Source organism: Vicingus serpentipes, from assembly GCF_007993035.1.
In the GTDB taxonomy this organism is placed as follows: domain Bacteria; phylum Bacteroidota; class Bacteroidia; order Flavobacteriales_E; family Vicingaceae; genus Vicingus; species Vicingus serpentipes.
In genome coordinates this window covers 230685-346027 of record NZ_VOOS01000001.1, presented here as the reverse complement: position 1 = coordinate 346027, position 115343 = coordinate 230685, and the positions used below count along the sequence as shown (strand labels likewise).

General features: G+C 30.9%; 109 protein-coding genes, 5 tRNA genes and 1 other RNA gene (2 of these 115 cut by a window edge). 61 read left to right on the top strand and 54 right to left on the bottom strand.

Annotated elements, in window-relative coordinates; all coding sequences use genetic code 11:
• From FRY74_RS01545 to FRY74_RS13030, 6 genes are all read left to right on the top strand, one after another.
• Positions 1–484 carry the 3' portion of an electron transfer flavoprotein subunit beta/FixA family protein gene (locus FRY74_RS01545; protein WP_147097927.1) on the top strand. It extends 257 nt beyond the left edge of the window, so 484 of the gene's 741 nt are visible here — the last part of the coding sequence; its start codon lies beyond the left edge, outside the window; its stop codon occupies positions 482–484.
• 26 nt (positions 485–510) lie between these two features.
• A complete protein-coding gene (locus FRY74_RS01540; protein WP_147097925.1) occupies positions 511–1473 on the top strand; it encodes an electron transfer flavoprotein subunit alpha/FixB family protein in 963 nt (320 codons plus the stop codon).
• 49 nt (positions 1474–1522) lie between these two features.
• Positions 1523–2146: a bifunctional nuclease family protein gene (locus FRY74_RS01535; protein WP_147097923.1), complete on the top strand. Its 624-nt coding sequence runs from the start codon at positions 1523–1525 to the stop codon at positions 2144–2146.
• 8 nt (positions 2147–2154) lie between these two features.
• Positions 2155–3462: a NupC/NupG family nucleoside CNT transporter gene (locus tag FRY74_RS01530; RefSeq protein WP_223265795.1), complete on the top strand. Its 1308-nt coding sequence runs from the start codon at positions 2155–2157 to the stop codon at positions 3460–3462.
• 34 nt (positions 3463–3496) lie between these two features.
• A complete protein-coding gene (locus FRY74_RS01525; RefSeq protein WP_147097922.1) occupies positions 3497–3790 on the top strand; it encodes a hypothetical protein in 294 nt (97 codons plus the stop codon).
• A gap of 293 nt (positions 3791–4083) precedes the next feature.
• Positions 4084–4218: a hypothetical protein gene (locus FRY74_RS13030; RefSeq protein WP_262709493.1), complete on the top strand. Its 135-nt coding sequence runs from the start codon at positions 4084–4086 to the stop codon at positions 4216–4218.
• On the opposite strand, the gene FRY74_RS01520 is transcribed toward FRY74_RS13030, so the two are convergent.
• On the bottom strand, positions 4215–6317 hold the full coding sequence (locus FRY74_RS01520; RefSeq protein ID WP_147097920.1) for a tetratricopeptide repeat protein: 2103 nt from the start codon (positions 6315–6317) through the stop codon (positions 4215–4217). The two genes, FRY74_RS13030 and FRY74_RS01520, sit on opposite strands and share 4 nt — an antisense overlap.
• Before the next feature lie 346 nt (positions 6318–6663).
• Positions 6664–7575, bottom strand: coding sequence for an ion channel (locus FRY74_RS01515; protein ID WP_147097919.1), 912 nt, complete (start codon positions 7573–7575; stop codon positions 6664–6666).
• Between the two features lie 382 nt (positions 7576–7957).
• Here FRY74_RS01515 and FRY74_RS01510 point away from each other — a divergent pair, with 382 nt between their 5' ends.
• Positions 7958–8467 (top strand): lamin tail domain-containing protein, encoded by a 510-nt coding sequence (locus tag FRY74_RS01510; RefSeq protein WP_147097917.1) that lies wholly within the window; start codon positions 7958–7960, stop codon positions 8465–8467.
• A gap of 141 nt (positions 8468–8608) precedes the next feature.
• On the opposite strand, the gene FRY74_RS01505 is transcribed toward FRY74_RS01510, so the two are convergent.
• Both FRY74_RS01505 and FRY74_RS01500 read right to left on the bottom strand, forming a co-directional pair.
• Entirely contained in the window at positions 8609–9769 is a 1161-nt protein-coding gene (locus FRY74_RS01505) for a M56 family metallopeptidase (RefSeq protein WP_147097916.1), read from the bottom strand.
• Positions 9770–9772: 3 nt separating this feature from the next.
• Positions 9773–10126 (bottom strand): BlaI/MecI/CopY family transcriptional regulator, encoded by a 354-nt coding sequence (locus FRY74_RS01500; RefSeq protein WP_147097914.1) that lies wholly within the window; start codon positions 10124–10126, stop codon positions 9773–9775.
• A gap of 322 nt (positions 10127–10448) precedes the next feature.
• Here FRY74_RS01500 and FRY74_RS01495 point away from each other — a divergent pair, with 322 nt between their 5' ends.
• From FRY74_RS01495 to FRY74_RS01475, 5 genes are all read left to right on the top strand, one after another.
• Positions 10449–10778 (top strand): hypothetical protein, encoded by a 330-nt coding sequence (locus tag FRY74_RS01495; protein ID WP_147097912.1) that lies wholly within the window; start codon positions 10449–10451, stop codon positions 10776–10778.
• Between the two features lie 84 nt (positions 10779–10862).
• A complete protein-coding gene (locus tag FRY74_RS01490; protein ID WP_147097911.1) occupies positions 10863–11528 on the top strand; it encodes a tetratricopeptide repeat protein in 666 nt (221 codons plus the stop codon).
• A 73-nt stretch (positions 11529–11601) separates the two neighbouring features.
• Positions 11602–12888 (top strand): cryptochrome/photolyase family protein, encoded by a 1287-nt coding sequence (locus FRY74_RS01485; protein ID WP_147097909.1) that lies wholly within the window; start codon positions 11602–11604, stop codon positions 12886–12888.
• 11 nt (positions 12889–12899) lie between these two features.
• Complete coding sequence (locus FRY74_RS12960; protein WP_147097908.1) at positions 12900–13937, top strand: DUF2452 domain-containing protein; 1038 nt, start codon at positions 12900–12902, stop codon at positions 13935–13937.
• Positions 13927–14307, top strand: a complete 381-nt coding sequence (locus tag FRY74_RS01475) for a glyoxalase (protein WP_147097907.1) — start codon at positions 13927–13929, stop codon at positions 14305–14307. Before FRY74_RS12960 ends, FRY74_RS01475 begins: the two co-directional genes overlap by 11 nt.
• On the opposite strand, the gene FRY74_RS01470 is transcribed toward FRY74_RS01475, so the two are convergent.
• The 3 genes from FRY74_RS01470 to FRY74_RS01460 all read right to left on the bottom strand — a co-directional run bounded on the left by FRY74_RS01470 (position 14304) and on the right by FRY74_RS01460 (position 20099).
• The gene (locus tag FRY74_RS01470) at positions 14304–16280 is read right to left on the bottom strand and encodes a tetratricopeptide repeat protein (RefSeq protein ID WP_147097905.1); all 1977 of its coding nucleotides are present in this window, start codon (positions 16278–16280) and stop codon (positions 14304–14306) included. The two genes, FRY74_RS01475 and FRY74_RS01470, sit on opposite strands and share 4 nt — an antisense overlap.
• A gap of 75 nt (positions 16281–16355) precedes the next feature.
• On the bottom strand, positions 16356–16679 hold the full coding sequence (locus FRY74_RS01465; protein ID WP_147097904.1) for a DUF6370 family protein: 324 nt from the start codon (positions 16677–16679) through the stop codon (positions 16356–16358).
• A gap of 51 nt (positions 16680–16730) precedes the next feature.
• Complete coding sequence (locus FRY74_RS01460) at positions 16731–20099, bottom strand: methylmalonyl-CoA mutase family protein (protein WP_147097903.1); 3369 nt, start codon at positions 20097–20099, stop codon at positions 16731–16733.
• A 175-nt stretch (positions 20100–20274) separates the two neighbouring features.
• Here FRY74_RS01460 and FRY74_RS01455 point away from each other — a divergent pair, with 175 nt between their 5' ends.
• A complete protein-coding gene (locus tag FRY74_RS01455; RefSeq protein WP_147097901.1) occupies positions 20275–20649 on the top strand; it encodes a DUF7793 family protein in 375 nt (124 codons plus the stop codon).
• Positions 20650–20658: 9 nt separating this feature from the next.
• A complete protein-coding gene (locus tag FRY74_RS01450; protein ID WP_147097899.1) occupies positions 20659–21039 on the top strand; it encodes a DUF7793 family protein in 381 nt (126 codons plus the stop codon).
• Positions 21040–21108: 69 nt separating this feature from the next.
• Here FRY74_RS01450 and FRY74_RS01445 read toward each other — a convergent pair whose 3' ends face one another.
• Both FRY74_RS01445 and FRY74_RS01440 read right to left on the bottom strand, forming a co-directional pair.
• Positions 21109–22356 (bottom strand): T9SS type A sorting domain-containing protein, encoded by a 1248-nt coding sequence (locus tag FRY74_RS01445; protein WP_147097897.1) that lies wholly within the window; start codon positions 22354–22356, stop codon positions 21109–21111.
• Positions 22357–22528: 172 nt separating this feature from the next.
• Positions 22529–23785 carry a T9SS type A sorting domain-containing protein gene (locus FRY74_RS01440; RefSeq protein ID WP_147097895.1) on the bottom strand — a complete coding sequence of 419 codons (1257 nt, stop codon included), beginning with the start codon at positions 23783–23785 and terminating at the stop codon, positions 22529–22531.
• Positions 23786–23944: 159 nt separating this feature from the next.
• Here FRY74_RS01440 and FRY74_RS01435 point away from each other — a divergent pair, with 159 nt between their 5' ends.
• The 3 genes from FRY74_RS01435 to FRY74_RS01425 all read left to right on the top strand — a co-directional run bounded on the left by FRY74_RS01435 (position 23945) and on the right by FRY74_RS01425 (position 26887).
• A complete protein-coding gene (locus FRY74_RS01435; RefSeq protein ID WP_147097893.1) occupies positions 23945–24508 on the top strand; it encodes a Smr/MutS family protein in 564 nt (187 codons plus the stop codon).
• Between the two features lie 31 nt (positions 24509–24539).
• An RNA gene (rnpB, locus tag FRY74_RS01430) (RNase P RNA component class A) lies at positions 24540–24901 on the top strand.
• Between the two features lie 195 nt (positions 24902–25096).
• Positions 25097–26887, top strand: a complete 1791-nt coding sequence (locus FRY74_RS01425) for a DEAD/DEAH box helicase (protein ID WP_147097891.1) — start codon at positions 25097–25099, stop codon at positions 26885–26887.
• A gap of 55 nt (positions 26888–26942) precedes the next feature.
• Here FRY74_RS01425 and FRY74_RS01420 read toward each other — a convergent pair whose 3' ends face one another.
• From FRY74_RS01420 to FRY74_RS01400, 5 genes are all read right to left on the bottom strand, one after another.
• Complete coding sequence (locus FRY74_RS01420; protein ID WP_147097889.1) at positions 26943–27614, bottom strand: TrmH family RNA methyltransferase; 672 nt, start codon at positions 27612–27614, stop codon at positions 26943–26945.
• 104 nt (positions 27615–27718) lie between these two features.
• Positions 27719–27991 carry an HU family DNA-binding protein gene (locus tag FRY74_RS01415; protein ID WP_147097887.1) on the bottom strand — a complete coding sequence of 91 codons (273 nt, stop codon included), beginning with the start codon at positions 27989–27991 and terminating at the stop codon, positions 27719–27721.
• Positions 27992–28155: 164 nt separating this feature from the next.
• Positions 28156–28575, bottom strand: a complete 420-nt coding sequence (locus FRY74_RS01410) for a cupin domain-containing protein (RefSeq protein ID WP_147097885.1) — start codon at positions 28573–28575, stop codon at positions 28156–28158.
• Between the two features lie 3 nt (positions 28576–28578).
• Positions 28579–30261: a glutamate formimidoyltransferase gene (gene ftcD / locus FRY74_RS01405; protein WP_189765238.1), complete on the bottom strand. Its 1683-nt coding sequence runs from the start codon at positions 30259–30261 to the stop codon at positions 28579–28581.
• A gap of 116 nt (positions 30262–30377) precedes the next feature.
• The gene (locus FRY74_RS01400) at positions 30378–32591 is read right to left on the bottom strand and encodes an amino acid permease (protein ID WP_147097881.1); all 2214 of its coding nucleotides are present in this window, start codon (positions 32589–32591) and stop codon (positions 30378–30380) included.
• Positions 32592–32700: 109 nt separating this feature from the next.
• On the opposite strand from FRY74_RS01400, the gene FRY74_RS01395 reads away from it, so the two are divergent.
• The 7 genes from FRY74_RS01395 (at position 32701) to FRY74_RS01365 (ending at position 38108) form a co-directional block, all read left to right on the top strand.
• A tRNA-Pro gene (locus tag FRY74_RS01395) sits at positions 32701–32774 on the top strand.
• Between the two features lie 37 nt (positions 32775–32811).
• A tRNA-Arg gene (locus FRY74_RS01390) sits at positions 32812–32885 on the top strand.
• Between the two features lie 219 nt (positions 32886–33104).
• Positions 33105–33177: transfer RNA gene (locus tag FRY74_RS01385), tRNA-Gly, on the top strand.
• A 38-nt stretch (positions 33178–33215) separates the two neighbouring features.
• Positions 33216–33299, top strand: a tRNA-Leu gene (locus FRY74_RS01380).
• 227 nt (positions 33300–33526) lie between these two features.
• A complete protein-coding gene (locus FRY74_RS01375; protein ID WP_147097879.1) occupies positions 33527–35569 on the top strand; it encodes a T9SS type A sorting domain-containing protein in 2043 nt (680 codons plus the stop codon).
• A gap of 333 nt (positions 35570–35902) precedes the next feature.
• Complete coding sequence (locus FRY74_RS01370; protein ID WP_147097877.1) at positions 35903–37606, top strand: M48 family metalloprotease; 1704 nt, start codon at positions 35903–35905, stop codon at positions 37604–37606.
• The gene (locus tag FRY74_RS01365; protein WP_147097876.1) at positions 37596–38108 is read left to right on the top strand and encodes a DUF4339 domain-containing protein; all 513 of its coding nucleotides are present in this window, start codon (positions 37596–37598) and stop codon (positions 38106–38108) included. The genes FRY74_RS01370 and FRY74_RS01365 overlap by 11 nt, the downstream gene beginning before the upstream one ends.
• Positions 38109–38126: 18 nt before the next feature.
• Here the strand turns inward: FRY74_RS01365 and FRY74_RS01360 are convergent, their stop codons facing one another.
• The 6 genes from FRY74_RS01360 to FRY74_RS01335 all read right to left on the bottom strand — a co-directional run bounded on the left by FRY74_RS01360 (position 38127) and on the right by FRY74_RS01335 (position 42862).
• Positions 38127–39044 carry a hypothetical protein gene (locus FRY74_RS01360; protein WP_147097874.1) on the bottom strand — a complete coding sequence of 306 codons (918 nt, stop codon included), beginning with the start codon at positions 39042–39044 and terminating at the stop codon, positions 38127–38129.
• A gap of 139 nt (positions 39045–39183) precedes the next feature.
• Positions 39184–39582, bottom strand: coding sequence for a hypothetical protein (locus FRY74_RS01355; protein WP_147097871.1), 399 nt, complete (start codon positions 39580–39582; stop codon positions 39184–39186).
• A 4-nt stretch (positions 39583–39586) separates the two neighbouring features.
• On the bottom strand, positions 39587–39865 hold the full coding sequence (locus FRY74_RS01350; RefSeq protein WP_147097869.1) for a helix-turn-helix domain-containing protein: 279 nt from the start codon (positions 39863–39865) through the stop codon (positions 39587–39589).
• A 96-nt stretch (positions 39866–39961) separates the two neighbouring features.
• Positions 39962–40696 (bottom strand): RteC domain-containing protein, encoded by a 735-nt coding sequence (locus FRY74_RS01345; RefSeq protein WP_147097868.1) that lies wholly within the window; start codon positions 40694–40696, stop codon positions 39962–39964.
• Positions 40696–42000 (bottom strand): tyrosine-type recombinase/integrase, encoded by a 1305-nt coding sequence (locus FRY74_RS01340; RefSeq protein ID WP_147097866.1) that lies wholly within the window; start codon positions 41998–42000, stop codon positions 40696–40698. The genes FRY74_RS01345 and FRY74_RS01340 overlap by 1 nt, the downstream gene beginning before the upstream one ends.
• 313 nt (positions 42001–42313) lie before the next feature.
• The gene (locus FRY74_RS01335; protein ID WP_147097864.1) at positions 42314–42862 is read right to left on the bottom strand and encodes a hypothetical protein; all 549 of its coding nucleotides are present in this window, start codon (positions 42860–42862) and stop codon (positions 42314–42316) included.
• Between the two features lie 238 nt (positions 42863–43100).
• Here FRY74_RS01335 and FRY74_RS01330 point away from each other — a divergent pair, with 238 nt between their 5' ends.
• Both FRY74_RS01330 and FRY74_RS01325 read left to right on the top strand, forming a co-directional pair.
• Entirely contained in the window at positions 43101–45032 is a 1932-nt protein-coding gene (locus FRY74_RS01330; protein ID WP_147097862.1) for a SpoIIE family protein phosphatase, read from the top strand.
• 264 nt (positions 45033–45296) lie between these two features.
• Complete coding sequence (locus FRY74_RS01325) at positions 45297–45656, top strand: CBS domain-containing protein (protein WP_147097860.1); 360 nt, start codon at positions 45297–45299, stop codon at positions 45654–45656.
• Positions 45657–45661: 5 nt separating this feature from the next.
• Here the strand turns inward: FRY74_RS01325 and FRY74_RS01320 are convergent, their stop codons facing one another.
• The 4 genes from FRY74_RS01320 to FRY74_RS01305 are packed head-to-tail and all read right to left on the bottom strand — an operon-like array spanning position 45662 to position 48860.
• Positions 45662–46276 carry a DEAD/DEAH box helicase gene (locus FRY74_RS01320; RefSeq protein WP_147097858.1) on the bottom strand — a complete coding sequence of 205 codons (615 nt, stop codon included), beginning with the start codon at positions 46274–46276 and terminating at the stop codon, positions 45662–45664.
• A gap of 45 nt (positions 46277–46321) precedes the next feature.
• Positions 46322–46879 carry a 5-formyltetrahydrofolate cyclo-ligase gene (locus FRY74_RS01315; RefSeq protein ID WP_147097856.1) on the bottom strand — a complete coding sequence of 186 codons (558 nt, stop codon included), beginning with the start codon at positions 46877–46879 and terminating at the stop codon, positions 46322–46324.
• Complete coding sequence (locus FRY74_RS01310) at positions 46880–48094, bottom strand: 3-deoxy-D-manno-octulosonic acid transferase (protein WP_147097854.1); 1215 nt, start codon at positions 48092–48094, stop codon at positions 46880–46882.
• A gap of 7 nt (positions 48095–48101) precedes the next feature.
• Positions 48102–48860: a hypothetical protein gene (locus FRY74_RS01305; protein ID WP_147097852.1), complete on the bottom strand. Its 759-nt coding sequence runs from the start codon at positions 48858–48860 to the stop codon at positions 48102–48104.
• 137 nt (positions 48861–48997) lie between these two features.
• Here FRY74_RS01305 and FRY74_RS01300 point away from each other — a divergent pair, with 137 nt between their 5' ends.
• Genes FRY74_RS01300 through FRY74_RS01260 form a run of 9 tightly spaced genes read left to right on the top strand, consistent with a single transcriptional unit; the run spans position 48998 to position 58155 of the window.
• On the top strand, positions 48998–50131 hold the full coding sequence (locus FRY74_RS01300) for a DegT/DnrJ/EryC1/StrS family aminotransferase (RefSeq protein ID WP_147097850.1): 1134 nt from the start codon (positions 48998–49000) through the stop codon (positions 50129–50131).
• Positions 50132–50141: 10 nt separating this feature from the next.
• Positions 50142–51458, top strand: a complete 1317-nt coding sequence (locus FRY74_RS01295; protein WP_147097848.1) for a UDP-glucose dehydrogenase family protein — start codon at positions 50142–50144, stop codon at positions 51456–51458.
• Positions 51459–51461: 3 nt separating this feature from the next.
• Positions 51462–52445 carry a UDP-glucuronic acid decarboxylase family protein gene (locus tag FRY74_RS01290; RefSeq protein WP_147097846.1) on the top strand — a complete coding sequence of 328 codons (984 nt, stop codon included), beginning with the start codon at positions 51462–51464 and terminating at the stop codon, positions 52443–52445.
• Positions 52445–53020: an acyltransferase gene (locus FRY74_RS01285; RefSeq protein ID WP_147097844.1), complete on the top strand. Its 576-nt coding sequence runs from the start codon at positions 52445–52447 to the stop codon at positions 53018–53020. The genes FRY74_RS01290 and FRY74_RS01285 overlap by 1 nt, the downstream gene beginning before the upstream one ends.
• Positions 53020–54057, top strand: a complete 1038-nt coding sequence (locus FRY74_RS01280) for a Gfo/Idh/MocA family protein (protein ID WP_147097842.1) — start codon at positions 53020–53022, stop codon at positions 54055–54057. Before FRY74_RS01285 ends, FRY74_RS01280 begins: the two co-directional genes overlap by 1 nt.
• A 1-nt stretch (position 54058) precedes the next feature.
• The gene (locus FRY74_RS01275; RefSeq protein WP_223265794.1) at positions 54059–55354 is read left to right on the top strand and encodes a nucleotide sugar dehydrogenase; all 1296 of its coding nucleotides are present in this window, start codon (positions 54059–54061) and stop codon (positions 55352–55354) included.
• Position 55355: 1 nt separating this feature from the next.
• Positions 55356–56417, top strand: coding sequence for a dTDP-glucose 4,6-dehydratase (gene rfbB / locus FRY74_RS01270; RefSeq protein ID WP_147097840.1), 1062 nt, complete (start codon positions 55356–55358; stop codon positions 56415–56417).
• Positions 56417–57412 carry an SDR family oxidoreductase gene (locus FRY74_RS01265; protein ID WP_147097838.1) on the top strand — a complete coding sequence of 332 codons (996 nt, stop codon included), beginning with the start codon at positions 56417–56419 and terminating at the stop codon, positions 57410–57412. Before rfbB ends, FRY74_RS01265 begins: the two co-directional genes overlap by 1 nt.
• Positions 57412–58155, top strand: a complete 744-nt coding sequence (locus FRY74_RS01260) for a tyrosine-protein phosphatase (RefSeq protein WP_147097836.1) — start codon at positions 57412–57414, stop codon at positions 58153–58155. Before FRY74_RS01265 ends, FRY74_RS01260 begins: the two co-directional genes overlap by 1 nt.
• Here the strand turns inward: FRY74_RS01260 and FRY74_RS01255 are convergent.
• Genes FRY74_RS01255 through ruvX form a run of 3 tightly spaced genes read right to left on the bottom strand, consistent with a single transcriptional unit; the run spans position 58152 to position 60003 of the window.
• Entirely contained in the window at positions 58152–59111 is a 960-nt protein-coding gene (locus FRY74_RS01255) for a sulfatase-like hydrolase/transferase (RefSeq protein ID WP_147097834.1), read from the bottom strand. The genes FRY74_RS01260 and FRY74_RS01255 overlap by 4 nt on opposite strands.
• 10 nt (positions 59112–59121) lie before the next feature.
• Positions 59122–59571 carry a DUF4442 domain-containing protein gene (locus tag FRY74_RS01250; protein WP_147097832.1) on the bottom strand — a complete coding sequence of 150 codons (450 nt, stop codon included), beginning with the start codon at positions 59569–59571 and terminating at the stop codon, positions 59122–59124.
• A gap of 12 nt (positions 59572–59583) precedes the next feature.
• Positions 59584–60003: a Holliday junction resolvase RuvX gene (gene ruvX / locus FRY74_RS01245; protein WP_147097830.1), complete on the bottom strand. Its 420-nt coding sequence runs from the start codon at positions 60001–60003 to the stop codon at positions 59584–59586.
• A 75-nt stretch (positions 60004–60078) separates the two neighbouring features.
• On the opposite strand from ruvX, the gene FRY74_RS01240 reads away from it, so the two are divergent.
• Both FRY74_RS01240 and FRY74_RS01235 read left to right on the top strand, forming a co-directional pair.
• The gene (locus tag FRY74_RS01240; RefSeq protein WP_147097828.1) at positions 60079–61293 is read left to right on the top strand and encodes a bifunctional 3,4-dihydroxy-2-butanone-4-phosphate synthase/GTP cyclohydrolase II; all 1215 of its coding nucleotides are present in this window, start codon (positions 60079–60081) and stop codon (positions 61291–61293) included.
• A gap of 1 nt (position 61294) precedes the next feature.
• On the top strand, positions 61295–62017 hold the full coding sequence (locus FRY74_RS01235) for a YebC/PmpR family DNA-binding transcriptional regulator (protein ID WP_147097827.1): 723 nt from the start codon (positions 61295–61297) through the stop codon (positions 62015–62017).
• On the opposite strand, the gene FRY74_RS01230 is transcribed toward FRY74_RS01235, so the two are convergent.
• The 5 genes from FRY74_RS01230 to FRY74_RS01210 all read right to left on the bottom strand — a co-directional run bounded on the left by FRY74_RS01230 (position 62014) and on the right by FRY74_RS01210 (position 67277).
• Positions 62014–62475, bottom strand: coding sequence for a 3-oxoacyl-ACP synthase (locus FRY74_RS01230; RefSeq protein WP_147097825.1), 462 nt, complete (start codon positions 62473–62475; stop codon positions 62014–62016). The genes FRY74_RS01235 and FRY74_RS01230 overlap by 4 nt on opposite strands.
• 99 nt (positions 62476–62574) lie before the next feature.
• Positions 62575–64023, bottom strand: a complete 1449-nt coding sequence (locus tag FRY74_RS01225) for a choice-of-anchor Q domain-containing protein (protein WP_147097823.1) — start codon at positions 64021–64023, stop codon at positions 62575–62577.
• Positions 64024–64081: 58 nt separating this feature from the next.
• Positions 64082–65851, bottom strand: coding sequence for an ABC transporter ATP-binding protein (locus tag FRY74_RS01220; protein ID WP_147097821.1), 1770 nt, complete (start codon positions 65849–65851; stop codon positions 64082–64084).
• Positions 65844–66584, bottom strand: a complete 741-nt coding sequence (gene truA / locus FRY74_RS01215; protein ID WP_147097819.1) for a tRNA pseudouridine(38-40) synthase TruA — start codon at positions 66582–66584, stop codon at positions 65844–65846. Before truA ends, FRY74_RS01220 begins: the two co-directional genes overlap by 8 nt.
• Positions 66585–66626: 42 nt before the next feature.
• On the bottom strand, positions 66627–67277 hold the full coding sequence (locus FRY74_RS01210; protein ID WP_147097817.1) for a protein-L-isoaspartate(D-aspartate) O-methyltransferase: 651 nt from the start codon (positions 67275–67277) through the stop codon (positions 66627–66629).
• A 153-nt stretch (positions 67278–67430) separates the two neighbouring features.
• Between FRY74_RS01210 and FRY74_RS01205 the strand changes: the two genes are divergently transcribed.
• Genes FRY74_RS01205 through FRY74_RS01175 form a run of 7 tightly spaced genes read left to right on the top strand, consistent with a single transcriptional unit; the run spans position 67431 to position 74635 of the window.
• Positions 67431–68420, top strand: a complete 990-nt coding sequence (locus tag FRY74_RS01205; RefSeq protein WP_147097815.1) for a Gfo/Idh/MocA family protein — start codon at positions 67431–67433, stop codon at positions 68418–68420.
• 54 nt (positions 68421–68474) lie between these two features.
• Positions 68475–69311 (top strand): hypothetical protein, encoded by an 837-nt coding sequence (locus FRY74_RS01200; RefSeq protein ID WP_147097813.1) that lies wholly within the window; start codon positions 68475–68477, stop codon positions 69309–69311.
• Positions 69311–70729, top strand: coding sequence for a sugar transferase (locus FRY74_RS01195; protein WP_147097810.1), 1419 nt, complete (start codon positions 69311–69313; stop codon positions 70727–70729). The genes FRY74_RS01200 and FRY74_RS01195 overlap by 1 nt, the downstream gene beginning before the upstream one ends.
• 4 nt (positions 70730–70733) lie before the next feature.
• On the top strand, positions 70734–71678 hold the full coding sequence (locus tag FRY74_RS01190; RefSeq protein ID WP_147097808.1) for an alpha/beta hydrolase: 945 nt from the start codon (positions 70734–70736) through the stop codon (positions 71676–71678).
• Complete coding sequence (locus tag FRY74_RS01185) at positions 71665–72105, top strand: hypothetical protein (protein ID WP_147097807.1); 441 nt, start codon at positions 71665–71667, stop codon at positions 72103–72105. Before FRY74_RS01190 ends, FRY74_RS01185 begins: the two co-directional genes overlap by 14 nt.
• 52 nt (positions 72106–72157) lie before the next feature.
• Positions 72158–73480 (top strand): tRNA (N(6)-L-threonylcarbamoyladenosine(37)-C(2))-methylthiotransferase MtaB, encoded by a 1323-nt coding sequence (gene mtaB, locus FRY74_RS01180; protein WP_147097805.1) that lies wholly within the window; start codon positions 72158–72160, stop codon positions 73478–73480.
• 3 nt (positions 73481–73483) lie between these two features.
• A complete protein-coding gene (locus FRY74_RS01175) occupies positions 73484–74635 on the top strand; it encodes a prolipoprotein diacylglyceryl transferase (RefSeq protein ID WP_147097803.1) in 1152 nt (383 codons plus the stop codon).
• Position 74636: 1 nt separating this feature from the next.
• On the opposite strand, the gene FRY74_RS01170 is transcribed toward FRY74_RS01175, so the two are convergent.
• Positions 74637–75221 (bottom strand): DUF1287 domain-containing protein, encoded by a 585-nt coding sequence (locus FRY74_RS01170; protein ID WP_147097801.1) that lies wholly within the window; start codon positions 75219–75221, stop codon positions 74637–74639.
• Positions 75222–75311: 90 nt separating this feature from the next.
• Between FRY74_RS01170 and bcp the strand changes: the two genes are divergently transcribed.
• The 4 genes from bcp to FRY74_RS01150 all read left to right on the top strand — a co-directional run bounded on the left by bcp (position 75312) and on the right by FRY74_RS01150 (position 79945).
• Complete coding sequence (gene bcp / locus FRY74_RS01165) at positions 75312–75773, top strand: thioredoxin-dependent thiol peroxidase (protein WP_147097799.1); 462 nt, start codon at positions 75312–75314, stop codon at positions 75771–75773.
• A 177-nt stretch (positions 75774–75950) separates the two neighbouring features.
• Positions 75951–76949 carry a recombinase RecA gene (gene recA / locus FRY74_RS01160; protein ID WP_147097797.1) on the top strand — a complete coding sequence of 333 codons (999 nt, stop codon included), beginning with the start codon at positions 75951–75953 and terminating at the stop codon, positions 76947–76949.
• A gap of 61 nt (positions 76950–77010) precedes the next feature.
• A complete protein-coding gene (locus FRY74_RS01155; protein ID WP_147097795.1) occupies positions 77011–78042 on the top strand; it encodes a tetratricopeptide repeat protein in 1032 nt (343 codons plus the stop codon).
• 40 nt (positions 78043–78082) lie between these two features.
• Positions 78083–79945: an ABC-F family ATP-binding cassette domain-containing protein gene (locus FRY74_RS01150; protein ID WP_147097793.1), complete on the top strand. Its 1863-nt coding sequence runs from the start codon at positions 78083–78085 to the stop codon at positions 79943–79945.
• Here the strand turns inward: FRY74_RS01150 and FRY74_RS01145 are convergent.
• From FRY74_RS01145 to FRY74_RS01140, 3 genes are read right to left on the bottom strand one after another with little or no spacing between them, the layout of a single operon-like run.
• Entirely contained in the window at positions 79942–80445 is a 504-nt protein-coding gene (locus FRY74_RS01145) for a cupin domain-containing protein (protein WP_147097791.1), read from the bottom strand. The two genes, FRY74_RS01150 and FRY74_RS01145, sit on opposite strands and share 4 nt — an antisense overlap.
• Positions 80442–80600 (bottom strand): hypothetical protein, encoded by a 159-nt coding sequence (locus tag FRY74_RS12830; protein ID WP_170227917.1) that lies wholly within the window; start codon positions 80598–80600, stop codon positions 80442–80444. Before FRY74_RS12830 ends, FRY74_RS01145 begins: the two co-directional genes overlap by 4 nt.
• Positions 80601–81365, bottom strand: a complete 765-nt coding sequence (locus tag FRY74_RS01140) for a TIGR02757 family protein (protein ID WP_147097789.1) — start codon at positions 81363–81365, stop codon at positions 80601–80603.
• A gap of 166 nt (positions 81366–81531) precedes the next feature.
• Between FRY74_RS01140 and FRY74_RS01135 the strand changes: the two genes are divergently transcribed.
• Complete coding sequence (locus tag FRY74_RS01135) at positions 81532–82071, top strand: DUF4294 domain-containing protein (protein WP_170227916.1); 540 nt, start codon at positions 81532–81534, stop codon at positions 82069–82071.
• Here the strand turns inward: FRY74_RS01135 and FRY74_RS01130 are convergent.
• A complete protein-coding gene (locus tag FRY74_RS01130; protein ID WP_147097785.1) occupies positions 82068–82448 on the bottom strand; it encodes an START-like domain-containing protein in 381 nt (126 codons plus the stop codon). The two genes, FRY74_RS01135 and FRY74_RS01130, sit on opposite strands and share 4 nt — an antisense overlap.
• 134 nt (positions 82449–82582) lie before the next feature.
• Between FRY74_RS01130 and FRY74_RS01125 the strand changes: the two genes are divergently transcribed.
• Both FRY74_RS01125 and FRY74_RS12825 read left to right on the top strand, forming a co-directional pair.
• A tRNA-Met gene (locus tag FRY74_RS01125) sits at positions 82583–82656 on the top strand.
• Between the two features lie 100 nt (positions 82657–82756).
• Entirely contained in the window at positions 82757–82894 is a 138-nt protein-coding gene (locus FRY74_RS12825) for a hypothetical protein (protein WP_170227915.1), read from the top strand.
• 58 nt (positions 82895–82952) lie between these two features.
• On the opposite strand, the gene FRY74_RS01120 is transcribed toward FRY74_RS12825, so the two are convergent.
• The 3 genes from FRY74_RS01120 to FRY74_RS01110 form a co-directional block, all read right to left on the bottom strand.
• Entirely contained in the window at positions 82953–83111 is a 159-nt protein-coding gene (locus FRY74_RS01120; protein ID WP_147097784.1) for a YegP family protein, read from the bottom strand.
• Between the two features lie 80 nt (positions 83112–83191).
• Positions 83192–83560, bottom strand: a complete 369-nt coding sequence (locus FRY74_RS01115; protein ID WP_147097782.1) for a hypothetical protein — start codon at positions 83558–83560, stop codon at positions 83192–83194.
• Positions 83560–86733: a ligand-binding sensor domain-containing protein gene (locus FRY74_RS01110; RefSeq protein WP_170227914.1), complete on the bottom strand. Its 3174-nt coding sequence runs from the start codon at positions 86731–86733 to the stop codon at positions 83560–83562. The genes FRY74_RS01115 and FRY74_RS01110 overlap by 1 nt, the downstream gene beginning before the upstream one ends.
• A 178-nt stretch (positions 86734–86911) precedes the next feature.
• Here FRY74_RS01110 and FRY74_RS01105 point away from each other — a divergent pair, with 178 nt between their 5' ends.
• Entirely contained in the window at positions 86912–88453 is a 1542-nt protein-coding gene (locus FRY74_RS01105; RefSeq protein ID WP_147097778.1) for a PD40 domain-containing protein, read from the top strand.
• A gap of 1 nt (position 88454) precedes the next feature.
• On the opposite strand, the gene FRY74_RS01100 is transcribed toward FRY74_RS01105, so the two are convergent.
• Positions 88455–89771, bottom strand: a complete 1317-nt coding sequence (locus tag FRY74_RS01100; RefSeq protein ID WP_147097776.1) for a DUF6056 family protein — start codon at positions 89769–89771, stop codon at positions 88455–88457.
• Between the two features lie 95 nt (positions 89772–89866).
• Between FRY74_RS01100 and FRY74_RS01095 the strand changes: the two genes are divergently transcribed.
• Genes FRY74_RS01095 through FRY74_RS01080 form a run of 4 tightly spaced genes read left to right on the top strand, consistent with a single transcriptional unit; the run spans position 89867 to position 96519 of the window.
• The gene (locus FRY74_RS01095) at positions 89867–90691 is read left to right on the top strand and encodes a thymidylate synthase (protein WP_147097774.1); all 825 of its coding nucleotides are present in this window, start codon (positions 89867–89869) and stop codon (positions 90689–90691) included.
• 3 nt (positions 90692–90694) lie between these two features.
• Positions 90695–91153 (top strand): type I restriction enzyme HsdR N-terminal domain-containing protein, encoded by a 459-nt coding sequence (locus tag FRY74_RS01090; RefSeq protein WP_147097772.1) that lies wholly within the window; start codon positions 90695–90697, stop codon positions 91151–91153.
• Between the two features lie 17 nt (positions 91154–91170).
• Positions 91171–93747 carry a S8 family serine peptidase gene (locus tag FRY74_RS01085; RefSeq protein WP_147097770.1) on the top strand — a complete coding sequence of 859 codons (2577 nt, stop codon included), beginning with the start codon at positions 91171–91173 and terminating at the stop codon, positions 93745–93747.
• A gap of 45 nt (positions 93748–93792) precedes the next feature.
• The gene (locus FRY74_RS01080; protein ID WP_147097769.1) at positions 93793–96519 is read left to right on the top strand and encodes a S8 family serine peptidase; all 2727 of its coding nucleotides are present in this window, start codon (positions 93793–93795) and stop codon (positions 96517–96519) included.
• A 403-nt stretch (positions 96520–96922) separates the two neighbouring features.
• Here the strand turns inward: FRY74_RS01080 and FRY74_RS01075 are convergent, their stop codons facing one another.
• Positions 96923–97717 carry a DUF4476 domain-containing protein gene (locus tag FRY74_RS01075; RefSeq protein WP_147097767.1) on the bottom strand — a complete coding sequence of 265 codons (795 nt, stop codon included), beginning with the start codon at positions 97715–97717 and terminating at the stop codon, positions 96923–96925.
• Positions 97718–97720: 3 nt separating this feature from the next.
• Positions 97721–98560: an MBL fold metallo-hydrolase gene (locus FRY74_RS01070; protein ID WP_147097764.1), complete on the bottom strand. Its 840-nt coding sequence runs from the start codon at positions 98558–98560 to the stop codon at positions 97721–97723.
• Between the two features lie 116 nt (positions 98561–98676).
• Here FRY74_RS01070 and FRY74_RS01065 point away from each other — a divergent pair, with 116 nt between their 5' ends.
• Positions 98677–100035 (top strand): UDP-N-acetylmuramate--L-alanine ligase, encoded by a 1359-nt coding sequence (locus FRY74_RS01065; RefSeq protein WP_147097762.1) that lies wholly within the window; start codon positions 98677–98679, stop codon positions 100033–100035.
• A 53-nt stretch (positions 100036–100088) separates the two neighbouring features.
• Here FRY74_RS01065 and FRY74_RS01060 read toward each other — a convergent pair whose 3' ends face one another.
• Positions 100089–100439 (bottom strand): DUF6249 domain-containing protein, encoded by a 351-nt coding sequence (locus tag FRY74_RS01060; protein ID WP_147097760.1) that lies wholly within the window; start codon positions 100437–100439, stop codon positions 100089–100091.
• A gap of 139 nt (positions 100440–100578) precedes the next feature.
• On the opposite strand from FRY74_RS01060, the gene FRY74_RS01055 reads away from it, so the two are divergent.
• Both FRY74_RS01055 and FRY74_RS01050 read left to right on the top strand, forming a co-directional pair.
• The gene (locus FRY74_RS01055; RefSeq protein ID WP_170227913.1) at positions 100579–101142 is read left to right on the top strand and encodes an RNA polymerase sigma factor; all 564 of its coding nucleotides are present in this window, start codon (positions 100579–100581) and stop codon (positions 101140–101142) included.
• Positions 101135–101569, top strand: a complete 435-nt coding sequence (locus FRY74_RS01050) for a hypothetical protein (RefSeq protein ID WP_147097756.1) — start codon at positions 101135–101137, stop codon at positions 101567–101569. Before FRY74_RS01055 ends, FRY74_RS01050 begins: the two co-directional genes overlap by 8 nt.
• Here FRY74_RS01050 and FRY74_RS01045 read toward each other — a convergent pair.
• The 4 genes from FRY74_RS01045 to FRY74_RS01030 all read right to left on the bottom strand — a co-directional run bounded on the left by FRY74_RS01045 (position 101562) and on the right by FRY74_RS01030 (position 106075).
• Positions 101562–102095 carry a DUF4199 domain-containing protein gene (locus FRY74_RS01045; RefSeq protein WP_147097753.1) on the bottom strand — a complete coding sequence of 178 codons (534 nt, stop codon included), beginning with the start codon at positions 102093–102095 and terminating at the stop codon, positions 101562–101564. The two genes, FRY74_RS01050 and FRY74_RS01045, sit on opposite strands and share 8 nt — an antisense overlap.
• A gap of 83 nt (positions 102096–102178) precedes the next feature.
• Positions 102179–103882, bottom strand: coding sequence for a transcription termination factor Rho (gene rho, locus FRY74_RS01040; protein WP_147097751.1), 1704 nt, complete (start codon positions 103880–103882; stop codon positions 102179–102181).
• 206 nt (positions 103883–104088) lie between these two features.
• Positions 104089–104586 carry a DinB family protein gene (locus FRY74_RS01035; RefSeq protein ID WP_147097749.1) on the bottom strand — a complete coding sequence of 166 codons (498 nt, stop codon included), beginning with the start codon at positions 104584–104586 and terminating at the stop codon, positions 104089–104091.
• Positions 104573–106075, bottom strand: a complete 1503-nt coding sequence (locus tag FRY74_RS01030; protein ID WP_147097747.1) for a fused MFS/spermidine synthase — start codon at positions 106073–106075, stop codon at positions 104573–104575. The genes FRY74_RS01035 and FRY74_RS01030 overlap by 14 nt, the downstream gene beginning before the upstream one ends.
• Before the next feature lie 195 nt (positions 106076–106270).
• On the opposite strand from FRY74_RS01030, the gene FRY74_RS01025 reads away from it, so the two are divergent.
• Both FRY74_RS01025 and FRY74_RS01020 read left to right on the top strand, forming a co-directional pair.
• Positions 106271–106531 carry a hypothetical protein gene (locus FRY74_RS01025; protein WP_147097745.1) on the top strand — a complete coding sequence of 87 codons (261 nt, stop codon included), beginning with the start codon at positions 106271–106273 and terminating at the stop codon, positions 106529–106531.
• A 19-nt stretch (positions 106532–106550) separates the two neighbouring features.
• Positions 106551–109397, top strand: coding sequence for a T9SS type A sorting domain-containing protein (locus tag FRY74_RS01020; RefSeq protein WP_147097743.1), 2847 nt, complete (start codon positions 106551–106553; stop codon positions 109395–109397).
• A 21-nt stretch (positions 109398–109418) separates the two neighbouring features.
• Here the strand turns inward: FRY74_RS01020 and FRY74_RS01015 are convergent, their stop codons facing one another.
• From FRY74_RS01015 to FRY74_RS00990, 6 genes are all read right to left on the bottom strand, one after another.
• Positions 109419–110417 (bottom strand): ligand-binding sensor domain-containing protein, encoded by a 999-nt coding sequence (locus FRY74_RS01015; RefSeq protein ID WP_170227912.1) that lies wholly within the window; start codon positions 110415–110417, stop codon positions 109419–109421.
• Between the two features lie 67 nt (positions 110418–110484).
• Positions 110485–111654, bottom strand: coding sequence for an MFS transporter (locus FRY74_RS01010; RefSeq protein ID WP_223265793.1), 1170 nt, complete (start codon positions 111652–111654; stop codon positions 110485–110487).
• A 74-nt stretch (positions 111655–111728) separates the two neighbouring features.
• Positions 111729–112682, bottom strand: a complete 954-nt coding sequence (gene fmt, locus FRY74_RS01005) for a methionyl-tRNA formyltransferase (protein WP_147097738.1) — start codon at positions 112680–112682, stop codon at positions 111729–111731.
• 67 nt (positions 112683–112749) lie between these two features.
• Positions 112750–113772 (bottom strand): UDP-3-O-(3-hydroxymyristoyl)glucosamine N-acyltransferase, encoded by a 1023-nt coding sequence (lpxD, locus tag FRY74_RS01000; RefSeq protein ID WP_147097737.1) that lies wholly within the window; start codon positions 113770–113772, stop codon positions 112750–112752.
• 54 nt (positions 113773–113826) lie between these two features.
• Positions 113827–114615, bottom strand: a complete 789-nt coding sequence (locus tag FRY74_RS00995) for a class I SAM-dependent methyltransferase (RefSeq protein WP_147097735.1) — start codon at positions 114613–114615, stop codon at positions 113827–113829.
• 9 nt (positions 114616–114624) lie between these two features.
• A protein-coding gene (locus FRY74_RS00990) for a tetratricopeptide repeat protein (protein WP_147097734.1) crosses the window boundary here: on the bottom strand, positions 114625–115343 show its 3' portion. The gene runs 58 nt beyond the window's last position; only the last 719 of its 777 coding nucleotides appear in the window; its start codon lies beyond the right edge, outside the window; it ends in the stop codon at positions 114625–114627.

Sequence of the window (115343 nt, the reverse complement as noted above, 5' to 3'; positions counted from 1 at the left end):
TGATACTGTTGCTACAGATGCTCTTTCTGTTTCAAAACAAATTTCTAATTATGCTAAAGACAAAGGATTTGATTTAATATTTTTAGGAAAAGAGACTATTGATTATAATGGTTCTCAAGTTGGTGGAATGGTTGCCGAATTGTTAAACTTACCTTATGTTTCATTAGCAACTAAATTTGATGTAAATGGAGGAGTTGCAACAATTGAGAGAGATATTGAAGGTGGAGTTGAGGTTGTTGAAGTAACTGGAGCATTAGTTTTAAGTGCTGCAAAAGGAATGGCAGAAGCAAGAATACCTAACATGAGAGGGATTATGGCTGCAAGAACTAAACCTTTAGCTGTTGAGGCTGGAGTTGATGTTAATGCTGTGACTTCTATTAAAAACTTTGAATTGCTTCCTGCAAAATCAGCTTGTAAATTAGTTTCTGCTGATAATGTTGAAGAATTAGTTAGTTTATTACATAACGAAGCAAAAGCTATCTAAAATTAAGAACTTTAAAAAAGAAAATTATGTCAATTTTAATATATGCTGATTCAAACAATGGTGCTTTAACCAAAAATGCTTTTGAAGCAGTAAGTTATGGAGCTCAATTGGCTCAACAAACGGGAAGTTCAGCTGTAGCTATTGTTACAGGAACTGTTTCTGGTATTGAAGATTTAGGGAAATATGGTGTTTCAAAAGTATTACATGCTTCTGATGCATCTTTAGATAATTTTGACCCTCAAAAAATAACTCATGTGATAGCAGAAGCTGCAAAATCAGTTGGAGCAGATACTATTATTTTTTCTCATGATTATTCAGGTAAATCTGTTGCACCAAGATTAGCAGCAAAATTAGATGCTGGTTTAGTAACAGGAGCGATATCTTTACCGAATACTGATGGTGGGTTTATTGTTAAAAAAGCTGTTTTCTCAGGGAAAGCTTTCGCCTTTGTAGAAGTAAATTCAGCAACTAAAATTGTGTCAGTTTTACCAAATTCTATTGAAAAGAAAATAGGAGAAGGAAGTGCTACTGTTGAAGCTTTTTCAGTTGAAATTCCATCTACAAACTTAAAAGTAAAAGAAGTAAGAAAAGAATCTACAGAATTATCATTAACAGAAGCTGATATTGTAGTTTCTGCTGGTAGAGGATTAAAAGGACCAGAAAACTGGGGAATGATTGAGGAATTAGCTAAAGAATTAGGAGCAGCAACAGCTTGTTCTCGTCCAGTAGCAGATATTGGATGGAGACCTCACCATGAGCATGTTGGTCAAACTGGTTTTGCGATTCGTCCAAATTTATATTTTGCAATAGGTATTTCTGGAGCTATACAACATTTAGCAGGAGTTAATGGTAGTAAGGTAATTGTAGCGATTAACACTGACGCTGAAGCACCATTCTTTAAAGCTGCAGACTATGGAATAGTTGGAGATGCTTTTGAAGTTGTACCTAAATTAATAGAAGCAATTAAGAAATTAAAGGCTCAAAATTAGAAATTAACTAACCAAATAAGGGGGATGTAAAATCCCCCTTTTTACGTTGATGGAAAAGATAGAATTAGAAATAATAGGATTGTCATACAGTCAAACTCAAACTGGAGCTTATGCTTTAGTACTAGGGGAGAAAGTAGGGGCAAAAAGAAGACTTCCAATTATTATTGGAGGGTTTGAAGCACAAGCAATAGCTATAGAGTTAGAGTCTATGACGCCAAGTCGTCCATTAACTCATGATTTATTTAAAACTTTTTCAGATGCTTACGAAATTCATGTAAAAGAGATTATTATTTACAATCTTGTTGAAGGAATTTTTTATGCTAAATTAATTACAGAAAAGGATGGTAAAGAAGTTGAAATTGATACCAGAACATCAGATGCTATTGCTTTAGCTGTTCGTTTTAAATGTCCTATTTCAACTTATGAATTTATATTATCGAGTGCTGGAATTATTTTAGATGAATCTGCTTCTGATGATTCTTCTGATATAGAAAATCAAATTAATGAAATAGAAGATGAACTTACAGAGTCTGTTACTTCTCCTAAACCATTAAATTATTCTGATTTAACAAATGAAGAATTAAATGCTAGATTACAATCAGCTATTGATAATGAAGATTATGAAGAAGCATCTAAAATTAAAGAAGAAATAGATAAGCGTAACTCAAATTAAATAAGATTTTGACTCCATTATTAGCCATAAGTTTTACTGCTATTCTAAAAGGTATTTTAGGTATGGCTGTCTTAATAGGAATAGCATTTTTATTTAGTGATAATAAACGTAAAATTAATTGGCCATTAGTTGCTAAAGGTCTAGCCATACAATTTGTTTTTGCTATTTTAGTTTTAAAAGTCCCTTTTGTAGAAGAGGGCTTTGAATTTGTAAGTAAGATTTTTACAAAAGTTATTGGGTTTACCCAAGAGGGGACTATGTTTTTATTCAGGTCTTATGTTAGTGGTGAATTAGGTTCTTCGCTAATTAATTTTGTGATTATGGTTTTGCCTACGGTGATTTTCTTTTCTGCACTTACAAGTTTATTTTATTATTGGGGAATACTACAAAAAATAGTTTATGGTTTTGCCTGGGTAATGAAAAAAGCGATGAATTTATCTGGTGCTGAAAGTTTAGCAGCGGCAGGTAATATATTTTTAGGTCAGACTGAAGCACCTTTGTTAGTTAAACCTTATTTAGATAAAATGACTAATTCTGAGTTAATGTGTTTGATGAGTGGAGGTATGGCAACTATAGCAGGAGGAGTTTTAGCTGCTTACATTGGGTTTTTAGGTGGTGATGACCCTGTACAGCAAATCTATTTTGCAAAACACTTGTTGGCAGCATCCGTAATGTCAGCACCAGCTGCAGTAGTTGCGGCAAAAATATTAGTTCCAGAAACAGAAAAATTTGATAGTAACTTGATAATTTCAAAGGAAAAAATAGGTTCAAATGCATTAGAAGCAATTGCAAATGGAACATCTCAAGGAATAAGGTTAGCAGTAAATGTAGGTGGTATGTTATTAGTTTTTATTGCATTAATGGCAATGGGTAATTACATATTATTTAAACTAGGAGATTGGACAACAATAAACGATATGATTAGTTCTAATACTGCTTTTGATGGATTGTCTTTTCAATTTATATTAGGCTATATATTTGCACCAATTGCATGGCTTATGGGTGTCTGTTCAGAAGATATGGTGTTGGTTGGACAACTTCTTGGAGAAAAAACTATTCTGAATGAATTTGTTGCTTATGTTTCTTTAGGAGAAATGAAAATGGCTGGAAAATTTGCAGAAGAAAAATCTATAATAATGGCAACTTATATTCTTTGTGGGTTTGCCAATTTTGCATCTATTGGAATTCAAATAGGAGGTATAGGTGCATTAGCCCCATCTAAAAAAGGATTGCTTTCTCAATATGGATTTAAAGCATTAATAGGCGGTACTTTAGCCTCATTATTTACTGCTGTAGTAGTAGGTATGTTAATTTAATAGTTTTGAATTACTTAATTCAAAACATCTTTTAATGAATTACAAACACTTTTTATTAAGCTTTTTTTTTAGCTTCTCAAGTATATTTCTTTGCTATTCACAAGAATGGAAGAATTTAAAATCATATACAATTGAGACAGGAAATGAAATATTAGCTGCAGGAAATTGGCTAAAAAAAGATAGAAAAAAGAATACTATTGTTTGGAAAGAAGCTAATGCCTATAATATAGGTCTTGAAAAATCTTATTTAAAATATAAAAATATTCATCAAATTCATGATTTCTATATTTGGTTTGATGAGGTTAGAAAAGAAAAAAACATGAAATAAAGTGGGTAGGTATAGCAGATATAGCAGCTGGTAATTTATCAAAATTAGATAACCCATTTGTTAAAGCATTTGTTATAAATAATAAGGAGTTATTAAATTTTGCAAAACAAGGTTCTCAGGATGTTTTTAAATTTGCTTGGCTTAAATTAAAAGATGTATATTATTCAGATAATCCAATAAAAAATGAGAAAGCAAAGAGTTGGGATTATGAATATGGTAGAATAGAGCAGTGTGAGATTTTAAAAAACAACTATAATCAATTATCGGAAAAAGCTATAAAAAAACTCCAGAAGATGGCAAAAGGGAAAGGCATTTATCGTTTGGCGATTCCTAATGAGTTAAGGTTTAAAGGTGATATAAAAAACTGTGAAGATAGATTTAGTTATAGCATAAATACGTTGTTAGATTACTATACTAAAACTAACTAAACTTTAATACCAATTACACATACATCATCAATTTGCTCAAGATTACCTTTCCAATCTTCAAAGAAAGAATTTAATAAGTTTTTTTGTTCATTAAGTTCTTTGTTTGCTATTGATGCCAAGAAAGATTTAAAAGGTTTATATTTTATTTTTTTACCATTTGGACCTCCAAATTGGTCTGCAAATCCATCAGTAAATAAGTATATCAAATCATCTTTTTTTGCTTCTATTTTATGATTTGTATAAGGAATTAAATTTTCAGTAAAATTAATTGCTTGCCTATCGGCTTTGTATTCTCTAACTTCATTTTGTGAAATCACCCATAGGTTATTATTTGCTCCAGCCCACTCAATTTCATGATTAACAAGATTAATTTTTGCTAAAGATATATCCATTCCATCTCTCGAAGCTCCACTTTTTGTGTTTTGACTTAAGTCTTCTATTACCTTAGCTCTAAGATTGTCTAATATTTCAGCAGGAGACAAAATATTATTTACAGTATTAATACTATTTAAGAAACTTATTCCTAGCATACTCATTAATGCTCCAGGTACCCCATGACCAGTACAATCAGCTGCTGCTATATACATGAAGTTATCTTTTTCATAAGACCAATAAAAATCACCACTTACAATATCCTTTGGTTTAAAAAGAATAAAATGAGGAGGAACATTACTTGAAATATGTTCTTCTGATTGCAGTAGTGCTTGTTGAATGCGTTTAGCATATTTTACACTATCAGTAATATTAATTAAAGCTTCCTCAAGCTTTAAACTTTTATCTTCAATTTCTTTTTTCTGAATAGTAATTCTTTTATTAGCTTTCTTCTTATCATTTAGTGATTTTAGTATAACAATAGATAGAACAACTAATGCTACTAGTCCTATGCCAAAAGAGTAAGAGATTAACTTTTGTTCTTTAATTTCTATTTCATGTTCATGATCTTTTTTTACTTGAGCAAGTTCGTTTTCATGTAATTTTTTTTCAAACTCATACTGCATTCCAGCTTGAATTGTTTTATGTGTATTTTCTGTATTTTGAAGTGAGTCAACCATTTGATAATGCTCAATTAAAAGGCGGTATGATTTTTCGAATTCTTTTAAATCACGGTATTGGTTACTTAGCGAAAGCGAAGTGTTTTTAATTAGTTCAGGAGAGCCTATTGTTTTTGCTAAATTGTAAGCTTTATCTAAATAAGGCTGAGCACTTTGCTTATCTTGCTTTAACCTGTATATAACACCAATACTATTAAGTGTATTTACTAATCCGGCAGTATTATTTATCTCATTTTGAATTTTTTCAGACATTAGAAGATACTCTAAAGCTGTATCATATTCTTTTTGTTCACGATATATGCCAGCAATATTTATCAAGCATTGACCAATTCCAGGTTTATCATTTGTTTTTTTACGTTTAGCTAAACTTTTAAAGAAATATTCTTTTGCTTCATAATATTTTTGTTGAGAAAAGTATAATGATCCTAAATTGTTTAATGATACAGCTATACTCTTTTCATCGCCAATTTCTTCTTTTACTTTTAGGCCTTTTTCATAATATTCTAAAGCTTTTTCAAAATTATTTTGTTCATGGTAAAGCAAGCCAATGTTGTTTAAACATGCACCAACACTTCCCTTATCATTAAGTTTTTCAAGTAGTTTTAAACTTTTTATGTAGTTTTCTATTGCTTTCTCAATTAAGCCTTGTGATTGAAATATATAACCAATGTCATTATATGCAATAGCTTCTTTATTTTCTTCTCCTAATTCTTTAAATAAATCTATACTAATTAAATAATGCTCTAAAGCGTTCTTGTAATCTCCTAGATCGGTTAGAGAATATCCAATATTGTTATGAGCAACAGCTATTCCTTTTTTGTAATTTATTTTATCACTAATTAAGAAAGCTTCTCTAGAATAAGAAAGCGATAAATTAAAATCAGATGCAAAAAATTGTTCACTCATTATTAAGAGTGCATCAACTTTTTCTTTACCTGAAGAAGTATTTATTATATTTTTTAAGCTATCAACTTTAGTTTCACATTGAATATTTCCAATATTTAATAAAGAAATTAATAAGAAAAGGTATGAAGCTAATTTTGACACGTGGCTAAAATATAAAAAATAGGTAATAATTTTGGTTACTATTGTCTATTAATTTACTTTTTGATGATTTTATTAATCACAACATAAGTTCCAGTTCTACTTTGAGGATAAGATAGATTATCACTACAATGATCCCAAAAACCTTCTTTTATCTCCATGTCAACAGTTATGGCTTTGTTTACGATGAGTTTTTCTATAGCCCATATATTTTCCCATAATTCAGGAATGCAGTTAATAGCTAATTTTGGTTATGAAACTACTTGGTATATAATGGGAGGACTTTTACTCCTCTCAATTTTGTTTTTAGTTTGGTTAAGAAATATTATAAGAAAAGAAGAACTCTAATTTAGAGCTTTTCAAAATCACTTAATTTATCTAGTTGAATTACTGACTGTTTACCTTCGCTAAAACCAATTACAGAGATGAATTTTGCATTTGACACAATTTCTTCAGCTTTGTATGAAGTTCTTACATGTAAATCTTGACTATAAGATTCGTCATAAGCACTAAGCAGAATAACAATTTCGGCATTCCTTTCTATTATATCTTGATGAGTTAAACTATGCAATGGACTTTCTGTTGTAATTGGATGAACGATTGTCCAGCTAGTAACAAATAGACTAATTTTTTCCATCTCTAAATCAAGGGTATAAAACTTTCTTGAAACACCTTCTACTTGAGAATAAATAATTTTTGCTGAAGCATTGATAAGTTGGTTGTTTTTTGGATTTGCAACTCTAGCCATTAAACCAGTTATATCTTTATAAGGAGATATTAAAGCATTTTTAGAAAACATTATTTGTGGCTTAGGTTTTGAAAAACGACCATATAATAATCCAGTAGAAACGGAAAAGCTTAATAGACCTATAAAAGCTTCAAAACTTGCAATAAGGCTAATTGTTTTTCCAGTGGGATGCAAACCTCCATAGCCAACAGTTGTTAGGGTTTGAGCACTAAAGTAAAATGCGTCAAAAAAATTATTGTTAATTGTAGTTCCTTTTAAGCCATCTAATCCTACAAGTAAATAGAAGGAGGTGAAAATTAAATTAATGATAATAAAACCAACTAAAAGACAAGCAAAAAAACTAAATGAAGACATGTTGATTAAGGCATGAAAAAGATTAAATCTTTCAAAAAAACTCAATCCCTCTTTTTTAACATTGAACTTGCCTTCTTTTGTAATAAGTCTTTCTCCTTCGTTATTTATATTTGAACCAAAGCCACTATTAGATAATTCTTTTATTTTTTTTAATACCATTTTATTAGATTATTAAACTAAAATACGGTTTTCTGTTTTATTAGGATAAATTTAAATTGAGTTAACAGTACTTTAATCTTATAAAGAAAAGGTTAACAAAACCCTAAGGTAGGCTTTAAATATAACTGACAAACACCTCGTACTTTTGGAGTAAATAAAGGGCATGAAGTTAAACTACCATAAAAAAATAATGTATGATTATAAGTATGGCAATCATAGCAATTTGTGTAAAGAAGTTAAGCAAATCGAAAAAGACAAAAAGGAAATATCATTTGATAAGAAAGAAGTCAATTTTATCAAAAAAGGCTTATCAGAAAGAGGAAAATTTATTGAAACTATATCAAACCGATTTTTTAGGAATCTAAATTAATTAACAAAAAATATGAAACCATTATACCTGTTTATATACCTGTTTTTTTTCATTTTTAATAGTTGTATCTCTCAAACATTAGAAAAATATGAACCTCAACTTATAATTAAAACGATTATTCCTAAAGGTTCGATTTGCGAAAATGAGTTTGGAAATCAGGCTGATTGGATAGAAGTATATAATGATGGAGATATTGCTGTTGATTTGGGTCAATGTAAATGGTTTATAACTGATAATCCAAAACGGCCAAAGAAATATAGATTGCCGAACCAAATAATTGGACCAAAAAAATCAATTATAATATGGTGTGATGATGAAAATAGAGTAAGAAATCAAATTCATACTAACTTTAAGCTTTCATCCTATGGTGAAACAATAGTTTTAAGCTATAAAAGTGATGATGAATTATTAATAATAGATACTGTTAGTTATATGCCGTTAGATATAGATAGTCAAATGGCCATATTTAGAACAGATAAAGGTTTAGTTTATAGACAATTAAGTGCTGATAGGGAAAAGTAATTAGTTGTTTAGTTAATTATATAGTTTAGTTTAAGAAAGGCTTCAATGAAAATTGAGGCTTTTTTTTGATAAAATAAGGAGTTCTATAAATAGAACTCCCTTCTTAATCCAAGGACTAATTGTGCTTGGTGTGAATTATCTTTATAGTTGAAACATAATAGGCAACACTAATTTTACATTAACCTTTTTGCCTTCATGTTCACCAGGTGTCCAATTTGGCATTTTAGAAATAACTCTAGTTGCTTCTTTATCTAATTCAGAATTAACCGACTTTAAAACTTTCACGTTTTTTATTGCTCCTTCATCTCCAACAATAAATTCAATAAAAACTTTGCCTTCTATATTATCTTTTTTAGATTGTTCAGGATATTTAATTTCTTTCATTAAATAATTCATTAGCCCTTGTTGCCCCCCTTCAAATTCGGGCATTTTATCAACTTTTTCATATACCTTATCGGTATGTTGTAGTTTAGTTGTTTTTTCAGACATAACTTTTACCTCCTTATTGTTAAAGGCAAGTGTAGTTAATGCAATTACAGGCACAACTAAAGCGTATTTTAAAACGCTTAAACGGTTTGATTTTTTGGACTTCATCATAATAATTCTCCTTTTTATTAATGGTTTATAATTAAAATTGTTTGCTAACGCACTGCAATTCACACCAAGCAGTTGAGCAACAAGAATTGATGAATATTTATTTGATTTTTGTGAGGCAAATTTATCGGCAATAAATTCATGGTTACATTTTACCGAGTTTAGCCCCATCCATATAAAGGGATTCCACCACAGTAGAATTTTACTTAATTCGTATATCAATATGTCTAAAGAGTGTAATTGGTTTGAGTGAATTTGTTCATGGTGAAAAACAGCAGCTCTATCTTCTTTAGGAAGGTTTGTAGGGATATGAATGTATCCAAAAAAGGAAAAGGGTAAAACTTCAGTTATTTCTCCTTTATTAATTTGTTTAATAGTTTTGAGTGTTTTATATATTGAGAAAATTAGGCGAAAAAATAGCAAAGAGGCTATAGAAATGTAAGCTATTATTAATATGTAACTCCAATTAAATGAAGTGCTTTGTTTTGAGATGTTTGATAATTCTATGGTTGGTAAAATTGCTTGAAAATTACTAGAAACTGTAACGCTTGTTTTTATAATAGGAATAATAAAAGATAGGGGCAAAGAGAGTAAAAGATAAAATCGGTTTACTTGAAAATTAGTGTTGTTTCTGAAAAACAAAAAGTAAAACAAATAGAATAAACTATAAATAATACCTGTTTTTAATAAATAGAATAAACTTTCCATATTTTATTTTTTTAGTTCTTTTAGTAACTCATCAATTTGTTTAATATCCATTTTCTTTTCTTTCATGAAAAATGAAAGCATTGAAGAAGTAGAGCCCCCAAAAAAACTAGTTATTAAGTTATCAGTTTTTAAATTTTTATATTCTTCTTTTGAAATTATAGGGAAGTATTGATGAGTTTTCCCAAATGCTTCGTAGCCAACAAACTCTTTCTTTTCAAGTATTCTCACGATAGTAGAAACTGTATTGTATGCAGGTTTAGGGTCAGGTAATTCTGGCAGTATTTCTTTAACGAAACACTTTTTCTTTTGCCATATAATTAGCATTATTTGTTCTTCTGCTTTTGTTAATTCTTGCATGGTTCAAATGTATAACTAAATGTTTAGTTATACAACTATTCTTTTAGTTAAAGGTCGAATATTTTATAAAAAGGTGTTGTTTGATTTGTTTAACGTTTATTTTTTACCATTAGTAATTATAATAAACCATTCACATATTATTAAGGTATTTTTTTTACCTGATCTGTAACAATAATTGGTCTAGAGGCGTCATACTTACAAACAAATAAATTAAAATGTCTAAATCTACCAATTACCGAAAAATAGCATCCGTTCACCTAAAAATGATTTCGGAGGAAGGATTTAGGAAATACTTTTGAACTATAAATTAAAAATATAAAACATGAAAACATTAGCAATTACAATAGCAATTTTAACTTCAGGATTAATAAATAACACTTATGCTGGAGGCGGTAACTTTAATATTAAAGATAAGTTGCAAAAAGTAGTAAAATTTGAAAACAACAAATTACCAATTGAAAAAAATAAAACAGCATTTGTTAAAGTGAGTTTTAAAATTGATGCGCAAGGTAAGATTGAAATTATCGATACCAATTACTCTGATGAATTAGTTAAAGAACAATTGATGCTTAAATTAAATGAGCTTAAAATTGAAGAAAAACATGACCCTAATAAGGTTTACTATTACAACTTTACCTTTAAAAAAATGTAGTAATATTAGTTTAGTTAGTATAAAAAGCCTTTCTTTTTTAAGAGAGGCTTTTTTATTTATTGCATTTAAATGTATATTTATTATATGGAAAATAACGGACCGATAATATCAAGAGGAGATACTCCAAAAGATAAAGTAAGAAGGATATTGTTAATTATGGCAGCTTTCTTTTTTATTGCTTTTTATAGTATGTATACAGTTATTACATATCAAGATCAAGCTAATTATGAAAGTGAATTAACAGAGGATTGGATAGAGGATGAAAATAAATTAGCTGATATAATTAATGAATTACCATCTGAACAAACGGAGATAGAAGATAAGGGAGAAGAAGTAATTGAAGAAAAGCAAAAAGCTGATTTTTATTATAAACGAGCTCTTGAAAAAGAAAAATTAAAGGATTATAATGGGGCTGATGAGGATTATACCAAAACGATAAGTTTAGCTAAAAAGTACAGCTCTGAAATGTGGAATGCCTTAAATAATAGGGGGATAATAAGAGCTAAACAGTTTAAAAACTACAAAAGTGCTTTAAAGGATTTTACTCAAATTATAGAAACGGAAACAAATAGAGTTGATGGGAATATTAATTATACAAGATTAGAAGCTGGTTACAGTAATAGAGCGTTTGTAAAAAAAATGAGAGGAGATAAAGATGGTGCTTGCGATGATTTATATTTAGCCTTAGGAGTTAGTTCTGAAAGTTCTGTCAAATTTATTGAGGAGCAAATAAATAAAAACTGTTATTAATTAATAATTTGCTTTATACGTTACAGTTAAATTTTGTTTATCTTTGACTTTAAAAGATTAAACAAAAAAAATAATGGAGATTTCAGTTTGTTGGTTTAGAAGAGATTTAAGGTTAGAAGATAATACTGCACTTTATAATGCTTTGAATTCTGATTATGCTGTACTTCCCATTTTTATCTTTGATAAAGATATTCTTGAGGAATTGCCTCGAAATGATGCTCGAGTTAATTTTATTCATCAGCAATTAACTCAAATTAATAAGGAGCTTGGTAAATATAAAGGTTCATTAAAGATATATAACTCTTCGGTTGATGAAGCTTGGGAAGAATTAATAAAAGAATTTAATGTAAAAGAGGTTTACATTAATGAAGATTACGAGCCTTATGCAATGCAAAGAGATGAAAGGGTTGAACAATTTTTAGCATCTAAAAATATTCAACTTAAATCTTTTACAGATCAAGTAGTATTTAAGCCAAAACAAATTTTAAAAGATGATGGTTTACCTTATACGGTTTATACACCTTATAAAAACAAATGGTTAAAACATTTTGAGTTAAACAAGCCTCAAGTATTACCGACTCCTAATTTAGAAAACTTATATTCAAGTAATTTTAATTTTCCGAGTTTATCTGATATAGGTTTTAAACCATCAACAATACAAGTAGAAGATTTTAACCTTAAACAGTTAGGTAATTATGAACAAACTAGAGATGTCCCCCATTTAAACGGAACAAGCTATTTAGGTCCTCATTTGCGTTTTGGGACAGTGAGTGTTCGTTCAATAATTAGTCAGCTAAAACCTTCCGACCATGTTTTTTTAAGTGAATTGATATGGAGAGAATTTTTTATTCAAATATTAGTTCATTTTCCGAGGGTTGTAAATGAAAATTTTAAGAGTAAATACAATGGCATAGTATGGAGAAACAACGAAGATGAATTTTCTCGTTGGTGCGAAGGTAAAACAGGTTACCCAATAGTTGATGCGGGGATGAGACAATTAAATGAGACAGGATATATGCACAATAGAGTGAGGATGGTAACAGCCAGTTTTTTGTGTAAACATTTATTAATTGATTGGCGATGGGGAGAAGCCTATTTTGCTGAAAAATTACTAGATTATGAGTTGGCTTCCAATAATGGAAATTGGCAGTGGTCTTCGGGAACAGGTTGCGATGCAGCACCTTATTTTAGAGTGTTTAATCCAACTTCACAAACACAAAGGTTTGACCCTGATATGAAATACATTAAAAAGTGGGTGCCAGAATTAAATGAACTAACTTATACTCCAATGGTTGATCATAAAATGGCAAGAGAAAGAGCACTGCGAACATATAAAACCGGTTTAGAAAGTTTTATTTAAAAAAAAATAACATGAAAATTGAATTGTCGGATTTAATGGAGTGGGATGAACGTTATCGTTTAAAGTTTGTTAATTCTCTATCAGGCTATAAAGGTGTGCACTTAATTGGTACTCAAAACAAGAATAAAGAAACCAACTTAGCTATTTTTAATTCCATAGTTCATATTGGCTCTTCGCCACCATTAATAGGCTTTATAATGCGACCACTAACAGTTGAGCGGAATACCTATAACAATATAAAGGAAACAAGATATTACACGATTAATCATGTTCATAAATCATTTTTAAAAAAGGCACATTATACATCGGCGAAATTTCCTACTGATGTTTCAGAATTTGAGGCATGTAACTTAACCCCTGAATATTCGAATTCCTTTTCAGCCCCTTTTGTAGGTGAAAGCACAATAAAATTAGGGTTAAAACTTATTGATGATAAGGAAATTCAAGTAAATGGAACTCGATTAATTATTGGAGAAGTTCAAGAAGTATTTATTGATGAAAATTATATAGAAGAAGATGGTCAAATTGATTTAGCATTGTCGAACGATGTTTGTGTAACGGGATTAAATCAATATTCGAGTGTAAATAAGTTTAAAAACATACCTTATGCAAGAGTAGAGGAGGCTCCTAATTTTAAACAAAAAGAACGCCCAGATAACGTTGTTTTTGATGATGAAACTCAAACATATAATGCAAACTTATTGCCCTATGGAACAAATATAGGCGCACCTAGTATTCAGGCATCAGGAGTTTCTACATGGATTAATACCAGTGTAACTAGTTTCAACCATACCTTTAAAAACAAAATTGAATTAATAAAAAGTGATTATCAAGCTTTGATTAATGAATATGAAATAAATGATATGCTTTATAAAGCAGATATGAGTTTTGAACCCATTGTTGGAAAAGTATATCATCTCTATTTTTCTGATAAAAAAGGCAAGAATTTTCTTTCATTGATTCCTCCATCGAGTTGGAAAATGGAGCATATTGGTTCTTATGTGTTGAATAATGATAAAACTTGGAAAAAGGTAATAGATGAATCTTGATAGAAAAAAAATAAGACCAATAATAAAAGGGTTAAAGCTAAATGAAAATATGAGTGCTGAAGAGCAGTTTCAGAACAGTACTTTAAGGCCAATAATAAAGATGCAACATGATTTATTGGTTGTTTATTTTAAAAATTACCTTATTGCTAAAAAATGCAATTTTAGTGCGTTATCAGAACTAAAAAAGTTCGAGTTTATTACTTCAGCATTTAGCAAAGACAATTCTTTTAAAGCAGAACTTAAAGGATTGGTTATTGGGCAATTTACTGTTGATGAATTTAAAGTTTATATTACTACCAAAAACGATTACAATAAGCGAATCTTAGCAATGATAAAACAGCGTTTAGAGAGTGTGAAGGAAGTATTCTAGATTCTAACTCCAATAACACAAATATCATCTAGTTGATCTAAATTACCTTTCCATTCTTCAAAAGATTTATCAATCAGTTCTCGTTGCTTTTCTATATCCTCCTTTTGAATGGATAATAGTAGTTTTTTAAAGTTTACCGTTTTTAATTTTTTACCTTTTTCTCCGCCAAACTGGTCGGCGTAGCCATCAGAGAAGATATAAATAGTATCACCTTCATTAAGTTCTATGGTATGAGTAGTGTAGGGTTGAGGTTCAGAATATTTACCAATAGGTTGTTTGTCGGCTTTTATTTCTTCTACTTCAGTGGCATCTTTTCTAATAATCCATAAAGGGTTATTAGCACCCGCATATTTTAAAGTATTTCCTTCCAACGAGCATAAAGCGATGTCCATTCCATCCTTTACATCATCTTCGCTTTTCTCAAACTCTTCTATTACAATTTCACGGGTTTTATTCAATATTTCAGCAGGGTCAGTTAATCCATTTTCTCTAACCGATCTATTTAACCCATTATTACAAACCACACTAACCATTGCACCTGGAACACCATGTCCTGTGCAATCGCAGGCAGCAAAAAGTACTTTGTTTTCTTTATGTTCTAACCAATAAAAGTCTCCAGCAACAATGTCTTTAGGTTTGTAAAGAATAAAACTTTTTTGAAGGTATTCTTTCACAATTTTTTGAGGTGGTAAAATGGCAGATTGAATTCTTTTCGCATAGTGAATACTATCTGTTATTTCTATATTTTTTTCTTCAAGGGTAAGACGTTGCTGTTCAATTTCAATATTTTTAATACTTAGGGCATCATTGTCTTTTCTTTTTAAATTCCAGCCATAGATTAAGATTAGAATAATTAAGATACCAAATATGATCACGTAGATGTATAGTTTCTTTTCTACTTTTTTCTTTTCAAGAGCAGCATCTTGTTCATTTAATTTTGCTTGTTGCAATTCTATTTCTTGTTGTTTTTTTTCATTCTGATATTTTGCCTCGAGCTCAGTAATTTGTTTGTTTTTTTCTTCGTTAAATATTGAATCATTTAAGATCTCTGATTCTTTTAGAGAGAAATAAGCATTTTTAAAATTGTTTTGAGATTCGTAAATAAGTGATAATGATTTTTGCGTTTGAGCAATAAGGAGTTTAGCTTCTTGTTGCTTTGCAATTTCAACACCTTCTTTTAAATGTTTTTCAGCATCCGAAATTTTACCCATTTCTTGTTCTAAAGTTCCAAGGTTAATTAAGGTTGAAACAATTCCGAATCGATCACCCGATAATCTATCCATTTTAAGTGCCTCTTCAAACTTTTTAAGCGCTCCTTTAGAGTCTCCAATTGTTACCAATAACTCACCTAAATTATTTAAGGTTAAGGCTTGACCATATAAATCTTCCATTTCTAAACTTAAATCATATGCTTTATTGTAGTATAACTGAGCACTATCTGTTTCATTTAATTGAATTAGCACAGTACCAATGTTGTTATAGGTCATTAAAACACCTTGGAGTAAATCTAATTCCTTACATAGTTGATTTGATTTTTTGTAATAGTTTAAAGCTGACGACCAATTTTGTAGTGTTTTATAGATAATTCCTAAATCATTATAAACACTGGCTTTATAGCGGTTGTTAGGTTCACCTATTTGCTCATGAATTTTCAGTGCAATATGCTGGTAAATAGCAGCTTCGTTAAAATTTCCTTTGTTTTTTTCTAAAACACCAAGTTGGGTATGAAATCGTGCATAAAATGTAGATAAAGTATCATTAGTTTTTTTTAGGATTGCTAAAGCTTCATCAACATATTTTTTAGATTTTAAAGGCTCTTGGTAAGTTAATTCTCGTGATAAATTAAATAGTATTGAAATTTTACCACTATCATTTAAACTAGGAAGAACACTAATTAAACTATCAATATTTGACGATTTTGCCTTGATTGAAAAAAGCAAAATTAGAACGATTATAAAAGCAATTTTTTTCATCTTTCTAAGATAATTAAATGAGACAATAAAAAAATATTTTTTTTAGATAGAGATGAAACGGAAGTAAAATAAAGCCTATTTTTTCTTCTTATCAGGTAGCAAAGCAAAAGACTTAGCGTTAAAACGGTTGCCTTTAAAAGTGCCTTGAACCTCTGCTTTTCGGGTTACTTTACACATCCCATTAGCGTTGTGTTCATTGCCATGGTCTTGTAATGTACTACCATCTACCCAATAATATTTGCCAGCAACTTGTATAGCCAGCGCACAACCAGTTGGCGAACTCATATTGAAATTACAAGTGCCGCAGGCTGCTATAACTTTATAGGTATTTTCTTTTTTTTGAGCTTGAGTTGTTAAGCTTAATAATACAACAGAAATAAGTAATACTATATTTTTCATAAAGTTAAAAGTAATGTTTTTGGCTTCATATAAAATTTAGTTGGAATAAATTTACATATTCCTTCTATATTGCCCACCTACCATAAACAATGCATCTGTAATTTGTCCTAAAGAGCAATATTTACTGGCTTCCATTAATAGTTCAAACACGTTTTCGTTTTGTACAGCTGCTTTTTGCAGTTTGCTTAATTGCTCGGCTACAACATTTTCGTTGCCTTTGTGCAATTGCTCCAACATGTTTATTTGGTATTGCTTTTCTTCTTCAGTAGCACGTATTACCTCTTTAGGGGTAACCGTTGGCGAGCCTTTACTGCTTAAGAAAGTATTTACACCAATAATTGGGAACTCACCATTATGTTTTAGTGTTTCGTAATACAAGCTTTCTTCTTGTATTTTACTACGTTGGTACATCGTTTCCATAGCACCTAATACACCGCCACGCTCGGTAATTCTATCAAATTCAGTTAATACTGCTTCTTCAACCAAGTCGGTTAATTCTTCAATAATAAACGCTCCTTGTATAGGGTTTTCGTTTTTCGCTAATCCTAACTCACGGTTAATAATTAACTGTATTGCCATTGCTCTACGTACACTTTCTTCGGTAGGTGTTGTAATGGCTTCGTCATAAGCATTGGTGTGTAACGAGTTACAGTTGTCGTAAATCGCATACAAGGCTTGTAGCGTTGTTCTTATATCGTTAAAGTCAATCTCTTGAGCGTGTAAGCTTCGTCCACTAGTTTGTATGTGGTATTTTAGCATTTGTGCTCTTGGGTTGGCTCCGTATTTTTTCGCTAAGGCTTTTGCCCAAATTCTTCGAGCAACTCGTCCAATTACAGCATATTCAGGGTCAATACCATTACTAAAGAAAAAAGATAGGTTAGGACCAAAAGCATTAATGTCCATTCCTCTACTTAGGTAATATTCTACATAAGTAAATCCGTTACTTAATGTTAACGCCAATTGTGTAATTGGGTTGGCACCAGCTTCGGCAATGTGGTAACCACTAATCGATACCGAGTAGAAATTACGTACACCATTTTCAATAAAATATTCTTGTACATCTCCCATTAAACGCAATGCAAACTCGGTTGAGAAAATACACGTGTTTTGTGCTTGATCTTCTTTTAAAATATCGGCTTGTACAGTTCCTCTAACTTTGGTTAGGGTTTCTGTTTTAATTTTTTCGTAAACATCGGCTGGTAAAACCTGGTCGCCAGTTACACCCAATAACATTAAACCTAAGCCATCGTTACCTTGAGGTAATTCGCCTTGGTAGGCTGGGCGAGTAGTTCCTTTTGCTTTGTAAATAGCAGCAATTTTTACTTCTACTTCTTTTTCTAAACCATTTTCTTTGATGTATTTCTCACAGTTTTGGTCGATGGCAGCATTCATAAAAAAGCCAAGCAACATTGGTGCTGGACCGTTTATGGTCATACTAACCGAAGTTAAAGCATGAGATAAATCGAAACCAGAATACAATTTTTTAGCATCATCTAAACAACAGATAGAAACACCTGAGTTACCAATTTTACCGTAAATATCTGGTCTTAAATCTGGGTCGTTTCCGTAAAGGGTTACCGAATCGAAAGCAGTACTTAATCGCTTAGCAGGCATTCCTAAACTTACGTAGTGGAAACGTCTGTTAGTACGTTCTGGTCCACCTTCACCAGCAAACATACGTGTTGGGTCTTCACCTTCACGTTTAAATGGGAATAAACCTGCTGTGTAAGGAAATTCGCCAGGTACATTTTCTTGTAAGCTCCAACGCAATACATCGCCCCAACCTTTGTATTTTGGTAAGGCAACTTTAGGTATTTGTAAGTGCGATAAACTTTCCGAATGTGTTTCGATAGAAAGTTCTTTGTCTCTTACTTTAAACTTGTAAACAGGGTCTTTATATTTTTGTACTTTTTCTTCCCATTGCTCAATAATAAGCATATTCTTAGGGTCGAAATCTAGTTTTATTTTATCAAAAGTAGCTTGCAATACTTTTTTTACATCTTCTTCGCTATCGCTTAAAGTAGCTATAGTTCTTGTAATTGCATCTAACTTATCGGCAAGTGCAACTTGTTCGTTTACCCATTTATCATAACCTCTATTGTTTTCCGATATTTCAGATAAATAACGTGTTCTGCTTGGAGGTATTACAAATATCTTTTCAGACATTTCTTGGGTAATTTCAAAACTCGATTTTAATTCAGTGTTTGTTTTCTCAACCAATTTATCCATTATCACTTTGTATAATGAATTCATTCCAGGGTCGTTAAACTGAGAAGCAATTGTTCCGTAAACTGGAACTTGTTCGTCAGGTATTTCAAATTGATTGTGATTACGTCTGTATTGTTTTTTCACATCTCTAACCGCATCTAAAGCACCACGTTTGTCAAATTTGTTGATGGCAATAACATCAGCAAAATCAAGCATATCGATTTTTTCTAGCTGAGTTGCGGCACCAAATTCTGGTGTCATTACATACAGAGAAACATCAGAGTGGTCCATAATTTCTGTATCAGACTGACCAATACCAGAAGTTTCTAAAATAATTAAATCGTATTCCGCAGCTTTTAAAATTTGTAAGGCTTCAGCAACATGTTTAGATAAAGCTAAATTACTTTGACGAGTAGCCAACGAACGCATGTAAACTCTATCGTTTTTAATGGCATTCATTCTAATTCTATCTCCCAATAAAGCTCCTCCAGTTTTACGTTTAGAAGGATCTACAGAAACAATAGCAATGGTTTTATCTTGAAAATCGATTAAAAAACGACGAACCAATTCATCTACTAAAGATGATTTACCCGCTCCACCAGTACCTGTAATTCCAAGTACAGGAGTTTTAACCGTTGTAGCCATGTCATGAACTTTGTCCATGTCAGCTTTACTTTCTTCTGGGAAGTTTTCAGCAGCAGAAATTAACTTAGCAATCGATTTAACATCTTTTTCTTTTAAATGATTTACTTCTCCATTTAAATTAGCTCCAGTTGGAAAATCGCACAACTGAATCATATCATTTATCATTCCTTGTAAGCCCATTTCACGCCCATCATCCGGATGATAAATTCTTGTAATACCGTATTCTTGTAATTCTTTAATTTCTTCAGGTAAGATAGTTCCACCACCACCAGCAAATATTTTTATGTGCTCGCATCCTCTCTCTTTTAACAAATCGAACATGTATTTCAAATACTCAACATGTCCACCTTGGTATGAAGTCATTGCAATTGCATTTGCATCTTCTTCAATAGCACAGTTTACAACTTCTTCTACACTTCTATCATGCCCTAAATGAATTACCTCGCAACCAGTTGCTTGAATAATTCTTCGCATAATGTTAATTGCAGCATCGTGGCCATCAAAAAGACTGGCAGCAGTTACAATTCTTACTTTATTTTTAGGGATGTATTTTTCGATTTGTTCCATATCTATTCTTGTTCTAAAGCGTTGCGAATTTACGATTTTTGAGCTGTTTTTATAATAAAAATGCTCAAGAAATTCTATGTTGAAAAATAATAAATCAATTGATTTTAGACGTATGAAATGTTTGTTTTGTCGATATTTTTTATAAATTAGTCTTTTTTGTGTGTAGTTATTCAGTATGGTAGAAACAAAAACGGCTAATATTTACATTAAAGATAATATCGTTTACCTTATTTATAAGGAGCAAGCAGATGTTGGTATTTCTGAAATTGAAGAGAATATTAGTGTTAAAACAAACATACAAGAAGGCAAAAAAATGAAAACCTTAGTAGATGTAACTAAAGTATGGCATTATTCGGATGAAGCAAGAAAAATTGTAAGTAGTGAAAGATTTAAAAGTATAACGATTGCAATGGCTGTAGTAGTGGGTTATTCTTTGCCTATAAAAATGGTTGCTAATTTTTTTATGAAAATAAATAAACCTCTTACGCCTACTAAGCTTTTTAGTGATAGAGAAAAAGCTAAAGAATGGTTAGATAATTTTGAATATTAATTGAAGTTCATGGTAAATAAAGATATAATAGAAACGTCGATTGGGAATCATTTTATTCAAGATGATGTTCTTTATATTGTTTTTAAAGAAGGTGCAGATGTTTGTATTGACTGTATGAAGGAGAGTAAAAAAGCGCGGTTATTATTACAGAATAATCAAAAAATGAAAATTTTAGTTGATTCAAGAGGGTTGTTTAATATAACAAAAGAAGCTAGAGATTATGCTGCTGAAGACAGACATGCAGATTTAAGTATAGCCATGGCATTAGTTTCAGATTCTCTTCCTACAAAATTGATGATGAATTTCTTTATCAAATTTAATCGGCCTAAAACACCAACCAAAATGTTTACTGATGTAGATAAAGCATTGGAATGGTTAAATATTCATTAAAATAAATCTTAAGTATCATAAAAAAAAGCCGCTCATTTGAGCGGCTTTTTTATTTGAATTCGTGTTGTGTTATTGTTTAATAATTTTAACAGTTTTTGTTGGAGTATTTTCATTGTTAATTGAAACGAAATATACACCAGCTTTTAAGCTTTCTGTAGAAATAGAGAAGTTAGTATTAGATAAGTTATTTTTACTAATAACTAATTTTCCAGTTAAATCGAAAATGTTGATAGAAGAATTCACTTCTAAACCATTAATGTTTAATAAATTATTTACAGGATTAGGATATAATTGAACTGTAGTATTGCTATTTTCATTTATTCCAGTACAAATGTCAGCAGTTCCAGTTTGTGATTCAGAACAAAGAGCAACAGATCTCCAGCCTTGTAATCCAGCTAGTAAAGTAACCGTATAAGTACCGCTTGTTGCATAAGTGTGATTTGGATTTTCTTGGTAAATTAAAGTAGCATCTTCACCAAAATTGTAAACGTATGAAGTATCAGTATTTCCTAAAAATGCAGCTAAGCTATACATTCTGTCATTTAAAATAGGAGAAGAAGTATTTGTAACAGAAATGTTTCCTCCACCAGTAGTTGGCAAACAACCATCAACTGTAAAATCAACAGTTACATCATAAGAAACGTATGGTTGAATATAAATGTCTGCATCATAAAGTGTACCTCCAAGTGATAAAGCATAAGATCTTGTCCATGTTCCAAAAAGATTAGCAGAAGATAACCATTCTTGAGCTCCATCCGCAGCCTGGTAGCTATTACTAACAATACCAACTCCATTAGCAGAATTATTGTCTACAACAATTACATACGGTTGATTTACAACAACAGGAGAAGTGAAGTTAACAGTTTTTTCTAAGACAGCTAAGGCTCCACCACCAAATGAAGTATCAACAGGAACAGAAACAGCTGCTAAAGGAGCTCCGGTAGGCATTGAATCAGCTCCAGCTAAATAAATCTCTACATTAACATTTGTAGAAATACCTCCTGTAGCATCAACTTTGTAAGCATAAAAAGTTGCTCCATATACAGTTATTGATTGAGGAGCATTGTAATATTGAGATACAGCTCTAGCTGAAGTCGCATTATTTAAGTTTAATGCAGCTAAACCAGTTGCTTTTGCATAAGAATAATCTATTGTGTCATTATCACAAGTTACAGTTCCTTTAGCTGTTGTTGATATTTTACTTTCATATTTATCAAATTTGAAAGTTTTGTCGATAGATTGTAATTGATTGTTTGTTTGTGCGAAAGCAGAAAATGTTGTTCCAATCACAAATAAAGATAGTAAAGTTTTTTTCATAATTATTTTTTTTTAGTTTTTTTAAAAGTAACTAGTTTAGTTTAAAAATAAAATGTTTGTTAAATTTCAAAAGTAATTGTGATTTATTATTAAATTATTTTAAGTTATTAGAAATGATTAAGCAAAAAAAAAGCCGCTCATTTGAGCGGCTTTTTTAGTTGTTTTGTGTTTATTACTGCTTAACAACTAGCTGAGTGTGGTTACTTCCATCAACTGAATTTACTTTAACGATATAAACTCCTTTTGCTAAATGAGAAAGGTTAATATTAGTTATGTATGAATTTGCTTGTTCAGTTAAAACTACTTTTCCAAGTGAGTTAATTACAGATATAGTTGTACCATTTACCTCTTTAATAGAAACATTAATTTCATCGTTAAAAGGGTTTGGATAGATACTTGCATCTAATGTATTTCCATTAACTTCTGCAATACTAACGGTAGTATTACAGCTTTTTTGATTTGGAAGTTGTAAGTTGCTTGGATTACAATCTAAAATATTATACAAGAACATTGCTAAACTATCTTTATTATTAGCCATTATATTAGCATCACCAGCAAAAGGAGGGTGGTTTCCTCCAGTATATTCATCTAAATGATTGTATATTCCTAAATTATTTAATCTATCTTTCATTAGGCCACTTCCATATAAAAATACAGGAGTAAAACCATTTAGAGGTTGACCATAACCGTATTGAACAGTATTGTCGGTGTATGCATGAGATCCGTACCATGGAACATCATTTTCTTCAATCCAGCTAGTATCCGCTACGCCTCCAGCAAAGCCAAAAGTACCATTACTTCTTGAGCAATATCCGGGATTTCCACTATTACCTTCAATACCACCAACTTCGGTTGCCCAAGTTTGCCATTGAGGGCTTAATTCGGAAATATCATCATTATAAGTTAAATTGATTCCTAATATTCCACCAGCAGAAGTTCCTCCTATAAAAATTTGTTCTGGATTAACTTTGTATGTATTTGTAGTTGCAGCGTCTTGTTTAAAAAAACGAATAGCAGCTCTACCATCTTGAATCGCCATTAATACAACTTTTGCAGTTGTTTCTTCTGCAATTAAAGAGAATGCACTTGTTGCAAGTCTATAGTTAATAGAAGCACATACATATCCTTTTTTTGCCATTTCTGTTGCAAAAAATACTTGATCAGCATCATTTTTTGTTCCAGCAGAAAATGATCCTCCGTGTGCAAAAATGATAACAGGCCTATTTGAGGCAGTATCTCCTTGAGGTTGATAAATATCCATGTCAAGGTTTATAGTTGTACCATTTAAGTTTTGATTACTACCGTATTGAACAGTAGTAACATCAACATTGGTAAAAATGTCAGCTTGATATCTGCCGTCGCATTGAGCAATAGCTTGATACCCAGAGAAAATTAATAATGCGGTTGCTAAGGAGTAAATTTTTTTCATAGTTAATTCAGAATTAATTGTTGAAGAATGGATTTATTGTGTTTTTAAATATTGTGTTGGTGTTAAATATACGAAATATTGTTAATTATAAAAGAGCAAATCCAACCAATAGTTTTATGATTGTTAGGATTTTAAATTAGTTGTTTACTTTTGTTATTTATGAGTCTAGTGGTAGGTAATAAAGTCAAATTTTTAAATGAAAACCTTGAAGGGATAGTGAAATCTGTCCTTCAAAATGGTAAGGTTACTGTGGAGGCTAACAATGGTTTTGATTATGAATTATCGGTTAATGAATTAATAGTTATAAATCAAGACAATACTCATTCTTATTTACTAGACGAGAAGCAGGTAAAGGATAGAATCAAACTATTTAAACCTGAAAAAAATGTAAGTGAAGGTTTTTTGGGAAAATATACAACCACTACAAAATATCAGTTTGAAAAAATTATTGAAATAGATTTGCATCTAGAAGAACTGGTTGAATTTCCAATGAGATTAGATGATTGGCAACGATTACATACTCAAATGGGCCATGCTAAAAAATGTTTAAACGCGGCTTTTAATCAGAAAATAAGAAAACTTGTTTTTATTCATGGCGTTGGCACTGGCGTTTTAAAAACAGAACTAAGAAATTATTTGGCTGAATTTGAAAATCTTTCATTCAAAGATGCTGATTACAGAGAGTATGGTTCTGGAGCTACAGAAGTATTTATTAAACAATAAAGAAATCAAAAATTTATTTATATAAATTTGCAGTACAAATCGTTCTATCGCGTTACACTTTTTGTGTAATGAGGAAAGTCCGGACAGCAAAGAGCATCTAACCCGGGGAAACGCGGGGTGCAGAAATGTAACAGCTAGTGCAGCAGAAAATATACCGCCACACATTGTGTGGTAAGGGTGAAAAGGTGAGGTAAGAGCTCACCAGTTATAATAGTAATATTGTAAGCTTGGTAAACCTTTAGAGCTGAAAGATCAAATAAACCAAGGCTTGAGGGTTGCTCGCCCAATCTTGGAGGGTAGATCGAATGAGGGTAGAGGCAACTTTACTCCCAGATAAATGATAGAATTCCGATTTATCGGGAACAGAAACTGGCTTATAGATTTGTATTTTATAATAAAGCATCTTGATTTTCAAGGTGCTTTTTATGTTAAATACGATGTTTATTAGGTTAATCCAATTATAAATCCGACATTTGCAAAATCTTACCACAAGGTAAGCTTATTAATAACAGCCAAATTGGTATAGTTATACTGGCGAAAATAGTCCCGCCACTTTCTATCATACCGGTTCGGTATAAAATAAATTAAATGACATTTAAAGATTTAGGTCTAGACGATAATATCGTTAGATCAGTAACGGAATTAGGATTTGAGACACCCTCAGAAATCCAAGAAAAAGCAATTCCACAATTATTAACATCTGATACAGATTTAGTAGGTTTAGCACAAACCGGAACAGGGAAAACGGCAGCTTTTGGCTTGCCAATGATTCAAAAAATTGATCCAACTTACCGAGCAATTCAAGGGTTAATTTTGTGTCCTACTCGTGAGTTGTGTTTACAAATTACAAAAGAATTAACTGCTTATTCAAAGCATAGTGATGGTGTTAGAGTTACTGCCGTTTACGGTGGAGCTAGTATTTCTGATCAAATTAGAGATATTAAAAAAGGTGCTAATATTATTGTTGGTACACCAGGTAGAACAATAGATTTAATGCAACGAAAAGTATTAAAATTTGATACTGTTTCTACAGTTGTGTTAGATGAAGCCGATGAAATGTTAAACATGGGTTTCAAAGAAGATATCAATGAAATTTTAGAAGGAACACCTGCTTTTAAACGCACTTGGTTATTTTCTGCAACCATGCCTAGAGAGGTAGAGCGTATTGCAAGTAACTATATGACGGATCCTTTTAAAGTTACTGTTGGAACTAAAAATAGTAGTGCTGCAAATATTGAGCACCAATATTGTTTAGTTAGTGGAAGGGATCAATATCATGCTTTAAGAAGATTTATTGATTACTCTCCAGGAATGTTTGGTATTGTATTTACAAGAACAAGAAGAGAAGCCAAAGAATTTGCTGAAAAGTTAATGACTGATGGTTATAATGCTGATGCACTTCATGGTGATTTATCACAAGCTCAACGTGATGCGGTGATGAATAAATTTAGAAGCAGAGCTTTACAAATTTTAATTGCAACTGATGTTGCTGCAAGAGGTATTGATGTTGATGATGTAACTCACGTATTTCATGTTGATTTACCAGATGAAATTGAAAGCTATACACATAGAAGTGGTAGAACTGCAAGAGCGGGGAAGTCAGGAATTTCTGTTGCCTTAATTAGCCCTAGTAAATCAGGTAGAATAAGATTAGTTGAAAAACAAATAGGTAAAAAATTAGATCTAGTTAAAGCACCAACGGGTACTGATATTTGTGCTCAACAAATTATTCAATTAACTCAAAATGTTCATGATGTAGAGGTAAACGAAAAAGGAATTGCTCCTTTTGTTGCTCAAATTCATGAAAGCTTAGCTGATTTTAGTAAAGAAGAAATTATAGAGCGTTTTGTATCTGTAGAATTTAATAGATTCTTACAAACTTATGATAATGCTAAAGACATAAATATTGATCCTAGCAGACAAAGAAGAAGCTCAGATAGAGATGAAGGAAGAAGAGGAGATAGGAGAGATAACAGTGTTTCTAATACTAACCGTTTGTTTATCAACGTTGGTAAAATGGATGGATTTGAAAATAAAGGTCAAATTTTAGGTTTTATTTGTAATCAATCTGGCATAGATGGTAATTCTGTTGGTAAAATTGATTTGTTCGATAGTTTTGCATTCATAGGAGTGGAAGATGGTATTGGAGAAAGAATTATCAGCAATATGAATGGTAAAAACATTGAGTCGAGAGATATTAGAGTAGAATTTTCTAAAGACAAGCCAAGAGGAGAAAGAGGTGGTAGAGGAAATGGTGGAGAAGGTAGAAGAAGAGAAGGTGGAGGAGAAAGAAGTGGAAGAAGACGTGAAGGTGGAGAAAGAAAAGAATTCTCTAATAGAGGAGGAGGAAGAAATGATCGTTCAAGAAGTAGAAGATAAAAATTACCTTATATAATAAAAAAGCCTCTCAATTTGAGAGGCTTTTTTTTATAGTTTATTTTGATAGCTTTTCGATAAATTCTTTTTCAATTATATCGCTACGCTTAATTACTTTTTTAGACCAAATAAGTAGTTGGTCAATTTTGTCTTCTTCACTTAATTGCCAATCTATATCAGATGATTTTAGTTTTCGACTAATTTCATAAAGACTAATTGCTGCACAAACAGAAATGTTTAAGCTTTCAGTAAATCCATACATCGGTATTTTTACGAATCCATCAGCATTATCCATAGCAACCTGAGATAAGCCCTCCAATTCAGTTCCAAACATTAAAGCACATTTTTCTGTTAAATCAATATCTTCAATTAAGCAATCATTAGTGTGTGGAGTTGTTGCGTATATTTTATAACCTTTGCTCTTTAATTCATTAATACAATCTAAGGTGTTATTTTCTTTTTTATTGTGTTTGTGTAGGTTAACCCATTTGGATGCGCCCATAACAACCTTTGGGTTTATGTTGTAAGAATTTTCGTTTTCAATAACGTGTAAATCTTGTATACCAAAAACATCGCATGAACGAAGAACAGCACTTGCATTTTGTGGTTGAAATATATTTTCAAGAACAACAGTTACATGTTTTGTTCTTTCTGCTAAAACTTTATCAAATAACTCCTTTTTGTTATCTGTAACTAAGGTTAAAAGTTGTTCTAATAATTGTTTTTTCATTTGCGATAAAGATAATATTTCTAATAAAGATTAAAAACAAAAAAATCTATGCAACAAAAAAGGCTTTCCATAGGGAAAGCCTTTTTAAATAATTTTATCACAAATTATTTTACTTTATCAGCTAATGCTGATCCAGCCTTAAACTTAACTACTTTTTTAGCAGCTATTTTAATTTCTTTACCAGTTTGAGGATTTCTTCCTGTTCTTGCTGCTCTTTTAGATACAGACCAAGTTCCGAATCCGATTAAAGTTACTTTATCACCTTTTTTAAGTGCTGAAGTAGCTGATCCAGTAATAGTTTCTAATGCTGTTTTTGCATCAGCTTTCGATAATTTTGCATCTTTTGCAATTGCGTCAATTAATTCTGCTTTATTCATTTTGTAAAAATTAGGTTAAACAATGATTTTTTATCTATTAATCTATAACAAATATAGACGAATTCTATTTTTATGCAACTTTTGATTATAAAAAAACCTTGATTTGTTAATAAATCAAGGTTTTTTGTTGATAAGCACGTTATCAGTCTTTTAGTTTTTAGAGATTAATAGTCCCCAGTGGTATTATCTTCATATATTCTATCTTTTCCAAAAAACTCAGGAGTTTGTAGGGAAACAATTTTTAATGGATTTTTTGATGTAACAATGACAGAATGAAAAGTGTTCTCAGGGATTGTAAAGTGATCACCTTGTTTAATATCAAATTTTTTCTTTCCAACAGTCATTTCTCCTTCACCGTCTAAAACAATAATTGATTCAGTGTGTTTTAGATGTTTGTGAGATTTTACACCTTTTTTTACCCAAATTACAAAATATGAAGCTTTAGCATCTGAATATAAGTTCTTTACCAAAATATTGTCATATTCTTTTTCTGGAGCAATATCATTAAGGTTTGTTTTTTCATCAGACTGTCCAAATGCTAAACTAGCAATGAAAAGAATGAATATTGTTATTATATTTTTCATTAATTACATTTTAGAGTTGATATAGTTTATTGTTTCTTGTTCTATTTCGACTGTTCTAAGGTAAATTTCTTCACCTCTTTTTAATAAATCATCAGCAAAAGTTCTGTCTTTAATGTCTTTAGCATTTATTTTAACATTGAAATAAGCTCCAGTAACTGCTGCTTTGGCGCAAAGAATTCCTACACCTGCATCAGATAAAGAAGTTTGCATGCCATCTTTTAGCATCGCTTGCATTACTTCCATAGATTGGAATGCTGTTTCCATCACTTTAAAAGGTACTTCAGTAGCATATTTTGTAGCATTTTCTATTGCTTCTGCTCTTAATTTTTGTTCTTCTTCAGTTCCTTTTGGCATTCTAAAGCCATCTATAATTTTATTGAAGGCATTAGTATCTTCATCAACTAAAAACATTAATTTGTTTTTGTAAGATTTTCCTTTTACTGCCCAATTAGAAAATTCTTCCCATCTATCGTCCCAACCAGCTTTATGACTTGATAAGTTAGCAACCATTGTTCCTAGAGCAACTCCTAATGAACCAACATAAGCAGAAATTGAACCTCCACCTGGTGCCATTGATTCCCCAGCTGTTTCATTTGCAAAGTCAGTTAATGATAAATCCACTAATTTTTTTGTAGACTTATCCTCTAAGATGTATTCAATAATTTTTTCTTCAGGATTAAAAGGTTTTAATTCATCAAGACCTAGAGATTTTATTGCAATTTTAATTTTTTCAGATTCAGAACAACCAAGAGAGCGTTGCTGTTTAATTAAGAAGTAATCAGCAGCATCTAGCATTGCTTTTAGTGGAATTAATCCAATTAATTCAGAACCAGTAACTCTTAATCCTCTTTTAGTAGCTGCTTTGCAAGTTTCGTCAAAAGCAACATGCATAGAGGTAATGCTAATGTTTGTTAAATTGTATGAGATTTGAGCAATTCCATATTCATCAATAAACCAGCCAATTCCTTTAACTGCTTTAAGTTTACCTGGAATTCGAATAGGTTCTCCATTTTGATCTAAAACGGGTTTCCCATTTTCCATTTTATTTCTTCCTGCTTCTCTAATATCAAATGCAATTGCATTTGCACGTCTAGTTGAGGTTGAATTTAAGTTAATGTTATATGCTATTAAAAAATCACGAGCACTAACTGCTGTAGCTCCTGTAGTTTTTACTTTTGAATTAAATTCAGCTGGTCCGAAATCTGGTTTCCATTCTGGATTTGTTAATTTTTCTTTTAATCCTTCGTATTCTCCTGAGCGGCAATTTGCTAAATTTTTACGTTTAGGTTCTTGAGCTGCGTTTTCATAACAATAAGTAGGAATTGATAATTCTTCACCAATACGTTTAGCCAGCTTGTGAGCATAAGTAACAGTTTCTTCCATTGTAATGCCTGATATTGGAACTAAAGGGCATACATCTGTAGCTCCAAAGCGAGGATGCTCTCCAGAATGCTTGCTCATATCAATAAGTTCTGAAGCTTTTTTAATTAATCTAAAAGCTGCTTCAATAACATTTTCGGGTTCTCCAACAAATGTAATTACAGTTCTGTTTGTAGCTTTTCCAGGGTCAACATCTAATAATTTAACACCTTCAACAGTTTCAACAACATCAGTTATTTGTTTTATTTTAGCTTGATCTCTACCTTCACTAATGTTAGGTACACATTCAATTAGTTGTTTGTTCATTTTCACATCAATTTTTAATTGATAACAAATCTAATGTTTGAAAATAGAAACTTTAAAAGATTATAAGTAGAGTTATTAACTATTTACTTTTAGTATTGAAATCCTAAAACAGATTGCTATTTGATCGTTTTTTCACGGAATGCACTTACAAATAAAACATTTCCTAAATCAGAGTATTTATTAAATGTACTATCACTTTCTGTCTCGATATTATCAGAATCGTAACCTACAATAGTTAAATCTGCATCAGCAGATTTTTTATTAATAACCATATCAATTTTTTCTTCTTTTAATTGAGGTATTAATTGAATATTAGTTGGAGATATTGGTAACCTACCGCTACTAATTAACTCTAATAATTTAGATTCTGTTTCAGCTTTTTCGTTTGGAGGATAAGTTGAAAAAATATTAATTATACCTTTTTTCCATTCAGGATGGCCAAGCATAATGTAGCTTAAAAGAATCATCAAATTAGCATTTTGAAAATCACGTGGACGAATCCATATGTGAATATTCTTTTTATATCCAAATCCTTTTATTGTTGACCGCAATATACAAACATCAAATTCTGTTGCTCTTAATAATTGGTAGTTCTGAATGGCGTCGTTTAAACTTTCTTTATTATCATTTGTAAATTCAAACAAAATCATATTGTTTCCTTTTCCGCTAACTCCAGATAATTGTATTACTTGAGCAATTGCAGAAGTATAGGAAGGGCTAATTATAGTATCAAGATAAACCTTACTTTTTACTCCTTCATTAAATGTAAGAAGTCTTTTCATTACTTTTTTAGATTCTTGGTAAGTTTCTTTTGAAAGGAAACCATCAATAAAATGGATATAAGTTCCAAAACCATATTTGTGAGATAGCCATCTTAATAAATCATATGCAGATTGTCTTTTAAAAGAATCTTTAGAAACACAAATAATAAAAGGTCTCCATTCTGGAGAGTCTGCACCCGTATCTTTTTTCTGAATAAAAATTTGAAACTGACGACTTAACTGAAACAATACTCCTTTGAATAATTTTTGAATTCCTTTTTTATCCTTATTAATACTGCTAACCCAAATATAGATTAACACCATAATAATTGTAGAGGCTAAGGCGTATGTGAAATCCATTTTAAACATTAGCCAAAAGCTAAAAACAGCACCTAATAAAGATAAGTACCATTTCGATTTAAATGTAGGCCTATAAGATGGGTCTGCAGCAAATTGTTCTAAAAATGAAATAAGACAAATAATACCATAGGTAACCATGAAGAACATAGATATAATACCTGCAACGGTATTAATATCTCCAAGAGCAATAAAAACAAAACCAATAATACAAGTAACTACTAAAGCATTGAAAGGTTCGCCATCTTTAGATCTACCTTTAGAAAACCAACCATTTAGTTTTCCTGGAAAAATAGAATCTACACCCAAAGCTTGTAGGGTTCTAGGAGCAATCATTATAGAGCCTAATGCTGAAGATAGAGCTGCACAACCTAAGCCTATAGGAATAATTGGACCCCAAATAGCAATGCTACTCATTACCATTTGGTCGTTTCCTAAGGCATCAATATCTGCAGACATAAATAATTTTATAGCCACAGCAATATATATTATTATACCTACAATTGTTGCCCATATGGTACCAGTAGGTATTGATTTTTTAGGGTCTTTTAAATCTCCCGACAAACCTAATCCAGCTGCAATTCCAGTGAAAGCAGGGAAGATAATGGTAAATACTTTGAAAAAATTATCTGGATCTTTTACTGTTTTGTATATATTCATTCCGTTTGGAGATGTAGATTCTCCCATAAAAAACATAGCTAATGATATTGCTAAAATAAAGACTACACCATATAGGGCTTTAACGCCAATGTTAGCACCTTTCGATAGCATCAATAATGTAAGCAATCCCATGATAGAGCAGCCCACAATTCGTTTGTCAATGTATATACCTTGAACGGTATATGCCCACCATCTAAGTGGTTCTATAGCCTCTACAAAAGCTATAACATAAAAAGCAATACTTATGGCTTGACTTAAAAACAAAGCAATTCCAATTGCTGCGCCAATATTTAAACCAAATGAACGAGAAATCATATAGTATGCTCCACCACCTTCTACTTTTTGATTAGTAGCAATTTCGGCAACAGCCATTGCTGTCGGTATTGTTACTAAATGGCCAATAAATATTATTGCAAGAGCTCCCATTAAACCGACATGGCCAACAGCATATCCAAATCTTAGAAATAAAATTGCACCTAAAATAGTAGAGATGGCTGTCATGAATACCGGAAGGGTACCCATAGTTCTTGATGGTTGAATGTTATTGCTCATTGCAACAAATATAACTAAATGGAGATTAAAATAAATTAAAAAAAAGTTTAAAAATTATTTCGTAATGTAAAAAGTATATATATATTTGCAGCCGCTTAAAAACACCTATCGGGGTGTAGCGTAGCCCGGTATCGCGCCTCGTTTGGGACGAGGAGGTCGTAGGTTCGAATCCTGCCACCCCGACAAAAACCAACGAAAGTTGGTTTTTTTAATTAGAAATGGGCGCGTAGCTCAGCTGGATAGAGCACCTCCCTTCTAAGGAGGCGGTCGAAGGTTCGAATCCTTCCGCGCTCACAAAAGCTCAACCTATTTGGTTGAGCTTTTTTTTTTGAATTATTTTTCCAAAAAAAAGATTTGTTAATGATTGATTTTTAAAGAGTTAAAAATCGGAGAAAAAAATCTTTGATTTTATACCCGAAAAAAATCAAAAATGTTTTGTAGAAATAAAAAAATAGCTACTTTTGTCGTCCCCTTACAAAGGGATTGTTCTTAACAACATTGAAAAAATATTAAGCGAGAGTAGCTCAGCTGGTAGAGCGCGACCTTGCCAAGGTCGAGGTCGCGGGTTCGAACCCCGTCTCCCGCTCAGATAAAAATATACCAATTATCAATAGTGATATTGATGCTCGAGTGGTGGAATTGGTAGACACGCAAGACTTAAAATCTTGTGTCCATTAGGACGTATGGGTTCAAGTCCCATCTCGAGTACAAAAAGCCTTGTTAATCTTATGATTATCAAGGCTTTTTTGTTTTTTTAAGGTTTTTATTACAAACCAGTTACAAATATTTTGTAAATCTTTAAATTGACTTTTGTCATTTAATCATAAATAATACTTTAGTTTATTTGTTTTCTAATAAAAAGTATCTTGAATGAAGAAGTCAATGTCAAATACTGAATTTTTAGGGTTATTAATTATTATCCAATAAAATATTTTATGAAAGCATTATCATTTTTAGTTTGTTTTTTTCTTTTTGTTATTTATTCATTTTCTCAAACAATAATTCCTTCATGGGCTCAAATTCACGAAGGAGCTCTTCAATTTTATACTTCATCAAGTGTTGTTGGGGAAAATAATTCTTTATATTCAATTGGCTATTTTGATGGTATAGTTGAATTTGGACAAGATACTCTGATTTCAAATGGTGGTCTTGATATATTTATTACAAAAATTGATTCAAATGGAAACTATTTATGGTCAAAATCTATTGGTTCCTTCGGAGATGAACAAGGCATTGCTATTAATAGAGATTCTGAAAACAACTATTATATTGTTGGTTATTTCTCAGGTTCAGTAGACTTTGATCCTAATACAGGAATTAATGAACTAACTTCTGATTATGGTATTTGTCCATTTACAATTAAAATTGATAGTGAGGGTAATTTATTGTGGGCTGGACATATTAACTCAAAAGGGGCGTCTGATTTATCATCTTCTATAGTTTCTACTTCTACTGGTGTTTATGTAATTGGTCAATTTTCAGACTCAGCAGATTTTGATCCAAATATTGGAACTTATTATTTGTACCCTGAAAATTCTTCTGGGTTATTTATACAAAAATTGGACAAAACTACAGGTAACTTATTATGGGTGAAGCAGATTTCTTCTTCATATGTTTTTAGTAGATCAGTTAAAATTGATGGAAATGAAAATTTATATATCTATGGGATGTATAATGGAACGATAGATCTTGATCCAAATCCATCTAATTTAATTAATAGAACAACAAATGGTCAAAGTGATTTATTTTTATTAAAATTAGATTTAAATGGTAATTTTTTAAATGCAGTTACTATTGGTGGCATAGATCATGATGAGTCTACAAACTTTCATATCTCAGAAACAAACGAATTAATACTGTTGGGTAGATTCAGAGAGACAGTTGATTTTAACCCAGGTTTAGGGGTAGATTATAAAACTTCTGAATTCACAAATTCAGGGTTTATACTCAGTTTAGATTCAAGTTTAAACTATAATTCGGTAAAAGTATTTAATGGTAATGGACACAGTACAACAAATTCATGTGTAACAAATTCTTCTAATGAATTGTATGTTTATGGGGAGTATACAAATGAAATATTATTAAATACTGATTATGATATTTCACCTTCTCAAAGTCAAGGTTCACTTGATATTTTTGTTGTTAAGTATGATGCTAATAGAAATTATGTTTTTAGTAATGTTATAGGTGGTCAAAATAGTGATGTTCCCCAACAAATATTGATTGATAGTCAAAGCAATATATATATAACAGGAAAAATTAACTCAACATTAGGTGTTGATTTTGATCCTACACCAAGTCAATTAAATCTTTCTGGAACCCAAACTTTTTATGTAAAGTATTTTGAAGGATGTTTACCTTCAACTTCAAACGTAATTTTAAATGAATGTTTTTCATATACTTCACCAAGCGGTAACTATGTTTGGGATTCATCAGGTATATATAATGATACTTTACTAAACCATATAGGTTGCGATAGCGTTATTACTATTGATTTAACTATAAATTTAGTCGATACTACTGTATCAGTTAATCAAAATATTTTGTTTTCAAACGCGACTGGGGCATTATATAAATGGTTAAATTGTGATAATAATTTTGAACCCATATTGGGTGAATCAAATCAATTTTTCATTCCAAATTCTATTGGTAATTATGCTGTAGAAATCAATCAAAATGGATGTATTGATACATCATCTTGCATTTCATTTGTAACTAATATTGAAGATTATCACAAAAATTTAAATATTTCAGTTTATCCAAACCCAACAAAAGATATAATCTATATTGATGCTAAAGATTATGATAATCTTAAAGTTGAAGTTTATAATTTATTAGGTGAGATGGTTTTTTCAGAAATGATTAACGGAAATGACTTTATAAACACTAATAGTTTTGCTAAAGATGGAGTGTTTTTTATAAAAGTTATAGAAGGAAAAAGTTTGGTGTTTACCCAAAAAATAAAAATCCTTAATTAATAGATATTCTTTCCATTTTGGTATGATTTATTTTTATTAAAGGATGAGAGATTGGAGTAGGTTTAACCAGCTCTTTTTCAATCTCTAAAACTAATTTAGCAGTTATTCTTTTATTAGTTGAATCTCTTTATATTATATAGGTATATAGTATTGTTTTATTATTTAAGTTTTAAGTAAGTTTTGTATTGAAAATTTAAGATAGAAAAGGGGGGTAGATAATTGTCATTTGTAAGCCCCCTTATCAATTGGATAAAATAGAAATACCCCTGTTGACTGTTAAGTGTAGTATTTATTTGCTTTTGTATTTTAAATACATATTTTATAAGTTTGATTATGAAAAATATATTATCAATATTAATAGTTTCATTATTTCTTCTAAATTCTACTGTAGCACAAATTTGTGGTTACAATAAAACAATCAGTTTTGAGGATTTTTATTGTGATTTTGAATCACAAACTAAAGACAAATACTCTGAGGTTTCGGTTAGTAAGATACTTGATGTAATTGGTGCTTCTAAAAGTTTTGTTTTGTTGCCATGTGACGATATGCAGAATTGTTTTGCTACAACATTTAATGGTGTTAGATACATTGTGTATGATAAGGGTTTTTTAGATGGTATTGCAAATAATTCTGATTCTTGGAGCAAGATGTCAATATTAGCCCATGAAATAGGTCATCATATTAATGGACATACTGTAGAGGCTTTATTATATTCTGCAGGAACAATTGAGCCTAAAGTTTTAAGTGAAAGAAGAAAACAAGAGTTAGAGGCAGATGAGTTTTCAGGGTTTGTCTTAGGGAAGCTTGGAGCGACATTAGAGCAATGTCAAAGTGCATTAACAATAGTGTCTAATAATGATAATGATTTAAATAGTACTCATCCAAAGCTTGATAAAAGGTTGCAAGCCATTAAAAATGGTTACGACAAAGCAAAGTCAGGAGCTGTAAATATTTGTCTCAAAGGAGATTGTTTAGCTGGTCAGGGAATTAAAAAATATAAAAATGGCACATATGAAGGTGAATTTTTAAATGGGAAAAGAAACGGTCATGGTATTTATTATTGGAATAATGGTGATATATATAAAGGAATGTGGGAGAATAATTTTCAAAAGGGTTTAGGGGAGAGAACTTATATTGATGGAAGTAAATATAAGGGTAATTGGGATAGAGGGAAAAAAGATGGCTTTGGTAAAATGGTTTATAATAATTCATCTTTTTATTCTGGTACATGGGAAAATGATTTAAAAGATGGTTTTGCAAGGACTTTTAGTGTAGAAAATGGAAATAGTAGTGGTTTTTGGATAAAAGGTGAACAAATACCAAGAATAAGAGGAGGTTGTTTGTCTGGTGATTGTGATGATTATATAGATAAAAAAGGTAATGTTACAGGTCAATTTACAATTTTAACAAGTCATACTTATCAAAAAGGTGATTTTATTGATGGTCTTATAGTTAAAGGTAAAGTGATTAATCATGTTGGGAATGTTTATGTTGGTAGGTTTGATAATTATGCCTTGGTACAAGGTTATTACATAGTTAATGATGTTGTTAATGATGTTGACTCAACCGATCATCCTATTAGTGTTATTCAATTTTATAATATTTCAGGCACAGTATTAGATTTAGACTCTATTCCACTTTCAAATGTTAAAGTTAAAATGGTAGGTACTGATGGTAGTTCCATTGTTGTTGAAAGTGATGTAAATGGTAGTTTTTTGATTGGTAGAGATTTAATGTTTCCTGAAACTTCATATGGCTTATTAGTTTCAAAACCTGGGTATTTTTCAGTAATAAGAAAAGAAACAACAGTTGGAATTGTTAATAGTAAAAAGTTTTTTCATGAATACCGCCTTCAAAAAATTGAGATGATATTTAGTAAACTGGAAATTGAAGAGATAATCAATAAAAATCGACGAATATATGTAGGTGATCGATTAATTTTTAAGGATGAAATAATTTATTTGTTTAATAAATATGGAGTTAAGAAAAATAATATTGATTATTATATAGCAAACACTGATTATTATGATAAATAACAAAAAATATTTTATTGTTATAGATAATAAACAAGAAGGTCCTTTTACAAAGGAAGAACTGATAGCTAAAAGCATCAGAATTACTGATGAAACTTTAGTATGGTCTAAAGGATTTCCAGATTGGAAAAAAGCAAAAGAAGTAGATGATTTAATGTCACTGTTAATATCAGTACCACCCCCAATTCCTTCTGTGTCAAAATCAGAGAAAGTTGAGGTAGAATTTTCTAAAAAAGTAGAAGTTGAGGTTTCTAAAAAAGAAAAAGATTATTCTGATTTCAAAAGAAAATTTGCTATAAATTTTAAAAGGGAAGCAATTATTATTATAATGATATTTGCTTTAGATTTTTTATTATATATACTTGTTTATTGGGAGCCATTAAGAAATAGACTTCATAATGATGTTATTTGGTTTTTTAGAAATCCTTTTCCTTTTTTCTTTTCTGCTTGGTCAATTCGATTGGTTTATGTTGTCATTAAATGGTTAAACCGTTATGCTAAGTAGATTTTTTAAACCAATCAATTAAATTCTACTTGGTTTATTTACTATCCGATTTGACAATATATATAAAGTGTCATTTTGGTTAGTTTTTGAATTTACTATATCAATCTTTTTAGATAGTAGTTTGGTAATTTGTCCTTTGATGTTTTTAGGGTTTTGATTAATTAGTTTATTTAATTCGTTTCTGTGGTATTTAAAGTTTTGTGATTTAAGTTCTAACCAATAATATGGGTTGCTATATTGGAGTTGTTTTTGGCTTTTATTAATACTTGTTTTATCGTAAAATAAAACATTATTCCATTCAGTAAGTAAGCGGTCTTTAAACCGCCTTAAATTGGATTTTATAAGGTCTTTAAGTGTGTATATGTCTTTCTTGTTGAAGTACTCCATTCGATTAAATTTTAACTCAAAACGAAGTATATCATTTTCAATATTAAAGTGTTTTTGATAGTGTTTTCTTTTATCATATATCTTAACCCAATACTGAGAATGTGAGCATTGTAGGTATTTGCCCTCATCCGAATTATATTTAAATTCAAATGGTTTTGTTTTATGGAGTAAACAACCGTTTAAAATGGTTTCTGTTTTTATTGGTGGTATTAAGTTTGCCCCGAGCTCAATATTTTTTAAAATACATTGTTCGGGTGTTATCTTAAAATTGTCTTTAAAATCATTTAGAACATGATTAATTTCATGAATGCCAAAATCTTTGAAGTTGTGTAAACCGTTGTAATAGTATTTATGAATTGAACCACTTATAAAAATACTCCCAGTATCATAAATAACAAAAGTTAACCCTTTGTAGTATGCAGTTTGATGAGGCGTTATTGTTTCGCCTTTTTTATTTGTGTTAATTATTTCGCCTGTTGCCTCATTTATATTTCTACCAAAGTTTAATAAGTTACTTTCAAGTAAATTATTTGCCGAATAGTTAACCAATTTTATTTTAAGATAGTCAATCAAAATAAGTAACTTTGATAATGTTATTACAGTTGCCTGTATAACAACTTTGAATAAATTGAGGGGCTTGAACAATCCCTCTTTTTTTATCCTCTCTAATTGATTTTATAGCCTGTTATTAGCTTATTAAGTAAATTGTCGTTGTGTGGGTAATAGTCCATAAAACGTCTACAATTAACCTCTTTTTGTCTTTATCGAAGTAGAAAAATAAAAGACTTTTTGAAGTATTACCGATAAGGTTAGCCCTTGTACAATCGCCGAAGAATAAACCCTCTATTGTTGTTGGTTTTACTCCAGTAATACAACTGGATTTTTGCCAACTCGATTTATTTTTAATCCTAAAGTAGTCGTTAAAGTTCTTTGCATTAGAATAGTTTAAAAAAGGTTCTATTCTTGCTATTTCTGTTAGTAGTTGTTTAGAGTTCTCAACCTTTACTAAATCATAAACTGTATAAGATTTTAGTTCTTTACTTATCTTGTAAATATGTCGAACGAAGTTATTATTGCCTGTATTCATAAGACTAAGAATTTAAGGGGGTTAAACACTTGTCTATATCAGACCTTAAAAAATACACTCTATTACCTATGCCGAGAGGCTTCAATCGTCCAGACTTGCACCAATTATGAATTGTAGAAATATCCACTTTAAAAAGGTCTGCAACCTCTTTGCGTGTGTAATATTCATTTGGTTGTTTTGGTTTAAAGTTCTTTAAGAACTCATCTAATTGATTTTTTAAATCAGTTGTAATTTCTTTTTTTAACTCGTCTGGAGTTACATTTAATAATTGAATTTGTTTCATAACCTAAAATATTTGTTAATATTATTTTAGGCTAAATAACAACTGTTTAAAGGGGGGTGAGGGTAACTAACGGGGTAACTAACGTTTGTTTTTTATTTAAGTAGAATTAATATAATCGTATAGGGTTTCTTTGAGGGAATCTAAAAATAAGGTTTCACTACCGTTATTTCTTTTCTTTAAATCTTGTATCAATTTATCAGGATTATTAATCTTAATGTTTAGGAAATTTGAAAGTGTTTCAATTATTTCTTTTTGACTGTTTCCTTTTAGACTTTCATTCTCAATTAGTGCTTTAACTAATTCAATAAAATCGGTTTGAGTTCCAGTAAATTTAATATTTGAAGAGTTTATTACTTTAATCTGTTTAGTTATTTCTTTTTCCAAGAAACTTATTTTTTTTTGGTTAGATAAAATTAATACATCTCTAAATTCATCTAAACAATCATTATATATAGGGAATTTTATATCTGGGTTAATTGTTGAAGTATAATATAAGCAAATAACATTACCGTCGAAATCATGTTTTAAATAACTATTGAGTAATGTTAATTCTTTAGATATGAAATCGTTTAATTCTGCATCAGTGTATGTTTTTTTGTAGATTTCAAATCTTTCATCGAATGTTTTTTTGTATGTTGAAAGATTGCAATATTGCCAAAAATAGTTTTCTTCATTGCTTTTGTAGTATAACATTTGTAGATTTTCATAAAAAAATATTTCATTTGTAAGTTTATAGCTTTTCTCTTCAACTCCCAAAAAATCAATAATTTCTATCTCTTCTTTTAATTCTGAATTTGATAAAAGTATTTCTATTTCTTTACAATTTTCCATTATACTGCTTTTAAATTGTTTTCTGTTTTATTATTCATTTCTTTAACCAGTTTCAAAAACAGTTTTGCGTTTTCGTCTTTGTCTTTTGGTTTTCCGATGTATTCTAAAAACATACTTTCTTTTGAGTGTCCTGTTATTTCTATTAGTATTGGAGTAGGTATGTGTTTATAGTAATTCGTTGCAAAAGAACGTCTTAAAGAGTGTGATGTAATTAACTCATATTTAGGGAAATTACCCGAAACTTTACGTTTCTTTTTGTTGTCGTACTTTTTGCCAGATACAACCTCATTAATATTACATTCTTTACATAGGTCTTTAAGATACTGGTTAAATTTTTGGTTTGATATTTTGTAAGGAAATTCTTTTGTAAGAATATACTCAATATAATCTTTGTAAATAGGTATAGTTACATTTTTGCCAGTCTTTTGTTGAGTAATATCAATTACTAAATTATTCTCAATGTATCTAAGATTGTCTTTTGTTAGGTTTAAAAGGTCGCCCCCTCTTTGTCCTATTTCACAACCGATTAACAACCATTTTCTAACATTAATTAAATGGTCTTTTGTTAGTTCTTTGTTTCTTATTATTTCAAGTTCATCAAATGAAAGTGTAATAATATCTTTGTCTTTTTTAATCTCTTTAAAACTTTCTATATTAGGTGCAAAGTCATTTATTTTGATACCTCTTTTTTTTGCATCTAAACAAATCGTTTTTAGATTGTCTAACATTTTACCTGAATAGTTAATAGAATAGTTTTCTTTATTCATTAACCAGTTTGTGAATTTATCAACAAATGAGTTATTAATATCGGTTAATCTTATTTTACATTTTAGGTGTTTCTCATATCGCAAGATGAGGTTGAAAAAAGTAACATAGCCTTTAATCCTGTTTTGTGATAACCCCACTTTTGAGGTCCCTTTTATTTTACGAGTGTTTGCATTGTCAATTATGTATTCTATTTGTGTAGTAAGTAAATTATTGTTGAGGTTGATTTTGCCTAATCGATTAAAGTGTGTATCAATAACATTTTCTAACCAAAATGAGTTAATTATTTCGCCCTTTATTTCGGCTTCATTAATTTGTTCGTAAATGTAATTTGATAGTTTGTTTAGTTTATTGAATAGATTTTTTAAGTGTGCATCGTTTTGCTTTGGTCTTTTAGTTGTCGTACTCCAGTCATTCGGGCTAATTGTGAACCCTGTTTTTTTTAAGATAACATTACCACGCCCCAAAGAGATATAAACGTGAATTTGACTTTTTGATGAGGTCTTGATTTTTACCAGTCGATAATTTACAGTTGCCATTTTTAAGATTTTGTTTGAACATATCAAAAATACTAAAAATACAAACCTATTACAAACCTATTACAAACCGTTGTTAAATTTATTTAGATTTACTTCAACTTAAATATATTAGTTAAAATAATATAAAAACCTTTGTATTGTTGAATTTATAAGATTTTTTAATGATTTTATTGAGTTTGTTAAAAGTATCGAATTTAACCCTTGGTATTCCCATCTCGAGTACAAAAGCCTTCTAGATTATTCTGGGAGGCTTTTTTGTTTGTTGAAAGTTTGTGTTTAAGGGAGAAGTAGTAGGGGCAGAATTAAGGACAAATTATTTTTTTGAGTTCCCTATCCAGAACCCTAAACTTACTTTTGGCCCCCAATGGAACACCCATTTGTTGGGCTGAGAGTCATACAAAAAATAAGAACCACCAAGTTGCAACCCCGTACAAATTGTGAATCTCTTTTTCGTTTTAAAGAAGTAGCCAGGCTCAATTGCTAATGTCGTTGTATAATGATCATTAATAAGATTCCTTCCTAGACCTAGCAAAGGCCCTACATAAATACCATAAGGATAGTTTCGCTCTTCTTGATTTTTCATAAAAACTGGAAAAACCGTATAAAATCCAATGTCGGAAATTCCTTGTTTTGTACCTCCGAAATGATAATTCAAAGTAGGCAATATCCTAAAGTTAACTCTATTGCTAATTGATAGCTCTACAACAATTGGAAGTATGTTTACATCTAGCTCACCTTCTACATAAGATGGTTCTATAGTCACAGCAGGTTGTATTCCGAGAAAGATTGGAGTGTTCGACTGTGCAAAAGAATAGGATAGCTCCAAACATAAAACTATAGCCAAGATTAGTTTAAAGTTCATAAAGCAAAAATAATCTTTGAATAAGTCCCAAAAAATGATGTTTATCACTCAATCTGGTTCGACAATACAATCATTTCCTGTACAAAAGGGTTTCAATGAAAATTGAAACCCTTTTTTTATGCCTAAAATTGCAATTTGTACAACATAGGTACAACATTTTGGTGTTTTCAGCTATTTATTTATTTTTATCATGAAAAAATTCTACCCTTTTTAATAAACTCATTTCAAAAAATAAATAATGGCTAGATTCATTCTAACTCTAATCTCATTAATATTACTACAACAAGTTTTTTCTGAAGTCAATATTGATTCTTTATTAATTGAAATTGAAAAACATAATGACAACTCGAAAGCTCTTGATTCTTATGTTTCGATTGAAATAGAACAGGATTATGACATTGGATTTAAAATAAAAAGTGATTCATTAAGGGCTAAATACTACGACAAATTATCTTCTCATTATTTTTCAAAAGGAAATGCTCCTAAATGTATTTCTTATTCTTTCCTTGCTCTTTATTTATATGAAAAAAACAAAGATCAGATAGGTATAAGTAACTGTTACTATAATTTAAGTGATATGTATGCAATAATTAATGATTTTGAAAAATCAAAAATATTCTTCTCAAAATATATAGATCTAATAAGACAAAACAATATGGGGGATGATTATTTAGTCGGGTATTATGGTAATATTGGTTTAGATTACTTCATGCCTCAAGGAATGTATGACACAGCAATTGTCTATCTAAAAAAAGGGATTGAACTTAATTCTCATCTTGATTATGGAAATCAAATATTATTTCATTCTTCAATAGCTAGATGCTATAGCTTTTTAGGTCAAATCGATTCTTCAGATTTTCACTATAAAATATTACATAATTATTATAAAACAGACTCTCTTAATTTAATCAGAGAGAAAGCATATTATTTAGTAAGCGCAGGGCAAACATACTTTGAACAAAACAAAATAATAAAAGCAGAAAGTAGCCTTAAAGGAGGAGTTTTAATAGCTGATAGTATTAAATTAATTGAACCATTACTTAAAGGGACGCAACAATTATATCAGCTTTATAAAGCTCAAAATAAAAAAAATAAAGCCTTATTTTATTTAGAAAAATATCATAAAGCATATTCAAGTCTATACAATACTTCTCAACAACAAAAGTCAGTTGCAAGCTTACTTAATTATCAAGCTGAAAAGAAGCAAATTGAAATGGTCGCAAAACAAGAATTAATAGAGTTTAAAGCTACAGAAGAAATCAGCCACCAAAAATTTATTAGAAATATTATAATTATTTCTACACTAATATTATTGATTCTTTTAGTAATAATATTTCAAAAATTACATATTTCAAGAAAGCAAAACATTATAATAGAGAATCAAAAAATCACCCTTAACAATTCATATAATGAATTAGACAGAAAAAATAAAGAAACCATAGATTCTATTGCCTATGCTAAAAGAATACAAACGGCTATTTTACCTCCAAATAAATTAATTTCAAAACATTTACAAAACAGTTTTATCCTATATAAACCTAAAGATATAGTTGCTGGTGATTTCTATTGGCTTGAGCCTACTAAGAATGCCATTTTATTGGCAGCAGCAGATTGCACCGGACATGGAGTGCCAGGAGCCATGGTAAGTGTGGTGTGTAACAACGGATTAAATCGAGCAGTTAGAGAGCATGGCTTAACCGACCCCGGACAGATATTAGACAAGACAAGAGAAATAGTAATACAAGAATTTGAAAAGAGTGAAGATGAAGTAAAAGATGGGATGGACATAGCATTATGTAGTATAGCAGACAACAAACTACAATATGCTGGAGCACATAATCCATTGTGGATAATCCGTAAAGGAGAAATAATAGAAACAAAAGCGAATAAGCAACCTATCGGAAAGTTTGATAATCCAGAACCCTATACAACACATAGTTTTGATTTACAAAAAGGAGATTCAATTTATATTTTTTCTGATGGTTATGTGGACCAATTTGGTGGAGAAAAAGGCAAGAAATTTAAAGTCAAAGCATTCAGAGAATTACTCTTAAGCATTCAAGATAAATTAATGGAAGACCAAAAGCAAATCATTGATGAAGCATTTGAAACTTGGAAAGGAGATTTAGAACAGATTGATGATGTCTGTGTTATAGGTGTTAGAGTTTAGGTTCAATCTGGTTCGACAATACAGTTATTTCCTATTTTAAAGCTTCAACTTCAGTTGGGTATTTTTGTTTAAAGGTATTATTAGAATAGCTTCAAGCTTCTATAGAGAGCTTGAAATGTTTCACTTTCTTTAGATTATCATATTTATAATTTATGATGAACAAATAAAATAGATAGGTAAATTGCAATTATATTGAGAGGTGATTTTTATCATTATCTATTTAATCATTATAATTTATCTTTATAACGAACTAAAAACAAAACAATGAGAGTTGAAGAAATAATGACTAGTCCGATTGTAGTAACTCAGCCAGGAGTAAAAATTGCTAATTTAAAAGATATGTTTATTCGAAAGAATATAAATGCAGTGCCTGTATTGGAAGAAGATGGAACAATTTCAGGAGTTATATCTTCGAGTGACTTAGTTGCCGTTCATAATGAATCTTTATTTGTTCGAGATGTAATGTCAAGAAATGTACATATTGGTTTAAAAAACAATAGAGTAAAAGATGCTGCTAAAATGATGGTTAAACATGGGGTTCATCATCTAGTAATTATGGATGATGGGAATGTAGTTGGAATGCTAAGTTCTATGGATATTATAAAGGTGTTTTCCGAAGAATAATTTAGTTATTCAATGTCAATAACTTGGGCATCTTCCATATAAAGTTCTTGTAACTTTTCAATCTTATGATCAAACTTATTTGCAAAAACTAAATATTGGCATTTTGCTAAACTTTCTACAATTCTATGAATTTCAGTATGAAAACTTGTTCCTATTAAAAATTCAGCATCTTCTATTATTAAAAGTTGAAGGTTAGCCAAGTTTAATCCATTTTGAAAATATATTTTATTCAAACGCTTTGGGGTTCCAATTACGATGTCTGAGCCTACATAAATAGCATCTTTCTGATCATCAATTTTACCTTCCTCATAAGCAATGGCAATTCGTAAATCGGTATTCTTAATCCATTTATTAAACTCTTCTTCGAGTTTTAAAACTGCCTGTTTATCTTTTGCGAAAACTAATGCTCGAGGAACATCTTCAAAGGCCTCACCATTTAATTTTTGGATTGTACTGATAATTAAATTAGTCGTTTTACCTGCTCCTTCTGGTGCAATACCAATAAAATTTGCACCACCTTTAATTTTAGGGATAAGTTGTTTTTGTATAGGTTTAGGATTTTCAAATTCAAATTTTTCTAAATTTTCTTTAATACAGGGTAATAACTTTTTGAAAGACATAATTAAAAATCAGTTTATAATGCAAAGGTATTAAGAAAAATAGGGCTAAAGAGGATTGTTGCTAACCAAAATTTCATTTAAACAAATGTCATGTATCTCAGTTGGAACATTATCTACTTTCTGTTCTGGATAGAATATACCTATTTTGTAGGCTTCAGGATGATTAGTCAGGAAGTTGTCGTAATATCCACCTCCATATCCTAATCGGTGATTTTGATTGTCAAATGCCAGTCCAGGAACAATTATCAAGTCAAATTTACCATCATACTCTTCAGGGGTTGAAGGATGAGTAGTGCCAAAAATTCCTTTTTCTATTTTTTCAAGAGAATTAAGAATTCTATTTTCTAATTTTCTATTTGGAAGTGTTTTTGGTGTGACAACAATTTTGTTTTTATTTAATAAAGTTTTTAATAAAGGGGTGATGTCAATTTCTTTACCCATTGGTAAATAAGCATGTATAATCCTATAGTTTTTTTCTTCAATCAATACAGCTAATTGATTACAAATCCATAAATCGTATGATTGCTTAAAAGAAGTCTCAATTTCAGCTCTTTTAATTAGCATTTCTTTTCGTAGATTTTTTTTTAAATCAAGAATATCCATTTAAACTTTACTTAAAATGATATTTGTAGCTCCTTTGTTATTGGCAATAAAGGCAATATTTTGTTTTTTTATAATGTCAAGTTTTGGAATAATTTCATTAATTGATTTAGCAAAATCAAATTCAGTTGAAATAGTTATAGCTCCTCCAGCGTTTATTAAGTTTTGTGCTTCGTGAAATTTTTGGTGTTTAGGTCCAAAAAATATAGTATTTCCAAAACTGGTTGGTTCTAAAATATTATGCAATGCACCTGTAAAACCACCTCCAATAAGTGCTATGTCTGTGTATTGATAAATGTTAGAGAGGATTCCAATATTATCAATAATTAAAACATTTTGGGTACCTATATTTTTAAGGGTTGCTTCAGAGTGTCGAATACAATTATTATTAAATAGTTTTTCTATTTGTTGGATATGGTTTTCAGAAATGTTATGTGGGGCAATTATCAATTTAAAATTGGATTGATTTGATTGATAATATTTTGCTAAAATATTTTCTTCTTCAGGCCAACTACTTCCGCCAATAATAATTTTTTGATCACTTTTGAAAGCTTTAATTATCGGTAATTCTTCTGGTGATAAGCTGTTTTCGTAAACCCTATCAAATCTAGTGTCACCACTTATAGTAGCATTTGAATAACCTATTTCTTTTAAAAGATTTTCAGAAGCTTTATTTTGCAAAAAGAAATGATTAAAGTAAGCAAGCATTTTCTTGTACCACGCCCCGTACCACTTAAAAAACAATTGATTTTTTCTAAATACTCCTGAAATTAAATATGTTGGTATTTTTTTATTAAAAAGTTCTTCAAGGTAAAAATTCCAAAATTCGTATTTGACAAAAAAAGCAACATTAGGCTGTATTGTTTTTATAAATTTTTTAGCATTTTTTTTTGTGTCAATAGGCAGGTAAAATACGTAATCGGCATTTCCATAGTTTTTTCTCAATTCATAACCAGAAGGAGAGAAAAATGTAATTAATATTTTATGGTCGGGATACTTTTTTTTAAAACCTTCTATCACGGGTTTGCCTTGTTCAAATTCGCCTAAACTTGCACAGTGAAACCAAGCAATTTTATCTGAAGGCTTTATAGTAGAGGCAATAAGGTTAAAGATGTTTTTTCTTCCTTCGACCCATTGTTTTGCTTTAGGATTAAAAAAACTAGCAATATGAATTAGGGATGAGTAGCTAAGTACTGATATTTGATAAATAAGCTTCATTTAGCTATTAATCATAATAATATTCTTGTTGAGTTCTTTTGTTTAATCTAATAATCCAACCTAGCCTAATGCCGTAAAGAATATCGTTTGAAACTTTAGTGTCAGCTTGTTGTGTGTCATAATTGTATTTTCTTAAACTTTTAGTCCAACCTTGTGTGTAGTCAAATCCTCCAAAAAAGTTTAGAAATCTATTTTTACTTAAATGCATATAGCCTATAAAACCATTTATTGCATAGCCAAATGACAAGCGATCGTATCCTTTTTTATTTTCTTCTGATAAGGTATTCACTTCATCTTTAAATGCAATTCTAATTTTATGGTGAAGTGTTCCAAAACCTCCATAAACTAAGATACCTGAATTATTGTTTTTTGTTAAAACATTAAACAATTTACCACCTACTAAAAAGAATGAGGAACCTCTTTCTTCTAAAAATACTGAAGTAAGTCTACCTTCATTATCAATGATATAACTATCTTCTGTAAGTAAATCGCTTAAAATTGTATTTTCATTTACTTTATTTCCCCAAATAAAATTCCCTTTAATTCCATAGTACCAATGATTTTTATTTTTAATAGCAAAGCTTCCACCAACATTATTGTTATGTCCAAAGCGATTAGATAAATCTCCTGCTGACCATTGGTGAGCATAAGAAGCAGTAATCATTGGAATTGTAAAAGCAGAGTCTTTAGGTGTAGAAAATGTATTCACCTGTCCAAATGCAACGATGCTAAAAAGTAATCCTAAAATTAGAAAATAATGCTTCATTTAATAAACCGTAAAACACAAAATAACGAAATAATAATTGCTCTTATTGAGTTTGGGTTATTTATGCTTAAAAATTAACATTTTTAACTATCTTTTTAGTTAATTTAGCATCCTTTGCTAAGTATATAACCAATTATATGAAAGATATTCAAATGGTTGACCTAAAAGGTCAATATCAAAAAATTAAAAGTGAAGTTGATAAAGCAATAATAAATGTAGTTGAAACATCAGCGTTTATAAATGGTCCAGAAGTAAAAGCTTTTCAAGAAGAATTGGAAGCTTATTTAGGTGTAAAACATGTTATACCTTGTGCAAATGGAACTGATGCTTTACAAATTGCTCTAATGGCATTAGGTCTAGAACCTGGTGATGAGGTTATAACTTCAGATTTTACATTTGCAGCAACGGTTGAGGTTATAGGTTTGTTGCAATTAACACCCGTTTTAATTGATGTAGATCCTAATACTTTTTGTGTTGACATTGAAAAACTTAAAAAAGTAATAACACCAAAAACTAAAGCAATTGTTCCTGTACATTTATTCGGACAATGTGCTAATATGGAGGCTATAATGGAAGTTGCCAACAAGCATAATATTTATGTAGTTGAAGATAATGCTCAAGCAATTGGCGCTGAATATACTTTTGAAAATGGAGTAACAAAAAAAGCTGGAACAATTGGGAATATAGGGACAACATCTTTTTTTCCATCTAAAAATTTAGGATGCTATGGAGATGGTGGAGCTTTATTTACTAATGACGATAATTTAGCAGAACTGTGTCGTTCTATCGTAAATCATGGAATGGGAGAACGTTATTATTATCCTCGATTAGGTGTTAATTCTCGTTTAGACTCTATTCAAGCAGCAATTCTAAGAATCAAACTAAGAGAATTAGATAGTTATAACCAAGCAAGAAATAAAGCGGCAGCTTATTACGATGACGCTTTTGCTGGTAATGAACATATAAAAACACCATTTAGAGATCCTAAATCTAGCCACGCTTTTCATCAGTATACACTTGTAGGGTGTGGAATTGATCATTTTGAGCTTCAAAAATATTTAGGAGAAAAAGGGGTGCCATGTATGATTTATTATCCAGTTCCTTTACACACTCAAGATGCTTATAAAACTCCGAGTATGAAACACGAAGATTTTGAAGTAACTAATGCATTGTGTGGTTCTGTTTTTTCATTACCAATGCATACAGAATTAACGGAAGAACAATTAAAATATATAACTGATTCAGTTAAAGAATTTGTAAATAAAAAATAATTATAATTTTATGAAAATTGCAGTTGTAGGAACAGGCTATGTAGGGTTAGTAACCGGAACATGTTTCGCAGAAACAGGAAACCATGTAGTTTGTGTTGATATAGATGAAAACAAAGTAAATAAAATGAAAAATGGTGTGGTGCCAATTTACGAACCGCATTTAGATGTTTTATTTGAACGAAATATTAAGCAAGGAAGATTAGAATTTACAACTAGTCTTAATGATGCAATCAAAGATGCAAAGATTATCTTTTTGGCATTACCAACTCCTCCGGATGAAGATGGTTCTGCAGATTTATCTTATATTTTAGGTGTTGCAGATGACTTAGGTAAAATTATAACTGATTATAAAGTAATTGTAGATAAAAGTACCGTTCCAGTTGGAACTGCAGATAAAGTTACTGCGGCATTAGCTGCAAATCTTTCTACTGATTTATTCGATGTAGTTTCTAATCCTGAGTTTTTAAGGGAAGGTTATGCAGTAGATGATTTTTTGAAACCTGATAGAGTTGTCATTGGAACAAGTTCTGAGAAGGCAAAAAAAGTAATGGGAGATTTGTATAAACCTTATGTTCGTCAAGGTAATCCAATTATCTTTATGGATGAAAAATCAGCTGAATTAACTAAGTATGCAGCGAATTCATTTTTAGCAACTAAAATTACCTTTATGAATGAGATAGCTAACTTTTGTGAAAAAGTTGGTGCTGATGTTGATATGGTAAGAATCGGTATCGGTTCTGATTCAAGAATTGGTAAACGTTTCTTGTTTCCAGGGATTGGTTATGGAGGAAGTTGTTTTCCTAAAGATGTTCAAGCTTTAGCAAAATCAGGAAAAGAGTTTGGGTATGATTTTCAGATTTTAGATTCAGTAATGGATGTAAACGAAAAGCAAAAAACGATAATTGTTCCTAAAATAAAGGACTTTTTTAAAGGTGACTTAAAAGGAAAAACTATAGCATTATGGGGATTGGCTTTTAAGCCAGATACAGATGATATTCGTGAAGCACCTGCTTTATATATTATTAATGAATTACTTGAAGAAGGAGCAACTATTGTAGCATTTGACCCTGAAGCAATGGAAAACGTTAAATCAAAGTATGGTGATAAAGTTACATTTGTTGAAGATAGAGATTCGGCTATTGTTAATGCTGATGCCCTAGTGATAGCTACAGAATGGCAAGTGTTTAGGAACCCTGATTTTGACTTAATGGCAGAAAAGATGAATCAAAAAGTAATTTTTGATGGGCGTAATTTATATGATACTCAAGAAATGAAAGAACTTGGGTTTTATTATAATAGTATAGGTCGAATTTTGGTAAGAGGATAATTTATGAAAAGAGTATTAATTACAGGAGCTGCAGGATTTTTAGGCTCACATTTATGTGATAGATTTTTAAAAGAAGGTTATTATGTTATCGCAATGGACAACTTAATAACAGGAGATTTAAAAAATATTGAGCATTTAAAAGGAGATGAAAATTTTGAGTTTATCAATCATGATGTATCAGAGCATATTGATTTAGAAGGTGATTTAGATTATATCTTACATTTTGCATCACCAGCTAGTCCAATAGATTACTTGAAAATTCCAATACAAACATTAAAAGTAGGATCATTAGGAACGCATAATTTGTTAGGTTTAGCTAAAGCTAAAAATGCAAGAATGTTGATCGCTTCTACTTCTGAAGTTTATGGAGATCCTTTAGTTCATCCTCAGACAGAAGAATATTATGGAAACGTAAATCCAATAGGGCCAAGAGGAGTTTATGATGAAGCAAAACGTTTTCAAGAAGCAATAACAATGGCTTACCATACTTACCATGGTGTTGAAACTCGAATAGTAAGAATTTTTAATACATATGGTCCAAGAATGCGATTAAACGATGGTAGAGTTCTACCAGCTTTTATAGGTCAAGCACTAAGAGGTGAAGATTTAACTGTTTTTGGTGAAGGAAATCAAACTAGATCTTTTTGTTATGTTGACGATTTAATTGAAGGGATTTATCGTTTGCTATTAAGCGATTATGCTTTACCTGTTAATATTGGTAACCCTGATGAAATTACAATTTTAGATTTTTGCAAAGAGATTATTAAATTGACTGGAACTGACCAAAAGATTATTTACAAAGATTTACCAGTTAATGATCCAATGCAGCGTCAACCAAATATTGATAAAGCACGTAGTATTTTAGGTTGGGAACCTAAAGTAAATAGAGCAGAAGGGTTAAAGATAACTTATGAATATTTTAAAAGTTTATCTCCAGAACAATTAAATAAAGTTGAACATAAAAATTTTGACGAATACGTTAAGTAATGAGTTATTTTAGCCACGAAACGGCAGTTATTGATGAAGGCTGTCAAATAGGAGATGGTACTAAAATATGGCACTTCTCTCATATTATGCCCAATTGCAAGATTGGAAATAATTGTAACATAGGTCAAAATGTAGTCGTGTCTCCTGAGGTTATTTTGGGAAATAATGTAAAAGTTCAAAACAATGTTTCAATTTATACCGGAGTTATTTGCGAAGATGATGTTTTTTTAGGCCCTTCAATGGTTTTTACTAATGTAATAAATCCAAGAAGCGCAATTAATAGAAAAAACGAATATGCTAAAACTATTGTTAGAAAAGGGGTGTCTATAGGTGCAAACGCAACTATAGTTTGCGGGAATAATATTGGAGAGTTTGCTTTTATAGGAGCAGGAGCAGTTGTGACTAAAGAAGTACTTCCTTATGCATTGTTAGTTGGTAATCCTGCAAAGCAAATAGGATGGATTAGTGAGTATGGACATCGTTTAGAATTTAATTCAGACGGAGAAGCAGAATGTTTTGAAAGCAAAGAGAAATATAAATTAGAAAATAATAGAGTATTTAAAATCAGTAAATAATGGCTGAACCAAAAAAAATAAAATTTGCAGTTGTAGGCTGTGGTCATATTGGAAAACGACATGCCGAAATGATTATTGGTAATTCTGAAGCTGAATTGGTCGCATTATCTGATGTTGCAGCGAAAGAAACTTTAGGAATCGAAAAATATAATGTTCCTTTTTATAATAGTATTGAAGAGTTGTTGAGTGACGGTTTGAATATTGATGTTGTTAATATTTGCACACCTAATGGATTGCATTCTTCTCAAGCAACTCTTGCACTAGATAAAGGTTGTCATGTGGTTGTGGAAAAGCCAATAGGACTATCTAAAGCAAAATGTGAGGAGGTTATTTTTAAAGCGTTAAGAAATAACAAACAGGTTTTTGCAGTAATGCAGAATCGTTATTCTCCTCCATCAGTTTGGATTAAAGAGTTGATTGAAACCAAAGTTTTGGGTGAAATTTTCATGGTTCAACTTAATTGCTATTGGAATAGAGATTCACGATACTACAAAAGTGGAGGATGGAAAGGAACAACAGACCTAGATGGCGGTACATTATTTACTCAGTTTTCTCATTTTATTGATATTATGTATTGGTTGTTTGGAGATATAACTAATATTCAAGGGAAATTTAAAGATTTTACACATCAAGAGTCTACTGATTTTGAAGATTCTGGTTTTGTTTCTTTTGATTTTGTAGATGGAGGAATGGGTAGTTTAAATTACTCAACCGCAGTTGCAACACAAAATTTAGAAAGTAGCATTACTATTATTGGAAAAAATGGAAGTGTTAAAATTGGTGGACAATACATGAATGAAGTAGAAGTATGTAATATTGATGGTTATGAAATGCCAAAATTACCTGCGGCTAATCCTCCGAATGATTATGGTCCTTATAAAGGATCTGCAGCAAATCATCATTACGTTATTGAAAATGTTATTGACACATTAAACGGAAGAACAACCGCAACCACAAACGCATTAGAAGGTTTGAAGGTTGTTGAAATTATAGAAAGAATTTATAAATTAAGAGATAGCTCTGTTTTAAAGAAATAAGATGAGTATTTATAATCAATTAAAAGATAAAGAAACAAAAATAGGTGTAATAGGATTAGGTTATGTTGGATTGCCAATAGCGCTTGAATTTGCAAAAACTATGCAAGTTGTTGGGTTTGATATTAATCAAGAACGTGTTGAAATGATGCGTAATAATCAAGATCCAAGTGAAGAATTAGATGCTTCAGCTTTTGAAGGTTGTAACATTCATTTTACAGCAGATTTGGAAGACTTAAAAGCTGTTACATTTTTTGTAGTAGCTGTACCAACACCAATTGATAATCACAATTTACCTGATTTAACACCTTTAATTGGAGCCTCAAAAACAGTAGGTAAAGTATTAAAGAAAGGAGATTATGTTGTTTTTGAATCAACTGTTTATCCAGGTTGTACTGAAGAAGATTGTATTCCTGTTTTAGAAGAAGTTTCGGGTTTAAAATTTAAAAATGATTTTAAAGTTGGGTATTCTCCAGAACGTATAAATCCAGGAGATACAAAACACACATTAACAAATGTGGTAAAAGTTGTTTCTGGTTGTTGTGAAGAATCATTAGAAGAAATTGCTAAAGTTTATGAAACAGTAGTAAAAGCTGGGGTTCACAGAGCAACTACAATTAGAGTCGCGGAAGCTGCAAAAATTATAGAAAACACTCAGCGAGATTTAAATATAGCATTAGTTAATGAGCTTTCTATTATTTTTAATAAAATGGGAATTAATACTTATGATGTTTTAGAAGCGGCAGGAACAAAATGGAATTTCTTGAAATTTTTCCCTGGCTTAGTTGGAGGACATTGTATTGGTGTAGATCCTTATTACTTAACGTTTAAGGCAAAAGAATTAGGTTATCATGCACAAATTATTAATGCTGGTCGTTTCGTTAATGATAGTATGGGAGGTTATGTAGCAAAACAAACAGTTAAAAAAATTATTGCTTCAGGTAAAAATATTGCCGAAGCTAGAGTCTTAATAATGGGAGCTACATTTAAAGAGGATGTTAGCGATATACGTAATTCTAAAGTTGCTGATGTTGTGAACGAGTTTATCTCTTTTGGCGCTTCGGTTGATGTGATTGACCCTCATGCTGATTCTCAGCATTTAAAGAAAGAATATGGTTATGGATTAACTAACAACATAGCTAATAATTATGATGCCGTTGTTGTTGCTGTAAATCATAAAGATTATACAAATTTAGATGAACAATATTTTAAATCTATTACTACTTCAAAAGCAGTTTTGGTAGATTTAAAAGGAATATATAAAGGAAAAATTAAAGAATTAACCTATTGGAGTTTATAGTATGAGTTTTAGTAAGAAAATATGTGTTACAGGTGGAGCTGGATTTATCGGTTCTCATTTGGTTAAATTATTAGTGAACAAATATCCTGATTACATGATTGTTAACTTAGATAAGTTAACTTATGCTGGTAATCTTGAAAACCTTAAAGAGGTTGAGAATGCTTCTAATTATGAGTTTGTAAAAGGGGACATTGTTGATACTGATTTTATAAATAAATTGTTTGCTGATTACCAGTTTGATGCTGTTATTCATTTAGCAGCAGAATCTCACGTTGACCGTTCAATTGAAAGTCCGATGGATTTTATAATGACGAATGTTGTGGGTACGGCAAACTTGTTAAATGCAGCAAAATTTAATTGGAAAGACAATTATAAAGACAAACTTTTTTACCACGTTTCTACAGATGAGGTTTATGGTTCGTTAGGCGAAACAGGGATGTTTTTAGAAACAACACCTTATGATCCAAGAAGCCCATATTCATCTTCAAAAGCAAGTTCAGACCATTTAGTAAGAGCTTACTATCATACTTATGGCTTGCCAGTTGTTATTTCTAATTGTTCAAATAATTATGGTTCGCATCAATTTCCTGAAAAACTAGTGCCACTTTTTATTCATAATATAAAAAATAATAAGCCTCTTCCTGTTTATGGTAAAGGAGAAAATATTAGAGATTGGTTATGGGTAGAAGATCATGCTAGAGCAATTGATGTAATTTTCCATAAATCTGCTCTTGGTGAAACTTATAATATAGGAGGACATAATGAATGGACTAACATTGATTTAATAAAAGTGGTTTGTAAAGTAATGGATAAGAAGTTAGGACGAACAGAAGGAACTTCTGAGCAACTAATTACTTATGTTACAGATAGAGCAGGACACGATATGCGTTATGCAATAGACGCAACTAAACTTAAAAATGATTTAGGTTGGGTTCCTTCTTTACAGTTTGAAGAAGGGTTAGAAAATACAATTGATTGGTATTTGGGTAATGAAGAATGGTTAAATAATGTAACCTCTGGAGATTACCAAAAATACTACGAGAAACAATACGCAGAAAGATAATGTACGATAAAGATTTTCATCAACAAGATATTTCAAAGTTAACTTTTTTAGTTACAGGAGGGGCAGGATTTATAGGTTCTAACATTGTAACATATTTAATGAAGTATAATGCTGGAAATGTAATAGTACTTGATAATTTATCTAATGGTTACAAGGAAAATATTGCTCAATTTTTTGGTCAGCCTAATTTTCAATTTATTGAAGGAGATATAACTGATTTTGATTTAGTGTCAAGAATTATGGCAGAGGTTGATTATGTTTCTCACCAAGCTGCTTTAGGTTCTGTTCCACGTTCTATCGAAAATCCTTTAGCTACTCATCATGCTAATACAACAGGTTTACTTACAATATTAACTTGTGCAAAAGATGCAAATGTTAAGCGAGTAGTTTTTGCAAGTTCATCTTCAGTTTATGGTGATAGTCAAGAGTTACCTAAGGTTGAAAGTAGAATAGGAAACCCTTTGTCTCCTTATGCCGTAAGTAAGAGAACAAAAGAATTATATGCTGAGGTTTTTGCAAGAACTTACGATTTGGATGTAGTTGGTTTAAGATATTTTAATGTTTTTGGCCCAAACCAAAGTCCTAATGGACCTTATGCAGCGGCAATTCCTTTATTTATGGAGGCTGTTCTAAAAAATAAATCACCTTATATTAATGGTGATGGCGAGCAAAGTAGAGATTTTACCTTTGTTGAAAATGCAGTTCAGGCAAATATAAAATCATTGTTTACTGATAAAGATGTAAAAGGAAAAATTTTAAACATTGCCTTTGGAGGTAGAACAACGATTAATGATTTGTTTTTTAAAATAAGAAATACAGTAGGAAACACTGTTGAACCAATATATAGAGAAGATAGACCTGGAGATGTAAAAGATTCGCTTGCTAATATATCGTTAGCAAAAGAATTAACAGGTTTTAACCCTGAATTTAGTATAGATGATGGTTTAGCAGTAACTATAGATTGGTTTAAAGAAAATTATATTGATAAAGATTAATGAGTTTTTTTAAAAACATATTCAAAAAAAAAGAAGTCTATTTACCCATAGACTTTTCTGTTTTTAATGCAGATATGCATTCGCATTTAATTCCAGGAATAGATGATGGTTCTCCAGACATGGAAACGACTATTAGTTTAATTAAAGAGTTTAAAGCTATGGGTTACTCTAAAATAATAACCACACCACATATTATGTGTGATTATTATAAAAATACGCCAGAGATTATTTTAGGAGGTTTAGAAAATGTACGAGAGGAATTAAAAAAACAAGCAATTGATATTGAATTGTTTGCTGCCGCAGAATACAATTTAGATGATGGTTTAGAAAAATTAATTGACACTAAACAAATTTTAACTTTTGGAGATAATTATGTATTGTTTGAATTGCCATTTATGCAAGAACCACAAAATTTTCAGGAAGTTGTATTTAAGTTCCAAACAAGTGGATATAAGCCAATATTAGCTCACCCAGAACGATATAACTATTGGCATAAAAACTTTGAAAAGTTTGAAGAAGTAAACGCTAAAAGTGTTTTACTGCAATTAAATTTGTTGTCTCTTACAGGACATTATGGACCAGAGGTTAAAAAAATGGGTGAAAAATTAATCGATGCTAATCTTGTTGACTTTGTTGGAACTGATTGTCATCGAATAGAACATTTAAAAATTCTAAAAGACTTTTCGAACTCAAAATACTTTAACCTACTAACTGAAAAAGGTCTTTTAAACGCCAGTCTTTAATTATTCTTTTCGAATAATTCTTCCATTACAATTCCATTAGAATTAGGTAAGTTAAAGTTTAAAAGTTTCGCTGTAGTATTAGCGATATCTACTAACTCATATCGAGTGTCAATTGTTGAATTCTTTTTAAAATCTGGGCCATATCCGAAAAACATAATGTGTCTGCATCCTTCGCAATTATCTCCATGGTTTTGAAACCCTCCATAAGCATCCTCGTGGCGTCCATGATCATTCGTAATAAATAAGGTTGTTTTATCTTTGTAGTAAGGATTTGTATCAATTAAACTAACAATTTCATTTATATATTCATCACTTTTTTTAATTGATTCTATATATTTTTCCCAGTTATTTGCATGACCCCATGTGTCGGGGTCTTTTAGGTTTATCAAAACTAAACTAGGGTGTTCATTTGTTAAAATATTAATTGTATTATAAGTTGTTATACTATCTTCTCTATAACCACTTCCTAGTCCATTTATACCACAATCAGTATTTGCTAAATATTTGTTGTTGTAATCAGATTCTGAAGTGTTTGAAAGTAATTCAATTTTATCCTTACTAGATATTATCCAACAATTTTTATCTGGGTAAGTTTGTTTATAGTATTGATAAATTGAAGGGAAAGGTGGAAGTTCGCCTCCAAAATTGTCAATAGGGTAGTAGCGTCCAGTTGATAATGCTAAATGACCAGGTAAGGTATAGGTAAATCCATTATTGAAAAAGTTTGTATTAACAATTCCTTTAAGTTTAATAGTTTTTGCTAAATATGGAATATTTTCATGAGAATTATCTCCCCAAGTTTCAGCGTAACGAGGGCCATCTATTATTATAATTATTACATTTTCAGTTTTTAATCCTTCATCTTTCTCTTCAATAATTTCAACATCTTTTTTACAAGAGTATAGAGTTAAAGTAATAATTACTAAAAAGGTGAGGTAATTTTTTAAATAAATCATAACTCTAAATTTAAGCTTTATTCTTTTTCCTAATGTAAAGCACTTTCTCAACTTCGGCAATTACTTCACCTTTTATATTTTTTATAGCAACATTAAAAGTTGGTTCGTATTTGTACTGATTATCAGTAATGTGTTTAATTTCTTCAATTTGCTGTTTTGATAAACTAAACTCAGCAAAAACGGTTTCTTTTCCGGGCTTAATAAAGTTTATTTTGGCCGATTTATCCCATACAATGTAATCCTTTCCTAATAAGTGTAAGAGCATTAGCATATAAAAAGGGTCTGTCATGGCATAAAGCGAACCACCAAAATGACTTCCTACAATATTTTTGTTCCATGGTTTAAGCTTCATCTCAATTTTTATGTAACTGTAATCAGATGTAATTTCTTTAATCCAAATTCCAGTACCAATAAATGGAGGCCAAAGATTTAATCCAAATTTTAATAAGTGTCTATTCATAAAATAATTAGCTTAAAAGCTATTTTTCTGCTCCAGGTAAGATTGTAAAATTATGGTGGCACTAATTTCATCTATTAAGGCTTTGTTTTGTCTAGCCTTCTTTTTTAATCCACTATCTATCATGGTTTGAAAAGCCATTTTAGATGTAAATCTTTCATCAACTCGCTCTAGTTTAATAGTTGGAAACTTCCTGCTTAAGTGTTTAACAAAGGGTTCTATAAAACGAGCAGATTCAGAAGGATTGTTTTGTAAGTCTTTTGCTTCACCAATAACAATACATTCTACATCATTTTTTGTTAAGTATTCTTCAATAAAAGCAATACAATCTTTAACATGAACAGTTGTTAATCCACTTGCAATAATTTGTAAATCATCGGTAGCTGCAAAACCAACTCTTTTTTGTCCATAATCAATTGCTAAAATTTTTGCCATTTTTACCTGTAACTTAATAGTGTTTTTCTATTCTCACTTATAACTTATCATTAACTTTGCTTAAAATTATAGTTGATGGATACAAAGTTAAATAAAATAGAGGAAGCAATCGAAGACATTAAGGCTGGAAAAGTTATTATTGTTGTAGATGATGAAGATAGAGAAAATGAAGGTGACTTTGTAGCTGCAGCAAGAACTGTTACGCCTGAAATGATAAATTTTATGGCTACTCACGGTCGAGGTTTAATTTGTGCTCCTTTGGTTGAAGACAGATGTGTTGAGTTAGGGTTGGATTTAATGGTTACTTCTAATAATGCTGCTTATGAAACACCATTTACAGTATCTGTTGATTTAATAGGACATGGTTGTACTACAGGTATTTCTGCTAGCGATAGAGCAAAAACAATACAGGCATTAATAAACCCTGAAACAAGAAACGAAGAACTAGGAAAGCCTGGTCATATTTTTCCGCTTAAAGCAAAAAAAGGTGGAGTATTAAGAAGAGCAGGACATACTGAAGCGGCTATTGATTTAGCTCGTTTGGCAGGTTTTGAACCAGCAGGAGTTATTGTTGAAATAATGAACGAAGATGGAACGATGGCTCGTTTGCCTGATTTACTTCCTATTGCTAAAAAGTTTGATTTAAAAATAGTTTCAATAAAAGACTTAATTGCTTATCGTTTAAAGCATGAAACACTTATTAAAAGAGAAGTTTCAGTAAAAATGCCTACTGAAGTTGGTGATTTTGATTTGGTAGCTTATAAGCAAACCACGAATGAAATGGATCATTTGGCTCTGGTAAAAGGAACTTGGGAAAAAGATGAACCTATTTTAGTGCGAGTTCACTCATCTTGTATGACTGGTGATATATTTGGTTCGTGCAGATGCGATTGCGGGCCTCAATTACAGAAAGCAATGGAAATGATTGAAGAAGCTGGTAAGGGGGTAATTGTTTACATGAATCAAGAGGGGAGAGGGATAGGATTGTTAAATAAATTGAAAGCTTATAAATTGCAAGAAGAAGGGAGAGATACGGTTGAAGCAAATATAGAATTAGGCTTTCAGGCAGACCAAAGAGATTATGGTGTAGGAGCTCAAATTTTAAGAGACTTAGGCGTTTCTAAAATTAAATTAATGAGTAATAATCCTAAAAAGAGAACAGGTTTAATAGGTTACGGTTTAGAGATTACAGAAAATGTATCTATAGAAATTGAATCGAATAAACATAATAAAAATTATTTAGAGACTAAGAGAGATAAAATGGGTCACTCTTTAAAAATGAATAAATAAAATGGGAAGAGCATTTGAATTTAGAAAAGCCCGAAAATTTAAAAGATGGGGGCAGATGTCGAGAACTTTTACCAGAATAGGTAAAGATATTGTAATGGCAATTAAAGAGGGTGGTCCAGATCCTGAATCAAACTCTAGATTAAGAGCTGTAATGCAAAATGCTAAGGCAGCAAACATGCCTAAAGACAATGTAGAGAGAGCAATAAAAAGAGCTACAGATAAAGATACGAGTAACTACAAAGAAATCGTTTTTGAAGGATATGCTCCTCACGGAATTGCTATTTTAGTAGAAACTGCTTCTGATAATAACAATAGAACTGTTGCTAATTTACGTAGCTATTTTAGTAAGTGTGATGGTGCATTAGGTACTTCTGGTTCAGTTGTTTTTATGTTTGACCACACGTGTAACTTTAGAATTGAAAATGATGGTACAGACCCAGAAGAATTAGAATTAGAATTGATTGATTATGGAGCAGAAGAAGTTTTTGTGGATGATGATGGTATTATTATTTATGCTCCATTCGAAAGTTTTGGGTCTATTCAAAAATACTTAGAAGAAAATAACAAAGAAATTTTATCATCTGGATTTGAGCGTATAGCACAAGTTACAAAGCAACTAACACCAGAGCAGGAAGCAGATGTAAATAAATTATTAGAAAAAATTGAGGAAGATGACGACGTTCAAAACGTTTACCATACTATGGATGCTCAATTAGAAGATTAAATTATATTAGAAATTATATATTTATTACCATTAAAAGAGAAGGTTTCCTTCTCTTTTTTTGTGAGCAATAATTTCCCAATAGGCGACGCTGGAGAGATTGCAAAAAATAACTCGTTTGCTATTTCTACTTTACCAATACTTGCAGCTATGTAAAAGTTCCCTTTGTTAGTGTAAATTACACTGCCTAATGAACCATTTTTAGCCACCAATTCGGGATTAATTTGAGTTAAACTTTGTTTTATTTTTAAAGCCTCACTCAGTTGTGTAGTTAGTTTTTCGGTTTCTAATTGAGCCATAGCACGTCCTGTTTCGTGTTTGTCGCCAGCACTGCTTTTGGTTTCGTTGTTTGCAGCTTGTTGAGTTTCTTTTAAAATATGTTGGAGCGAAACAATTCTATCCTCTGCAATGCTTAAGCAATGCAGATAAAGTTCTTTTTTTATAGAAATTATATTTGGCAATTTTTGATTTTCGTTTATCGCCTGTCTAAGTCGCGTTTCAATGCGATTTAATCGGTTGATAAACGAAGGTAGCGGTTTTTTAGGAGAAAGTCAAGTATATTATTCTTCGTACGCCCCAAGGTCTGGTGGGTTATTTCTAGTTACACCATCATGGTCGGTTGTAACCGAAGAGATAATACCTTTATTTATTGCAGGTGAACCACCAATTAAATGGAAATCGAGTTGGGTATCAACAAAAACAGAGCTACTAAAATAAGGAGCTAAATTTTCGAAGTTAGGAGCTGGAGTAGCAGCATTTGTTTTAAGCAAAGAATAACTCACTTTATAATTAATAGCACCAGGCGAAAGTACTTCTGTTACAAATTCATTATCTTCACTACCAGCAATAATACAGTTTTTAAATAATGCAGAATCTATATTTCTAACTTGTGTAGCTCCATTAATATCGGTGTAGTAGTTTTGCATATAAATCGCTGGAGTTTCTCTGAATCCGTCGGGCCAATAGTTAGCAATTGTGGTATGGTTAAAGTTGTATTTACCGCCTCCAGTAACTAATAAGTTGTATTGTCCACAATTGGTAATTAACGAATTTTCGCTTTCTATCTGGTAGTTGGTAGCTAAAATCCCTACAGCAGAAGAGTTATGAATTTCACAATTATTTAAGATTAATTTATTGCTACTTAAAGCTGTGTTTGGTTCAAAAGGTAGGGTTTCTGCCTGAATACCAATGTAAGCGTTTTTAATTTTAACATAGTTGAATACGTTGTCAACACTACCTTCATTAATCCATATTCTGTCCCATTGCCCAGCAACATCTTTGTAGCTAGATTCTAATCTCGTTCCCTGAAAAGTTACAGGTTCATCTTTAGTTCCATTAATAATGATGTTCCCACCTTTATAAACCCAAAGTCCTGCATTGTTGTGTAAATGAATTCTTACTCCTTTATCTATCGTTAATTTATCATTTCCATCTAGGGTTAAATAACCACCATAAATTACATAAGGCTTGTCGTTTGGCCAAGTTACGTTTAATGCTCCGGCAGAAGTATCTTTATCTAAATATACAAGAGGAGGAAGGCTAGAACTAAATTGATTAGCAACAAAATAATGAGCATCTTGTCCCCATGCTACTAGGGCAACACTTTGGTTATTCCCATTAGTAATAAATCGAATATTTTCTTTAACAATAAATAAATCGTTTGTGGCATTTGGGTCAATGGTAACCTCAATAAAAATAAATAAACTATCGTTGGCTTCAATTTCTATGTCGGTGTGTATATTTCCGGATGCTCCATCAACATTTATTCTAAATTGAGAGCTTTCTCCCCCATCTAACGAAATACTTGAAATTCTAATTTTACTATCGTTTCTATTGTAAACCATTAAACGTTTGGTCGTAGAACCAAGTGTGGTAAAAACAGTGTCGATAAGTAATGTGTCGGTAGAAAAACTTAATTGCGCATTGGTATCAGTAATTACATCATCTTTTCTACAAGAAAATGAAACAATGATTAATAAGCCAATTAATATGAATGGTACCTTTTTCATTTAAATGCAAATATAACAAAAGCTAAAATGATTAGAGTTTAACTGATAATGAAGCGGTTTATTGTTCATCTTCAATTTGATTTTTAAATTGATAGTCATACAGCTTTTTGTAATAACCATCTTTTTTAATCAATTCAAAATGATTGCCCTCTTCCATTATTTCTCCTTTATCAATTACTAATATTTTATCAGCATTTTTAATGGTTGATAAACGGTGAGCAACGATAATAGAAGTTCGGTTTTCGGTAATTACATCAGTTGCATGTTGAATTAAGGCTTCTGACTCACTGTCGATAGAAGATGTTGCCTCATCAAGAATTAAAATTTCTGGCTGGTGAACATAAGCTCGGATAAATGAAATAAGTTGACGTTGTCCAACAGATAATAAAGCACCTCGCTCTTTTACATTATATTCATAGCCGTTTGGTAAGGCAGCAATAAATTCATGTGCACCTATTTTTTTTGCGGCCTCAATTACTTGTTCTTTTGTTATTTCTTCGCTGTAAAGCGTAATGTTATTTAATATTGAATCAGAAAATAAGAAGACATCTTGTAAAACAATAGACATTGTTTTTCTTAAATGATTTAAATCAAAATCATTAATGTTAATGTCGTCAATAGTAATTTCTCCTTTATTGATTTCGTAATATCTGCCCAATAAATTTATGATGGAAGATTTTCCAGCTCCTGTTGCACCAACTAAAGCTAAAGATTCTCCTTTTTTCATGTCGATAGAAATATTTTTCAATACCCAATCTTCATCATTGTATGCAAACCAAACATCTTTAAACTTAATATTTCCAGTAAGATTTATAGGAGAAAGTGTGCCGTTATTTTCGATTGTTGAATTGGTGTCAAGCACTTTAAAAACACGCTCAGAACTTACCATACCCATTTGCAGTGTATTAAAACGATCAGCTAACTGCCTGATTGGGCGATACAACATGTATATAAATAGAATAAAAGAGAAAATAATTCCAGGAGTAGCATGTTGTTCAGCAACTTCTTTAAATCCATACCAAACCAGTAAAGCAATAGAAGCAGCAGAAAGCATTTCAACTATTGGAAAGAAAATAGAATAAGCCCAAACGGTTTTAATATGCGCTGCTCTATGTTTTTTATTAATGTCAGAAAACTTATCCATTTCAACCTCCTCACGATTGAAAATTTGGACAATTGACATTCCTGTAATGTGCTCTTGAACAAATGTATTTAATACAGATACTTGCTCTCTAACTTCTTGAAAAGCTTTTTTAATTACTCGCTTAAATATAGATGTAGCAAAAAACAAAATAGGAATAGGAATTAAGGTAATTAGAGCTAGATCCCACTGTTTAATAAACATGTAGGTGATGATGGTAAATATTTTTAGTAAATCACTAATAATTACTAGTATTCCACCAGAAAACATTTCTGCAATAGTTTCAATGTCCGATACTGTTCGTGTAACCAACTGACCAATTGGTGTGTTGTCGAAGTGTTTTAATTTAAAGCTAATTACATGTTTAAAAACTTGATTTCTTAAATCTCTAATTACATTTTGTCCTAAAAGGTTACTTAAGTAATTAAAAAAGTATTCTAAAATAGATTCGATAATTAAAACCCCAATTAAAATTAAGGTCATCATCAATAAACCTTCTTTGTCAAGTTTTTTTATGTTTTCGTCAATCGTTACTTGAATTAATACCGGACGAATCCATGCCATAAAAGCTAAAACGATGCTTATTGCAGAAGTGATGTAAAATACCTTATTGTAAGGTTTTACATAAGCCATTATTCGTTTAAATAATGGCACGTCGAAAGCACTTCCTGAAACACTTTTAGCCATTAGTTGGGTAGTTTATTTTAGTTAAATACAAGCCATGAGCAGGAACACTAGTTCCAGCATCATTTCTATTTTTTGAAGCAATTATATTTTCTATTTCTTGTGGTTTAATTTTACCTAAACCAACATCAAGTAAAGTTCCTACTATAGCTCTAACCATATTTCTAAGGAAACGGTCGGCAGAAATGGTAAAAACTAAAACATCATTTTTCTCCTCCCAAATTGCCTTATTAATTGTACAATCGTTTGTAAAAGTGTCAGTATTACTTTTGCTAAAACAAGAGAAATCAGCTTTTCGAATCAATAATTTAGCCGCTTCATTCATTTTTTCAATTTCTAAATCATGGCTAAAAAAATAAGCACCATCTATTAAAAATGGATTTTTAGTTGGAGTAATCCAATATTCATAAGTGCGCTCTGTTGCAGAAAAACGAGCATGAACATCATCATTCACTTTAAATACTTTAGAACAAGAAATATCTTTAGGTAAAATACAGTTTAACTTATAGCAAACATGTTCATTTTCAAATTCTTTTTCTGTTTCAAAATGAGCAAAAAAATCAGTAGCATGAACGCCAGTATCAGTTCTGCCTGCGCCTACAACTAAAATTTCTTCTTGAAATAATGTGCTTAAAGCTTTGTTAACTTCAGCCTGCACTGAGTTCGCATTGGGTTGCACCTGCCACCCATGATAATTTGTTCCTTTATATTTTATTTGGATAAAAAATCTGCTCATTTGAGCCACAAAAGTAAGGAAATTACTAGTGTAAAAATTGAATTAATCGTTTCCTTTTTCTTTTAATAAAGGAACAAATCTAAAGATTCCAAGTTCTTCAACTTCAAAAGATTTTTCGCCTTTTTTAATTACCTTTTTCATGATTTTATCATCATCATCTCCTACAGGTATCATCATTATTCCACCTATTTTAAGTTGGCTTAATAAATCTTCTGGAATATATGGCGCACCAGCAGTAACAATAATTTTATCGAAAGGTGCAAAAGAAGGCAACCCAGCATAGCCATCGCCATAAAAAAGTTTTGCGTTATAGCCAATAGAAGGTAAGAAGTTTTTAGTTCTGTCAAATAAAGCTTTTTGTCTTTCAATAGAAAAAACTTTAGCGCCAACTTCTAATAAAACAGCAGTTTGATATCCTGAGCCTGTACCAATTTCCAATACTTTTTCACGCTTTTTTATTTCAAGCATTTGAGTTTGAAAAGCAATAGTATAAGGTTGAGAAATGGTTTGTCCAGAACCTATAGGGAAAGCATTATCTTCATAAGCATATTTATGAAGTGCGGTATCTGGTATAAATAAATGGCGAGGTACAGTTTCTATTGCTAATAAAACATCAGGACAATTTATGCCTTTTTCGGCTAATAATTTAGCTAATAATTTTCGTTGGCCTTTATGTCTGTATGTATCGCTCAATTTTATTTTTTAAGTGCGGCAAAGTAAATAAGAAACTATTGCTTTTTAATTTATTCTTTGTGCTTATTATTAAACTTTAGTTGTTAATAATATTTACACTGCTTTTATTCTAAGGAATGCATTAGAACTATTTTTGTTTCAAAATAAAAGCGGATGTTAAAAATAGGAGTAATAGGAGCAGGTCATTTAGGTAAAATTCATGTTAGATTGCTAAAAGAAATTGCTGATTTTGAATTAGTTGGTTTTTTCGATTTAGATACAGAAAATAGATTAAAAGTTGAGCAAGAATTTGGAGTGAAAGCTTTTGACAATATGGATGAACTTATCAATGCTGTCGATGCAGTTGATATTGTTACGCCAACCTTGTCTCATTTTGAATGTGCTTCAAAAGCATTAAAACTTTCAAAACATGTTTTTATTGAAAAACCGATTACAAATACTGTAGAAGAAGCAAAACAACTGATAGAATTATCTGAAGAAGCAAATGTGAAAGTTCAAGTTGGACATGTTGAACGATTTAATCCAGCTTTTACTGCGGCTTTACCTTTCATAAATAATCCAATGTTTATTGAAACACATCGTTTAGCACAATTTAATCCAAGAGGAACAGATGTACCTGTAGTATTGGATTTAATGATACATGATTTAGATATTATTTTGAGTGTTGTAAAATCTAACATTAAAAAAATTAGTGCGAGCGGTGTAGCTGTTGTTTCTGATACTCCAGATATAGCAAATGCAAGAATAGAGTTTGATAATGGATGTGTAGCGAACTTAACTGCCAGTAGAATTTCATTAAAAAATATGCGTAAAACAAGATTGTTTCAACGCGATGCTTATGTAGCAATTGATTTTCTTGAAAAACAAAGTGAAATTGTAAAACTTCAAAATGTTGAAGGAGATCCAGATCCTTTAGCAGTTATTCTTGAGTTAGGAGAAGGTAAAGGTCAAAAGCAAATAAATTTTGAAAAGCCAAAGGTGAAAGAAGTAAATGCGATTCAGGAAGAATTACAACAATTTGCAAATTCAATTAACCAAAATACTACCCCTCCAGTTAGTATACATGATGGCTATAATGCACTTGATGTAGCTCATAAAATAGTAGAAAAGTTAAAAATATCCTTGTCATTAATAGAAGATTAATACATTTGCACAATATTAATGGAGAGCCTGCGTTTAGGTTGATATTTTTAAGTTTTGCACAACGTAAAAAATTATATTTTATTGCTTTTTATTGGTTGGACTTTAGTTTCTTGTAACAAACAAGAATTAGAGGCTGATATTCCTGCGTATATATATATCAATAATTTCACCCTAACAACAACTCCAGAACAAGGGACTTCTTCACACAAAATTACTGATGCATGGGTTTATCTTGATCAAGAGTTACTTGGAGTTTTTGAATTACCAGTAAGATTTCCAGTGGTCAAAGAAGGTAGCTTTAAATTAGAAGTTTACCCTGGAATTAAAGAGAATGGTATTGCTGAACGTAGAGAACGTTATTTATTTTATAATGGCTACTCAAAGCAAATTCAATTAGAAAAAGAGAAAACTATAGAAATTAATCCTACAACAACTTATACTTCCGGTACAACTTTTTATTGGATGGAAGATTTTGAGTCTGCTAGTTTACCTTTTTTATACAATGTAATTTCAGACACAGTAATGAATAAAACTACCTCAGATGTATTTGAAGGTAGTTATGCTGGAGAAGTTGTATTAACTCCGCTAATGGATTTTTTTGAATGTAACACCCCAGGATTCTCCACATTACCAAGATTCGGTAGTCCAGTTTTCTTAGAATTAAATTTTAAAACAAATAAACCTGTTTTGGTTGGTTTGTATGCTGATTCAGAACAATTGGGATTATTTTATTTAAACACTTCAAGTAGCTGGAATAAAATTTATTTAAATTTTACGGAAGCAATACAAACTAGACCAGCTTCTAACGATTATAAAATTTTCTTTGGATTTCAGAATAATCTTCAAGAACCTGATTTTAAAATTGATAATTTAAAACTGATTCACTTATAATGAATAAAAAACTGCATGCATTAAAATATGTAGCATTAGATGTTATTGCAGCTGCTATCACTTGGGCTTTGTTTTTTATTTATCGAAAATCTTATGTAGAACCTGCAAAGTTCGGATATGAAATCTCAATTTCATTTGATCAAAACTTTTATTATGCTTTAGCGGTTATTCCTTTGTTTTGGTTAGTACTTTATTTTATTACAGGAACTTATAAAAATATATATCGAAAATCAAGATTAAAAGAATTTGGACAAACATTTTTAATCTCAATTATTGGAACTTTAATTTTGTTTTTTGTAGTTATTTTAGATGATGAGATAGCTTCTTATAAGCAATATTATAAATCATATTTTACTTTATTTACATATCATTTTTCAATTACAGTAATATTCAGGTTAATTCTAACTACCTATACTGGGATTAGGATTAAAAACAGAAAAATTGGATTCAATACTTTAATTATTGGTGCAAATCAAAATGCTGTTGATTTATATAAAGAAATAACAAATCAAAAACATTCTTCAGGAAATCGTTTAGTAGGCTTTACTCATGTAAATGATGAAAGTGAAAAGTTTATGCTTAGTGATTTTTTGCCTCATCTAGGTAATTGTGTAAATCTTAGAACAACTATCGAAACAAATCAAATAGAGGAAGTGATCATTGCAGTAGAATCTTCTGAACATAAAAGTTTAGGTAATATTATTACTGTTTTAGAAGGTTTGCCAGTTATTATTAAGATTATTCCTGATATGTATGATATACTTTCGGGATCAGTTAAAATGTCTTCAATTTTTGGAACCCCCTTAATTGTAATTACAAAAGAAATAATGCCTCAATGGCAAAAAATAATGAAGAGAATTATCGATGTGGTAGTTTCTTTAATTGTCTTAATAGTATTTTCTCCATTATATCTTTTTACGGCTATAATTGTTATTTCAACTTCTAAAGGACCTGCTTTTTTCTCTCAAGAACGCATAGGAATACATGGAAAACCTTTTATGATTCATAAATTTAGATCGATGTGTGAAGATGCTGAGAAAGATGGGCCAGCATTATCTAGCCAAAAGGATATGAGAATTACTAAGTTTGGACGTTTTATGCGTAAAGTCAGACTTGATGAAATTCCTCAATTTTATAATGTACTAATTGGCGATATGAGTTTGGTTGGACCTCGACCTGAAAGACAATTTTTTATTGATCAAATTGTAAAAGAAGCACCTCATTATAATCATTTACTGAAAGTTACTCCAGGAATAACTTCATGGGGGCAAGTTAAGTACGGTTATGCAGAGAATGTTGATGAAATGATTGAACGATTAAAATTTGATATCATTTACATTGAAAACATGTCTTTACTAGTTGATTTTAAAATATTAATCTATACTGTAATGATAGTTGTAAAAGGAAGTGGAAAATAGTAAGATGAAAAAAATCCTTTTTTTTATAGCAATTTTTAGTTCACAATTCTCTTTTTCTCAAAATTTTAAAGAACAAGAAATAGAGCTAAATTATAATAATGTAAATCTTTACGGAACACTTCTTACTTCTCCAGCTAATGACTATTTAGTTGTTTTAATTATTCCTGGATCTGGACCAACAGATAGAGATGGGAATTCATTAATGATTAAAGGGAAAAACAACTCCTTAAAATATTTAGCTGAAGATTTAATTGCAAAAGAAATTCCTTCATTAAGAATTGACAAAAGAGGTATTGGAGAAAGTGCGGATGCAATTGTTAAAGAGGAAGATCTTCGGTTTGAAATTTATATTGATGATGTTATTAATTGGGTAGAATTATTAACGCAAGAATATAGATTTAAAAAAGTAATTATTATAGGGCATAGCGAGGGTTCTTTAATTGGAATGATAGTAGCTCAAAAAACTAATACAGCTGGTTTTATTTCAATTGCAGGAACAGGAATACCTGCAGATGAAATTATAAAAAAGCAACTAGAAACTCAACCAGATTTAATTAAAGAAGAAGTAAATCGTGTTTTTGATAAATTAAAAGAGGGAGATACCGTTGGGGATATAAATCCAATGCTGTTTTCAATATTTCGACCTTCGGTTCAACCCTATATGATTTCTTGGATAAAATATAATCCAACACATGAAATTGCGAAACTTTCAGTTCCTTCATTAATAATACAAGGAACAACTGATATTCAAGTGTCAAAAGAAGATGCTGATTTGTTGCATAAAGCTAATTCTAAGAGTAAGCTAATTTTAATAGAAGGGATGAATCATGTATTTAAATTAGCACCATTAAATCAAGAAGAGAATATTGCGACCTATTCTAACCCTACTTTAAAAAATGTACCCCAATTGGCAAATGAAATAATTCAATTTATCAATGAATTCAAATAAAGGGTACATAGTTTTCATTTTTTTTATAATAATCTTTTTTTCTTGCACATCAGAAATAGCAAGGGTTGATGTGTTTAAAAATAAGAATGTTAGTATTCAAGTTGATTGTGAAAAGCAACAAGAAATCGATTTATATATTGATTGTGATATAGAATATACTGAATTGCCATTAATGGTTATGGATTTTGAGTTTTATAGAGGAGAAGAACAACTTATAAAAGGAGGGCTAGACCCATTATTGGCATCTCCAAAATTGGATGAGGTAAAAACCGAATTAGATGGAGTTACACATTGGAAGTTTTATGGCAAATTAGAAGGTAATTTTATTCCTCCTTCAGATGGAGTTTTTTCAATTCGACCTACATTAATTAAAAACAATCATCCCAATTTAAAGGTGAATAAATTTGAATTAGTATTGGTTAGGTAAATATTCATTCACCAAAGCTTCTAATTGAACATAATGCTTTAATTTTGCAGTTATGATTTCCAATAAAAAAGTTTCATTATATACTTTAGGATGCAAGCTAAATTTTTCTGAAACATCTTCTATCGCTAGAATGTTTGAAGAAGAAGGATTTGCTCGTGTTGAGTTTAATGAAACGCCTGATGTTTATGTTATCAATACTTGTTCGGTTACCGAAAATGCTGATAAAAAATGTAAACAATTGGTTAAAAAAGCTTTAAAGGTTAATCCAGAAGCTTTTATTGCTATTATTGGTTGTTATGCTCAACTAAAGCCAGAAGAGATAGCTCAAATTCAAGGTGTGGATATGGTGCTTGGAGCTTCTGAAAAATTTAAAATTGTAGAGCATTTTTCATCCATTACTAAAAAAGATACTGCCGAAGTTCATGCTTCTAAAATAAAAGAAGTAAAAGATTTTATCCCTTCTTATTCAAAGGGAGATAGAACTCGATCTTTTTTGAAAATTCAAGATGGATGTGATTATTTCTGTACGTTTTGCACAATTCCTTTAGCTAGAGGAAAAAGTAGAAATAACTCAGTAGAAGAAACAATAAAGGTAGCAAGAGAAGTTGCTAATTCAAATATTAATGAAGTTGTATTAACAGGAGTTAATATTGGCGATTTTGGACAAGGGGAAGGAGAAAACTTTTTTGATTTAGTAAAAGAATTGGATAAGGTAGAGGGAATAGAACGATTTAGAATATCATCTATCGAACCTAATTTATTAGCTAATGAAATCATTGAATTTGTAAGTAATTCGAACAAATTCATGCCACATGTTCATATTCCATTACAATCAGGTTCTAATAAAATATTAGAAGCAATGCGAAGGAAGTATAAAAGAGAATTATATGCTGATAGGGTTGGTACAATAAAAAAACTAATGCCACACTGTTGTATTGGAGTAGATGTTATTGTTGGATTTCCAGGAGAAACTGAGGAAGACTTTTTAGAGACTTATAATTTTTTAAATGAATTGCCAGTTTCTTATTTACATGTATTTACTTATTCTGAAAGACAAAATACGACAGCTAACAAAATGAGTGAAGTAGTACCAAAATCGGTTCGAAGTGATCGAAGTAAAATGCTTCATATTTTATCTGAAAAAAAGAAAAGACAGTTTTATGCTGAAAATATTGGTTCAACTGCAACTGTTTTATTTGAAAGCGAAGAACATGAAGGATTCTTAAATGGTTTTACAGAAAACTATGTAAAAGTTAAAGTGCCTTATAATGTTGATTTAGAAAATACAATACAAGAAGTAAAATTGGAAAAAGTAGATTTTGAAGGTGTTGTTGAAGTTAATTTATTAAATGTTCAAAATCAAATTTTAAACTAAATTATGTTTCCATTTTTATCAGATTTAATCAACTATTTTTTGGGAACTAACATCGTCCTTCCATTTCCTATGTTTGGCTTTATGGTGGCTATTGCATTTATTATAGCTCATCAATTTTTTGTTTTAGAAATGAAACGAAAAGAAGAAAACAAACTTGTTTTTTCTTTTGAAAGAGATGTTGTAAAAGGAGAGAAAGCTAGTGTCACAGAATTACTTAGTAATGCTTTGTTTGGTTTTTTAATTGGATTTAAACTACTTGAAGGGATATTACATTATGATAAAATGGCGGCTGATCCACAAGGATTTATGTTGTCTTCTCAGGGTAATTTATTAGGAGGGGTTGTGTTTGCGGCAATTTTAGCTTATTTAAGATATAGGGAAGGAGAAAAGCAACGATTGCCAGAGCCAATAATTGTTAAAGAAACAGTACATCCATATCAATTAGTTGGAACAATGACATTTATTGCCGCTATTGGCGGTATAATAGGTGCTAAGTTGTTTGATATGATAGAAGATATCCCTCGGTTAATTGATAACCCGATTGATGTAATTTTTGCTGGAAGTGGTTTGAGTATTTATGGCGGATTGATTGTTGGTGGTGGAGCGGTAATTTATTTTGCCAAGAAAAAAGGACTTTCAATTTTACATGTAGTTGATTCTAGTGCTCCAGCTTTAATGTTAGCTTATGGTATTGGACGAATTGGTTGTCAACTTTCAGGAGATGGAGATTGGGGAATGCCAAATGATTTACCAATGCCCAATGCTATTAGCTTTTTACCTGAGTGGATGTGGGCTTTCGATTATCATAATAATGTTTTAGGAATAAATCTTCAACAAGATTTTATGCAAATGGGATTGGAAAGTATTACAGGAAAAGCATGGCCGACACCGTTTTATGAAACCATAATGGCTTTTATAATTTTTGGTATATTATGGTCTATTCGAAAAAAAATATCAGCACCAGGAGTAATGTTTTCAATTTATTTAGCTTTTAATGGTTTAGAAAGATTCTTTATCGAGTTTATTAGAATAAATCCATTATATGATGTTTTAGGATTAACCCTTTCTCAAGCTCAAATAATAGCTATTTTGTTTATGACTTTTGGAGTTCTAGGCGCTATCTATTTTACTAAGAAATCGACATCGATTTTATAGTTTACTTCATATAGCTGTAATGTCCAATTATTTTGTAATCAAACAAACAATCTGATAGCTCTTGGCCGTTCCCTATATTATGAACAATTAAGTATCTTTTTCCATCATCAGATTTTTTGTTAACCACTAAACCAATGTGTGTAGTTCCACCACCTAAGTTCCAACAAACAATATCTCCAGGCAAATAATCTTTAGCATTTCTAGAAGTACTTTTAACTTTTCCAAACTTTGAAAAAAACACCATTAAGTTTGGAACTCTTCTGTGATCGATATTTTCATCAGTTTTTGATAGCCCCCAATTTTTAGGGTATTTATTAAAATTAGCTATCATATCTTCATGTACTTCTTTTTGCAAGTCGATATTTAATTTTCTATATGCTCTAATAATTACATCTGTGCATACGCCTTTTCCTTCAGGAACATCTCCATTTGGATAATCTATAGAAAAGTAACTTGGATCATAAGTTATATTTTGTTGAGTAAGTTCAATTCCAGCATCTGATAATTGTGTGAAAAATGTATTTTGACTTATTACAAAATTCGAAAGACTAAAAATTATGACAAGACTTAAAAATTGTTTTTTCATAAACAGTGTTTTATTAAGTAAACGAACACAGTAAATTAATGTTTTATTTCAGCTATAATTTCTAATTTTAACCTAAATAAAAATTAAACTATGAATATGTTGAAAGAAGGAGATAAAGCTCCAGATTTTGGAGTTGCTGACCAAAATGGAATTGTACGTCATTTATCAGAATTTAAAGGAAAAAAAGTAATACTTTATTTTTATCCTAAAGATTTAACTCCTGGTTGTACAGTAGAATCTTGTAATTTAAGAGATAATTATAGTGATCTTATAAAAAAAGGATTTGAAGTGGTTGGTGTAAGTGCTGATGATGAGAAAAAACACAATCGTTTTATTGAGAAATATGATTTGCCATTTACTTTATTGGCAGATGTCGATAAAAAAGTAATTAATGCTTATGGAGTTTGGGGACCTAAAAAATTTATGGGAAAAACTTACGATGGAATTCACCGAACTACTTTTGTTATTAATGAAGAAGGAATTATTGAAAAAGTTATTGAAAAAGTAAAAACAAAAAACCATACTGAGCAAATATTAGAAGAGTTGAATTAGATTTAAAAGTTCTTGATTTTGTTTTAAATCTCAATTTTATTGTATTTTAATAGTACTGAACTTATTGATTTTATTAGGTTTTTTAAAATAATTTCAAAAAACTACATATTGTAGGTTTTTTGACTTATATTTGTAGAGTTAAAAATAATTAAAGGTAAGTTTTAAAAAAATATACACATGGCTGAAGTAAACACAGAAAAATTAAAAGCACTACAATTAACGATGGATAGGTTAGAAAAAACCTATGGAAAAGGAACTGTAATGAAACTTGGGGATGCTCCAGTTTTAGATGTAGATGTAATTCCTTCGGGATCGTTAACTTTAGATTTAGCTTTAGGTATTAAAGGTTATCCAAAAGGAAGAATAGTAGAAATATATGGGCCAGAATCATCTGGTAAAACAACTTTAGCTATCCATGCTATTGCCGAATGTCAGAAAAAAGGTGGTATTGCTGCATTTATTGATGCTGAACATGCTTTTGACCAATTTTATGCTGCTGCATTAGGTGTAGATGTCGAAAACTTATTAATATCTCAGCCTGATAATGGAGAGCAAGCTTTGGAAATTGCTGATAATCTAATTCGTTCTGGGGCAGTCGATATTATTGTAGTCGATTCTGTAGCTGCTTTAACTCCAAAAGCTGAAATTGAAGGTGAAATGGGAGATTCTCAAATGGGCTTACAAGCTCGTTTAATGTCAAAGGCCCTAAGAAAATTAACAGGTTCAATTAACAAAGCAAATTGTACTGCTATATTCATTAACCAGTTAAGAGATAAAATTGGAGTAATGTTTGGAAATCCAGAAACTACAACTGGTGGTAATGCACTTAAATTTTATGCTTCTATTCGTATTGATGTTAGAAGAGCTTCGCAAATTAAAGATGGTGACGAAGTTGTAGGGAACAGAACTAGAGTTAAAATTGTGAAAAACAAAGTAGCTCCACCTTTCCGTAAAGCTGAATTTGATATTATGTATGGTGCTGGAATATCTAAAGTGGGAGAGATTATAGATATAGGAGTAGAAAAAAATATTGTTAAAAAAGCAGGAAGTTGGTTTAGCTATGGCGACACAAAATTAGGTCAGGGAAGAGATGCAGTAAAACAATTACTATTAGATAATCCTGAGTTAATGGAAGAAATCGAACAAAAAATTGTTGCAGAAATAAATCCAGAATAAGTTTCGTTTTTATACTTAACTTTGAGTCCCGCATTTGCGGGACTTTTTTATTTAATTAATTATGAGAATTTTTAGTTTTATTGTTTTAGTATCATCCATTTTATTTTATTCGTGTAATGAAACTGTTAAACCAAAAAATGGAGAGAATGAAAAGGTTGAAGTTGATTCATTAACAGCTTATAAAAATGCAGCATTTGAGGTTATTAATGAACAATTAAAAGCAGACCCAAACAATCCTAATTTATACATGAAAAGAGCTCAGATGTATGAGCAATATGATGAAGTTCTTTACGCGATAGAAGATATTGATAGAGCAATAAAAATTGATTCATTGTTACCTGAATTTTATTTATTAAAAGCTGAAATGCAAAAGAAAGTTGATGATTTTCAGAATGCAAAAAGAACTTTGGATAGATGTTTATTTATTGATAATAATAATGTTCAGGCTAGAATAGAATTAGGATGGCTAGCTTTTATTATTCAAAATTATGAGCAAGCAATAGAATATGCTGACGCTGCTTTAAAAAGAAACATGTATTCTGCTGAAGCTTACTATTTAAAAGGTATGGTTTTTTATGAACAGCAAGATACAACGAAAGCTATTTCAAGTTTTATTACAGCAGTAGAGCAAGAAAGTAATTATTATGATGCATATATTCAATTAGGTGTTTTACACTTCAATCAAGATAATGACTTGGCAAAAGGCTACATTAAAAATGCCCTTAGAATTAAACCAGAAAGTCCAGAAGCCTTGTATCATTATGGCTTATGGTGTCAAGAACATGGAGAATATAATGAAGCAATAGAAACCTACCATAAAATTATTGCTATAAAGCCATTCAGAGAAGCGTTATTTAATTTAGGGTATATTCATCAAGAGTATTTGAAAGTTTATGATTTAGCAATAGGTTTTTATACAGAAGCAATAGGCTCTGATAAAAATTATTTTGAAGCTTATTATAATAGAGGTTTATGTCATGAGCAATTAGGCAATTTTGATCAAGCTGAATTAGACTATAGAAAAGCGTTAGAAATAAATTCAAATTATGATTTTGCTGCTTTATCATTAGATAGAGTTTTGAAAAAGAAATAAGCTTACCCAAATCCAACACTCATTAAAACTAGTATTAAAGATGAATTATCTTTCAGTTGAAGCATTAACTAAATCGTATGGCGATAGAGTGTTGTTTGAAAACATAACCTTTGGAATAAGCAAAGGTCAAAAAGTAGCTTTTATAGCTAAAAATGGAACGGGTAAGTCTACCTTTTTAAAGATATTAGCTGGTAAAGAAGGTTATGATTCTGGAAATGTAGTTTTTCGTAATGATATAAAAATTGGTTATTTACATCAAACTCCAGAGTTTGAAGACCAGCACACCATTAGTGAAACCATTTTTAAATCTACTTCTGGTGAAATTGAAGCCATTAAAGAGTACGAAAAAGCGGTTCTTAATCCGGATGATAATGACAGAATGCAAAAAGCATTTGAGCAGATGGATACTCTTAAAGCATGGGATTATGAAGTTAGAATAAAGCAGATTTTAGGTCAATTAAATATCCATGATTTAGAACGTAAAATTGGAGAATTATCAGGTGGGCAGCTAAAGCGAATTGCTTTAGCACAAGTTTTAATAGAAGAGCCTGATTTTATTATTCTTGATGAGCCAACCAATCATCTTGATTTGGATATGATTGAATGGTTGGAAGGGTATTTAACGAAAGAAAATGTGACTATTTTAATGGTTACCCACGATAGGTATTTTTTAGAGCGTGTGTGTAACGAAATTATTGAGTTTGATAATAAATCATTGTATAAATACAATGGTAACTACTCTTATTACTTAGAAAAGAAAGAAGAACGGATAGAGAATTTTGAAGCACATGTAGATAAAGCTAAAAATCTTTATAAGAAGGAATTAGAGTGGATGCGTAGGATGCCAAAAGCAAGGGGCACAAAAGCAAAATCTAGAGAAGAATCTTTTTATAAAACAGAAGCAACAGCACATCAAAAATTAGATAAAAGTAAAGTTGATATTGAAGTAAATGTTACCCGATTAGGAAGTAAAATATTAGAACTAAATCATGTTAAAAAGGCCTTTGGCGATTTAACGATTTTAGAAGATTTTAGTTATGTATTTAAGCGATTTGAAAAAGTTGGAATAGTTGGTAAAAATGGAGTGGGTAAATCTACATTCTTGGATATGCTAACTGGTCTTCAACAACCAGATTCAGGGGGAATTGATACTGGTGAAACAGTTGTTTATGGTTATTATACTCAAAATGGTATCAATTTAAAAGATGATAAACGAGTAATAGATACCATAAAAGATATTGCCGAAATTATTCCATTGGCAAAAGGCAAAGTAATGACTGCTGCTCAAATGCTAGAAAAGTTTTTGTTTACAAAAGATATGCATTACAACATGGTTGCAAAGCTGAGTGGGGGAGAGCGAAGAAGATTGTATTTGTTGACCATCTTAATGAAAAACCCAAATTTTTTAATTTTAGATGAGCCAACCAACGATTTGGATGTGATGACATTGAATGTGTTAGAAGATTTTTTAAATGATTTTCAAGGATGTTTAATTGTAGTTACTCACGACAGGTATTTTATGGATAAGTTGGTTGATCATTTATTCGTGTTTGAGGGAGATGGAAAAATAAAAGATTATTTAGGAAAATATACTGACTACAGAAACGATAGAAAAGAATTAGAAGAACAAGCTAAGATAAAACCTGTAAAAGTTGAGGCGCCGAAACAAGTAGTAAAAGAACAACCTAAAACTAAACTGGCTTACAAAGAAAAGCTAGAGTTTGAAAACCTTGAAAAGGAAATACCAAAACTAGAAGAACAAAAAGAGAAATTAAATGAGCAACTAGTAAATAGTGTTTCTGATCATGAAGAATTATTAAGATTAACGCAAGAACTGGGGGAAATTACGGCTCAATTAGATGAAAAAACTGATAGATGGTTAACCTTATCTGAATTTGCTTAAATTCTCGTTAATTTTTCTATAATACTTTTATGTTGAGGGTAAATAGCTGAAAGTTCTTCTTTTTTAGCTAATTCAAAATCATCAAAATCGAAACCAGGAGCAACGGTACAACCTACAAACGAATAATCGTTTTCGTTAACAACGCTAGAGGCAAACCAACAATTTGCAGGCACTGTTAATTGTGGGTATTTACCATCTAAGATGTCCATGCCAATAATGTGTTTGGTATAAATTCCTTCTTCATCAATAACATGAACAGCTAGGGGAGAACCGCTATAAAAATGCCATATTTCGTCTTGCTTAATTCGATGAAAGCCCGAAAAATTTTCAGAAGTCAATAAAAAATAGATGCTTGTACAAAAATTTCGATCACCAGAAAATTGAGGTAAAGCTGCATTTGGAATAATGTCTTTACTTCTGTATTCTTCTTTATAATAACCACCTTCTGGATGGGGAAGCATTTCTAATTGATTTACAATTTGTAAGTAATCTAGTGTCATTTTTTTATAATGTTTTTCCATAAATAAATAGCAGCTGCTATTAATATAAAGACTAAAATAATTTTCAACCAAATTGGCGCATAAAAAATTGATATCACCAAAACAGGTAAAACAAAAATACTAGCTAAATGTGCTATTCCTTGATTTTGTTTCATTTAAAATTTTTCAAAAACTCCCAAGCCAAATAAACTAAAGTCATATTTAATAGGGTCGTTAATATCAAATTGTTTTAAACTATCAGTTAATTCAATTGTTGCTTTCCAATCGTCTTGTGTTCGGGTTAATAAACCTAGTTTTCGAGCAACATTACCAGAATGGACATCTAATGGACACATAATATCTTTTGCATCAATTTTATTCCACAAACCAAAATCTACTCCTCTTTTATCTTTTCTTACCATCCAGCGCAAATACATGTTAATTCGCTTTGCAGCCGAATTTTTTAATGGATCGGAAATATGTTTTTGAGTTCGTTGAGGATGGTTCTCTTCAAAAAATACACGTTTAAAATTAGAAATACTAAGCTGCATATTTTTAGGGTGTTTAGCAAAAACTTGCTCTAAACCTCCATGAATGGTGTAAATATGTTTTAAGGCAGTAATAAAATATTGCGCATCAATGCTATTAAACGTACGATGTTTAAAATCTGCAAAACGATTTAATTCTTTTTGACTATGGTTCATTACAAAATCAAAAGGTTCCATATCCATGAACTCAACAAACTGGTTGGCATTTTTTATAATTGTTTTGCGTTGCCCCCAAGCTATAGTAGCACTTATAAAACCAGCAATTTCAATGTCTTCTTTTTTAGAAAACAGATGTGGTATAGAAATTGGGTCAGACTCGATAAAAGAAACCCGATTAAATTGGTCGTATTTTTCTTCTAATAATAGATGTATTTCGTCCTTAGTTAAAGCCATTTATAAATAATTGAATGTAAAGTTCTAATTTTAATTTAAAATTAATACCCTGAAACAGAAACAATACATATTATTTACCTTATTACTTTTAAGTGGTTTTGCTTTTGCTCAAAACTTAACTAAAGCAGATAGCTTAAAAAATACCGACACCACTAATTTTCAAGTTGTGGAGAAAAAACGTCCAGATGGAACTGTTGTTCAAGCTTTTGTTGTGGATGGAGATACAACATATGCCTATACTTTTTCTCCAGTGCGTATTGTAGGAGTTAGACCTTATGGCGATGCCGATAAGGATAAAGAGTTTAGACGATTACGCTACCATGTTCTTAAAGTTTATCCTTATGCAAAGTTAGCTTCTGCTAAATTGAATAAATACAATGAGGAGTTGATGAAAATAAAATCGAAACGTAAGCGAAGACTTTTATTAAAACAAAGAGAAAAAGAATTGAAAGAGGAATTTACCGACGTTATTAAAAAAATGTCGGTAACGCAGGGTAGGGTTTTAGTAAAATTAATTGATAGGGAAACAGGCGAATCTACTTACGACATTATAAAAGAAATGCGTGGTGGATTTAAAGCCTTTGTTTATCAAGGTGTAGCACGATTATATAGTGCCAATTTAAAATCGCGATACAATCCTCAAGTAAATGAGGAAGATGAAATGATTGAGCGAATAGTCTTACTTATTGAGGAAGGTAAAATTTAACCGATAATTGAATGTAAATTATCCAATTGTGCTTCCCATAATTGTTTAGCTTCATCTACTTCGTCTTCTTCAGCAAAATCTGTAACCATTAAGGCAACATCTTTTGTTAAATCATCTATTTGTATTTTAAGTTCAAAATAAGTTTCAGGATCTTCATCTGCAACCCACTTAAACTTAACTGATGAGTTTGTTTTTTTACTCACTAATTTTGCTTGCTCTTCTGCACCATCCCAAATAAATGTAAATAGTTCTCCTCTAGAGTTAACATTGTCGGCAAACCATTGGCCTAAACCACTAGGTGTTGCTATATAACTATACAATAAGCTTGGTGAAGATTTAATCACAAACTCTAATTCATATTTTACTTTATCAGACATCTCAATATGTGTTTTAGGTTGATAATGACTAGCCTGCAATATATGAAAAATATTGAATGAAAATATTAAGTGAAAAAAAAATGAAACAAATTGTTGATAAAATGACAAAACTACTATATTTGCAAACTCTTAATGGCGAGGTAGCTCAGTTGGTTAGAGCGCCGGATTCATAACCCGGAGGTCAGGAGTTCAAATCTCCTTCTCGCTACACTAAAAATCAAGCAGTTACAAAAAGTAACTGCTTTTTTTATGCTTTGCAGTGGAGCAAAGGAGTGGGGAAGATTCTGAATAATGATTAATTTTGTAAGATGAAAATTGAAGGAAACGATTCAGCACATAATCAAGGGTTAAATTGGATTCCCTTATATAAAAAGTATGGTTTAAAATTATTTTTACCAGCCATACTAATTGCTTTATTGGCTATTTATTTAGCATTTTTTAAGTAATTTCCTAACCCCAATTTAAGCAGAAGTCAAAAAGATAATATTATAAAAAGGGTTTCTTTTATTCTTTAGAATACCCATTTCTTATGGCATTATTAATACAATCTTGTTTGTTTTTGTATCCCTCGGAAGAGGCGCCTACAATTCTACCATTACTAGCCGTTCTTCTCCATCTCCATTCGTCACTTTTGTCTTTGTAAAATTCCCATTTATCTTCCATTACAATTGTTTTTAAGTTGTTTAACTATAGCTTATTTTTCTAAGTTAATCAATAATTTCAACTTATGGGTATTGTAATATTTAATCTTTTTTTTCGGGCTGGTGAGTAACATTTATAACCTTAAAGTCTTCATCTAACTTATAAAAATTCCAATTCCATTTAAGGTACATGCTATCTTTATGTGTAGGTGCAAAATGTTGTTGTTCGTAATGGATATATTTTATCGTAGAGTCTTTTGCATTTATTAATTCAATAGGAGGGGTAAAATAAATTAATTCGCCAATCGTTCCCTCAATAATTACTTCATTAGCTTTAAGGTTCTCTTTCATGTAATTTCTTACCGATTCTTTTGCCCTTAAAAAGTCTGTATCATATTTACTGAGTTGTTCGCTTTCGTTTCCGCAGCTTGCAATTAGCAATACAAATAATATAGCAAAAAAGTTTTTCATTATAATCTAAATCCTATTACACAAACGTCATCTATTTGTTCGAGATCGCCTTTCCAAGTTTCAAAACTTTTTTCTAAAATCAATTTCTGTTCTTCCATGGTTTTACTCACTATTTTTAATAACAGCTCTTTAAAGGCTTTTGCTTTAAACTTTTTCCCTTTTTCTCCTCCAAACTGGTCGACATATCCGTCAGAAAAAATATAAATGGTATCGTTCGGTTTTAAGGTAAATGTATGGGAAGTAAAATCTTGCGAACTTCTAAAACTTCCAATAGGTTGTTTGTTAGCTTTAGTTTCTATTAATTCGTTGCCTCTAATTATCCATAAAGGGTTATTTGCTCCAGCGTATTCTAAAATGTAATTTTTTTCATTTTTTGTTATACTACATAATGCAATGTCCATCCCGTCTTTTACTTCTTCTTCACTTTTTTCAAATTCAGCAATTACAATCTCTCTAGATTTGTTTAAAATTTCAGCAGGGTTAGTCAACCCATGTTCCCTTACCGATCTATTTAAGGCATTGTTACAAACTACACTTACCATAGCTCCAGGAACACCATGACCCGTACAATCTGCTGCAGCTATTAAAATTTTATCGTTCTTTTTTTCCATCCAATAAAAATCTCCGGCAACAATATCTTTTGGTTTGTATAGTACAAATGATTCGGGTAAAAATTGACTTATAATTTTTGCTGAAGGTAAAATGGCAGATTGAATTCTTCTTGCATAGTTTATAGAAGATTGAATTTCGTAGTGTTTTAATTCGGTAATTTCTTTTTGTAATTCTACTTCTTTTTTTTGTTCTTCAAGGCTAATGTTTTGTTGATGAATTTCACGAGTTCGTTCTTTCACAATGTTTTCTAATTCGGTATTTCGTTTTAAAAGGTTTTTTTGTTTAAGCACATAAAAAGTGTAAAAGCCAGCAAGAACTAAAACAATAATTAAGAGATAAAACCAATAAGTTTTCCAAAAAGGTGGAGGTATATTTATTTTTAAAATAGAATACTTGTTATTCCAATTTCCCATTCGTTTTCCCTGAAACTTTAATGAGTAATTGCCAGGAGGCAAGTTGGTGTAATTCATAAAATTTCTATTTTCTAAATAATTCCAATCTTTATCAAACCCTTCTAGTTTGCATCTGTATTGTATTTTACCAGAATAATCGATGTATGAAAATTGAAATGATAAAAAGTTTGATGAATAATTTAAATTAATGCTATCTAAAAAGCGAATAGGAGGATTAAATTCTTTTCCCATCACTTTCATTGAGGTAAGTAATGTAAATGTGTTTTTAGTTGACGATTCAACCTCTTTTGGATTGAAAACATTAAATCCATTTATACCTCCAGCATAAATAAGTTCGTCTTTAAAATATAAAGCTCCTTGATTAAACTCATTATTTTGTAAGCCATCGTCATAATCAAAATTAGAAATTGATTTATTTTTTTTTGAGTACCTACACAATCCGTAATTAGTTGTCACCCAAATGTTTTTATTTTTATCCTCTACAACTCCATAAACTACATTGTTAGGAAGATTTTGTTCTGTGGTAATGTAACTAAAAGTTTGCTTTTCGTTGTTGTAATGGTTTAACCCACCACCATCTGTACCAATCCATAAATTACTATTTTCGTCAACATAAATACTTCTTATTTTTTTATTGTTTGTTTCCTTACTTGTAGCTCCGTTGTAGCCAAACGAAGTAAATTCATCATTACTAATATTAAAGTAATTTAAACCAGAACCATAGGTGCCAATCCATAAATTATTATCACTTGTTTTAGCAAGAGTTAATACAGTATTTTCACTAATAGAATTAAATTCATCATTGCTTAAATATTGGGTATAATTAGCTGTTTTTTTATCATATTTAATTAATCCAGAGCCCCATGTTCCAAACCATAAGTTGTTGTTTATCTCAGTAATGCACCATACGTCATCAGCAACCTGATTTAATATCTGTTTTGCAATACCTGTTTTAGGATTGTATTCTATTAATCCATTACCATAGGTCCCAAGCCATAAAATGCCATCATTATCTTTATAGATGCATCTAATTATTTTTGCAGAAACATTATCTAACGTCTTAAATGAATTTGTTTTTTTATTAAATAAATTTAGTCCTCCACCATAAGTACCAATGTATAACTCCTCTTTATTTTCTAAAAAAGACATTACAACATTGTTGCTCAATCCACTTATGTCATTATAATGCGTAAAGTTTTGATTGCTAGGCTCAAAATAATTAATGCCGCCACCTAAAGTTCCTATCCAAATTCCGCCGTCTTTATCTTTTAATATTGAAAGTATTACGTCATGACTGATGGAGTTAATATCTTCTATATTATTTTTATAGGTATGTGTTAATGAAAAATTAGTAGCGTTTATTTTTAATAATCCTCCACCAAAAGTACCTAACCATAAACTGTTCGAATTGTCAGAACAAATCCCCCAAATTCCATCATTTTTTAGACCTTCAATTTTTAGTTTATTAAATTTAAAATAATTAGAACTGCTCATGAAAAGTTCGCCGTGAACTCCTCCTAACAAAAGTTGGTTATTTATAGAGTGAATAGTTTGAATTTGAATCGTATCAAGTAGTTTTACCCAAACACTTTTTTGAAAGTAATGAATGCCACCCAGGCTAGTTGCAGCGTATACAGTATTATTAAATGTTTCAATATCTCTAACCTGAATTTGAGTGTTATTATCAAGTTCTATAGGTGTAATTTTTTCATTTTCATAATTAAATGTATTTAAGCCCCCTCTTTTAGTTCCTATATACATTGAGTTTTGAAACTCTTTAAAACACATAATAATGTCATCAGATAATAACGAATTTGATGAATTTAGCCTTTTGAAAGAGTTTGATTTTGGGTTATATATTGCAATTCCACCACCATAAGTACCAATCCAAATATTACCTTTTGAATCTTCTGTTAATGATTGTATATTATTATCTGGAATGCTATTACTATCGTTATATTGTTTTTTGTAGTGGGTAAATTCATGACCATCATATTTATTTAATCCATCTTGAGTTCCAATCCAAATTAATCCCATTTGGTCTTGGATAATACAGTTAACAGTACTTTGGCTTAAACCTTCTTTAATAGAAAATGACTTAAACCGTTGATTTTGAGAAAACAAAAACAAGCTAGATAAAAAGTACACTATTAAAAGCAGGTGACGCATAATGTAAATATAAGTGATTTAACTTTTTCTATCCACATAAAATATAACTCAGGTTGAAAACATTTTAAATAATTTAATTCAATATTTATTTTGACGATTAAATGTTGTGTTTTGTAGAAATAGATAATACTTTTGTCGTCTATTTAAAACTAAACTGATGCGTTTATTCATTACAACCATTTTAACCCTTTGCTCTTTAGCTTTTTATGCTCAAGAAGTAACTCCAAAAACAGCTGCTGAACATTTTAATGATGGCAATTTTACTGTTGCTTTAATGGATTATTTAGAGCTGTTAAAAACAGAGCCAGAAAACCCTAAGTATCATTATAGAGTTGGAGTTTGTTATTTAAATACCAATATAGATAAAGCTAAAGCAGTACCTTATTTTGAAACTGCGATTAAAGCTGATGGACCAGATCCAAATACCTATTACTTATTAGGAAGAGCTTATCATTTTGCTTATCGTTTTACCGATGCCATTAAAATATATGAAGAGTTTAAAAGTTTAGGTACTGGAAATGAAGAAAATATTATTGATGTAAATAAGCAAATAGAATATTGTTACAACGCAATTGAGTTAATGAAATTTCCATTAGATGTTTCGTTTAAAAATTTAGGACAAAATGTAAATTCTTCAACTAAAGATTATTATCCATTTGTTCCTAAAGATGAGTCGTTTGTTATTTTTAATTCAATGCGCGATGATGGGAGTGAGAAAAAAATAAATGGAAATTATTTTTCTGAAATCTATATCTCCGAAGTGAAGAATGGTAGCTTTTCTAAAGCAAGAAAATTAGACCAAAACATTAACACGCTTAATGGTTCGGAAGAAATAGTAGGGATGTCGGCAGATGGTCAAATCTTATTATTTTACTTTGAAAATGACGACCATTTTGGTGATTTATTGATAGCGGAATTTGAAAATAATCAAGTAAAGAATTTGACTAAATTACCTAAGGTTATTAACTCAAAGGATCATGAAATTGCTGCTTCTATTACTAAAAAAGGAGATGCTATTTATTTTGCTAGTGATAGAACAGGTGGCTTTGGTGGTTTAGATTTATATGTTTCGCTAAAATTACCAAACGGAGAATGGGCACCGGCTCAGAATTTAGGACCAACCGTAAATACTCCTTTTGATGAAGATTTCCCGAACATTACTGCTGACCACAAAACGCTATATTTTAGTTCAAAAGGGCATACTAGTATGGGAGGATATGATATTTTTAAAGCAACTTGGGATAATGTAAAAAGAAATTGGTCTGATGTTAAAAATGTTGGTTTCCCTTTGAATACACCTGAGGATAATACCAACTATAGAGAATCGGAAAGTGGTCGTACAGGTTACATTTCTGCTATTAGAGAAGGCGGTTCTGGTGATTATGATTTATATAGCGTTACATTTAATGAAGTTGACCCGGAATATACTGTAATAAAAGGTTATGTAACTCCACAAGATACGACCAACATTATTAAAGATGTATTCATTTCGGTATTAGATTTACAAACAGATGAGTTGTATGGTAGTTATTTAACCAACCCAATTACGGGTAGATATATTATGATTTTACCAGTTGGTAAGTTTAATATGTTGGTTGAAGTTCCAGGTTATGATATATATACGGAAGATATTGAAGTTTTTGGTAAAAATGCTTTTAGAAGTGTTATCAAGAAAGACATCATACTAAAAGAAGAATAATTTAATTTACATCAAGTCTAATTTCTTGGTCTAAACCCAACCCAGCTTTTAAATGTTGGTTAGAAAAATAGTTTGTATCTGTACTAATTTCAGCAGAATAAATATACCCTGAAAAAGGCAATGGTCTGACCGTTATTAATTTTTCGCTGGAGTTAGCTATTCCCTCCATTCTTTCATCATAAGCTTTAGCATAGTTAAAATGATAATAACTTGTAATGCTTGTAAAAACAAATAGTCCAATACAATTAAAAATAATTATCAGTTTTAACTTCAAATAGTTTGGTTTGTGATGTTTACCTAATAAATATAAGTATCGAACTATAACTAATGCAATTAAAATAGAACTAGCTGTTGTTGATCTGTCTGGAGCTAAGCCACCCAAAGCATAAATAACAAGCAATTGATTGAGGATTGCAAAAAATATAATAAACAAAAATGAAAATAAGAGTTCTTTTTTTGGATTAAAGAATGATTTTTCAGCACTTTGTTTTTGTCCTAACAAATAAAAAGGTGAGGCCAGCAACAATGCAGGAATAAAAGTTTTGTAGCTAGAAAAAAGAAAGAATTTAAGTGTTCCATAGCCAGTGTATACTATTAAATTGCCAAAGCTTAAGCTAGGGGTAATTCCATCTCTAAAAGTAGTGCCACTGCTAAAGTAATTAATTAAAAAAGCGATAAGTATTAAACTAAAAGAGAGAATAGTTGTCGCTTTTTTTGTTTGATAAAAATGATAGCTTAAAAAAACTAAACTAAAAAGTGCTAATGGCTCATTAGAACCACCCAAATAAATACTACTAAGAACTAATAAAACGTATTCTAAAATTGAAGTTGATGGCTTTATAAATAGTGCAAAGAGATAAATAAATGCAGTTACACTCCATAAATAAACTACAGCTGAAGTGTGCCAAAACCAACTAGAGGAGGGCGAAACGCAACAAAAAAAGAAAACACTTAGAAATACAAAAGTGTAAACAATAAGTTCATTTTTATTGAGGTTAAGCACAAATCTCTTTTTTAAATTAGCTGCTAAAGAATAAGTACTGAGAAAAAGAAAACTAAATGAAATAAGGTTTGCAAAGAATAAGAAAAAGGGAAATTCATAAAACTTAAAACTGATGACTTGAGAAAAGTTTGAAGTCCAGCGTCCATGCCATTTAAAATATAAATGTTGGTAAACTTCGCTAACTGATTTTGTGCTTAATTCACCAATGTAATAAAAGTCGTCGGCAGCTAACCGGTTGAAACCAGAAGTGATAATTAAGAATATGATGAAAAGTACTCCTTGCAGTGCGATTAAAGATGTAGCTTTTAACTTCATAAATCAAATATAACATAAGTTATAAAACATTATTAACAAGCGATTAATTTAACTGAATTTTCTACGAATTTTATCGCTTAAATTTTCAATTTATTATGCAGCAGTATTTAAAATTATTAGACCATATTCTTGAAAACGGTGTTCAAAAGGGAGACCGAACAGGAACGGGAACAATTAGTTGTTTTGGTTATCAAATGCGTTTCGATTTAAGTGAAGGTTTTCCTTGTGTAACTACAAAAAAACTTCATTTAAAATCAATTATACACGAGTTGTTATGGTTTATTAATGGCGATACTAATATTAAGTATTTGCAAGAAAATGGTGTGAAAATTTGGGATGGATGGGCAAATGAAAATGGTGATTTAGGCCCTGTATATGGTCATCAGTGGCGTAATTGGAATAGTGAAGGAATTGATCAAATTAAAGATTTAATACATCAAATAAAAACAAATCCAAATAGCCGTAGGTTAATGGTTTCGGCATGGAATCCAAGCGTAATGCCTGATACTTCAGTTTCTTTTGAAGAAAATGTAGCTAATAATAAAGCCGCATTACCACCTTGCCATGCTTTTTTTCAATTTTATGTAACAGAAGGAAAGTTGTCTTGCCAATTGTACCAGCGAAGTGCTGATACATTCTTAGGTGTGCCTTTTAATATCGCATCTTATGCTTTGTTTACCATGATGGTAGCACAAGTTTGTGATTTAGAATATGGAGAGTTTATACATACATTTGGTGACGTTCATTTGTATAACAATCATATTGAACAAGCTAAATTGCAGTTAACAAGAGAACCTAAACCTTTACCTACAATGAAAATTAATCCAAATGTAAAATCAATATTCGATTTTAAATTTGAAGATTTCGAATTGGTGGGTTATGATCCTCATCCACATATAAAAGCAGCTGTTTCTTTATAAAAAATGCTACAACTTAATTTGCCATCTTATCCTATAAAGTTAAAAGAGGAGGGAGGTAAACAGTTTATTTTCGATTTTATTCGTAAAAAATATTTGGTAAACACACCAGAAGAATGGGTGCGCCAAAATTTTATTCAGTTTTTATTACATGATAAAAAATATCCAGCCAGTTTAATTGCTATTGAAAAGGGTTTAAAATTAAATGAGTTGCAAAAAAGAGCAGATGCAGTAGTTTACGATAAAAATGGGAGCGCTATTGTGTTAATCGAATTTAAAGCGCCAAAAATTAAAATTACTGAAGCAACATTTGAACAAATTTCAAGATACAATGTGGTTTTTAAAGTACCATACTTAATTGTGTCTAATGGGTTAAATCACTATTGTTGTAAAATCGATTTTTCTAAAAACTCATTTGAATTTATCAAGGAAATTCCATCTTATAGTGAGTTGGATTTTAAATAAATCCGTAATTTAAACTCATGAAAAAACTCGTTTTATTTTTTATTGTATTCATTTCTATTAGTGTTTATGCTCAGCAAGCAAAGGTTAATTTTGGTTTAAGAGCAGCAATAAATAGTTCTAAAAGCGAAGATTTAATTGCTCTTTTTGTGCATGGAGATGTTTTAGAAATAAAGCGCGAAGTGAATAAATTAGGAGGGAGAGTAAAACTAAGTACTGGCAATATTGTTCAAGTGGATGTTCCAGCAGGTAAGATTGTAGATTTTTCAAAAAATGATTTTGTGGATTTTATAGAATATAGCTTATCTAAAGGAACTGTTCTAAATGATACGATGATAATCCACAATAATGTTGTTCCTATTCATAATGGTGTTGAGCCTTTAGATCAACCTTATACAGGTAAAGGAGTTGTTTTAGGATTTATTGATACCGGCATAGATATCTATCATCCTGATTTTAAAGATACATTAGGTAATACAAGAATTTTAGCAATTTGGGATCAATATAATTCGGATGACGGTTCAAGTAGCTATGGTTATGGTCAAGTATGGGATTCTAGTGCTATAAATAATAACAACTGCACACATGTTGACCATAATGGTGTTAACCATGGTACTCATGTAGCAGGAATAGCTGCTGGTAATGGGTTAGGTGTAAATAATTATAGGGGAGTTGCTCCAGAATCTAATTTAGTTGTTGTAGCTAGTAATCAAGGTGTTGGAAATTGGCTTTCTACAGTTGTAGATGCTGTTAATTTTATCTACGATGTTGCTGATAGTTATAATATGCCTTGTGTTATAAATGTTAGCATGGGTGATTATTTTGGATCTCATGATGGAGAGGATGCTGCATCTTTATTAATTGATAGTATTGTTAATTATAAAGAAGGAAGAGCTTTTGTGGCTGCAGCTGGAAATGCGGGTGATTTTAATACCTATAAGTTTCATTTAGAGCATCAAATAACCAATGATACAACCTTTACATGGTTTAAATATAATGGTTCATCTGCATTAGGTTATGGTTCTGTTTTTTATGAATTATGGGCTGATACAGCTGATTTTAACAATGTAGAATTTTCTGTTGGTGCAAATTTACCATCAGGAACTTATGAAGAAAGAGGGACAACACCATTTTATAACATTAAAAATATTTTAGGATTACAAACCGATACCATTAAAAATGATTCATCACAAGTTTTAGGGATTGTTGATTTTTATACCGAACTACAAGGTAATAAGTATTTAATGCAAGTGCATATGCAAGAGCCTGATTCTAATCAACTACTATTTAGTTTAAAAACTACTGGTAATGGGCGTATGGATGTTTGGACTATGTCAGCACTCGGAACTTCAAATTATGTTTATTCTCCTTTACCATTAGAAACGATATTACCAGAAATTGTGAACTATGTTTTACCAGATTCACTTAAATCTATGGTAAGTAGTTTTCAAAATGTGGAGTCATTATTAACAGTGGCTAATTTTGTAAATAGAGCAACTTATATAGATGTTGATACAATTTTACGATTTACAGGTAAAACACCAGGGTTTAGAGCTGCGAGTAGTAGTAGAGGGCCAACAAGAAGAGGTACTTTAAAGCCAGACATTGCTGCAACAGGTGATTATGTAATTGGACCAGTTTCTGCTGGAGTTATTGCGGCAAATATGGTAGCGCCAACAAATAGAATGAGAATTGCGTTAGGAGGAATGCATCGTTATAATGGCGGGACTTCAATGGCTTCACCAGTAATAGCAGGTGTAGCTGCTTTGTATTTCGAAAAATGTAATACATCTACAATGGCTGAGGTTAAAAATGCAATTACTTCCACAGCTAAATCTGATGGAAATACAGGTTCGGTCCCTAACATTGCTTTTGGATATGGTAAGGTTGATGCATTTGCAGCACTAAACACCTCTAACTTCACGTTCAGTTTAGGTACTGATATTGATATTTGTGATGGTGATTCTGCTCAAATAAATGCGGGAGTTTATTCAAGTTATTTATGGTCAACCGGAGATACAACTTCATCAATATACTTAGATTCAACAAATAGTATTTATACTGAGGTTATTAATGAGAGTGGTTGTAGATCATGGAGTGATACGATTAACGTTACATGGCATCCTTTACCAATTAAACCCTTTATAAACGTTGTAGGAAATGATACACTTATCTATGCTACTAATTTAGATTTACAATGGTATTATAATACGGATAGCTTGGTGGGTGAAAATGATACAATTTTAGTTGCTCAAAGTAATGGAGATTACTTTCTACAAGTTTCTGATTCATTTGGATGTAAATCAAACTCCGATACGATTAATGTAATTATTTTAACTGTACAACAACAGAATAGTGCCTCAGGTGTAAAATTATATCCAAATCCAACTCAAGGAATTTTTAAAGCTGAAATTAAAGATTTAACAATTAAGTCGTTGATTTTAATTGATATACAAGGTCGTGAGTTGTATACTGAACAGGTTAGTAATCAATCTGTAATCAATCTGGATTTAAGCCATTTACCGAATGGAATTTATTATCTAAAAATACTTAAAGAGGTAGGTTTCGACCTTGAAAAGGTAATAATAGCTCGTTAATTAAATCATTAAAAAATAGAATGCTATTTTAAGTAATTTAGTAAAATGAACAGTCTTAAGCACATTTCAGTATTACTTTTCTTTTTAGTAAGCTCTTTTGTTGGGTCGTCTCAAGTTGTAGATGATTTTTTACCAAAAACCATTATTTTAAAAGTTAAAGAAGCTTATCGAAACAACTGTACAGAAAATGAAATCAAACATATAAATTTTCAAAAAATCAGTAACGAGATTAATGTTGTTGAATTAAAAAAGATATTTCCGAATCATCGCCAAGAATTGAATAAAAAATTGGTTGATTTATCTTTAATATATCAATTAAATTACGATTCTAATATCTCTGAAAAAGAAGTGATTAGTAAATTAAAAAAAGCTTCAATATTTCAGTATGTAGAATTGTATATTGTTCCTCAATTGGCTTATACACCTAGCGATACTAATGCTGCTGACCCTTTAAAAAATTGGCATTTAACCATGACAAATGCTTTTAATGCATGGGACATAAACAAAGGAGATACAAATGTAGTAATTGGTATAACCGATACAGGTTGGGATGAAACACACCCTGATTTATTAGGAAATTGTAAAAAGAATTATGCAGATCCAATAAATGGAATAGATGACGATAATGATGGTTATGTAGATAACTATATGGGATGGGATATGGGAGAAGAAGATAATAGTGCACAATATAATACTAGTGCTCATGGTGTTCATGTAACTGGATTAGCAGCCGCCGTTACTGATAATGTAACAGGAATAGCAAGCATTGGTTTTAACTCTAAATTTTTGCCTATAAAAATTTCTGATGCAACAGGCGCTTTAACAAAAGCCTATCAAGGTGTTGTTTATGCAGCAGATCACGGTTGTTTTACTATTAATTGTTCTTGGGGAAGCTATACTGCTGGGTTGTTTCAAAAGGACGTAATTGATTACGCAACAATAAATAAAGGCTGTTTGGTAATTGGTGCTTGTGGAAACGATGATGGAGAAACTATGTTTTACCCTGCTGGTTATGAAAGTGTATTAACAGTTGCAGCATCCGAGCAAAGTGATTTTAAAAAGAACAACTCTAACTATGGCTATTATGTAGATATTTCTGCTCCTGGTGAAGCAATGTGGAGTACATATTATACGGGTAGTTATGGCTACAATGGAGGAACGTCTATGGCAGCTCCAGTTGTTGCAGGAGCAGCAGCAGTAGTTAAAGCGCAGTTTCCTAGCTATTCTAATCAGCAAGTTGCAGCTCAACTAAGAGCTACTGCAGATGATATGAATCCGTTAAATCTTACTTATTTTGACAAGTTAGGAAATGGTAGATTAGATTTGTTTGATGCTTTATCTACATCTGCTCAATTTGTTGAATTAATTTCAAAAACTTTTACTGATAATAATAATCAAATTTTTGAAGCTGGCGATACCGTTAGAATTTCAGGAACTTACCTAAACTATTTATCAGCTATAACTGGGTTAAATGTAACCCTGAGTAGTCTTTCCTCTTTTGTAAATGTAATTGATGGTACAACAGCTTTGCCAAGTTTAAGTTCTTTGGAACAAGTAGATAATGCAACAGATCCCTTTTTAGTTGAAGTACTAAGTGGAGCTGGGTCAAATGAAGAAATATTATTTAAAGCCACTATTTCTAATGGTAGTTATACAATTAACGAATATTTTACAATGTTGATTAACCCTAACTTTATAAATATTACTGAAAATCAGGTTAGCTCAACAATAACCAGTATAGGTAGAATCGGGTATTTAGATGCAGGTAATACTATTGGGTTAGGTTTTTCTTACAATGGTGAGCAATTACTTTACGAAGCTGGTTTAATGGTTGGAGATGGGACTACAAGAGTTGCTGATGTTGTTAGAGGGTTAAGCGGGCAGGATAATGATTTTAGTTCAGCACAAAATGTAATGTTTAATCCACCATATGTATCTGCTATAGATTTAATTGGACAATTTGATGATTCTCCTTTGTTGCCAACACCTATAGATTTAAGTGTTGAACATAATGCTTACGCTTACTCATCAGCACCAGATGATAAGTATATAATTGTTACTTATAACCTTAAAAATAATGGAATAACACCACTAACAAATTTGCATGTCGGATTGTTTGCCGATTGGGATATACAAGATGCTTACAAAAATAAATCTGGATACGATGCACTAAGAAAAATGGGGTATGTGCATTCGCTTGAACCCGATACCATATATGCAGCAATAAAATTACTATCTGCATCTACAGCTTATAATTACAGTATAGATTATGTTTCAGGTGGTGCAGGAGGAGTAGATATGAATGGAGGTTTTACAACCGCAGAAAAGTTTACGACAATAGCAACCAACCGATTAAATGCAGGAGCTCCAAATGGACAAGATGTAATGCATGTTGTAAGCTCAGGTAATTTCACTCTAAATCCTGGAGAAGGTCAAATTATATCTTTTGCTATAATAGCAGGTGATAGCTTATCTGATATACAAGCAAGTGCTGATGCAGCACAAACTAAATATATTGATGTGATTGGAATAGAAGAATTAACGGATAAAAACGAATCTTTGGTATTTCCAAACCCAACAACTGGTAAAATTGCAATAAAAAGTGATGAGATGATTGAATACATTACACTTAAAAATGTATTGGGAGAAACCTTAAAGAAGTTTAATACTGTTCAACTAGATATTTCCAACTATCCTAATGGAGTTTATTTTATTGAAGTAAAAACTAAAAACGGTGTATTCTCAACTAAATTGCTAAAGGTTGGGGAGTAGTTTTAACGTTCTTGGCTATGAGTAGTTGCGTGGTTTAGCACTTAACTTTACAAGTAAACACCAAGTTGGAAATTCCGCAGGAATTTCCAAAGTAGGAGAGAAAAAGCAATTACTTATAGCCATTGTTAGCAAACGTTTTATTCTTTATTAATATACTCCAATAGTTCTTCTTTCTCTGAACTATTCATATAAGAACTTTCTATTGTCTTATTGCGCAGAATATTTTTATAATGATCTACTTTTTTCATATCGTTTAAGACCATAGAATACTCAATAATATCGACATAAAAATCAAGGTAATCTGGAAAATATCGTAATCCTAATTCGAAAAATGCGATTGCAGTTATGTAGTCTTTTTTGTCATTTACAAAAAGTGAAGCGAGTGAATAAATATAGCTAAATTTTACTCTTTCTTTACTTTATACCGTTTCCTAATCTCTTCGATGTGACTTTCAAATTTAAGGTGTTGTTTGGCAATATCAAAAAAGCGGTCAATATCGAAAGTTTTAGGGTAAATAAACAAGCCAAAATCTAGTTTACTTTCTTCGTATTCTAAAACAGTAAATATTTTACTCAATTGCTCGGTTAAAATACAAGCAGTATCAAGTTGTTCTTTTAAATAAGCAAGTTTATCGTCTTCTAAGTTTTTCTGTTTTACTTCAATTAAAAGTGCATTAAAATCATCAACGTTTAATGGCCAAGGGCAACCAATTTTTCCTTCGTAATCATTTAATTGATAATGACTCTCAAATTCAATAGTATCTTTTACTATTTCGTTAGAGTCAATTAAACTTTCAACAGGTTTTTGTGGCTTTTGCCATCCATCATAAACCACTAAATATTGGTTAGGGTCGGGTTTTTCATCCAATGTGGGGGCAATTTTTTTTAGGTGTATCCCTTTTTTGTCAACCTTATAATAATGGGTAAATCCTGCATCCAATAAAAACAAGGTTTCTTGAAGTTCTATGGTGTCGTTTTTAAATCTTAGTTGAGCCAAATATTTATTGTTAGCTTCTAAACCCGTTAGTTTTATGTTATTCACAAAAACGGAGTTCTGTATTTGTTGATTCAATTTAGAAGTAAAATAGAAATTGGTATCACTACTTTCAAATACTACAGCACAAGTCTGTGCTTTTGTTGTTAGTGTAAACAACAAACAAAAACTAATAATTAATGAATTTGTAGTGTTTAATCTCAAACCTTAGCTAAACAATTCATTAAACTTAAATGTATCTTTTAAACGGACACCTTTCTCGGTATGTTGTACAGTGCAACATTCATTTACATGGTCGTGCTCAAAAAATAAGATGTATTCTTTGTCAGCAGCCGTTTTTAAAAATTCAGCTTTTTCATCTAAGGTTAATAAAGGTCGAGTATCATAACCCATTACGTAAGGCACAGGAATATGTCCAATAGAAGGTAGTAAATCAGCCATAAAAACTACTGTTTTATCTTGGTATTTAATGTGTGGAATCATTTGTGCATCGGTATGTCCGTTTACCATTAAAATATCAAAATAATTAAAGCCTTCTTTGTCAATAAATCGCAACTGATCTAACTCTATCATTGGTATTATGTTTTCTCTTAAAAAAGAAGCTTTTTCTCTTGAGTTAGGTTCTGTGGCCCATTTCCAATGGCTACTGTTGGTCCAGTAATTGGCATTTTTAAATGTAGCTTCAAACTTTGTTCGGTCTTTGTTCCATTTAATTCCACCACCGCAATGGTCAAAATGCAGGTGTGTTAAAAATACATCTGTAATATCATCAGGATGAAATCCTAATTTTTTAATGTTGCCTTCTAAACTATCGTCACCAAACATGTAATAATAGCTAAAAAACTTTTCACTTTGTTTGTCGCCAATTCCATTGTCAATCAAAATCAATTTATCACCATCTTCAATAAGCATGCAACGCATACTCCAGCTGCACATGTTATTGCTATCGGCAGGGTTTGTTTTTTGCCATATTGTTTTAGGTACAACGCCAAACATTGCACCTCCATCTAATTTAAAATTTCCGGTATTTAAAGGATAAATTTTCATGTTGATTTTTTTATAGTAACACTTTGTTGTTGACAATTCCAAAGATAAGAAAGTAGAAGCAACTATATTTTAAAATAAGTTTATAGTGCTTTAAAAACTAAAATTTAGCAACAACTATGAGAGTACACTTTATAGCAATAGGAGGGAGTGCAATGCACAATTTAGCAATTGCCTTACATAAAAAAGGATTTAATGTTACTGGTTCTGATGATGAAATATTTGAACCAAGCAAAGGTAGAATTGCTAAATATGGGCTTTTGCCAGAAGAATTTGGGTGGTTTCCCGAAAAAATAACAACAGATTTAGATGCTATTATTTTGGGAATGCATGCAAGAATTGATAATCCTGAGTTGTTAAAGGCACAAGAATTGGGTGTAAAAGTTTATTCTTATCCAGAATACATTTATGAGCAATCTAAGAATAAAATACGTGTTGTAATTGGTGGTAGCCATGGTAAAACGTCAATTACTTCAATGATTTTACATGTGTTAGGCAAGCTAAATATCGATTTTGATTATATGGTTGGAGCGCAATTAAAAGGCTTTGATACAATGGTTAAAATAACCGATTCTAAGTTGATTATTTTAGAAGGAGATGAGTATTTGTCTTCTCCTATTGATAGACGACCAAAATTTCATTTGTATCACCCCAATATTGCATTAATAAGTGGAATTGCTTGGGATCATATAAATGTGTTTCCAACTTTTGAAAATTATGTAGAACAGTTTTCAACTTTTGTTTCATTAATTGAGAAAAAAGGAGCTTTAATTTATTGCAAAGCAGATGCTGAAGTAAATAAAGTTGCCTTGATGACACCAAATCCTGATATTGATAGAATTGGTTACCAAACACCAGAAAACGTAATAGAAAATGGAGTAACATCTGTTTTAGTTCATGGAAATAAAATTCCGTTAGAAATTTTTGGAGATCATAACTTACAAAATTTAGAAGGTGCAAGATTGGTATGTAACCAGTTAAAAATTGATGATGAACAGTTTTATGAAGCTATTCAAGATTTTAAAGGAGCATCGAAAAGATTAGAACTAATAGCTAAAAATGAAATAACTGCTGTATATAAAGATTTTGCACACTCTCCATCGAAATTAAAAGCAACAACCCAAGCGGTTAAGCAACAATATGCTGAACGTAAAGTAATTGCTTGTATGGAACTGCATACTTTTAGTAGTTTAAATGCTACTTTTTTAAAAGAATATAAAGATAGTATGGCTAGTGCTGATGAGGCTTATGTTTATTATAGCAATCATACTATAGCACATAAAAAACTTGCCGCAATAACACCAGAAAAAGTTAAGGCTGCTTTTGGTTCTGATAATGTTACGATTTATAATAATTCTGACGAATTGTTTGAAATGTTATCCACCAAAGATTGGAATAATAAAGTTTTGTTATTAATGAGCTCGGGTAATTTTGATGGAAAAAATTTAGACCAATTTGGAAGAGGTTTGGTGAAATAAAAAAAAGGTGAGTTTTAAAACTCACCTTTTTTACACTAACTAAACTAATTGCACTATTGATTTTTTTCTGCTTCTTTAATTCTTTTATCAGCAATTTCATTACCAATAAATAAGCCAGCACCTCCGCAGATAAATATCATTGAAAAGTATAATACTTCATTATCTATTTCTGTGTATGAATCTAAAATGCTAGCAACAAAAAGACCGATACCAACACCTATTGCCATTAAGGCAAATTTTATTGCACCACCCGGTTTATGAGGTTTTTGCATTTTACTGATGTCCATTCCTTTTTCAATCATTTTTAATTTTTCTAAATGTTCTAATCTTCTTAATATAACAATCATTGCAAATGCCCCTAGGGTAATTATGATTGGTATTGATACTGCTATTACTTCTCTCATAATATTAATTTTTATTGGTTTCTGTATTCTTTGACACAGGTTTGTTTTTAGATGTTACAAAAAAAGAAAAAAATATTTTTTTAAAATAGTTGTAACGTATTTATGTATATGTGTGTCTTATTTAATAGATTTAAGATATTTGAAAGATTCAGATTTAATATTGGGCCTTATTAATAAGCAAACTTCTGCTATTAATTATTTTGTAAATAATTACCAGCAGTTTGTATATGTGCTTTGTGTTAGGATATTAAACAATAATGAGGTGGCTGAAGAAATTACTCAAGATGTATTAATAAAGTGTATCGAAAAAATAGAGCAGTTTAAAGGAGACTCAAAATTAAAAACTTGGGTTTACACCGTTGCAAGAAGAGAAACCTTAAACTACATTAGAATAAATAAATTAGAAACAACTGAAATTTCTCCTAGTATAGAAAACACATTAAATGGAGATAATATTATAGCACTTTTTGATAACGAAGATTTAAATGAAACAATTCAGTATTACTTTAATAAATTATCAACTGATGCTAAAGAGATGCTAACCCTCTTTTATTTAGAAGAAATGTCACTAAAAGAAATTGCAGAAATAACTAAGTTTTCAGAAAGTAACGTGAGGGTAAAACTTTATAGAGCACGAGAGAGTTTTAAATCTATTTTAACAGAAAAAGATGTAACTTTAATTAACCAATTACGCCATGGATAAGCATTTAACCGAAATAGAAGTTTTTGAATATGCTAATCAACTGATTAGTGATATCAATTATTCAAATACAATTGAACAGCATTTAAAAGCTTGCGATCAATGTTTAAACAAAGTTGAAGAAGAACAATCTTTCGCTATTCATATAAAAGAATCAATAGAAGTTACAAAGCAAGTAGATTTAAGCGATAAAATTGCACACTATTTTGCGCAAGATAAACCTAATTTCATAGGATTAGACACCAAAGGTATTATATATATAATACTTGGTCTATCTGCATTAATGATGTTGTCTCAAGTAGTAGAAATTGAAATTAAATCGATTCAAATCTCTTATTTAAACGTTATATTTTCTTCTATTGTAGGATTACTTTTTGTTGAACTAGTAGTTAAGTATAGAAAGTATAAAAAAGGAAATACTGCTATTTAAATCCAGGTATTTTTTTCATAACCAAGGCAAAAACAACAGAATTAAACATTCCCATAAAAACTAAACCAAACAAGGTGTAGGTAGCTTGCGAATAGGGAGAAAAAATAGTGTTTAAACCAATAATGTTATTTTGAGTAATTGCTTTCGCTTCTTTTAAGCCTTTTTCTTTAATTAAATCAGGAATCATATCAGCATATTGACTGATTAAATCAGCTTTCATGATAGGGAAAAAGTTTACATCAATTTTTGCATAATAAACATATGTAATACCAGCTACAAGTAAAGCGAAAAAAGCTGCAGTTCTGGCCCCAGCTTTAAAATCTTGTCCAAAAGAAGTAGGACCTTCTTCAGTAATTTTATTACTTCTTATTCCAAAAAACACAGCTGTTAATAATATTAACATATAGATGTATCGGATATAAGTTTCCATTGCACCATGTTGAGCTTCAAGCGTAAAAATAATAAGCTTAACTAAAAGAGCTACTACAGCAAATGAAATAGCTACTTGAAAAGGATTTTTAAACACGTTTTATGATTTTTAAGTTTTAAATTATGAATGTTGAATAATCTATAATATTCAACATTCATAACTCACAATTCAATAATTCTTTATCCGTTCATCGAAGCTAAAAACTCTTCGTTACTAACGGTTTGATTCATTCTATCTCTTAAGAATTCCATTGCTTCAACTGGGTTCATGTCTGCAATGTAGTTACGTAGCACCCACATACGTTGTGTAATGTTGTCGCCAAGTAATAAATCTTCTCTTCTTGTACTCGATGAAACGATATCGATAGCAGGGTAAATTCTACGGTTAGAAATTTTTCTATCCAATTGAAGCTCCATATTTCCAGTACCTTTAAATTCTTCAAAGATAACTTCATCCATTTTAGAACCAGTTTCAGTAAGTGCAGTTGCAATAATGGTTAATGAACCACCATTTTCTATTTTACGAGCTGCACCAAAAAATCTTTTTGGCTTGTGTAAAGCGTTAGCATCAACACCACCAGATAATACTTTACCAGAAGAAGGAGAAACAGTATTGTATGCTCTTGCTAAACGAGTAATAGAATCTAATAAAATAACTACATCGTGTCCGCATTCTACCATACGTTTAGCTTTTTCTAAAACAAGATTAGCTAATTTAACATGCTTTTCTGCAGGTTCATCAAATGTAGAAGCAACAACTTCTGCATCAACGCTTCTAGCCATGTCTGTAACCTCTTCAGGTCTTTCATCAATTAATAAAATCAATAAATAAACTTCTGGGTGGTTTGCTGCAATTGCATTTGCAACATCTTTAAGTAAGGTAGTTTTACCAGTTTTAGGCTGAGCTACAATCATACCTCTTTGTCCTTTACCTATTGGAGTAAATAAATCGATTACTCTTGTAGATAAACCTTGGCTTGCTAAATTTAATTTCTCTTTTGGGAAAATAGGAGTAAGGTATTCAAAAGGAACTCTATCTCTTACTACACTTGGCTCTCTATTGTTGATTGCTTCTACTTTAATTAAAGGGAAATACTTTTCACCTTCTTTCGGAGGGCGAATTCCACCTCTAACGGTATCACCAGTTTTTAATCCAAATAATTTAATTTGAGATTGAGAAACATAAATATCATCAGGAGAATTTAAATAGTTATAATCTGAAGAGCGTAAGAAACCATAGCCATCAGGCATAATTTCTAAAACACCTTCACTAACAACAATTCCATCAAAATTATAAAGTGATTCAGCCTCTGGTTTAGGTTTTCTTTCTTTATCAAAAGATCTTGCAGGTCTATTTTCGTTTGCAGGTCTTGGGTTTGGAATGTTCTTTTCTGGTCTTGGATTCGGGTGATTTGGTTTTTTATGAGGCGTGTTTTGGTTTGTATTTTCCTCTGGTTTTTGAGTTTCGGTAGAAACAGCTTCGTTGTTTGCTTTAACTGGAGCTACTTTTTCAATTGGCCTTTTGTTAGGTACTCGTTTTTCAATTGGAGTAGGTTTGTTTTCTGAAGCAACATTGGCAGCAGGAACTTCTTTGGGCTCATTAGATTTATCTATTGGTTTAAATAAATCAGGAGTATCAGAAGGTAATCTTTTTCTTTTTGGTTTACTGTTTCCTGTTGAACCATTTGAAGAACCTACAGGTTTTCTTTTTGGTTCGGGTTTTTCAGTGGTTGTTTTTTTAATTGGGTTTATTGCTTGTTGATCCAAAATTTGGTAAACTAAATCTTCTTTTTTAAGTTTTTCAAACTTTTTAAGCCCAACTTCTTTTGCTATGTCGCGCAATTCGCCAACTAGCTTTTTGTTCAATTCAATAATATCGTACATGTAATGTGATAATGTTTTTATTTTTTAATGTCTTTTTATGAGATTCTTGCAAGAAAATGCAATTGCTTTATGATATGAAAAAGTAATTATAATAATTACAACAATTTATTTGAAATATGTGAAAATAACTTTTGTTGATTTTAACTCTTGTCAGGAATAAGACAGTACAATTATACGAAATAAAATGATTAAACAAGTATTTAGCATTAAATTGTTTTAACGCCAAATAATTTGCATAGCCATCCTAAATGCCCTGCATGAGTTGCTTCATGTCTAGCAGCATGTTTAATTATAGCTCTAATACTATCTTCTCCTCCAAAATTTACCCCATTAGTTGTTGGTTTTGCTAAATCCTCCTCCGTTAATGTTTTAATATAATTTATAGCTGTATTATGTACATTATCAAATTGAGTCATTATATCTTCAGTACTAGGATAATCTTCTTTTTTAGGTATCTCAGAACCTAAACCAAATTGACGAGCCCAAGGTATCTTTACTCTATCTCCTCCGGTGCAAACCAATAGTAACCAATTTTCAGAAACAGTTATATGTGCAATTAGCCATAAAATACTATTTAGTTCTTTTCCTTCTACTTCAAACACTTTGTATAAATCCTGACCTTCTAATTTCTTTAAATAAAACTTAGTTAAATCTCTATTCATTTCGAGCATTTCAATCAATACCTCTGTTTCAGTTTTTGCCATAATTATTTAAATATTGTTTAGCATTAATTTCATTGTAGTTTTTGCGCCAATCTAGAGCTGCTTCTAAATAAATGTGTTCTAAAACTGGTTTGTCGTCAGTTAAAACTACAGCATCATTTATATTAATATCATTTTCATTAATATAAATAGTAGAGTTGTTGTTCTTTACTTCAAGTGTGTTCGGGCTATTCATAAATAACAAATTACGTTGATTTTCGTTACCTGGAGTTGCAATTAGATGTGTATTAAAATCACAATCTTTAAGTGTTTTGTAAATAGACCGAGCACCTTTACCTTTAGAGCGATTTACGTAACCATAAAAATTAATAATTAGCAAACCATTAGGATTTAAAATAGCTTTAATTTCTTTGAATGATTCTTTAGTCATTAAATGAATTGGAGGAGTTTCGCTATTATACAAATCATAAATAACAATGTCGTATTTATTTTTGGTTGTATTTATATAATGTCGGGCATCATCAATTTCAACTGTTAAATCATTTTCAATGTGAAAATATTTTTTTGCAACATCCGCAATTCTTGCATCAATTTCAACAACATCTATAATTAAGTTGTTTTTTCTTAATTGTTTGTATAGGGTGCCACCACCTAGCCCTAGTAGCAATGTGTTATTCCCTTTTTTATAATGATTAATGTTTCGAGTTAAAATGTCAACATAGTCCCAGTAACTTTTTTCAGGATTATCTTTATCCATCATAGTCTGGCAAATATTATTCACGAGTAATTCTCTATAAGGTTTAAATGTTTCACCTTCTTTGTAATAGCGCTCTATAACTTTTACTTGACCTAAAATACCTTCTGACTCATATAGGGTATTTTCATATTGAAACCGGTTATGGAAATTGTAACTCAATAAACCAACTAAAACAATAATGGCTATTGGCATTTTAAAATTTCGAGTAGTAATAAATAAAAATGTTGTATAAAGGATAACCAATAAACCATAAGTGTATAACGTTTTTGCTATCCCAAACTCTGGCAAGGTATAGAAACCAACTGTAAAAGTGGTAATTATACCTCCAAAAGTTGAAACTGCATAAATGGTTCCGCTACTTTTACCAGAATCGTTAACGTTATTGGTTAAACAGCTTATTAATAAAGGCGAAGTTGCTCCAAATAAAAACAACGGAAAAAACATGAAAAAGAATAAGGATACTATTGTGCCAATCAATAAGTTAAAGCGAATAGTAATGGGTAAAATAAAATCACTTAAAATTGGAGTTACTGAAACTAGGAATCCTCCAATAAGCATTAACCAAAATATAGTAGTTGTTTTTTTGTTTTTACTAGAAAGATAGCCCCCAAAGTAATAGCCTAACATTAATGCTGTAAGAGTAATACCTAAAACTGAAGCCCATACATAAATAGAAGTACCAAAAAATGGAGATAATATTTTAGCGCTACACAACTCAATACACATTACAGCACCACCTTCGATAAAGGCGAGTATGTATAAAAAGTTTTTCATTTTAACTGTGTAGGAATCCAATTTTATAGTTATATTTTGTTAAATAATTATTGTCAGGTCGATTTTTTGTTATTATTTTAGTTATAAGTACTTATAAATTAGTAAGTTTGTTATACAAATTACATATAAATTTATAGATAAAGTGAACACCCTAAAGGAAAAACGTCCTTAACCACTTATCAAATATAGAATAAAATGAAGAAATTAATTACAATATTATTGTTTTTACCATTAGGATTATTTGCTCAAGGTACTCTTGAAGTTGTTAATGATTCTAACGCTATAAACAACAATGATTCCTTTGAAGTAATTCAAACTGAAGATGGAACTTTAAAGGAAGCTTATTTCATTCCAAGTGAATCGCAAATAAGCATTACGGAATCTAAAACTCCTGGAACTGATTCAAAAAACAAAAAACCTCTTTTTATTTCAATTGTTCCTGAAATAAAAGATTAATAGTTTTAATTAAGATATTATGAAAATGTTTTCATTAAATAAATTTTACCTAGTAGCAATTTTTTTGTTCTCATTTAGTATTAAATCGTTTAGTCAAAACTTTGATTTAACTACAGAAAATGGCAATACTTATAATAGCGGAAGTTATACTTGTGGTACTAGTACAATTAGTGATGTTTTTTCTTCAACTGGTGATTACACTATGACTATTTGTCCTGCTGCCGGTGAAGTTGCTTATTTTAATATAACTAGTGTTACTTTAAATAATAATGGAGGGACAAATAGTGATGATATTTTATATGTTTATGATGGTACAGGAACCGGTGGAACTATCTTACATCAAGATGGACCGAATTCTACAGGATCTCCTGTAGTTGTAACTGGGAGTGCACCTGGAGCATGTATTACAATTCGGTTTTTATGTGAAGACAGTAGTCCAAACCCTTCGTTTTCAGCAACTATTGGTTGTTTGCCAGCGCCTAATGCAGGTGGCGACCAAGCAACTGGAGATTGTTCTACATCTGTAACTTTAGCTGGTAACAGTGTAGCACCAGCAACAGGTACTTGGACTGTATCTCCAGCTGGGCCAACTATTACGAGTCCAAATAGTCCAACTTCAACTGCAACAGGAATGACAGCAGGTACCGCTTACACTTATACATGGACTTCTAACGACGGTACAGCCTCTTTTTCTGATGATATGACATTTAACTCTGAAGGCCCTGGATGTTGGGATTATTGTGATGTTTCTTGGGGATCAGCAACAACTGGTCATATCTCAAATGTTTCGATACCAGGAAATGCTAATTCTATAAGCCAATCGAGTGGATGGACTCCTTATACAGATTATACAGGGTCTTGTGTTGAGTTAATTGTAGGAACATCTACTACATTAACAGTTGATATGACAAGCTCAGCATATACTCTTCACACATTTTATTATATTGACTGGAATAACGATGGTGATTTTTTAGATGCAGGTGAAGCTGTAGATATGGGGGAGACAACAGGAGGTGGCCAACTAACAGGCACAATCACTATACCTGGAGGTCAAGCTGATGGTGATTATGAAATTAGAATAGTTACAAGTTATAGCACCAATCCCACAAGTGGTTGTTATGATAACACTTTTGGAGAAACGGAGGATTATTGTTTTACAGTTATTTCAGGTCATTGTTATAATAACGTTAAAGATGCTGATGAAGATCAGATAGATTGTGGGGGTGTAGATTGTGAACCATGTGGTACTTGTTTAGATGGAATTCAAAATGGAGAAGAAACAGGACCTGATTGTGGAGGGTCTGTTTGTGCACCTTGTGGTAATTTATGTACAGATGGTATTCAAAATGGTGATGAAACTGGAGTTGATTGTGGAGGAGCTTTCTGTCCTTCATGTACTCAGCCAGGACCAATAACCGGTACAAGTGGATGTACAACTGCTTCTCAAGCTGATATCTACCCATATGTTTGCGAGCATATTGGAACTTCTGCTTATGGATTATATAACCCAGTTGCAGAAGTTGTAACTAGTGCATCTCCTACAGAGCCTTATAATGCTGCAACCATAGGTTGTTCGAGTGCTGTTGGTGATGATGGTGGATGGTTACACGTTAGTCTTGAACCAGGTGTTGAACAGTATCAATGGCAGTTTGATGCTTTTAATGGTGCTCCTCCTGGTAATACTGCTGGTTATGTAGCTGCTTATCAAACGGCTCCAGGTGCAACTTGCCCTACGGCAGGTTCTTATATAGGGTGTTTACCTACATTTAATGTCTCGGGTTCAGGTATAGCTATTTATAATGTAACATTTAGTAATTTAGATGATACTAAAGATTTGTGGTTGTATTATTATGCATCAAATGCCTTTTCAATAGATTATGGTCAAATTGCTGCTGGGGCTCCACCTGCTAATGATGAGTGTGCAACTGCAACTGCAGCAAGTGGTGGAGCATGTAATTTAGGTGCTACTGGAGCAACTTTTACAACTCCAGCTGTAGGAGGTTATCCATGTGATGGTGGTAATTGGGGGAGTAATGAGAATACCACATTTTATGAAGTAAATGTATCAGATGTTACAGCAACACTTGATATAACTGATATTAATTGTAATGATGGAGCAGGTGGGGTTGCTCAATTTGGAGTTTGGGCTTCTTGTGGAGATGTAGGGACTTACACGTCACCTGGGTTTTTAGGTTGTGCAGTTGGTAATACTCCTCTAACATTGTCTGGCCTAGATCCAGCAAATACTTATATTATTGCAACTGATGGTAATGCTGGCTCAAATTGTACATGGGAGTTTTCTGGAACTAATATATTACTTCCTGTTGAATTATCTCAATTTAATGCTAGAGTAAAGGACGACATTGTTGAGTTAGAATGGATTACATTATCTCAAACAAATAATGATTATTTTACAATTGAAAAATCTATAGATGGTGAAAATTATGAAGTTGTAAAAGTAGTTGATGGAGAAGGTAATTCAACTTCATTTAAAGGTTATACAGATTATGATACAAAGCCTTATAAAGGAATTTCTTATTATAGGCTTAAGCAAACAGATTTTGATGGAAAATATACGTATTCAAATATTGAATCTGTTAAGATTGAAACTTCTTTTGATTTATTAGCTTTATATCCAAACCCAGTTCAAGGAGAGAGCTATTTATCGTTTAATACAAATACTAGGTCTAATGTATTACTTGAAATTCATGATATATCAGGTAAAATTGTATTAAGTAATACCTACACTTCTGAAAAGGGGGAAAATAGATTTATTATAGCAACCGGTAACTTAACTAAAGGAATGTATTTTCTTACATTAAGTGATGATTTTAATAAGAAGAATCTCAAATTTATTAAAGAATAATAAACTAGGTATATATTTATTTTATTGAATGGCTATCCCGTTATTGGTTGATAGCCATTTTTTATTATCGTAAGCTATTGTAATATTATTAATGTAGTTGTTTGGTAAGTTAGAGTTGTTGGTGTTATAATGAGTCCAAGTATTGCTTATTTCATTAAAATCAACAATTCCTTGTCCTTCAGTGCCAACAGTTAAATTTGTACTTGTTTTTAAAACAATAGCTCTTACTAAATTTAAAGGTAATCCAGAATTTGAAGAGTTATAATTAGTCCAAGTTGAGCCGTTAAACTTTGTTAAACCTCCATTACTTCCAATCCAAACAATTGTATCGTCAATATTAATGGTGTAAACATTACTATTTGGTAAAGGAGAATTTGAAGTATTATAGTTTGTAAAGTTTAAACCATCAAATTTTGAAATACCATTTGCTGTACCAACCCATATATTTCCATAGTTATCTGCTTTTACAGAAGCAACAGCATTATTAGGTAGGTCAGAATTACTAGGAGTATAAACATTCCATGTTGTACCATCAAAACTAGCTAAACCACCACCACTAAAAGTTCCTATCCATAATTTTCCAACATTGTCTATTGCTAAGCTTCTTATTTTGTTTGTTGGAATTGGGCTATTGGAAGTATTATATATAGTCATAGTATTCCCATCAAATCTAACAAGTCCAGTATTAGTGCCTATCCAAGTGTATGCAGTACCTGTAATTACACAGTTAATTATATCACTTGGCAAAGATGAATTTAAAGTAGAATAAGTTGTCCAATTAGTTCCATCAAAGTAGGTTAACCCATTTTCGGTAGCAATTTTTATTGGATTTACTGAAGCATCAATATCATTAATAATATTGCTTAAAAGATTGGTGTTTGAAGTGTTGTAAATTTGAGAGAAAGTTTCGTTGCCAGGAGTTATCTGGTCAGCAGGCTTATCATAAACCGTTGCTTCTTTTGAACAAGAAAACAAACCTACAATGGAGATAAAGATGATATAAAATTTAAAATACTTCATAAATAACATGTGTTAAATGTACTAAAAATGAGCTATTTATATATGATATTTATCAGATGAGGTGGAACTAATTTTCGATTTCGCCTAATTTTACTTTTTTCTCGTAATCTAAAATTAAAAGGAAGTAAATGAAAACTCCGAAAAAATAAAGGCCAGCAGTAATTAAGAAAACATAAATGTATTGTAAACCTATTTGGCGAAGAATTTGAAATATTAATGAGCTAATAAACCAGCTACCAGACCAAACAGCTGCAGTTAAAGCACTCATCATTTCTCTATTTTTTTCACCTACATATTTCATTACAATGTCAGATGTCATAGGTCCAGCCATGTTCATTAAAGGCTGCCTAATTACATAGGCAAACATTGCGATGTAAATAGCAAATTCAAGAGGCATAATTTCGGTAAATGCTAGAGTAATTAAGGCTAAAATAGCAATGGTTTGAGTTAAAGGTATTGCTAATTTATACCCCAATTTATTTTTGATGTAAGGCACAAATATTACAAAGATGAAAACTATTGCCGTTGCAAATGAACTAAGCATTGCAAATTGATTAGAATCTAATCCATGTACTTTATAAAAAAATAGGCCAATAAATGGGATGGTTAGCCCAGCTCCAACTGCAATTATTAAAGTAGGCACAAGTGCTTTTATAATAATTTTCCAATCAAAATCTTTTAGGTTTAATCGTTTAGAAGTAAGCGTTGGAACAATTTCTTTGTGTTTTATATTAAAAATAAAAATAGCACAACCAAAACCAAGAATTGAAATAATTTGCAGGATTAGCTTCTCATTAAATAATTCAGGGTTAATTAAATTAAGTGTATAGATTATAATACCACTAACAATTCCCGCAACACTCCAAGTAGAATAACTTAAGGTAATAGCCTCTGTATGCGATTCTTTACTAGCATTTCTCAAAATATAGGGTAAGGCAGTTATTTGTATTCCTGTAAAACTAAGCCCCCATAAGAACAAACTTGTGTAAAGTAAAATATCGTTTTGATGATCAATAGCTTCTAAAATAACAAGAGATAACATTGGAGTAGCTATTGATGAAATTTTAAAAAAAGGTGCAATTTTTCTTCCCTTTATTAATAATCCGAGAGGAAAAGCAAATAATAAAACACCTAAAAATCGAAAAGAAACAAAGGAAGCGCTTTCGTGATCTTGATAACCTACTTTTTCCATGTAGATTAGCATAATTGCCATAAAAGACGCATTGATTAATTGCAAAAATATCTCTGCAATTATAAATTTAATTATATGCGGTTCTAATTTTTGGTAATATTTTATAAATGAAAATAACTTCAAATTATTGAATAATTATTGAAGTCGAAACCATTTAATACAGCTTTTATATCCATTCTTTTTTTTCCTGCGAGTTGAATTTCAAGTAAATGTATATATCCTCCATTTACAGCAATTTTAACTTCAGATTTTGATTGAACAATTGAACCTGATTCATTATTGTGAGCAGCTAATTCTTTAATTGTTTTAAAAAATTTGCAGGAAATAATATCGCCTGTTTCTTTATTTTTAAATTCAGCAAATGCAGTAGGGTAAGGGCTTAATCCCCTTATGTGGTTATGAATTTCATCAATTGGTTTTGACCAATCAATTTTACAAAAAGGTTTAAATATTTTATAGGCTTCTTTTAATACTTGATTTTCGTTTTGTGGTTGAGTTGTAATATTATTGTTTTCAATGTCTTGAACCGTTTTTAAAACCAAATCTTTACCAATTAGCATTAACTTGTCGTGTAATTCACCAGCAGTTTCGTTCTCTCCAATAGCTACTTTTTCTTGCGCAATAATATCTCCTGTATCAATTTTGTGTTGTAAAAAGAAAGTAGAAACACCTGTTTCTTTTTCTCCATTTATTATTGCCCAATTAATTGGAGCGGCACCTCTGTATTGAGGCAATAAAGAAGCATGTAAATTAAAGGTGCCTATTTCTGGCATATCCCATACAACTTCTGGTAACATTCTAAATGCTACGACTATTTGTAAGTTAGCATTTAATGCTTTTAATTCAGCAATAAAGTCTTCTGCTTTTAGATTGGAGGGTTGTAATACTGTTAAGTTATTTTCAACAGCGTATTTTTTAACTGCCGATTCATTCAGTTTCTGTCCCCTTCCAGCTGGTTTGTCAGGAGCAGTAATTACACCAACTACATTGTAATTATTTTCAACTAATATTTTTAACGACTCCACAGCAAAATCTGGAGTACCCATAAAAACTATTCTCAGCTTTTTTTTCATAGCCACAAAGTTAACCCAACATATTTAGAAATGTGGTTATGATTTAGAATATATTTGGAATGCTTAATTAACTTTCGCTAACTTTTTTCTCTACACCTTTAAGTTTATCAACGATGTCTGTTAAGTTTTTAAAATGGATATAGTTTTTTCTATATTTTGTAATTTCCATAGAAGGGCTTCCCATTACTGCTGTGCCCGGTTGTTTAATGCTTTTTGAAACTCCAGATTGTGCAGCAATCATTGTATTATCGGCAATTTCTAAATGACCAATTATTCCAACTTGTCCGCTAAACATACAGTTTTTACCAATTGTTGTAGATCCTGCAACAACATTACCAGCAGCTAAATAGCTATTTTCTTTTATTTCAACATTGTGGGCAATGTGTACAAGGTTGTCAAATTTTACTCCACTTCTTAAAATAGTAGAGCCAATAGTCGCTCTATCAATAGAACAGTTAGAACCTATTTCAACATTGTCTTCTATAATCACATTACCAATTTGAGGTATTTTTTTACCACCATCTTGTAAGGCAAAACGGAATCCATCGCTACCAATTACAGTTCCGGAGTGGATAATACAATCTTTTCCTATCAAACAATCAGAATATATTTTAACTCCAGCAAATAAGGTTGTATTGTCACCAATGGTTACATTTTCTCCAATATAAACTTGAGGGTAAATTTTTACATTATTACCGATTTTAGCATTCTCGGCTACTACAGCAAATTCGCCTAAATATATATTTTCACCAACAGTAGCAGTTTCATTAATAAAACCTTGAGGTGAAATACCTTTTTTATCTAACTTAACTTGAGAATACATTGCTAATAATTGTCCAAAAGCATTTTCTGCATTTTCAACCCTTATTAAAGTTGGTTTTACAGGTTCAGTAGCTTTAAAATCGTTGTTTACAATTACGATTGAAGCATTTGTATTATAGATGTATTGAGTATATTTTGGATTGGCTAAAAATGAAATTGAACCCGGTTTTCCTTCTTCAATTTTTGAGATGCTATTTACATCTACATTTTCATTTCCTTCTATTGACCCTTTTAGGGCTGCTGCAATTTGCTGTGCACTAAATTTCATTATTTATCTTTTGTTTGTATGGTCTAAAGATAAATAATAATTATTAAAATGAAACTAGTGTTTTGTTGCGATAATGCTATAGACCATTGGTATTTTATCAGCCAAATGTTTTATTTTATACTTGTTTGGTTCAATTTCTATTGTTTCATTAAAGCAATTGTAAGGAGAGTAATCGTATTCATTAAATGAATTAATGGTTAATCCGTTTTTTATTAAACTGTTAATTACCTCACTCAAATCATGGTTCCAACTAACTTCCGTTTGTTTTATGTTTGCAGATTTATCAGCATAAGTTCCTTCTTCAACTTCTATAATAGGTTCAACATTAAAGTAACTGTATTTAATTTCTTTAAAGTTATTATCATACATCCACACAAAAGGGTGGAACTCTACAAAAACAAACTGTCCTTCTGGTTTTAAAAATTGAGATACAATCTTTGCCCATTTGTCTAAATCGGGTAGCCAACCTATTGTTCCGTAACTTGTAAAAACGATATCAAATTTTTGGTTGAGGTGGTTTGGTAAATCATATACATCGCAACAAATAAACTCAGCATTTGTATTTGTGGTTTTAGTTAACTCTTTGGCTGTAGCTATCGCTTTATCAGATAAATCTACTCCAACGGTTGTTGCTCTTAATCTACTTAATGAAATGGTATCTTGACCGAAATGGCATTGCAAATGAAGTATAGATTTTCCTTTTACATCCCCTAAAAGTTCTAATTCAATTGAGTTTAAAGAAGATTTTCCCTTTATAAAGTTTTCATTATCATAAAAATCAGAATTAACATGAATATCAGTTTTCTTATTCCATAATTCTTTGTTGATTTTTAGGTAGTCCATTTTGAGAGATTAGATTGTTCTAATATCTGACGTCCTCAACCAACCTTCATTACCATTTGGTAATTTAATTTTAGCCCAATCTGTAGTTGTTTCTAAAACTTTAATTTTTGTTCCTTCGTGAAGTGTGAATAATTTTTCACTTGCTGTATTTGGTTCACTTTTAATTGTAACCGTTTCTGTAAATATAATAGCTTCTGCCGAACGCTCATGGTAAGCGGTATTTTGAGCAGCCATTAACCAGCAAAATAAACCTAATATTAAAAAGAATAAACCACCATAAAAGCCTGATTTCTTAATAAGAATTTGGTAAGAAATTAAATAACTCACAAATAAAATAAGTGCAATAAAAAATAAACTAATTGTATAGTATGCCCAACTGTCAGCAGTTTTGGAAGTAACTAAAGTGTTCCATGTACTTGTAATAAATAAATCGGGAGCTGCTTCAATTTTATCAATGGTTTTACCGTTTGCTAATTTTAAATTAAAAATAACGTCTTCATTATCAGGTTGTAATTTTAGTGCTTTCTCGTAGTTTAGAATTGCAGAAGGAATATCATTCACTTTATAATAGGCATTTCCTAAATTAAAGAAGATGTCAGTTGATAACATATTATCTTTAATAAGCTGCTCATATATTTCTATTGCTTCGTTGTACTTTGTTTCAGCATATAATTCGTTTGCTTTGTTATAATCAATATTTGGGTCTTTGATTGAAGTAGCAAAGCCAT

Excerpts from the sequence above, each read along its gene's own strand:
- FRY74_RS01540 (WP_147097925.1), top strand. The coding sequence starts at position 511 with ATGTCAATTTTAATATATGCTGATTCAAACAATGGTGCTTTAACCAAA.
- FRY74_RS01535 (WP_147097923.1), top strand. The coding sequence starts at position 1,523 with ATGGAAAAGATAGAATTAGAAATAATAGGATTGTCATACAGTCAAACT.
- FRY74_RS01525 (WP_147097922.1), top strand. The coding sequence starts at position 3,497 with ATGAATTACAAACACTTTTTATTAAGCTTTTTTTTTAGCTTCTCAAGT.
- FRY74_RS13030 (WP_262709493.1), top strand. The coding sequence starts at position 4,084 with ATGGCAAAAGGGAAAGGCATTTATCGTTTGGCGATTCCTAATGAGTTA.
- FRY74_RS01515 (WP_147097919.1), bottom strand. The coding sequence starts at position 7,575 with ATGGTATTAAAAAAAATAAAAGAATTATCTAATAGTGGCTTTGGTTCA.
- FRY74_RS01510 (WP_147097917.1), top strand. The coding sequence starts at position 7,958 with ATGAAACCATTATACCTGTTTATATACCTGTTTTTTTTCATTTTTAAT.
- FRY74_RS01505 (WP_147097916.1), bottom strand. The coding sequence starts at position 9,769 with ATGGAAAGTTTATTCTATTTATTAAAAACAGGTATTATTTATAGTTTA.
- FRY74_RS01500 (WP_147097914.1), bottom strand. The coding sequence starts at position 10,126 with ATGCAAGAATTAACAAAAGCAGAAGAACAAATAATGCTAATTATATGG.
- FRY74_RS01495 (WP_147097912.1), top strand. The coding sequence starts at position 10,449 with ATGAAAACATTAGCAATTACAATAGCAATTTTAACTTCAGGATTAATA.
- FRY74_RS01490 (WP_147097911.1), top strand. The coding sequence starts at position 10,863 with ATGGAAAATAACGGACCGATAATATCAAGAGGAGATACTCCAAAAGAT.
- FRY74_RS01485 (WP_147097909.1), top strand. The coding sequence starts at position 11,602 with ATGGAGATTTCAGTTTGTTGGTTTAGAAGAGATTTAAGGTTAGAAGAT.
- FRY74_RS12960 (WP_147097908.1), top strand. The coding sequence starts at position 12,900 with ATGAAAATTGAATTGTCGGATTTAATGGAGTGGGATGAACGTTATCGT.
- FRY74_RS01475 (WP_147097907.1), top strand. The coding sequence starts at position 13,927 with ATGAATCTTGATAGAAAAAAAATAAGACCAATAATAAAAGGGTTAAAG.
- FRY74_RS01470 (WP_147097905.1), bottom strand. The coding sequence starts at position 16,280 with ATGAAAAAAATTGCTTTTATAATCGTTCTAATTTTGCTTTTTTCAATC.
- FRY74_RS01465 (WP_147097904.1), bottom strand. The coding sequence starts at position 16,679 with ATGAAAAATATAGTATTACTTATTTCTGTTGTATTATTAAGCTTAACA.
- FRY74_RS01460 (WP_147097903.1), bottom strand. The coding sequence starts at position 20,099 with ATGGAACAAATCGAAAAATACATCCCTAAAAATAAAGTAAGAATTGTA.
- FRY74_RS01455 (WP_147097901.1), top strand. The coding sequence starts at position 20,275 with ATGGTAGAAACAAAAACGGCTAATATTTACATTAAAGATAATATCGTT.
- FRY74_RS01450 (WP_147097899.1), top strand. The coding sequence starts at position 20,659 with ATGGTAAATAAAGATATAATAGAAACGTCGATTGGGAATCATTTTATT.
- FRY74_RS01445 (WP_147097897.1), bottom strand. The coding sequence starts at position 22,356 with ATGAAAAAAACTTTACTATCTTTATTTGTGATTGGAACAACATTTTCT.
- FRY74_RS01440 (WP_147097895.1), bottom strand. The coding sequence starts at position 23,785 with ATGAAAAAAATTTACTCCTTAGCAACCGCATTATTAATTTTCTCTGGG.
- FRY74_RS01435 (WP_147097893.1), top strand. The coding sequence starts at position 23,945 with ATGAGTCTAGTGGTAGGTAATAAAGTCAAATTTTTAAATGAAAACCTT.
- FRY74_RS01425 (WP_147097891.1), top strand. The coding sequence starts at position 25,097 with ATGACATTTAAAGATTTAGGTCTAGACGATAATATCGTTAGATCAGTA.
- FRY74_RS01420 (WP_147097889.1), bottom strand. The coding sequence starts at position 27,614 with ATGAAAAAACAATTATTAGAACAACTTTTAACCTTAGTTACAGATAAC.
- FRY74_RS01415 (WP_147097887.1), bottom strand. The coding sequence starts at position 27,991 with ATGAATAAAGCAGAATTAATTGACGCAATTGCAAAAGATGCAAAATTA.
- FRY74_RS01410 (WP_147097885.1), bottom strand. The coding sequence starts at position 28,575 with ATGAAAAATATAATAACAATATTCATTCTTTTCATTGCTAGTTTAGCA.
- ftcD (WP_189765238.1), bottom strand. The coding sequence starts at position 30,261 with ATGAACAAACAACTAATTGAATGTGTACCTAACATTAGTGAAGGTAGA.
- FRY74_RS01400 (WP_147097881.1), bottom strand. The coding sequence starts at position 32,591 with ATGAGCAATAACATTCAACCATCAAGAACTATGGGTACCCTTCCGGTA.
- FRY74_RS01375 (WP_147097879.1), top strand. The coding sequence starts at position 33,527 with ATGAAAGCATTATCATTTTTAGTTTGTTTTTTTCTTTTTGTTATTTAT.
- FRY74_RS01370 (WP_147097877.1), top strand. The coding sequence starts at position 35,903 with ATGAAAAATATATTATCAATATTAATAGTTTCATTATTTCTTCTAAAT.
- FRY74_RS01365 (WP_147097876.1), top strand. The coding sequence starts at position 37,596 with ATGATAAATAACAAAAAATATTTTATTGTTATAGATAATAAACAAGAA.
- FRY74_RS01355 (WP_147097871.1), bottom strand. The coding sequence starts at position 39,582 with ATGAATACAGGCAATAATAACTTCGTTCGACATATTTACAAGATAAGT.
- FRY74_RS01350 (WP_147097869.1), bottom strand. The coding sequence starts at position 39,865 with ATGAAACAAATTCAATTATTAAATGTAACTCCAGACGAGTTAAAAAAA.
- FRY74_RS01345 (WP_147097868.1), bottom strand. The coding sequence starts at position 40,696 with ATGGAAAATTGTAAAGAAATAGAAATACTTTTATCAAATTCAGAATTA.
- FRY74_RS01340 (WP_147097866.1), bottom strand. The coding sequence starts at position 42,000 with ATGGCAACTGTAAATTATCGACTGGTAAAAATCAAGACCTCATCAAAA.
- FRY74_RS01335 (WP_147097864.1), bottom strand. The coding sequence starts at position 42,862 with ATGAACTTTAAACTAATCTTGGCTATAGTTTTATGTTTGGAGCTATCC.
- FRY74_RS01330 (WP_147097862.1), top strand. The coding sequence starts at position 43,101 with ATGGCTAGATTCATTCTAACTCTAATCTCATTAATATTACTACAACAA.
- FRY74_RS01325 (WP_147097860.1), top strand. The coding sequence starts at position 45,297 with ATGAGAGTTGAAGAAATAATGACTAGTCCGATTGTAGTAACTCAGCCA.
- FRY74_RS01320 (WP_147097858.1), bottom strand. The coding sequence starts at position 46,276 with ATGTCTTTCAAAAAGTTATTACCCTGTATTAAAGAAAATTTAGAAAAA.
- FRY74_RS01315 (WP_147097856.1), bottom strand. The coding sequence starts at position 46,879 with ATGGATATTCTTGATTTAAAAAAAAATCTACGAAAAGAAATGCTAATT.
- FRY74_RS01310 (WP_147097854.1), bottom strand. The coding sequence starts at position 48,094 with ATGAAGCTTATTTATCAAATATCAGTACTTAGCTACTCATCCCTAATT.
- FRY74_RS01305 (WP_147097852.1), bottom strand. The coding sequence starts at position 48,860 with ATGAAGCATTATTTTCTAATTTTAGGATTACTTTTTAGCATCGTTGCA.
- FRY74_RS01300 (WP_147097850.1), top strand. The coding sequence starts at position 48,998 with ATGAAAGATATTCAAATGGTTGACCTAAAAGGTCAATATCAAAAAATT.
- FRY74_RS01295 (WP_147097848.1), top strand. The coding sequence starts at position 50,142 with ATGAAAATTGCAGTTGTAGGAACAGGCTATGTAGGGTTAGTAACCGGA.
- FRY74_RS01290 (WP_147097846.1), top strand. The coding sequence starts at position 51,462 with ATGAAAAGAGTATTAATTACAGGAGCTGCAGGATTTTTAGGCTCACAT.
- FRY74_RS01285 (WP_147097844.1), top strand. The coding sequence starts at position 52,445 with ATGAGTTATTTTAGCCACGAAACGGCAGTTATTGATGAAGGCTGTCAA.
- FRY74_RS01280 (WP_147097842.1), top strand. The coding sequence starts at position 53,020 with ATGGCTGAACCAAAAAAAATAAAATTTGCAGTTGTAGGCTGTGGTCAT.
- FRY74_RS01275 (WP_223265794.1), top strand. The coding sequence starts at position 54,059 with ATGAGTATTTATAATCAATTAAAAGATAAAGAAACAAAAATAGGTGTA.
- rfbB (WP_147097840.1), top strand. The coding sequence starts at position 55,356 with ATGAGTTTTAGTAAGAAAATATGTGTTACAGGTGGAGCTGGATTTATC.
- FRY74_RS01265 (WP_147097838.1), top strand. The coding sequence starts at position 56,417 with ATGTACGATAAAGATTTTCATCAACAAGATATTTCAAAGTTAACTTTT.
- FRY74_RS01260 (WP_147097836.1), top strand. The coding sequence starts at position 57,412 with ATGAGTTTTTTTAAAAACATATTCAAAAAAAAAGAAGTCTATTTACCC.
- FRY74_RS01255 (WP_147097834.1), bottom strand. The coding sequence starts at position 59,111 with ATGATTTATTTAAAAAATTACCTCACCTTTTTAGTAATTATTACTTTA.
- FRY74_RS01250 (WP_147097832.1), bottom strand. The coding sequence starts at position 59,571 with ATGAATAGACACTTATTAAAATTTGGATTAAATCTTTGGCCTCCATTT.
- ruvX (WP_147097830.1), bottom strand. The coding sequence starts at position 60,003 with ATGGCAAAAATTTTAGCAATTGATTATGGACAAAAAAGAGTTGGTTTT.
- FRY74_RS01240 (WP_147097828.1), top strand. The coding sequence starts at position 60,079 with ATGGATACAAAGTTAAATAAAATAGAGGAAGCAATCGAAGACATTAAG.
- FRY74_RS01235 (WP_147097827.1), top strand. The coding sequence starts at position 61,295 with ATGGGAAGAGCATTTGAATTTAGAAAAGCCCGAAAATTTAAAAGATGG.
- FRY74_RS01225 (WP_147097823.1), bottom strand. The coding sequence starts at position 64,023 with ATGAAAAAGGTACCATTCATATTAATTGGCTTATTAATCATTGTTTCA.
- FRY74_RS01220 (WP_147097821.1), bottom strand. The coding sequence starts at position 65,851 with ATGGCTAAAAGTGTTTCAGGAAGTGCTTTCGACGTGCCATTATTTAAA.
- truA (WP_147097819.1), bottom strand. The coding sequence starts at position 66,584 with ATGAGCAGATTTTTTATCCAAATAAAATATAAAGGAACAAATTATCAT.
- FRY74_RS01205 (WP_147097815.1), top strand. The coding sequence starts at position 67,431 with ATGTTAAAAATAGGAGTAATAGGAGCAGGTCATTTAGGTAAAATTCAT.
- FRY74_RS01195 (WP_147097810.1), top strand. The coding sequence starts at position 69,311 with ATGAATAAAAAACTGCATGCATTAAAATATGTAGCATTAGATGTTATT.
- FRY74_RS01190 (WP_147097808.1), top strand. The coding sequence starts at position 70,734 with ATGAAAAAAATCCTTTTTTTTATAGCAATTTTTAGTTCACAATTCTCT.
- FRY74_RS01185 (WP_147097807.1), top strand. The coding sequence starts at position 71,665 with ATGAATTCAAATAAAGGGTACATAGTTTTCATTTTTTTTATAATAATC.
- mtaB (WP_147097805.1), top strand. The coding sequence starts at position 72,158 with ATGATTTCCAATAAAAAAGTTTCATTATATACTTTAGGATGCAAGCTA.
- FRY74_RS01175 (WP_147097803.1), top strand. The coding sequence starts at position 73,484 with ATGTTTCCATTTTTATCAGATTTAATCAACTATTTTTTGGGAACTAAC.
- FRY74_RS01170 (WP_147097801.1), bottom strand. The coding sequence starts at position 75,221 with ATGAAAAAACAATTTTTAAGTCTTGTCATAATTTTTAGTCTTTCGAAT.
- bcp (WP_147097799.1), top strand. The coding sequence starts at position 75,312 with ATGAATATGTTGAAAGAAGGAGATAAAGCTCCAGATTTTGGAGTTGCT.
- recA (WP_147097797.1), top strand. The coding sequence starts at position 75,951 with ATGGCTGAAGTAAACACAGAAAAATTAAAAGCACTACAATTAACGATG.
- FRY74_RS01155 (WP_147097795.1), top strand. The coding sequence starts at position 77,011 with ATGAGAATTTTTAGTTTTATTGTTTTAGTATCATCCATTTTATTTTAT.
- FRY74_RS01150 (WP_147097793.1), top strand. The coding sequence starts at position 78,083 with ATGAATTATCTTTCAGTTGAAGCATTAACTAAATCGTATGGCGATAGA.
- FRY74_RS01145 (WP_147097791.1), bottom strand. The coding sequence starts at position 80,445 with ATGACACTAGATTACTTACAAATTGTAAATCAATTAGAAATGCTTCCC.
- FRY74_RS12830 (WP_170227917.1), bottom strand. The coding sequence starts at position 80,600 with ATGAAACAAAATCAAGGAATAGCACATTTAGCTAGTATTTTTGTTTTA.
- FRY74_RS01140 (WP_147097789.1), bottom strand. The coding sequence starts at position 81,365 with ATGGCTTTAACTAAGGACGAAATACATCTATTATTAGAAGAAAAATAC.
- FRY74_RS01130 (WP_147097785.1), bottom strand. The coding sequence starts at position 82,448 with ATGTCTGATAAAGTAAAATATGAATTAGAGTTTGTGATTAAATCTTCA.
- FRY74_RS12825 (WP_170227915.1), top strand. The coding sequence starts at position 82,757 with ATGAAAATTGAAGGAAACGATTCAGCACATAATCAAGGGTTAAATTGG.
- FRY74_RS01120 (WP_147097784.1), bottom strand. The coding sequence starts at position 83,111 with ATGGAAGATAAATGGGAATTTTACAAAGACAAAAGTGACGAATGGAGA.
- FRY74_RS01115 (WP_147097782.1), bottom strand. The coding sequence starts at position 83,560 with ATGAAAAACTTTTTTGCTATATTATTTGTATTGCTAATTGCAAGCTGC.
- FRY74_RS01105 (WP_147097778.1), top strand. The coding sequence starts at position 86,912 with ATGCGTTTATTCATTACAACCATTTTAACCCTTTGCTCTTTAGCTTTT.
- FRY74_RS01100 (WP_147097776.1), bottom strand. The coding sequence starts at position 89,771 with ATGAAGTTAAAAGCTACATCTTTAATCGCACTGCAAGGAGTACTTTTC.
- FRY74_RS01095 (WP_147097774.1), top strand. The coding sequence starts at position 89,867 with ATGCAGCAGTATTTAAAATTATTAGACCATATTCTTGAAAACGGTGTT.
- FRY74_RS01090 (WP_147097772.1), top strand. The coding sequence starts at position 90,695 with ATGCTACAACTTAATTTGCCATCTTATCCTATAAAGTTAAAAGAGGAG.
- FRY74_RS01085 (WP_147097770.1), top strand. The coding sequence starts at position 91,171 with ATGAAAAAACTCGTTTTATTTTTTATTGTATTCATTTCTATTAGTGTT.
- FRY74_RS01080 (WP_147097769.1), top strand. The coding sequence starts at position 93,793 with ATGAACAGTCTTAAGCACATTTCAGTATTACTTTTCTTTTTAGTAAGC.
- FRY74_RS01070 (WP_147097764.1), bottom strand. The coding sequence starts at position 98,560 with ATGAAAATTTATCCTTTAAATACCGGAAATTTTAAATTAGATGGAGGT.
- FRY74_RS01065 (WP_147097762.1), top strand. The coding sequence starts at position 98,677 with ATGAGAGTACACTTTATAGCAATAGGAGGGAGTGCAATGCACAATTTA.
- FRY74_RS01060 (WP_147097760.1), bottom strand. The coding sequence starts at position 100,439 with ATGAGAGAAGTAATAGCAGTATCAATACCAATCATAATTACCCTAGGG.
- FRY74_RS01050 (WP_147097756.1), top strand. The coding sequence starts at position 101,135 with ATGGATAAGCATTTAACCGAAATAGAAGTTTTTGAATATGCTAATCAA.
- rho (WP_147097751.1), bottom strand. The coding sequence starts at position 103,882 with ATGTACGATATTATTGAATTGAACAAAAAGCTAGTTGGCGAATTGCGC.
- FRY74_RS01035 (WP_147097749.1), bottom strand. The coding sequence starts at position 104,586 with ATGGCAAAAACTGAAACAGAGGTATTGATTGAAATGCTCGAAATGAAT.
- FRY74_RS01030 (WP_147097747.1), bottom strand. The coding sequence starts at position 106,075 with ATGAAAAACTTTTTATACATACTCGCCTTTATCGAAGGTGGTGCTGTA.
- FRY74_RS01025 (WP_147097745.1), top strand. The coding sequence starts at position 106,271 with ATGAAGAAATTAATTACAATATTATTGTTTTTACCATTAGGATTATTT.
- FRY74_RS01020 (WP_147097743.1), top strand. The coding sequence starts at position 106,551 with ATGAAAATGTTTTCATTAAATAAATTTTACCTAGTAGCAATTTTTTTG.
- FRY74_RS01015 (WP_170227912.1), bottom strand. The coding sequence starts at position 110,417 with ATGAAGTATTTTAAATTTTATATCATCTTTATCTCCATTGTAGGTTTG.
- fmt (WP_147097738.1), bottom strand. The coding sequence starts at position 112,682 with ATGAAAAAAAAGCTGAGAATAGTTTTTATGGGTACTCCAGATTTTGCT.
- lpxD (WP_147097737.1), bottom strand. The coding sequence starts at position 113,772 with ATGAAATTTAGTGCACAGCAAATTGCAGCAGCCCTAAAAGGGTCAATA.
- FRY74_RS00995 (WP_147097735.1), bottom strand. The coding sequence starts at position 114,615 with ATGGACTACCTAAAAATCAACAAAGAATTATGGAATAAGAAAACTGAT.